Genomic DNA, 114,392 nt, shown 5'->3' on the forward strand with positions numbered 1-114,392 from the left:
ACGACGAAGGCCACTGCAGCGCGCAGCGCGGCTTGCACGCGCGGATCGAAAGCGGTGTCGTCATGCCAGTTGGCGGCGCTTTCGGCGACGGTATTGAGCAGCTGCCGCGCCGGATGATGCTGGCGGGTAAAGAACGAATGATCCTGCAGCGCTGCGCGCAGGACCGGAATCTGCAGTTCGCGGACCAGGGGCGCGGCAGGCGCCTCGCTGCGGATCTCCTCTTCGATGTGCCCGTAGAGCATGCCGAGCAGCTCGAAGGCGTCCTCGTCCTGCGGCGCCAGGCTCGCACCTTCGCCGCTGCGCTGACGTGCCTGCGCCAGCAACGAACGCCGGATGTCGACCAGGCTGCGTGCGCCGGCCTGGGTCGGCTGCAGCAGGCGCAGCGCATCGGAGACTTCGCTGGTCGCAAGCTGGCGCCGCGGCAGCGGTGCGTCCGCACGTGGCTGGAACTTGCGCAGCAATTCGCGACGTCCCGACATCAGCGCCTGCAGCCGTGCGTAGGCCGCTTCGTGCGACGCCGCATCGTCCTTGTCGTCGTCAGCCGTCTCGGCTTCGCCCCAGTCGGTGTAGGGGCGTTGCGCTTCGTCGATCTGCGGACGCCCGGTCGCGGCCGGGTCGGCACTGTGTGTCATGGGCGAGGCCTCCCGGGTGTCGACAGCCTCGGCACGTGCGCGCATCGGCACGAACGTCAGCGCAGGCAGAATCCCGTCCTCGGCGAGTCGGGCGTCCAGGCGTTCAAGGATGCGGGCGTAGCCGGGCATCACCACGCGGTCGAACATGCGGTACAGCAGCAGCCGCGCGTCGTGCTCGATCTCGAGCGCGCGCGCGGCCGACGCGATCGCCCGGCACAGGCATTGCGGCCCCAGCGGCAGTCGTTCGGCGTCGAATGCGGGCGCGGCGGCAAGCACGCCGAAGCGCTGGCCCAGCAGGTGCAGCGAGAGGTTCGCGCGCCCTTCCTGGCGACTCGCGATCTCGCGCAGCACCGTGCCCTCGTCCATCACCGTGTCCTCGACCAGGCTCAGCGGTCCGAACGATGTGGCCTCCGCCGCGGCGGGGGACGGCGCCGGCGCAGGCGCGCGCAACCCGGCGAGCGCGCCCTCGAGCGCAAGCAGGAAACGCGGTACGAGGTCGGCGCGGTTGGCGCGAAACGCGCGCAGGGTGGCCATGTACGCCGACTCCAGGCCCGGGTTGCGGGCATGGTCGGCGAGACGGAACAGCTCCTGCTCGAATTCCGAGACCAGGCTGGACAGGCCGACATCGAGCTCGGTGGAGACGAGGTTGAGGGCGCGTTCGAGCGTACGCCGCACGCGCGGCGGCAGGCCGGCCGCAGCGAGCGAGCGGGGCGGGAGGGAGGCAGGTGCGGTCGCGGGCATTCCGGTTGCCGAACTGGGCATTGGTCACATTCTTTAGCATGCGCGCGATGGCTTCACCACCGGATTCGACTGCGGCGATGCCGGCGGCGCGTGGATGAGGGATTCAGCCCGCAACAACGGCCGCATCGGCCAACACCGGCCATCCGCCTGCTGCGGCGCCGCAGGCAGCCGCGCGTTCGGCTCAGTCCTCGAGGAACAGGGCGACGACGTCGTTGGTGAAGCGCCGGCCGAGTTCGGTCGGCACGATCCGGTCGCCATCGCGTTGCAGCCAGCCTCGGTCGATCGCGACCGCGAGCGGCGCCTCAATGACCGTGGCCGTCAATCCGGTCGTGGCTTCAAAGCCGGACAGCGCGAATCCATCGACCAGACGCAGCGCGTTGAGCATGAACTCGAACGGACGACGCGCCGGCGTGATGCGCTCGTCGCCGCCGATGCCCGCCGGCGTGCCGGCGCCGGCCAGCCACGCCACGGGATGCTTGGACTTCCAGCGGCGCAGGATCGTCTGCTCGCTGCCCAGGGTGAGCTTGCCGTGCGCGCCGGCACCAATGCCGAGGTAGTCGCCGAAGCGCCAGTAGTTGAGGTTGTGCGCGCACTGCCGACCGGCGCGTGCATACGCGGAGACTTCGTATTGCGCATAGCCGGCATCTGCCAGCAGCGCCTGGCAGTGCTCCTGCATGTCCCAGGCAAGATCGTCGTCGGGGATGCCGGTCGGCGGGCGCGCGGCGAACACCGTGTTGGGTTCGAGCGTGAGCTGGTAATGCGAGATGTGCGTCGGCGCGAGATCGATCGCGCGCAGTACGTCGGCCTCGGCCATCGCCAGCGTCTGGTCGGGCAGGGCGTACATCAGGTCGAGATTGAAATTGTCGAAGCCGGCGTCACGGGCCAACTCGACGGCGGCAGCCGCCTGCGCGCTGTCGTGGATGCGGCCGAGTTTCTTGAGCGTGGCGTCGTCGAAGGTCTGGATGCCGAAGCTGATCCGGTTCACGCCGGCGCGCCGGTAATCCTCGAAACGGCCGTGCTCGGCGGTGCCGGGATTGGTTTCCAGCGTGATCTCGGCCTGGGGCGCGAAACGCAGCCGCGAGGACGCGCCCTGCAGCAGGCGTTCGATCGCATCGGCAGGAAACAGGCTCGGCGTGCCGCCGCCGAAGAACACGCTGTGCACCGTGCGGCCCCAGACCAGCGGCAGGTCCTGGTCGAGATCGGCCAGCAGTGCGTCGACATAGGCGTCGAACGGTGGCGTGCCGCCCTTGAATTCGTGCGAGTTGAAATCGCAGTACGGGCATTTGCGCACGCACCAGGGCAGGTGCACGTACAGCGAAAGCGGCGGCGGGATCAGCATCGACAGAAGGTCATGGCGGCGGGCGGCATGCGTAAGTGCGCGCGGCAATCGATCAGGCGAGCAGGCCGGACAGCGCCAGCCGGTCACGCAGCGTCTGCAGCGCCAGTGCGCGGTGGCTGATGCGGTTCTTCTGCTCCGATGGCATTTCCGCCGCGGTCAGACCGTGCGCGGGATCGAGGAACACCGGGTTGTAGCCGAAGCCGTTGTGACCGCGGGGTGCCTCGAGGATGCGACCTTCCCAGCTGCCTTCGGCGATCAGCGGCTGCGGATCGTCGGCGTGGCGCAGCAGCACGATCACCGCATAGAAGCGTGCGCCCCGCCGCGCTTCGGGCAGTCCGTCGAGTGCCTGCAGCAGCTTGACGTTGTTGGCGGCATCGTCGGTCGGGCTGCCGGCGTAGCGCGCGCTGTAGAGCCCGGGCGCGCCGCCGAGCGCATCCACGATCAGGCCCGAGTCGTCGGCCAGCGCCGGCAGGCCGGTGACCTTCGCTGCATGCCGCGCCTTAATCAACGCGTTTTCGACAAACGTGGTGCCGGTTTCGGGCACATCGTCCACGCTCAGTTCGCGCTGCGGCACGATCGTCAGTGGCAGATCCGCGAGCATCGCGCGCAGTTCAACGAGCTTGCCGGCATTGCCGCTGGCCAGGACGAGCGTCTTCATGCGGCCGGCTCCAGCAGGTCCCACTTGGTGCCGTAAAGATCGACAAAGACCGCGACGGTGCCGTAGGGCTCGACACGCGGCGTCTCAAGGAACGTCACGCCGGCGGCGGTCATCGCGGCGTGGTCGCGCCTGAAGTCGTCGGTGTAGAGAAAATGGTCGACGCGGCCGCCGGTCTGGTCGCCGATGCGCGCGCGCTGCGCCGCATTGGCGGGCTGCGCGAGCAGCAGCGACACGTCGTCCGCATCGCCGGGGCCAATCCGGACCCAGCGTTTGCCGCCGCCGAGCGGACGATCCTCGAACACCCGGAAGCGCAGCGCACGCGTGTACCAGTCGATTGCCGCGACGTAGTCGGCCACCAGCAGCGTGGTCAACGCGATGCGCCGCTTCGCGCGTCCGGATGTCATCCCGCGAGCGCTTCGCGCTGCAGGGCGACGAGCTGGGCGACGCCGGTTTCGGCCAGCTGCATCATCGCGTCCATCTCGGTGCGACGGAACGCGTGGCCTTCGGCTGTGCCCTGGACTTCGATGAAGCCACCGCCGTCGTTCATCACGACATTCATGTCGGTGTCGCAGTCGCTGTCTTCGGCGTAGTCAAGATCGAGCACCGGCACGCCGCGGTAGATGCCGACCGACACGGCCGCGATCGCGCCATGCACCGGGTCGCGGGTGATTTCGCGGCGCGCGCGCAACACGCCGATCGCATCCACCAGCGCGACGTAGGCGCCGGTGATCGCGGCGGTGCGGGTGCCGCCGTCGGCTTGCAGCACATCGCAGTCGAGCGTGATCGTGCGTTCGCCGAGCGCCTTGCGGTCCACGCAGGCGCGCAGGCTGCGGCCGATCAGACGCTGGATTTCCAGCGTGCGGCCGCCCTGCTTGCCGCGCGAGGCTTCACGGTCGTTGCGGGTGTTGGTGGCGCGCGGCAGCATGCCGTACTCGGCCGTCACCCAGCCCTCGCCCTTGCCGCGCAAAAAGCCCGGTACGCGGTTCTCCACGCTGGCCGTGCACAGCACGCGGGTGTCGCCGAAGCTCACCAGCACCGAACCCTCGGCATGGCGGGTGAAGCCGCGTTCGAAACGGACGGCGCGAAGATCGGCGGGCGCGCGACCGCTGGGACGGGAGAAATCGGACATGGGGGAGGGCCGGAAGACGGCTGCCGATTCTATCAGTGGCCTGCACGCGCCCATCCCGAACGTCCGACCACGCGCCGCGGCTGAGGCATACTCGTCCGCCGTTTTCCGCAGTGAACGTGCCGATGATCCGCAGCATGACCGCCTTCGCCGCCGGCGAGCGCAGCACCGAGTGGGGCACGCTGGCCTGCGAACTGCGCGCCGTGAACCACCGCTTCCTCGAACTCGGCACGAGGATGCCCGAGGAGATGCGTGCGGTCGAGCCGCTGCTACGCGAGCGCATCGCCACGAGAGTGTCCCGCGGCAAGGTCGATGTGGGCCTGCGCCTGCGCAGTGCCGAAGGCGGTGGCGAGCTGCAGCTCAACCAGGCGCTGCTGACCCAGCTGCAGCACCTGGCCCAGGACCTGCGCGGTGGATTCCCGGAACTGCGGGCCAGCCTGACCGATCTGCTGCAGTTCCCCGGCGTGCTGCAGTCGCGGGGCGTCGATCCGGCAGCGCTGCAGGTCGAAGTGCTGGCGCTGCTCGACAGCGTGCTCGAGGATTTCGTCGCCGCGCGCGAGCGCGAGGGCGGCAAGCTGGTCGCGGCGATTCTCGAGCGCGTCGACGGCATCGCCGCGATCGCCGCCGAGATCCGCCTGCTGATGCCGCAGATCGGTGAAGCCCAGCGCGCAAAGCTGCAGGCGCGGCTCGACGATCTGCCGCATCCGGTCGAGCCCGGTCGCATGGAGCAGGAACTGGTGCTGTGGCTGCAGAAGCTCGACGTGGACGAGGAGCTCGACCGCCTCGACAGCCACGTCGTGGAGATCCGCCGGGTGCTGACCCAGCGCGAGCCGCAGGGGCGTCGTCTCGATTTCCTGCTGCAGGAATTCAACCGCGAAGCCAACACCCTGGGCTCGAAGTCGGTCGACCGCCGCAGTTCGCAGGCGGCGATCGAGCTCAAGGTGTTGATCGACCAGATCCGCGAGCAGGTCCAGAACATTGAATAGTCGGGATTCGCGGGTCTTGGTGAGTGATTCGAAAGAGCAGGTACGATGACCGCCCTGTTGACCGACATACGGCCGTCCGTGTCGCCCACTTTCCAAGCCCCAATCGCGAATCCTGGCCCCATGCGCGGCACGCTGTTCATCGTGGCCGCGCCCTCGGGCGCCGGAAAATCCAGCATCGTCAACGCCTGTCTGGCGCGCGATCCGGACATCGCCCTGTCGATCTCGTTCACCTCGCGCCTCGCGCGCCCGGGCGAACGCCACGCCGAGCACTACCATTTCGTCGGCAAGGACGTGTTTCAGCAGATGATCGATGCCGGCGATTTCTTCGAGTACGCCCAGGTGCATGGCGACTGGAAGGGCACCGCGCGCCAGTCGGTGGAGCCGCAGCTCGCCGCCGGCAAGGACGTGCTGCTGGAAATCGACTGGCAGGGCGCGCGCCAGGTGCGCGAGAAGGTGCCCGAGGCCGTGAGCGTCTTCATCCTGCCGCCGTCGCGCGAAGCACTGGACCAGCGCATGCGCAAGCGCGGCCAGGACAGCGAAGCGGTGATGGCCCAGCGCCTCGCCGCCGCGCAGGAAGAGATGTCGCACTACGACGAGTTCGACTTCGTCGTGGTCAACGAGGATTTCGACACCGCCGTGGCCGAGATGTGCGCGATCTTCCGCGCCAGCCGCCTGCGCCGCGAACGGCAGGCCGAGCGCCACGCGGCGTTGATTGCGCGCCTGCTGCGCGAAGGCGCGCCTGCACCGGTCTCGGGCGCTCGCTAACTGATTGATTCACATAGCCGGCGCTTGCGCCGGGACCGGTCGGGCGCTACGATGCGCGACCCTTTTTCGTCAATTCGCGCGGCCGCTCCGGTCGCCGGGAGCCCGTATGGCCCGCATCACCGTAGAAGATTGCCTGGAAGTCGTCGACAACCGCTTCGAGCTGGTCATGTTGGCCGCGCGCCGCGCCCGCCAGCTCGCGAATGGCGTCGAGTCCCAGCTCGACAACAGCGAGCACGACGACAAGCCGACCGTGCTGGCACTGCGCGAGATCGCCGCGCGCCGCATCGATCAGCCCTTCATCGAGGCCGTCGACAAGTCCGAGCGCGAGCGCAAGGAACGCGAGGCGCTGGAATGGGCCGCAGCCGAAGTCGTGGCCGACGACGACATGGGCAAGGGCGACGACCTCTGACCTGCCTGCCGCGGCGCGCAGGCGCGCGGCTCGACAGATTCACCCACGACCCCGCTCCGGCGGGGTCGTTGCGTTTGCAGCGGTCGCCCGGCCGCCTGTCGCAATGGTTCCAAAACCCCGACCGTGCCCGTAGGCTTCGTGGATGACACCTGCCGTACCCGCCGCGATTGCGCCCGCACTGCCCGACGCCCCCGCTGACGGCGCGGTGCCCGAGTACATGCGTGTGCTCGAGCGGGCGGCGCAGTACCTGCCCGAGGAGCAGCGCATGCAGTTGCGCCGGGCCTGGTCGGTGGGCGATGCCGCGCACGCGGGGCAGATGCGCAAGTCGGGCGAGGCCTACATCACCCACCCGGTTGCGGTGGCGGTGGTGCTGGCCGAGCAGAAGGTCGACATCGAAACGCTGGTCGCGGCGATCCTGCACGACACGATCGAGGACACGCCGCTGACGCGGGAGGCCCTCGCCTCGGCGTTCGGCGAAACCGTCGCCGAGCTGGTGGAAGGTGTCACCAAGCTCGACAAGCTCAACTTCGGCAGCCGCCAGGAAGCGGACGCCGAGAGCTTCCGCAAGATGATGCTGGCGATGGCGCGCGACCTGCGCGTGATCCTGATCAAGCTGGCCGACCGCCTGCACAACATGCGCACCCTCGGCGCGCAGCCGGGTCCGTCGCGCGAACGCATCGCCCGCGAGACGCTCGACATCTACGCACCGATCGCCCAGCGCCTGGGCATGAACAAGATCAAGGCCGAGCTGCAGGATCTCGGCTTCCATGCGCTGTATCCGATCCGGCACACGGTGCTGGAGAAGCGCATCCGCAACCAGCCGCTGGTCAGGCGCGAGGCGCTGGCGAGTATCGAGGCGCAGCTCGCGCAGCGGCTTACCAGCGCAGGGCTGCAGTACCGGCTGGTGGGGCGGGTCAAGTCGCCGTGGAGCATCTACAACAAGATGCAGGGGGAGGGGAAAACCTTCACCCAGGTCATGGATGTGTTCGGCTACCGGATCATCGTGGGCAATGCGGCCGACTGTTACCACGCGCTGGGCATCGCGCACTCGGTGTTCAAGCCGCTGGACGGCCGCTTCCGCGATTTCATCGCCATTCCCAAGGCCAACGGCTACCAGTCGTTGCACACGGTGCTGTTCGGTCCCTACGGCGCGCCGATCGAGGTACAGATCCGCACCGAGGAGATGGACCTGATCGCCGAGCGCGGGATCGCCGCGCATTGGGCATACAAGCACGGCGGCGAAGGTCCGAACAGTGCGCAGTCGCGCGCGCACACCTGGATCGCCGGGCTGCTCGAGTCGCAGCGCGCAACGGGTTCGTCGCTGGAATTCCTCGAGAACGTCAAGGTCGACCTGTTCCCGGACGAGGTGTACCTGTTCACGCCCAAGGGCGACATCATGTCGCTGCCGCGCAATTCCACCGCGCTCGATTTCGCCTACGCCGTGCACACCGACGTCGGCAACCGGGCAGTGGCTGCGCGCGTCGACGGCAAGCTTGTGCCACTGCGCACGATGCTGGTCAGCGGCCAGCGCGTGGAGATCGTCACCGCGAGGTCGTCGATGCCACGTCCGCAGTGGCTCGAGTTCGTCGTCACCGGCAAGGCCCGCACCTCGATCCGTGCGCAGCTCAAGCATCTGCAGCACGAGGATGCGGTGCAGCTCGGCCACCGCATGCTCGACCGCGCCCTGGAGATGCTCGGCACCTCGCTCGACAGACTGCCGCAGGCGCACCTCGACGCGTACCTGGTGGATGCGAAGTATCCGCGGCTCGAAGAACTCATGGCCGACATCGCACTGGGCAACTGGATGCCAGCCCAGGTGGCCCTGGCGCTCGCGCAGCATGAAGGCGGCGTGCCGACCGAGCAGATGGCGCGCGCCGGCGAGACGATCCGCATCCGCGGCGACGAGCGCGGCGTGATCACCTTCGCCAATTGCTGCATGCCGATCCCCGGCGACGACATCATGGGTTACCACACCACCGGCCGCGGCATCGTCGTGCACCGGGTGGATTGCCCCAACGTCGCCGAGTTCCGCAAGTCGCCCGAGCGCTGGGTGGCGATCGACTGGGACCGCGAGGTCGTCGGCGACTACAACGTCGCCCTGCGCATCGAGGTGGAGAACCATCCGGGCGTACTGGCGCAGGTGGCGGCGGCCATCGCGCGCGTGCATTCGAATATCGATGGCGTGGATTACCTGGAACGCGACAGCACCATCGCGGCGATCCGTTTCTCGATCGAGGTCAAGGGCCGCAAGCACCTGGCTGATGTGATCCGCCGGATACGCCGTCTGCCGGTTGTGCACGGCGTCCAGCGGATGTAATCCGATCCGCGTCAGCGCGGACGCCCGCTAGAATGCGGGTTTTCCCGCTGCCGGAGTTCCGCCATGCCCCGCACGCCCGTTTCCACGCCCGACGCACCCGCCGCAATCGGCCCGTATTCGCAGGCCGTTCGTGCCGGCGACACCGTGTATTTTTCGGGGCAGATCCCGCTCGATCCCGCCACCGGCGAGATCGTCGCCGGTGACATCACCGCCCAGGCGCGGCGCGCGTTCGAGAACCTCAAGGCCGTCGCCGCTGCGGCGGGCGGCAGCCTCGACGACATCGTGCGCGTGGGACTGTACGTCACCGATCTGGGCGAGTTCGCCCAGGTCAATGCGGTGATGGCCGAATATTTCGCATCGCCGTATCCCGCACGCTCCACCATCGAAGTGCCAGCGCTGCCGAAGGGTGCGCGCTTCGAGGTCGACGCGGTGATGGTGCTCGGCTGAGTCACGCAGCGCCCGTATGAGCCGTTCCGGCATGTACGCGCCGACGCTCGCCGACGCAGGGCGCACGCCGGTGTCCGTCCTTTCGGGCGTGGGGCCGAAGGTGGCCGAGAAACTGGCCGCGCGCGGCCTGGCGACGATCGGCGACCTGTGGTTGCATCTGCCGCGCCAGTACGAGGACCGCACCCACATCACCCCGATCCGGCATCTGCGCGGCGGGGTGCCGGCGCAGATCGAAGGCGTGGTGGAGGCGGTCGAGAAGGGCTTCCGGCGCCGGCCGATGTTGCGTGTCGCGGTCGGCGATGGATCGGGAGGCACGCTGGTCCTGCGTTTCTTCCACTTCCGCGCAGCGCAGGTCGCGCAGCTCGCCGTGGGGACGCGTCTGTGCTGTTTCGGCACGCCGCGGCCGGGCCAGCAGGGTCTGGAAATCGTGCATCCGAGCTATCGCGTGCTCGGCGACGACGCGGCGACGGTGCTCGACGATCGTCTCGATCCGGTCTATCCCGCGATCGAGGGTGTCGGTCCCCAGGTGCTGCGCCGTCTGGTCGGCCAGGCGCTGGACCGGCTGCCCGGTGACGTCGCGCTGGAACTGCTGCCGGCGCATGCCCTTGCGCCGCTCGTGATGCCGACGCTGCGCGAAGCGCTGCTGTATGTGCACCGGCCACCGCACGATGCCGACCTCTCGATGCTGGTCAGCGGTCGGCATGCCGCGCAGCGGCGCCTGGTGCTGGAGGAAATGCTCGCCCATCACCTCAGCTTGCGCCGGCAGCGCATCGCGTTGCAGGCGCATCGCGCACCGGCGTTGCGGCCAGGCGCGCTCGCCGCGGCACTGCAGGCCGCGTTGCCGTTCGCGCTGACCGGTGCGCAGGCGCGGGTGCATCGCGAACTGCTCGTGGACCTCGCGCGACGCAAACCGATGTTGCGGCTGGTGCAGGGGGATGTCGGCAGCGGCAAGACCGTGGTCGCCGCGCTTGCCGCCGCGGCCGCGATCGACGGCGGTCGCCAGGCCGCGCTGATGGCGCCCACGGAACTGCTCGCCGAACAGCACGCCCAGAACCTGCGTGCGTGGTTCGAGCCGCTCGGGGTGCGGGTCGCCTGGCTCGCCGGCAAGGTCACCGGCCGCGCGCGCGCGGCGGTGCTGGCCGATATCGCGTCGGGTGCGGCGCCGCTCGTGGTCGGCACGCATGCACTGATGCAGGCGAGCGTCGCGTTCCACGACCTCGCCCTTGCGATCATCGACGAGCAACACCGCTTCGGCGTGCACCAGCGGCTGGCGCTGCGCGACAAAGGCGCAGGCGGCGACCGCGTGCCGCACCAGTTGGTGATGACGGCGACGCCGATTCCGCGCACGCTGGCGATGTCGGCCTATGCCGACCTCGACGTCTCGGCGATCGACGAACTGCCGCCCGGTCGAACGCCCGTGCAGACGGTTGTGCTCAGCAGCGAGCGGCGCCCTGCGCTGATCGAACGTATCCGTCATGCCTGCGCCGAGGGGCGCCAGGCGTACTGGGTCTGTACGCTGATCGACGATTCGGACGAAGTCGTGGCCCAGGCCGCGCAGACGACGTTCGAACTGTTGTCTGCCGCGCTGCCGGACGTCCGTGTCGCCCTCGTGCACGGGCGGATGAAGCCTGCCGCCAAGCAGGAAGCGATGCGCGCGTTCAAGCAGGGTGACGTCGACCTGCTGGTCGCGACGACCGTGATCGAGGTGGGCGTGGATGTGCCGAACGCCTCGCTGATGGTGATCGAGAATGCCGAACGTCTCGGCCTTGCGCAGTTGCACCAGTTGCGCGGCCGGGTCGGGCGGGGCAGCGCCGCATCGAGTTGTGTGCTGCTGTACCAGGCCCCGCTGTCGCGCATGGCGCGCGAGCGTCTGGAGACGATGCGCACGACCAGCGACGGCTTCGTGATCGCGGAGAAGGACCTTGCGCTGCGGGGCCCCGGCGAGTTGCTCGGTACGCGTCAGACCGGCCTCGCCGAGTTTCGGCTGGCCGACCTGGCGCGTGATGCGGACCTGCTGCCGGACGTACATCGCATCGGTGACGCGGTACTGGCGGATGCGCCCGACATCGCCGAGCGGGTGATTGCCCGGTGGATCGGCGGCGCGACGCGCTACGCCTCGGCCTGAGCGGTAGGCCGCCGCGGCCTGCCTGGCGCGCGGCCTCGGTTCGATATGCCCGGCGACGCCAGGGGCCACTTCCGCGTGCGCAATGATCCGTGGCACATTCGTTCATGGCTTCAGACAGCCGAAGAATCCGGTCAATCAGCCGGGTCGAACGCTGCGTCGGCTCGCATCGCGCACAGGGGGACTCATGGAAGATCGACGACGCGTCTTCATCGCGGACGACCATCCGTTCACGCTCGCGGGCGTGCGCGCCGAGATCGAGCGCGCGGGCGAGGCGCGGGTTGCGGGTGAAGCCTGCAATGGCGCCGCGTTGCTGCAGCTTCTCGAGGACGCGCGCCCCGGCGATCTGCTGGTCACCGATTTTTCGATGCGCGGCCCGCAATTTCGCGACTGTGACGGGCTGCCGTTGCTCTTGACCCTGCGGCGACAACTGCCGGCGCTGCCGATCATCGTGCTGACCGATCTCGACAATCCCGCGATGCTGCGGGCGATCGTGGACGCCGGTGTCCGTGGACTGGTGGACAAGGCCTCCGCCCCCGGAGAGCTGTTGACCGCGATCCGCAAGGTCGCAGCCGGCCGTATCCATTTCTGCCGCGCGATGCGCACGATGCTCGATCAGGCGGGTGGTCCCGACGGGCCGCGGCTGCGCATGTCCCCGCATGAAGCTGAAGTCGTGCGTCTGTTCGCCGGTGGACTGACCGTCAGCGAGATCGCCGCCCGTCTGTCGCGCAGCGTCAAGACCATCAGCCGCCAGAAGAACGACGCGATGCACAAGCTGGGTCTGGAGAACAACTGCCAGCTCTATGCATACGCACGTGATCATGGCCTGTCGCCCTGACGCGATGCGATACGCCTGCCTTGCGTCGCCTGTGCCGGTCCCCCCTCCTGCGGCGACACGCTAAGGAGGGTCTGAATAACTGCCGCGGGAATGACGGCCAAAAGCGGAATTGTTCAGACCTTCCCTAATGCGCCCGTGTGGGCTGGCGAGAGGCTCGGACTCCATGCGAGGCAAGCGGGTGAGCTTGATGTCGCAAGCGTCCCTGCTGCCGGGCGTCTGGTCGAATCGGTCACGGATTGACATGTAAGGGCAGTGGTCACTGCGGCGTCCACCCGCACAGTGTCTGGCCAGGATCGCGTGTTCGCGGCCGGGCGCAACCCGGGCGATAATGCGGCATGACCGACAAGATCCCGCTCCTGATCGATACCGACCCCGGCGTCGACGACGCGCTCGCTTTGCTGCTGGCCTTCGACGATGACGCCCACGATATCGTCGGGCTGACCATCGCCGCCGGAAACGTCGGCCTGCAGCACACCGTGGCCAATGCACTGAAGCTCTGTGAAGTGGCGGGCCGCACGGATGTGCCGGTGTTCCCGGGCAGCCCGTCGCCATTGCTTCGCGCCGCGCCCGATGCCGCCTATGTGCATGGCAACGACGGCTTCGGCGATATCGGCTATACGCCGGCGGCGCGTGGCGCGGAAACCGAACACGCGGCGCTCGCGATCCTGCGTCTGTCGCATCTCTACGCCGGGCGCCTGGTGCTGGCGGCCCTGGGGCCGCTGACCAATGTCGCGCTTGCCCTGAAGCTCGATCCGACACTCCCGGCACGCGTGTCCCGGTTCGTCGCGATGTCCGGGGCCGTCACCGGCCACGGCAACATCACGCCCAGCGCGGAGTTCAATGCGTATTTCGACCCGGAAGCCGCGAAGATCGTGTTCGACGCCTTCCCTGCGTTCGACCTGTCCGACTGGGAGGCCACGGTTGCCCATGGACTGCCGCACGACGCGGTGCTGGGGTGGATGCAGGCCGGGGGCGGGATCGGCCAGTTCTATGAGGCGATCTCGCGCAAAACCCGTGAATGGTCCGCCGATCGCCGCGGCGACGACTGGCATTCGGCGGATGCGCTGGCGATGGCCTGGGTGCTGGAACCCGATGCGGCGCTGGAGGTGGTCAGCCGACCGCTCGACGTCGTACTCGACCACGGTCCTGCCCGGGGCGCCACGATCGTCGACTGGCAGCGCCAGCTCGGCCGGCCCGACAATGCCCGCATCCTGATGCGTTATGACGCGGCGCGGTTCCATGCACGGATCCGTCGCGTGCTCTCCCGTTGAGCCCGGCCACTGCCGGCTTGCGCCGAGGTCGTGTCGATGGTTAAAATGCCGCTCTTCCCTTGCGCAACTCTGGTGCCGCCATGAAGGCCGACATCCATCCCGAATACCGCGAAGTCGTCTTCCAGGACGTCACGTCCGACGGTTTCAAGTTCCTGACCCGCTCGACCCTCGCCGCCACGGCGAAGGAAAAGATCCAGTGGGAGGACGGTAACGAATACCCGCTGATCAAGATCGAAGTCTCGTCGGCCACGCATCCGTTCTACACCGGCCAGAACAAGATCATCGACACCAGCGGTCGCGTCGACAAGTTCCGCAGGCGCTACGCCAAGTAAGCGTGTGCGGAATGCTGCGTGCCCTGTGCACGCATCATTCGACGACACCAGCGGCCGCCCCAGGGCGGCCGTCTGCATTCCAGTCGCCGGTTCACCACTGCAGCATCGATGTTGCGGTGGGCGTCGCCATGTTCGACGTTCGTGCAATGCCGCGTACGGGCGCGCATGGAATCGCTATGCGATAATTGACGCGTTGCGGCACGCGCCGCCCGCCATGCCGGATGGCGTCGCCGTCCGGAGAAATGAGGAGCCTCCAGAGTGTCTGAATCCAACGCCAAGCTCGACCAGGTCACGCTCGATGCCGCCGGCAAAACGGTGACGCTGCCCGTTCTGCACGGCACGCTCGGCAACCCCTGCATCGACATCTCGAAGCTGCCCAAGGAAACCGGCTGCTTCACCTACGACTCCGGCTTCACGGCCACCGCCAGCTGCAAGTCCGCGATCACCTACATCGACGGCGACGAAGGCGTGCTGTTGTACCGCGGCTACCCGATCGACCAGTTGGCCGAGAAGTCGAGCTTCCTCGAAGTCGCCTATCTGCTGCAGGCCGGCGAGCTGCCGACGGCCGACGAGTTCGCGAAGTTCGAGCACGAAGTCACGCATCACACGATGATGCACGAGTCGCTGAAGAGCTTTCTGCAGGGGTTCCGCCACGATGCGCATCCGATGGCGATGCTCGCCGCATCGGTCGCGTCGATGTCGGCGTTCTATCACGACACGCTGGACCTGCAGGATCCGGAGCAGCGTCGCCTCGCCGCGATCCGCCTGATCGCCAAGGTGCCGACGCTGGCTGCGGCCGCGTACCGCTACTCGATCGGCCAGCCGATCCGCTATCCGCGTAACAGCCTGAACTACGTCGACCGCTTCCTGCACATGATGTTCGAAGTGCCGAGCGAGCCGCTGGAACTCAACCCGGTCGTCGCCAAGGCGATGGACCTGCTCTTCATCCTGCACGCCGACCACGAGCAGAACGCGTCGACCTCGACGGTGCGTCTGGTCGGCTCGACCGGCGCGAACCCGTATGCGTCGGTCGCGGCCGGCATCACCGCGCTGTGGGGCCCCGCGCACGGCGGCGCCAACGAGGCGGTGCTCAAGCAACTGGCTGAAATCGGCACCGCCGACAACGTCGAGAAGGCGGTGCTGCGCGCCAAGGACAAGAACGACCCGTTCCGTCTGATGGGCTTCGGCCACCGCGTGTACAAGAACTTCGACCCGCGCGCGAAGATCATCCGTGAGATGACCCACAAGGTCCTCGGCGAGCTGGGCATCAACGATCCGTTGCTCGATGTCGCGATGAAGCTCGAAGAGGCGGCGCTGAAGGACGACTACTTCGTCGAGCGCAAGCTCTACCCGAACGTCGACTTCTACAGCGGCATCATCTACAAGGCGCTCAACATCCCGACCGAGATGTTCACCGTCATGTTCGCGATCGGCCGCACCGCCGGCTGGGTGGCGCACTGGCTCGAGCAACAGGTGGATCCGGAAGCCAAGATCGGCCGCCCGCGGCAGATCTACACCGGCTACGACGTGCGTGATTACACGGGCGCCGGCGATCGTTGAGCCATGCGGTCCGCCGGGCGTCAGCCCGGGTGTCATGACAGGGGCGGCCTTCGGGCCGCCCTTGTCGTTTCCGGAGCACTGTGTCCGGGAAATCCGACCTTCATGTCAGGCGCATCCCGGCTGTCGGCACCTCGGGCTTTGGTCAGACTGCCTTCGACACGCGCTGCTTCGCCTCATGTGTCTCATGGGCCGCCGCAGCGTTCGACTCACTCGAAGGGGACATTCTGATGAAGATGCGATGGATGTGGGCGGCGGCACTCGCTTTGGCGGCGGTACTGAGCGGATCGAACGTGGCGGCGCAGGAAATGTCGTTCCGCAGCGGTCTGATCACCGGCATCAGCCCGATGCAGGTGGCCGTGACCGCGCAGCAGCAGTCCAGGCCGTCGCAGACCACCGGGGCTTTCGGACGCGCGCTGGGGCGGGTGGCCGGACGCGCGGCGTCACGGGTCACCGGCGAGTACTCCTACGAAGCCTACGAGGTCGCCAGTGGCGCTGCGCGCGACGTCGTCGAAGGGGCCGCCGCAGCGCCGGCTGCAGGTGCTCAGACCGTGACCGCCTACATGGTGATGATGCGGTTCGATGACGGCAGCGAATCGGCCATCCGTGCCGCCACTGCGGACGGCCTGCGGGTCGGCGCACGGGCGCGGGTGTTCGGAAGCGGCCAGAGCGCGCAGATCGTCATGGAGTAAGGGCAGGCCTCCTTCCGGGGGCGCTCGTGTCAGCCGGCGCCGTGCTCCAGGGCGACAAGCTGTTCGAGCTGCGCCCTGGATGCGCGGCGCATCGGCTTGTCGTCCATCGCCGACAGCGGCGCCTGCCGCAGACTCGCTTCCGGCAGCACCGTCAGATCGAAGGTCAGATCTTCGGCGGCGAAGACCCACACATCGAAATCGCCTGTCCGCTGGCGGTCCAGGCGCAAGCGGCGCATCCGGCTTTCAGCTGGGATCCCGTGATCGTCCAGAAAGCGGGCGAGGCCGGCCGGGTCGTCGGTGTGAAGGTGCAGCATCACCGCGGAATGGGCGTCCGCTGTTCCGTCGAGCACCGGTCCGACAAGTCGCGGTGAGAACCGCTCGAAGAAACCCATCGCACGCACCGCCGCTTCGCGCCGCATGCGCAGCGCATCGGTCTGACGGGCACCGACGAACAGCCGCTGATACTCGCGCAGTGCGTCTTCGATTTCCCGATTGCGCGGCAACGAGGCATCGTCGTGGATGCCGAGCCGGCTTGCGGCCTTGAGCTTGGCCACATGGAAGTCGCGGATCCCGCCTTCTGCCATCAGCCGTGCGGCCTCATGCGCGAGACGATGGCGGCGTTCGCGGGTCTGAGTCTCCGCGTGTTGACGTGCGCGGTGCATGCCCGGCCCCTGTCGTCGATCATCTGCGATCGACTGTACGCCAGCATCGTGACCGGTCAAGACACGGCGCGATGCGCTTCAGCTTGCAGCCGCGCCCCAAACGGCATTTCCCACGCCGACGTGTGTCTTGATCAAAGCGATGGCGCGGGACCTGCCGCTAGGGCAGGTCCGGACAACTCCGCTCTTACTCCTCATTCCCGCTTTCGCAGGAATGACGGACTTGTTCAGAGGGTCCCTAGCAGTCAGAAGATGTCGAACGCTTCTTCCGTCGGGACATCGTCGATCTGCAGGTCGATCTCGGACTCCATGCGGTCCAGGTCTTCCGCCTTGACGTACTCGATGATGCCGCCGTCCGACGAGGTCGGCAGCAGGCGACCGCCGGCGGTGACCGCCACCCGGACCATGCCTTCCGGCGGTTCGTTCGTTGCTTCGGGCACGCCATCGAGCGCAACGCGCATGAAGTCGATCCAGATCGGCAGGGCCGAACGGCCGCCGTATTCGCGGAAACCGAGCGAGCGGTTGTCGTCGCGCCCCACCCACACCGACGTCACGAGGTTGCCGCCGAAGCCGGAGAACCAGGCATCGCGGTGGTCGTTGGTCGAGCCCGTCTTGCCGCCCACGTCCTCGCGTTCGAGCACGCGTGCCGCGGTCCCGGTGCCCCGGCGCACCACGTCACGCATCATCGAGATCATCTGGTACGCCACCCGCTCGTCGATGGCGCGCGGCGCCATCACCGGGGCGGCGCCATCGGCGCGCGGCTCCGGCGGTGCCTGGGCTTCGGCCGGCGCGGCGGTGACCTCACGCTTCTCCGCAGCAGGCCCCAGGTTGAAGCCGTCGACGACGTGGCCGGGCGTCGAGGACTGCCCGGGCGTGCCGCCGCTCCCGCAGCTGCGGCAGGCGCGTGCGGGATTTTCCTTGAACACCAACGTGCCCTCACGGTCACGGACCTCGTCGATGAACCACGGCGTCACCCGGAATCCGCCGTTGGAGAACACCGCGTAGCCGCGGGTCACGTCCAGCGGGGTCAGCGACGGCGTGCCCAGGGCGATGGACAGGTTCGGTGGCAGTTGCGATTCCTCGAAGCCGAAATGGCTGATGTAGCGACGTGCATAGTCCACGCCGATCGCGTCTAGCAGGCGCACGGCAACGAGGTTGCGAGACTGCACGAGGGCCTCGCGCAGGCGCATCGGGCCGACGAAGCGGCCATCGGAGTTCTGCGGGCGCCAGTCCTGTCCGCGGCGCATCCGGAACAGCACCGGCGCATCGAGCACGATCGACGCCGGATTGAAGCCTTTCTCGAATGAGGCCGCGAAGATGAAGGGCTTGAAGCTCGAGCCCGGCTGCCGCCGTGACTGCGTGGCGCGATTGAAATTGCTGCCGGCGAAGCTGAAACCGCCAATGAGTGCGCGCACCGCGCCGTCGTCGGGTTCCATCGATACGAGGGTGGCCTGCGCGCGCGGCAACTGCTCCAGCTGCCAGGTGACGACCGGCGGGGCAGGCGGCGCGTCGGGCGCGGCGTCTGCAGGAGCCTTGGGCGTGGTCTCCACACGACGCACGCGTGCCAGGTCGCCGCGCGTGAGCAGGGCGGCCGGGTTCTTGCCGGTCCAGCGGCTGGCCGCTGCATCAAGGGTTACCGTGGTGCCGTCGGCCAGTACGACGTCGGCCGTGCCCTCGCCGCTACGCATGACGATGGCGGGCAACATGCCGCCCTGCGGCGCGATGCCGCGCAGGCGGCGCGCAATGGCGCCGGCGTCCTCATCGGCCGCCAGCTCGAAGGTCTCGGTGGGCTTCACCCAGCCGTGGCGCCGGTCGTAGGTGGTCAGACCGTTGCGAACGGCCAGCTCGGCCCCGGCCTGCATCGTCGGATCGATCGTGGTCGTGACGTGGTAGCCGCGGGTCAATACGTCACCGCCGTAGCGGGCGACCATCTCCAGTCGCACCATTTCCGCCACATAGGGTGCGAAGACCTCGATCGGACGCTCGTGCGGGCTGGCGTGCATCTCGACCGCGCGCGCGGCGGCGGCGTCCTGTGCGCTGATGAAGCCCAGTTCCTGCATGCGCGCGAGCACATACACGTCCCGCCGCTCCTTCGCACGCTCCGGATTGCTCAGCGGATTGCCGCTGGACGGGAACTTCGGGATGGCTGCAAGCGACGCCATTTCGTCGAGGTCCAGCTCGGCCAGCGACTTGCCGTAGTAGAACTCGGCCGCCGCTGCCACGCCGTAGGCACGGTTGCCGAAGAAGCTCTTGTTGAGGTAGAGCTCGAAGATCTCGTCCTTCGACAGGTTCTGCTCCATCTTCCGTGCAAGCAGCATCTCGGCGAACTTGCGGGTGAAGCTGTATTCCGAGCTCAGGAAGAACTGGCGCGCGACCTGCTGGGTGATCGTCGAACCGCCAGGCACGCGGCGGTCGTTGGTCGTCGCCAGCAGCCACAGCGCGCGCGCAACACCGCGGTAATCGATGCCGCCATGCTCGTAGAAGCGTGCGTCCTCGGTCGCCAGGAAGGCCTGCTTCAGGCGCTCGGGCACCTCATCGATCTTGACCGGATAGCGGCGTGTCTCGCCGAACAGGGCGATCAGACGACCGTCCCGGGCATAGACATACATCGGCTCCTGCATCTCGATGTCGCGCAAGGACTCGACATCGGGCAGCTTCGACGCGACGGCTGCGTAGAGGATGCCGCCGGTCACCGCACCGAGGATACCGAGCACCAGCACCAGGACCAGGGTCCAGCGCAGCAGACGGCGGAAACGGGAGGGGCGGGGCTTGGACGTCGACGAAGGGGCTGGGCTCATGGCGGCGAAGTATAGGGGAGGCGCCCGCGCGCCGCCGCTGGGGCTCGGTGGAACAGGGCTTGCAAGCGGGGTCCTGAGGCAGCGGGCGCCGGGCGTTCAGATTCCCGGATTCGACCGTGCGTGTTGCCAATGTCAGGAAAGTCCGCTATTTAATGCGCCGGGACACGAGGCGTGGCTAAACGCCCGTGGCAAAGGGGATATACCGTGGGGCTCATCACAAAAAGCCAGATGCCGGTCATCGGCGTCGACATCAGCTCGACCGCGGTCAAGCTGTTGCAGCTGTCGCGCCAGGGCAACCGCTATCGGGTGGAGCACTACGCGGTCGAACCGCTGCCGCCCAATGCGGTGGTGGAAAAGAACATCGTCGAGGTCGAGGCGGTCGGCGAAGCGATCCGTCGCGCGGTGTCGCGCTCGGGCAGCAAGGCCAGGCACGCGGCGGCCGCGGTCGCAGGCTCGGCGGTCATCACCAAGACCATCCCGATGCCGGCTGATCTCGACGAGGACGATCTCGAATCGCAGGTCGAACTCGAGGCGGTGAACTACATCCCGTATCCGATCGAGGAAGTGAACCTCGATTTCGAGGTGCTTGGGCCGATGCCCGGCAACGTCGAGATGGTGCAGGTGCTGCTCGCGGCCTCGCGCTCGGAGAACGTCGAGCTGCGCGCCTCGGCGCTGGAGCTGGGCGGGCTGACCGCCAGGGTCATCGACGTCGAAGCCTTCGCGGTCGAGAACGCCTTCGCCATGATCGCCGGCACGCTGAGCATGCCGACCGACGGCGTGGTCGCACTGGTCGATGTCGGCGCGACGATGACCACGCTCAACGTGCTGCGCCACGGGCGCAGCCTGTACTCGCGCGAGCAGGTGTTCGGCGGCAAGCAGCTCACCGACGAGGTGATGCGACGCTACGGCCTCAGCTACGAGGAAGCCGGCTTGGCCAAGCGCCAGGGCGGCTTGCCGGAAAGTTACGAAGTCGAAGTGCTTGAGCCATTCAAGGAAGCGATGGTCCAGCAGGTCAGCCGTCTGCTGCAGTTCTTCTATGCAGGCAGCGACTTCAACCGGGTTGACCAGGTGGTGCTTGCCGGTGGATGCGCATCGATTCCGGGGGTCGCCGAAATGGTCGAGGAGCAGCTGGGCGTGCAGACCGTGCTCGCCAATCCGCTCGCCCAGATGACCCTCGGGCCCCGCGTGCAGGCGCATGCGCTGGCCCAGGACGCGCCCGCGCTCATGATCGCCTGCGGCCTCGCGCTGAGGAGCTTCGACTGATGTCCAGGATCAATCTCCTCCCGTGGCGCGCCGAACGGCGCAAGCAGCGGCAGAAGGAATTCGGCGTGATGGTGGGCATCGCGGCGGCAGCCGGCGTGGCGCTGTGGTTCCTCGTGAACATGTACTACAACGCGCAGATCGACGGTCAGAACGAGCGCAATGCGTTCCTGCAGCAGCAGATCGCCGCGGTCGACACGCAGATCACCGAGATCGATGCACTGGAGTCGCAGCGCGCACGCCTGCTCGCGCGCAAGGCGGTCATCGAGCAGTTGCAGGGCAACCGCTCGCAGATGGTCCACCTGTTCGACCAGTTGGTGCGGACGATTCCCGACGGCGTGCTGCTGACCTCCCTCAAGCAGGAAGGCCAGACCCTGACGCTGGAAGGTCGCTCGCAGTCGAACGCGCGGGTCAGCACCTATATGCGCTCGCTCGACGGCTCCGGCTGGATGACCAGTCCGCAGCTGTCGGTGATCGAGGCGCAGGACGGCGTGCCGGGCCTGCCCTATGCATTCACGCTGAGTGTGCAGCTCTCCACGCCGGCAGCGAAGGAAGCGGCAGCCGCGGAAGGCGCAGACCCCGCCATGCCGAACGACGAGATGCCCGGCGCTACGCCGGTGGCCGCACCCGTTGTCGAAGGAGCTGCCTCGTGAGCAAGAAGAAGATGTCGCTGCGCGAGCTCGACTTCAACAACACCGGCTCATGGCCGCGTGAGTACCGGATCGGTGCCTGCATTCTGGTGGGCCTGCTGATCTTCGTGCTGCTGTGGTACGTCGTCACGCGGGAGAAGGGCGCCGAACTGACCAGCCTGGAGTCGCAGGAAGCGGGTCTGCGCCTCGACTTCGAGACCAAGCAGGGCAAGGCCGCGAACCTCGAGCCGCTGAAGCAGCAGCTGGCGCAGATGGAACAACAGCTCCAGCAGATGCTGCGGCAGTTGCCGAGCAAGACCGAAATGCCGGACCTGATCGTCGATATCTCGCAGACCGCCATCGCCACCGGCATCCAGAACGACCTGTTCAAGCCGGGCGAGGAAACGCCGCGCGAGTTCTATGCCGAGCAACCGATCTCGCTGCGCATGGTGGGCACGTACCACCAGTTCGGCGCGTTCGTCAGCGGCGTTGCTTCCTTGCCCCGCGTGGTGATCATGACGATGCACGACATCTCGCTCAAACCCCGCGCCGCAGGCGCCGATGGTCTGGCGGCGATCGGTCCCAACTCCAGCCTCGAGCTTTCCGGCACGGTGAAGACCTACCGGTATCTGGACGAGGATGAGGCTGCTGCGCAGGCGCAGTCCGTGGAGGTGGCGCCGTGATGGCTGGACAGGCGAGCAGGACGATCCGGGGCTTCGCGCTGCTGGCCCTGGCGCTCGGCGTGGCCGGCTGCGGCCGCGGTGTCACCAGTGAGCCGGGCGATGCCCCCAACCTCGAAGTCTGGGCCGAAGAGGTCAAGCAACGGCCCGCGCCCGCGCTCGAGCCCCTGCCGGTGATGCAGCAGTTCGAGACCTTCGAGTACTCGGCGCAGGGCATTCGCGATCCCTTCAGCAATGCGTTCACGGACGACGGCGGCGGCAGTGGCCCGCGTCCCGACTCGAACCGGCGCAAGGAAATCACCGAGCAGTATCCGCTCGACAGCATGTCGATGGTGGGGACCATCGGTACCGGTGGCCGCATCGTCGGTCTGGTGCTTGCGCCGGACAAGGTGACCTACCGCATTACCCCGGGCAATTACCTGGGACAGAACGATGGCCGTGTCACCTCGGTCAACGAAAATCGCATCGAGCTCGTCGAGCTCGTGCCCGATGGCGCCGGCGGCTGGTTGGAACGTCCGGCTTCGCTCGCGCTGAACGAACAATGATGAGGGGAAGCAACATGACCGTGAGCAACGCGGGAAGCCTGCAGTCGGGCCGGATGACATCGGTGCGGGCCGGCGCGCTCGGTCTTGCCATCGGACTGGTGGCGACATTCAGCGGCGCACATGCAGCGCAGGCGCCCACGCCTGCATCGATGCTGCCGCTGCTGCAGGCCTCAACTGTCGCAGCCCAGCCGGCTGGCGCAGTCGCGGTGACGGATATCGATTTCCGTCGCGGCGATGGCGGCTCGGGCAAGCTGGTGCTCCGTTTTGACGGAGACGGTGCCGCGCCCGACCTGCGTACCCAGGGGGGCAATGTCGTCATCAACCTCGGCGGCGCGACTCTGCCGGCTGCGTTGCAGCGGCCGCTCAACGTGACCGATTTCGCGACGCCGGTGCAGCGCATCGACGCCCGCCAAGGCGCTGATGGCACGCAGGTTGTGCTCAGCGCCCGTGGCGAGTTCGAGCCGATGGCCTACCAGAGCGGGCGCGACTACATCGTCGAAATCATCCCGCGCACGAGCGCTGTTGCCAGCGACCGTGCGGTCGGCGCGGCCACAACCGCCGCGACGATGGGCCAGGCAGCCTCGGCAACGGTGTCGGAGGTCCGCGCCTATGGCGGCGCGCCCGTCACGTTCAACTTCCAGGACGTCCCGGTTCGTACGGTGCTGCAGCTGATCGCCGACGAGTCGGATCTCAACATCGTCGCCAGCGACAGCGTGACCGGCAACGTGACCCTGCGCCTGCAGAACGTGCCCTGGGACCAGGCCCTGGACATCGTCCTGCAGGCCAAGTCCCTCGACAAGCGTCGCAGTGGCAACGTGGTCTGGGTGGCACCGCAGAGCGAGATCGCCGCGTTCGAGCAGGCCAAGGAAGACGCGCGTCTGGCGATCGAAGAGCGTGCCGAAATGACCACGGAGTACATCCCGATCAGCTACGGCAATGCGGAAGACATCGCCAAGCTGCTGACGGATGAGAGCAAGACCTCGATGCGTGGTGGCGGCTCCGGCGGTGGCGGTGGCAGCGGGACCCAGAGTCGCGACGCGGGATTTCTTTCCTCGCGCGGCAGCCTGAGCTTCGATCGCCGAACGAATACCCTGCTGGTCATCGATATTCCACAGCGGGTCGGCGAAATCAGGCGCCTTGTCGAGATGCTCGACAAGCCCGTCGACCAGGTGGTGATCGAAGCCCGGATCGTGATCGCCAACGAGAATTTCGCGCGTGAGCTGGGCGCGCGCTTCGGTGTCAGTGCCACCAAGGAAAGTGTCACTGTCGGCGGCGGGCTGGGTGCGGACCTGACTCCCGGTGGGTTGAATGTGAACCTTCCTGTGGCGCTTGAGGGCGGTGCACCCACGCTCGGCTTTACGATTCTCGGACGCACCATCGACTGGGCCGTGGAGCTGCAGGCATTGCAGACCGAGGGGCGAGGCGAGGTGATCTCTAACCCGCGCATCGTCACCAGCAACCAGCGCGAGGCAATCATCAGCCAGGGTCAGGAGGTGGGTTATCTCACGGTGACCGGTGGTCAGAGCAACAGCGTCCCTACCGTCGAATTCAAGGATGTCCTGCTTGAACTCAAGGTCACGCCGACGATCACTAATGACGGTCGCGTGTTTCTGGCGATGGACATCAAGAAGGACGAGATCGTGCGGTTCGTCGAATACGGGAGCCTCGGCGAAGTGCCGCTGATCAGCAAGCGCAACGTGACTACCGCGGTGCTGATCGATGACGGTCAGACCGTCGCGATCGGTGGCGTCTACGAGTTCACCGACCGTGCTTCGCTTCGCAAGGTGCCGTTTCTCGGTGATATTCCGATCCTCGGCAACCTTTTCAAAAGTCGGGGCCGGACCAAGGAGAAGGCTGAGCTGCTGATCTTCGTCACCCCGAAGGTCATGCGCGTGGCGCAGCGTCCGATCAACTGATCGGCGCGAGCGACCGGTTTCAAGCGACGGGGCCTTTGGGCCCCGTTCGCGTTTGCGCGTCGCCGGTTGGGCTGGCGGTTTGAACCTCCGCCATCAGTTCCGGTCAAACTGGGCCTCTGCGCAATCTGCGCCGATGATCGAGGATGGCGATGAACGTGGTTGATGGCACTGCGGGCGACCTGCATTCGCGCTTTGTGGCGCTGCGTGATGCGCTGTCGGAAGAGATCATCGGGCAGGCGGCACTGGTGGAGCGGCTGCTGGTGGCGCTGCTCGCCGATGGGCATCTGCTGGTCGAAGGCGCGCCCGGGCTTGCGAAGACCATGGCGGTACGCGCATTGGCTGCGCGCCTGGATGCCGACTTCGCGCGCGTGCAGTTCACGCCGGATCTGCTGCCCGCCGATCTGACCGGCACCGAGATCTGGCGTCCGCAGGATGGGCGCTTCGAGTTTCAGCCCGGGCCGATCTTCCATCCGCTGCTGCTGGCCGACGAGATCAACCGCGCGCCGGCGAAGGTGCAGTCCGCATTGCTCGAGGCGATGGGCGAACGCCAGGTCACGGTGGGCCGGCAGACCTATCGACTGCCGGATCTGTTCCTGGTCATGGCCACCCAGAACCCGATCGAACAGGAGGGCACGTTCCCCCTGCCTGAAGCCCAGCTCGATCGCTTTCTGATGCACGTGCGCGTGGGCTACCCGGAAGCGGACGCCGAGGCGCGCATCCTGCAGCTCGCGCGTGATCGCGCGGTGGCCCAGCTCGATGACGTGCCCACGCCTGTCGAACGGATGCCGCTCGCGCAGTTGTTCGAGGCGCGGCGCGCCGTGCTGGCGATGCATATGGCGCCGGCCGTTGAACGCTATCTGGTCGAACTTGTGCTGGCGTCGCGCGACGCTGCCCGGTACGACGCCGCCCTTGCCGCGCGCATTGCCTGGGGCGCGAGCCCGCGTGGCTCGATCGCGCTGGAGCGTTGCGCGCGTGCGACGGCATGGCTGGCGGGGCGTGATTTCGTGACCCCCGACGACGTGCGCGCCGTCGCGCCCGACGTATTGCGCCACCGGGTACTGCCGAGCTACGAGGCCACGGCCGAAGGCTGGGATGGCGAACGTCTGGTGCAGGCGTTGATCGAGCGGGTGCCGCTGCCGTGAATCCCGCCGACGCGGATGTCGCGCCGGGCATCCGGCCGTCGCTGGCGGAACTGGTCGCACTGCGTCCACTCGCGCGGCAACGCGGCGCCGTGCGTCGTGCGCGCAGCGGCGCGCGCGCGCTGGCGCCGTCACCGCAGCGCGGTCAGGGCATGGAGTACGCGGAGTCGCGCGACTACGTCGCCGGAGATGATGCCCGCCACATCGACTGGCGCGTGACCGCGCGGACCGGGCGCCCGCACACCAAGACCTTCCAGCGCGAGCGCGAGCGTCTGACGTTGATCGTGGCCGACACCGCCGCCGCGCTCTACTTCGGTACGCGGGTGCGCTTCAAATCCACCCAGGCCGCACGCGCGGGTGCGATCGCGGCCTGGTCGGCGGCTGCGAACGGTGATCGCGTCGCAGCCCTGCGCGGCTCGGTCATCGAAGCGCCGGTGGCGCCTGCGGGTGGGACGCGCGGCGCCCTGCGGGTGCTGCACGCGCTGACGCGCTGGTATGCGCAGCCGCCCGAAGACGATGCAGGCCTGGGCGTAGCAATGGACCATGCGCGGCGCCTGCTCCGCCCGGGCTCGCGACTGCTGGTGCTGGCGGACGCGATCAGCGCCGCGGCGGTGCCGGCGCGCGACTGGGCGGCGGTCGGCGCGCATTGCGATGCGCTTGTCTTGCTGCTCGACGATCCCGTCGAACGCCAGCCGCCGCGCGCGCGACTCGGATTCGCCAGCGCCGAGGGCCGGGTCGATCTCGATCTGTCGGGCGCGTCGCAACGCGCGCGTTGGCGCGACGCATTCGACGTGCCGCGCGACGAGGCCATCGCGCATCTGCGGCGCGCGGGCATCGGCGTCGAGCCCCTGTCCAGCGACGCCGCGAGCGATGTCTGGTTGCCCGCCTTCGCGCGTGGTCGGGCAATGTGATGGCGACGATGCCCGATCTGGTGCTGCGCGATATCCACCAGTCCACCGCGCCGTCGTGGTGGCCGCCGGCCGTGGGCTGGTGGTGGGTGGGCGCTGCGCTGCTGGCGATCGTCTGTGGCCTCGCCGCTTGGCGCATGTTCCGCGCCTGGCAGCGGCGACGCTGGCAACGGCTGTTCGATCGCGAAGTCGCGGTCGCCGGCGACGCGGCCGGGCGGATCGCCGCGATGTCGTCGTTGCTGCGGCGTGCGGCGCGACGGCATCGCTCCGACGCCGATCGTCTGCAGGGCGATGACTGGCTGTCGTTCCTCGACGCCGGCGCAGCGGGCGCGCCGTTCTCGACCGGCGCCGGCGCCGTGCTGCGGGACGGCGCATTCCGTCGTGATGCGCACGCACTGGAGACCACCACCTTGCACGCCCTGGCGCGCAGGCGCTTCGTCGGATTGATGATGGGCCGCGGTCAATGAGTGCTGATGTGCCCGTCTGGCTGCAGACATTGCGCGAGACCTTCGCCTGGCCCTGGTGGCTGCTCGCGATTCCGTTGCCATGGCTGGTGCGGCGCTACATGCCGCCCCTGCAATCCCATGGTGGCGCGCTGCGCGTGCCCTACCGCGGGCTGGGCGCGCTGTCGAGCCCCGGCAAGGCGTCAGGCCCGTCCGCCACACCCTGGTTGCTGTGGATCGCCTGGTCTCTGCTGTGCATCGCTGCCGCGCGTCCCCTGCAGTGGGGCGAAGCCGAACAACCACCGCGCAATGCCCGCGATCTGATGCTCGCCGTGGACCTGTCGGGCAGCATGAGCGAGGAGGACATGTTCGTCGGCCGGCGCCCCGTGGATCGGCTGACCGCGGCGAAGGCGGTGATCGCGGATTTTCTCGAGCGCCGCGCCGGCGACCGCATCGGTCTGATCGTGTTCGGCCAGCGCGCGTATGCGATGACGCCGATGACGCTGGACCGCGAGAGTGTGCGCCAGCAGCTCGACGCGACCGTCGTCGGCCTCGTCGGGCGCGAAACCGCGATCGGCGATGCGATCGGACTTGCCGTCAAGCGTCTGCAGGATGCGCCACGTGGCCAGCGCCTGCTGATCCTGCTGACCGACGGCGTCAGCAATGCCGGCGCGTTGACCCCGGAGAAGGCTGCCGAGCTGGCCCGCGATGCCGGCGTGCGCGTACACACGATCGCATTCGGCAGCGATGCGGGTGCGGGCGGCCTGTTCGGATTCCAGATGCCCGGTAGCGAGCCCGCGATCGATGAGGCGGCGCTGCAACGGATCGCCGAAACCACCGGCGGTCGCGCATTCCGCGCGCGCGATATCGACGAGCTTGCCGGCATCTACGGCGAGATCGACCGTCTCGAACCTGTCGCGCAACCCGGCCCCGCGTTGCGCCCGCGCATCGAGCGTTATCCGTTGCCGCTCGGGGCGGCATGCGGGGTTCTGCTGCTCGCGCTGTTGCCGCCGTGGCGCCCACGTCGTGAGGCTGCCGCGTGAGTCTGTCCCTGGATGCACTGCAGTTCGCGCGTCCCGGCTGGTTGTGGGCGCTTCTGCTGCTGCCGGCGCTGGGCTGGATCTGGTGGCGCCGTCGGCGCAGTGTCGACGCCTGGCGCGAGGCAGTGGATCCCCACCTGCTCGCGCACCTGCTCGAGGCGCGCCCTGACCGTCGCGGTCTGCTGGGACTTGCCGCGTGGCTGCTCGCCGGTCTGTTGGCAGTGCTGGCGCTGGCCGGGCCGGGTTGGCGCGAGGTCGCAGTGCCGCTCGACACGCAGGGCATGGCGCCGCTGGTCGTCGCGATCGATCTCTCGTCAGCGAGCACCGCCAGTGATCTGCCGCCGTCGCGGTTGCTGCAGGCGCGGGCGAAGCTGTCGCAGCTGCTGGCCGAGCGCGGCGCCGGCCAGATCGCCCTGGTGGCGTATGCCGACGATGCATTTACCGTGGCACCGCTGACCGACGATGCGCGCAACGTGGCGCTGTATCTCGATGCGCTGTCGCCGGAAATCATGCCGGTCGATGGCCATCGCGCCGACCGCGCGATCACGCAGGCGACGCGTCTGTTGCGACAGGGGCAGGCCTTGCGTGGCGACATCCTCCTGGTGACCGGCGACGCGGATACGGCAGCGGTGGCGGAAGCGGGCATTGCCGCGCGCATGGGGTATCGCGTGTCCGTCCTCGGGCTCGGGACCACGGCCGGCGCCGCGTACCGCAATGCCGATGGCGGGCTTGCGCACGCGCGTCTGGACCCGGTCTCCCTGCGTGCACTCGCGGTCGCAGGCGAGGGGCGGTATCACGCGCTGTCGATCGACGATGACGACTTGCGCGCGCTGGGCGTGCTGACGCCGGACGCGATATCGGCGGCAGGCGCCGCACCTGCAGACGCCAGTGTGCGTCGCGTCCTCGACCAGGGCTACTGGCTGGTGCTGCCACTGCTCGCCCTGGTGCTCCTGGCGTTCCGGCGCGGGTCGGGCCTGGCCTGCGTGGCGATGGTCGCCGTGTTCCCACTGCTGTCGCCGCTGTCCGCACAGGCCCAGGCGCCGGCCGCCACTCCCTGGCAGCGCGCCGACCAGGTCGCCCATGCGCAGATGCGCGATGGCGCGGCCGCCTATCGCGACGAGCGCTACGAAGAAGCCCTGCAGGCCTGGGCCGGCTTGCCGGGCATCGATGCAGCCTACAACCGCGGCAATGCGCTGGCGCGGCTCGGCCGCTTCGACGAGGCAATTGCCGCCTATGACGAGGCGCTCTCGCAGCAGCCGGGCATGGCCGATGCGCTGGCCAACCGTGCAGCCGTCGAGGCCGCGCGCAAGCGCAAGCCGCCACCGGGTCCAGGGGAGGATCCCCGCGCGCCGCAGAAGCCACGCGATGGCGACAGCCAGCCGAAACCGGGCGATGCAGGGGATTCCTCGGACAGTCAGGCCGGTGACGCGCAGGGGCAGGGCGATACACGTCCGTCGCCCGAGGATGCGCAGCCACAGGAATCGGTGGCGCCGCCTCCGGCCGACGCGCAGGCGCAGCGCGATGCGGATGCCCAGCAGCGCGAACGCATGCAGCGCGCGCTTGAAGGGCAACCGGAGGCAGGTGATCAAGCGCCTGCGAGCGGCGCGCCGTATGGCGATGCCGGCGACGAACGCGAACAGGCGAATGCGGCCTGGTTGCGCCGCGTCCCCGACGATCCGGGTGGCTTGTTGCGGGCGAAATTCCGGCTCGAACACGAGCGTCGCGCGACGGGAGGCGACCGATGAAGACTGTGCGTTCGACAGGCGCGCGATCCGCGGCATGGATCGTCGCGGTACTGGTGCTGTCATGTGTCATCGGCGCCGCGCACGCGCAGACCCGCGCCTGGCTTGATCGCGACCGCATCGCCTTCGGCGAAACCACCACGCTCAATGTTGAAACGGAGGGCGCTGGAGAGACACCGGACTGGGCGCCGCTTGCGCGCGATTTCGAGGTCAGTGGTCATACCAGCCGGCGCGAAGTGGCGCTCAGCGGCGGCCGGCGCGTCTCGCGTTCGTTGTTCGGCGTCGCGCTGCGCCCACGTCGCGAAGGCGTGCTGACGGTGCCGGCCCTGCAGGTCGGCGGTGCACGCACCGCACCGCTGTCGCTCAGCGTGGCACCCGCCGCGGTCACCGCAGCGCGTGATGGCGCGCCGGCGTTCATCGAGGCCGATATCGACGTGCAGTCGCCTTACGTGCAGCAGTCGGTGGGCTACGTGCTGAGGCTCTACTACGCGACGCCGCTGGTTTCGGGCAGTCTCGACCAGCCGTCGCCCGAGGGCGCGTCGATGCAACGCATCGGCAGCGATGTGCAGTACAGCCGCGATATCGATGGACGCCGCTACACCGTGGTCGAGCGTCGTTTCCAGATCGTGCCCGAGCGCAGCGGCACACTGTCGATTCCGGGCGCACGCTTCGAGGGGCGTGGCGCCGGCGGCGGCATGTTCGACGACGTCTTCAATCGCGGGCCGCGGGAACTGTCGGCGAACGGCCCCCCCAGCGTCCTCGATGTACGCGCGATGCCGGCGAATGCGCCGCAGCCGTGGCTGCCGCTGTACGGCGTGCAGGCGCGCTGGCTGGAAGCGCCGGCCGAAGGCCGTACCGGCGAGGCGAGCACGTTCGTGCTGGAGGCGGTATTCGACGGCGCGGTCGGCACCCAGTTGCCGGAGATCGCCCTGCCGCCTTTGCAGGGCGCCCAGGTCTTTGCCGAGCCGCCGCAGTACGACGAGAGTTTCGAAGACGGACGGCCGCGGGTGCGGCTGACGCGACGCTACTCGGTGGTGCCACGTGCCGAAGGCACGTTGCAGGTGCCGGGGCCGCGCATCGCGTGGTGGGACGTGCGCGCGGGCGCGGCGCGCGAGGTCGGTCCGCCTGCCGTCCGGCTGGCGGTTGCGGCCGGTGACGTGCAGGCCGGGACGATCGGAGTGGACACAGCGCCCGCGCCCGGTCCACGCGAGACGCCGTCCAGTTCCGGAGGCTCACCGCTATGGCCTGCGCTGGCTGCGCTGCTGGCCGCACTGTGGCTGGCGACCGCATGGCTGGCGTGGCGGTTGTATCGCCAGCAAGCGTTCGCCCCGCCGGTGCATGCACGCGGGCTGTCGCCACTGCCGCGTGATGCAGCTGCGGGACCGCAGCACACGTATACCGAGGCGCAGGCGCAACGTCGGCTGATGCATGTCCTGCAGACGGGTGAACCCGCCGAGGTCGAAGCCGCGCTGCGCGCGTTGAAAGATCCGCCTGCCGCGGATCTGGATGCAGTGGTCGCCCTACTCGACGCAGCGCCGCAACGCGAGGCCGTCAGTTTGTGGCAGCGCGCGCGCTGGACCGACGGCGACCTGCCGGGCGCCCGTCAGGCGCTGCGTGCGGCATTCCGAGGCGGCGCGGCCTGGCGCCCCGACCCGGCGCAAGCGACGCGAGGCCCGACGCTGCCGCCGCTCTACCCGCGCCGCTAGGTCGGGCCCCGCACGCTGTCATCGGTCAATCCGACATTGCCCCCGGGGTTTTCCGCACGCAACCCGTGTCGAGCCGCTGGAAACGATTTGAAGCGATTCGGACATGCAGATACGAGAACGCCCGGCAATGCCGGGCGTTCTCCAAAACCGGAGCGCGGCGTTTACTGCAGCAGCGAGCGCAGCATCCAGGCGTTCTTCTCGTGGGTCTGCAGACGCTGGATCAGCATGTCCTCGGTCGGATCGTCGTCGGCGTCATCGGCCACATCCAGCGCCTTGCGCGCGCTGCGGCAGACGGCCTCGTTGCCGACGACGAGCTGGCGCACCATCTCGCGCCAGTCCGGCGCCTTCTCCAGGCCCGGCTCTTCCTTGATCGACGACAGCTGGATGAACTCACCGTACGAGCCCGGCGCGTTGTATCCCAGCGCGCGGATGCGCTCGGCGATCTCGTCCAGCGCATTCCACTGTTCGGTGTACTGGCCTTCGAACATCACGTGCAGGGCGTTGAACATCGGCCCGGTGACGTTCCAGTGGAAGTTGTGGGTCTTGAGATACAGCGTGTAGGCATCGGCCAGAAACACCGACAGATGCTGGGCGACCGCCTTGCGATCGGCGTCGCTGATCCCGATATCGATGGCCGGCGCCTTCGACTGTGCGTCGGGCGACGCGACTGCCGGGGCAACCGGTGCCGCAGAAGACTTCTTGGATTTGCTCGGCTTGGCCTTGGCCATGGCAGGACTCCGGTGAGTGGTGAGGGGATTGCGCTCACAATAGAGGCGCATCCGTTGTGGATATGTGACTTGAGGGCGGGTTCCGGGCGTGACGCAGCATTCCAGCGACAAGGCGGTGAACGGTGCGTTGAAACACGCGCAGGCCGCGATCGAAGCGGCGACGACGCGCGACCGCGGCCGGCTGCTCGCGCTGCTGGGCCGGTGGCGCCGCGCGCCCGGCGACCCCGCCGTGCGCGAGGCGTTCGAGACGCGATTGCAGGCCTCGATCCGGCAGCGCGAGACGCGCGCCGCGCAGTTGCCGCGCGCCGAGGTCGATCCTGTGTTGCCTATCGCGGGCAAGGCCGAGGAGATCGCTCGGCTGATCCGTGAGCATCAGGTCGTGGTGGTGGCCGGTGAGACCGGTTCTGGCAAGACCACGCAGTTGCCGAAACTGTGTCTGGCCGCCGGTCGTGGCGCCGCCGGCTTGATCGGCTGCACCCAGCCACGGCGCATCGCGGCGCGCACGGTCGCAAAGCGCGTGGCCGATGAACTGCAGGTGCCGATCGGCGGCGCAGTCGGCTATCAGGTCCGCTTCAACGACAACGTCAGCGACGCGACCGCGATCAAGTTCATGACCGACGGCATCCTGCTGGCGGAGATCGGCTCCGATCGCTGGCTGTCGGCCTACGACACGATCATCATCGACGAGGCGCACGAGCGCAGCCTCAACATCGATTTTCTGCTGGGCTATCTGAAACAGTTGTTGGGGCGACGCCCGGATCTCAAACTGATCGTCACTTCGGCGACGATCGACACCGCGCGCTTTTCCGAACATTTCGACGGCGCACCGGTGGTCGATGTCGAAGGCCGCGGTTTTCCGGTCGAGGTGCGCTACCGGCCGCTGGAAGGCGAAGGCGACGACGCGGGCGAGCGCAGCGTGCTCGACGGCATCGTGTCGGTCTGCGACGAGATCATGCAGATCCGCGGTACCGGCGACACGTTGATCTTCCTGCCCGGCGAGCGCGAGATCCGCGATGCGCACCAGGCGCTGGAGCGCCGCAAATACCGCCACACAGAGGTGCTGCCGTTGTATGCGCGGCTGTCGGCCAAGGACCAGGATCGGGTGTTCAATCCGGGGCCGCAGCGACGCATCGTGCTGGCGACGAACGTCGCCGAAACCTCGCTCACCGTGCCGCGCATCCATTACGTGGTCGATCCCGGACTCGCGCGCGTCAAGCGCTACAGCCCGCGACAGAAACTCGACCGCCTGCACATCGAGCCCGTCAGTCAGGCCAGCGCAGACCAGCGCAAGGGCCGCTGCGGCCGGATTGCGCCGGGGACATGCTTCCGGGTGTTTTCCGAAGCCGATTTCGCATCGCGCGCGCAGTTCACCGATCCCGAGATCCGGCGCGCGTCGCTGTCAGGCGTGATCCTGCGGATGCTGTCGCTCGGCTTGGGTGACATTGAATCGTTTCCGTTTGTCGAGCCGCCGGATCCGCGCGCGGTTGCCGATGGTTGGCAGCAGCTGGCCGAGCTCGGCGCGATCGACGGCGCGCGCACGCTCACCGCGACCGGCCGCACGATGGCGAAGCTGCCGGTCGACGCCAAGCTCGCGCGCATGCTCGTCGCCGCGCGCGCGCATGGCTGCCTCGACGAGATGCTCGCGATCACCTCGTTCCTCGGCATCCAGGATCCGCGCGAGCGGCCGTCCGATCAGCGCGGCGCAGCCGACGCCGCGCATGCGCAGTTCGCCGATGCGAAATCCGAGTTCGTCGGCATCGTAAAACTGTGGGACGGCTACCGGCAGGCGCATGCCGATCTCACCCAATCGCAGCTACGCAAGTGGTGCGATCGCAACTTCCTCGGGTTCCTGCGCATGCGCGAGTGGCGCGAACTGCATCGCCAGCTGCGCTTGCAGTGCGAAGAACTCGGGTGGTCGATCGACGCGCGCGTCAGCGCAGTCGCGGACGCGGACCCGCGCGTCGCTGCGAAGGCGGAGGCGGCTGCATACATCGCGCTGCATCGTGCGCTGATCGCCGGTCTGCCGACCCAGGTCGGCCATCGCGCCGATCCCGGTGGTGGTGGCCGTGTGTCCGGCCAGTACGAAGGGCCACGCGGACGGCGCTTCCAGCTGTTTCCCGGTTCGCCGCTGTCGAAGAAGCCGCCACCGTGGGTGCTGTCGGCGACGTTACTGGATACCGAGAAGGTCTGGTCGCTGACCAATGCGGCGATCGAGCCGGACTGGGTGATCGGCGAGCTGGATCACCTGCTGGCGCGGCGCCATCACGATCCACGCTGGTCGCGTTCGCAGGGGCGGGTGGTCGGCAGCGAGCAGATCAGCCTGTTCGGCCTGGTGCTGGCACCGAAGAAGCCCGTCGACTATGGGCGGCTGTATCCGGACGAGGCGCGTGCGCTGTTCCTGCGCGATGGTCTGGTGACCGGCGAGATCAATACGCGCGCCAGCTTCGTCGAGCGCAACCTGCGCACGCTCGAATACGCACGCGAGGAAGAAGCCAAGCAGCGCCGCGTGGGCATCGTCGTCGACGAAGACTGGATGACGCAGTGGTATGCGCAGCGGCTGCCCGCCGATGTGCTGTCGGCGCAGGCGCTGGACGCGTGGTGGCGAAAGGCGCCCGAGGCCGCGAAGCAGGCGCTGACGTGGGGCCACGACGACCTGCTGGTCGCCGACGGGGTGGACGCCAATCTGTTTCCGGCGTTCATCGCGCTCGGCGAGGCGCGACTCGCCGTGTCGTACCGGTTCGAACCGGGCGCGGTCGACGACGGCATGACGGTGTCGGTGCCGCTGCATCTGCTCAACGCCATCGATCCGGTGCGGCTGTCTTGGCTGGCGCCGGGTTTCGTCGAGGACAAGGCGGCCGCGATGATCCGCAGCCTGCCGAAGGCGTTGCGCCGCAATTTCGTCCCGGCGCCGGATTTCGCGCGTGCATTCGCGCAGGCCTGGCGCGACGGCGATGCCGATGCGTTCGCCGGCACGCTGGCACGGTTCCTGAAGAAGCTCGCCGGCGTGGACATTTCGGCATCGGATTTCGACGAGGCGGCGTTGGAGCCGCATCTGCGCGCGAACCTGCGTCTGGTCGATACCGGGCGGGATCGCAAGACCAGCACTGTGCTCGCGGAATCGCGCGACCTCGACGACCTGCGCCGCCGCTTCGGCGAACGCGCGGCGCGTGCGTTCGCCTCGCATGCCGCAGATGGCCTGCAGCAGGGCGGGCTGACCGCGTTTCCGGACACGCCGGTACCGATGTCGATCCCGGGCGCCGGCGGCCTGCCCGCTTATCCCGCGCTTCAGGACGACGGCGACAGCGCGTCGCTGGCGGTTCACGCAGATGCCGCGCACGCGCGTCGCCTGCACCCGCAGGGGGTGCGGCGTCTGCTGACGCTCGCGCTGGCGGACCGCGTGCGCCACGCGCGCAAACAGTTGCCGGTCGCACCGAAGACCGCGCTGCTCTATGCCGCGATCGAATCCGCCGCGCCGCGTGGCGGCAAGCCCGGCGATCGCCTGCGCGAGGATCTCGTCGACGGCGCGCTCGCCGCGCTGCTCGTCGATGGGCTCGAGACGATCCGCGATGCCGATGCGTTCGCCGCCCATCGCGACGCGGTCGGCAAAGCCTTGTTCGGCGAAGCGATGGCGCGCCTGCAGCAGGCCGAGGCGATCCTCGATCGCGTCGCCGAGGTGCGCGCCAGGCTTGAATCGAAACTGATGGGCTGGGCGCGCGCGAACCTCGACGATATGCAGGCCCAGTTGCACGCCCTGGTGCCTCCCGGGTTCCTGCGTACGGTGCCGGCGACGGCACTGTCGGAATACCCGCGCTGGCTGCACGCGTTGTCGCTGCGCGCCGAACGCGCGCAGCGCGATCCGCAGCGCGACCAGCAGCGCATGCTCGACGTCAAACCCTTCGTCGATGCCCTTGCCGAAGCGGCCGCGCGCGGCCGCAGCGACGCGCCCGACTGGCAGGCACTGCGCTGGGATATCGAAGAACTCCGCGTCTCGCTATTCGCCCAGGAACTGGGCGCGAAAGGCGGCGTGTCGCCGAAGAAGCTGGCGACGCGGGTGGCGGCGCTTACCTGATGCGTTCCACGCGGACGCGCAGGTTGTAGCCGGCGACGCGCATCCACCAGCCGCCAAGCCGGGCAGGCTGGATCTCGACCGCCAGCGCATCGCTCCGCGCGCCCTTGAGTGCCGTTCGCTGACCTGCTTCCAGACCTGACCGTTGGCGAGGGTGTATTCGCGACCACGGCGGAAGCCCTCGAATCGTCCGACGAGTGTGCTGCTCACCGGTTCGGGCGCCGCGTCCGGCGCGGCGCGGAGTCCCGCCGCTTCCCGGCGCCCCGCTGCGCGCGCCTCGGCGAGCTGTGCCTCGGCAGGTGCCTGCGCACTCGCAGTCTGCGCGGCGATCCACTGATCGAGTGCGCGCAGCTCGAGCGGATCAAGCTTGTGCAGGCCGGATGTTCGGAACTGCGCACTTCCCTGCGCGTTTCCAGCGGGGATGTCTGCGCCAAGGCGGCCGTCCCCGCGCCTGCAAGCGAGAAAGCGAGAATCAAAACGGAGAATGCGCGCGTCGGATCATTTCCCCTGGAGACATGGGCGGATTTCTCAGCGAACGCGTTCGACCTTGGCCTGGGTGTTGTAGCCATCGATCTGCAGCCACCAGACACCCATGAAGCCGGGGCGAATCCGTACGCCGATGTCCTGACCGCGCGCGCCGGCGATCGAAGCGCCGTCGGTCTGCCGCCAGACCTGGCCGTTCGCCAGCGTGTATTCGCGGCCGCGGGCGAATCCGGCAAACGTACCGGGAAGCGTACTGACGATCGGCTCGCGGGAGTCCACAGGCCGCAAGCCGGCACGGGGCTCGCCTTGCGCTTCGAGACGGCCTTCTTCTCGCGCCTGCGCGATGCGCGTCTCGACGTCGGGCGCAGCCGCTGCGGCACCTGGCGATGCGCCGCGGGCCAGCAGCGCGTTGAGGCGTGCAAGTTCGGCCTCGCTGAGTTTGCCGAGCCCTGCTTCGCGGAATTCGGAGGCCGTCAGGCGATCTTCGATGCGCGTCTGCTGCGCGTATGCGGGAATGGACGCGGCAAGCGCCGCTGCGATCAAGACACTGTGGACTGCACGCATGCTCTGTTCCTGTGGCCGGGGCGCCGCTAGTGTAGACCGTCCTGCCCGCGCGACGAGCGGCCCGTGACCGTGCCTCCGGACAACCTGCGCGACCGCCTGCTGGCGCTGCCGACCCTGGCTGCGTCGGGTCTGCCCGTGCGTGCGTTGCTGGCATCGCTGCCCGAGGATGCCGAGATCGCATCGGACTATGCGGCGGTACTGCTCGACACGATCGGCGCGCTGGCCCTGCTCGGCGCAGATCCCGAAGTCGTCGCGAGCGCGCTTGCCGATGCGGTGCCGGCATGGCGTCCGCTGCTGACGGGGCGACTTCCTTCGATCGTGCCCCTGATCGAAGGCCTGGCGGCCGCGCACCAGGTGTGGTCGCTGCATGCGGAGCACGCGAGCGAAGGCAATCCGGAAGGCCTGCGCCGATTGCTGCTGGCCCTGATCCGAGATTTGCGTCTGGTGCTGGTGCTGTTGGCGCGACAGCTGGCGCTGATGCGCGTGGCGGCGCGCAGCGACGACGATGCCGCGCGTCGCGCGCTGGCATCGCTGACCCGGGATATCCACGCCCCGCTGGCGAACCGGCTCGGCATCTGGCAGCTGAAATGGGAACTGGAGGATCTCGCGTTCCGCTGCCTGGAACCGGACACCTATCGCCGCATCGCCGGTCTGCTCGACGACAAGCGCGCCGGACGCGAGCGCCACATCGAGGCGGTGCGCGTGCAACTCGGCGAGGCATTGGCCGCGCAGGGCGTGCGCGGCGAGGTCGCGGGACGGCCCAAGCACATCTACAGCATCTGGAAGAAGATGCAGCGCAAGCAGGTGCCGATCGGCGAGCTCTACGACCTGCGCGCGGTGCGCGTGCTGGTCGAGGACATTCCGGCCTGCTACGCAGCCCTCGGTGTGGTGCATGCGCTGTGGACGCCGATCCCCAGCGAATTCGACGACTACATCGCCCGGCCCAAACACAACGATTACCGCTCGCTGCATACCGCGGTCGTCGGTCCCGAAGGCAAGACGCTGGAAGTGCAGATCCGCACCCGCGAGATGCACGAGGCCTCCGAACTCGGTGTCGCCGCGCATTGGCGCTACAAAGAAAGCGGTGGTTCGCAGCGCTCGTCCTCGGCCGGCGATGCCGCGCTCGAGCGGCGGATCGAATGGATGCGCCGTCTGCTCGATGCGCATACCGAACCGGCGGGCGAGGGGGATCCTTCACTGGCCGGTGCGCTCGGCACCGAACTGGTCGAGGACCGCGTCTTCGTGCTGACGCCCAAGGGCGAGATCGTCGACCTCCCGAGGGGCGCGACGCCGCTCGATTTCGCCTATCAAGTGCATACGATGGTCGGGCATCGTTGCCGGGGCGCCAAGGTCGACGGGCGCATCGTGCCGCTGGACTACGTCCTGCACAGCGGCGAGCGCGTCGAGATCATGACCGCGAAGACGCCGTCGCCGCGGCGCGACTGGCTGGTCGCATCGAACGGGTTCCTGGCCAGTTCGCGTTCGCGCGAGAAGGTGCGTAACTGGTTCCACAAGCTCGATCGTGCGCGCAATCTGCAGGCCGGTCGCGAACTGCTGGACAAGGATCTGCGCCGGCTCGGTCTGCTGCACGCCGATCTTGCGCCGGTCTTGCCGCGCTTCAATGTCTCGACTGTCGATGATCTGCTGGTGCTGGTCGCGCTCGGCGATGTGGGGCCCAACCAGATCGGGCGCGCGCTGCTGGAGCTGGAGCGCGAACGCGAATCGCCGGCCGAGCCTGCTGCGCCGACATTGCCGCTCCGGCAGCCACGGCGAATACCCAAGACTGCCGACTCCGAATTCCACGTGGTCGGTGTCGACAACCTGCTGGTGCAGGTCGCGCGCTGCTGCCGGCCGGTGCCCGGTGAGCCAATCGCCGGGTATCTCACGCGGGCGCGCGGCGTGACCGTGCACCGTCGCGACTGCCCGTCATTTCTGCGTCTGTCGGCGAACGAACCACAGCGGGTGCTGCCGGTGGAGTGGGGGCGTGCGAGTGGTGGCCATGCATCGGACATCGTCGTCGAAGCGGTCGATCGCCGGCATCTGCTCAAGGATCTCAGCAACGCGATCGCCCAGGAGGACGTGCACGTGCTGTCGATCCAGAGCGAGTCGCTGGGCCTGTCGCGCGTGCGTCTGCAGTTGCGCGTGCGGGTGGCGGATTACGGTCAGCTGGCGCGTCTGCTCGGCAAACTCGACGGGATGCCGGGCGTGGAGGCTGCGCGCCGGTGACGCGTACGTTCATGGGCGGCTCGCATACTGCGCCGCGTGCAACGCGAATCCGACATGCCTGATCCCGCGACGCCGCGCGAACCGCTGGCGCGCGCGGCATCACGTCCGCGGTCTGCACACGCCCCTGCGGCGTGGCGGCACCGAGGCTGGTGGATCGCGATCGGCGCGCTCGTGGTCGCAGTGGCGCTGGTGGTGAGCGCGCGCCTGTTCCTGGTCGACCGTTTGTGGCCCGAAACCCGCGCGCAGGCCCTGCTCGACGATGCGGCCGCGGCCACCGCCGCCGGACGCCTGAGCACACCCGATGGCGACGGCGCGCGCCAGCTGTACGAGGCCGCGCTGGCGCTCGATCCCGACGACGTCCGTCCGCGCGCGGGCCTGGCCGATGTAGCGCGTGCTGCGGTCGTGCAGGCGGCCTCCGCGGTCGAGGCTGGTCGCCTCGACGATGCCCATGCCGCGTTGCGGCTGGCGCATGACCTCTCCGCGCCACGCGAGCAGGTCGATGCGGTCGCGACTGCACTGCGGCAGCGGGAAGCCGCAGGGGCCGGACTGGACCGGTTGCTCGCGCAAGCGCAGGCCGCGCAGGAGGCCGGCAATCTCGACGCCGATGATCACAGCGCGCTGCCGCTCTATCGTCGCGTGCTGGCGCTGCAGCCGGACAACGCTGACGCCCTGCGCGGGCGCGAGGATGCGTTGGCGTCGTTGCTGGACGACGCGCGGCGTCGCCTGCGCGAGGGCGGACTGCGCGAGGCGGCCGACCTGATCGCCCGCGCCCGCGAATACGACGCCGGTCACGTCGACCTGCCCGATACCGAGGCCCGACTGACCGAAGAACTCGACGCGCTTCGCAGCCGTGCTGCACGCAGTCTGGACGCAGGCCGGGTGGAGCGGGCGGTTGCCGAGTGGCGCATCCTGCTCGCATTCGATCCGCACGATGCACGCGCGCAGCGCGGCCTGCTCGACGCGGCCGCCGCCTACGCGGGTCGCGCGGAACGCTTCGCACGCGACTTCAATTTCGCCGATGCCGACGCGCAATTGCGCGAAGCGCGTGCGCTGGCGGCCGACAGCGAAGCGGTGCGTCTGGCCGGCGAACATGTCGAACGCTCGCGTGCGCGGCATGCCCGTCTGGGCCCGCAATTGCCGCCGGCCGAACGCCGCCGGCGCGTGGATGCCCTGCTGCAACAGGCTGCTGTGGCCGAAGCACGCGGCGACTTGCTGACGCCACCCGGCGACAGCGCCTACGACAAGATCCGCGCTGCGCGCCTGATCGCGCCCGACGATGCTGCGGTGGCGCGCGCGTCCTCGCGCCTGTTGCCCTCGGCCCGCCAGTGTTTCGACGCGGGGCTGCGTGCGAACAATCTGGCCCGCGCGCGTGCCTGCCTCGATGCGCGTGAAGTGCTCGGCGACGCAGGCAGCGCGGTGCGCGACGCGCGCCGGCGACTGGCCCAGCGCTGGCTGGCGATCGGCGACGAGCGTCTGGGTGCGGGCAACCTCGCCGGGGCGGAAGCCGCGCTGGCATCGGCGCGCGATGTCGATTCAGGCGTGCCGGGCCACACAGAATTCGGGCGCCGGCTGCGCGCGGCCTCCATCAACCGTTGATAGCGGATCGTGCGCCATCGAAGAACACGCGACGCACCGTGTCACGCGCCGCGTCCAGCGAGAAATGTGCCTGCACGTTCGCCAGCCCGTTGCCGGAGAGGCGCGACCAAAGCGCCTCGTCGCGATAGAGCGCGATGACCGCCTCCGCGAATGCGTCGGCATCTTCCGCCAGCAACACGTCCTCGCCATCGCGCAGATACATGCCTTCAGCCGCACAAGGCGTCGCGACGACCGGCTGCCCGTGGGCCATGCTCAGATTCACCTTGCCTTTGACGCCTGCGCCGAAGCGCAGCGGTGCGACTGCAATGCGGCAGCCGTCCATGTAGGGTCCGATGTCCGGCACATGGCCGTGGACGTGTACGCCGGGCGCGGTCGAGAACGCAGCGATTGCGTCCGGCACGTACCCGCCGATGCAATGGAAGCGCACGTCCGGTAACGCGGCACGGATCCGAGGAAACACGTCGCCGAGGAACCAGCGCATTCCATCGACGTTCGGCGGATGGCGGAAGCCGCCGACGAAGACGAGATCGCGCCGTTGCGCAAACGCGGTTCCGGCGCCAGCGACCTCGTGCAGGTTCGACAACACGGTGACGCGCGCCTCGGGCGCGTCGCGGCTCAACATTTCGGCCTCGGCCGCACTGACCACGAGGGTTTCGTCAGCGCGAGCGACGACATCGAGCTCCAGTGAACGCGTACGCGCCGCAGCGCGGAGCAGTGAAGCGTCGTTGGCGATTTCGGCCCCGCGTTGCTCACGGACGTAATGCAGATCGATGCTGTCGAATACCACCCGTGCCTGCGGCGCATGCGCGCGCACCAAGGGCAGGAACTCGCGCGCGATGTAATGGCGGCACAGCAGTACGCGCTGGAAGCGGCCACCATGCGTGCGCATCCAGCGCGCGACGCCGCCCACGTGCGGGTCGTACCAGGCCTCGACACCGAGCGCCTGCAGCGCACGTGTCGCATCGCCGCCGTGCCGGCGGTCGGCGGGCAGGAACACAACATGCGCACCGGCGTCGCGCAGCATCCGCATCAGATTGACCAGCCGCAGCGAGGCCGAATCCCTATCGGGGCTGGGGGTGAGGTTGTCGACGATCAGCACCTGCGGCGTACCGGGGCGCGGTAGCTGTCCGGCGGCGACCGGATCGATCGGCCTCGATGCGAGTGCATCGCGCCAGCGCGCTTCGAACACTGGCAGGTTGCGCGCCTGCGCGGCCTTCATGCCTTGCGCCGGGTCGGTACCCGCGCTGACACCTTCAAGATGCACGACGCGCGCGGCTGGCTGCACCAGTACGCGCAGGCCAGCCTCACGCACGCGGAACGCTAGATCGGTGTCCTCGTAGTAAGCCGGCGCGTAACGCGTGTCGAATCCGCCGAGGTGTTCGAACAGGCCCCGCTCGAGCATCAATGCAGCGCCGGACACGTAGTCCACGTCCGCGCACCAGGCGAATGCGGGTTGCGTGGGGTCGGCGAAGCGGCCCCGGCTTTCGCCGCGTCCATCGCGCGCCAGCATTGCGCCGGCTTCCTGCAGGCGGCCGTCGGGGTACACCAGCTGCGCGCCGACGATGCCGACGTCGGCCTGGGCGTCGAACGTCGCGCGCAGTGCATCCAGCCAGCCGGGCTGCGGCACGGTGTCGTTGTTGAGAAACAGCAGGAAACGGCCGTGGGCCAGGGCAGCGCCGGCATTGCACGCACCGATGAAGCCCTGGTTCGCGGAAAGCGCATGCAGCTGCACGCCGTCGACCTGCGACAGCAGGGCCAGCGTGTCGTCCGGACTCGCGTCGTCGACGACGATCACCTCGAACGATGCGCGCGGTGGATGCGTGGCGATCGCACGCAGGCAGGCGATCGTCTCGTCGGCATGGCCATGCACCGGAATGACGATGCTCACTTCGGGCGCCTCGGAGGCGGGCAGGGCGAACGGTGCGAACGGCGATGTGTCGGCGATGCGCAAGGTCTCCGCGGATGCGGGGGCGAACAGGCCGAGCTGTGCGCTGACGCGCTGCCAGGTCGCCGCGGCCCCGCGGGTACGCAGACTGGCGAAACCTCGGCGGCACAGGCCGAGCGCGCGCTCCAGCTGGAACCGCGCGCCCGCCAGGAAAAACGACATGCGTTCGTAACTCCAGCTGACTGTTCGGGAGGCGGTCGAGATGCGCGCCGGAGCGCTGGGATAGACTGCCCGGCGCTATTGTGGCATCCACATCGTCCCGCCGCCGCGGGTGCAGGAAATCCATGGCCCGGATCGATTACGAAGACGACGACACCGACGATCTGAACGACGACGAGGCGCCGCCCCCATGGCGTCGGCGCGCGGTGACGGCGGTGCTGGCGCTGGTCGCCCTGGGCCTCGGTTTCCTGATTCCCTATACGCTGTACTTGAACCATCAGGTCGGCGAGAAGTTCGATGCCTTGACTTGGCAGGTGCCCACGCGCGTCTATGCGCGTCCGCTGCAGGTGGCGCCCGGCATGGCGATGAACGCTGCGACGCTCAAGACCGAGCTCGACGCCGCGGGCTATCGCGAAGGGGATGGCGTCAAGCCGGGCACCTACGCGAGCGAAGGTGCGCGCTGGACGATCGCCAGCCGCGGCTATCGCGATGTCGACGGCGCGGTTGCGCCCGGCCGGGTGCAACTCACGCTGTCGGGTGGCCGTGTGTCGCGGTTGCGCGACGGCGATGGCGAACGCGCGCTCAAGGTCGCGCGCATGGATCCGGCGCGTATCGCCACGCTCTACGGCCAGCGCCAGGAAGAACGCCGGCTGGTCCGCATCGACGAAGTGCCGCAGTTGCTGACCGACGCGTTGCAGGCGGTCGAGGACAAGGATTTCGCCCACCACCACGGTATCGACCTGAGCGGCATGCTGCGCGCGGCACTGGTCAACCTGCGCGCCGGCGAGGCCCGGCAAGGCGCGAGCACGCTCACGCAGCAGCTCGCACGCAGCGGCCTGCTCGGCATCGGACGCGAGCAGACCTATACGCGCAAGTTCAACGAAATCCTCTACGCGATGCTGATCGAGGCGCGCTACGGCAAGGGCCCGATTCTGGAGGCCTATCTCAACCAGGTGTATCTGGGTCAGCGTGGCGCGCAGGCGATCCATGGCGTTGCCGCCGGCGCGGAGTTCTGGTTCGGGCGACGCCTTGACGATCTGGAAACCGAGCAGGTGGCGCTGCTGGTCGGCATCATCCGCGGGCCTTCCTATTACGACCCGCGCCGTCATCCCGAGCGGGCACGAACGCGTCGTGATTTCGTGCTCGGCAAGATGCTCGAGTCGGGCCTGATCGACCAGGCTGCGCACGACCGCGCGGCCGAGCGTCCGCTCGGCGTCACCGAAACGCCGGGCAGCATTGCCGCAAACCGGTTTCCCGCCTACGTCGATCTTGTGCGCCGGCAGCTGGCGCGCGACTATCCGACCGGCGAACTCCAGGGCGCCGGCCTGTCGGTGATGACCGCGATGGCGCCGTCGGCGCAGGCCTATGCCGAAGGCGCGACGGTCCGCACGCTCAAGGACCTGAGCACCGGCAAGCGGCCGCCACTGCAGGCCGGACTTGTGGTCACCGATGTGCATTCGGGTGAAGTCGTGGCGGCGGTCGGCAGCCGCGATCCGGTCGAGCATGGCTTCAACCGTGCGATCGAGGCGCAGCGACCGGTCGGCTCGCTGCTCAAGCCCTTCGTCTATCTGCTCGCGTTCGGCAACCCGTCGCAGTATTCGCTGGCGAGCTGGGTCGACGATTCGCCGGTGACGATCACGCTGGAGAACGGGCAACGCTGGTCACCGGGCAATTCCGACGGTCGCAGCCACGGCACGGTGCGGATGATCGATGCGTTGGCGCGCTCCTACAACCAGGCCACAGTGCGCATCGGCGAAGCCGTCGGCGCGCGTGCGCTTGCCGATTTGGTGCACGTGCTCGCCGGCGTGCGCGCGACGCCCAATCCGTCGCTGACGCTCGGTTCGACGGACCAGAGTCCGTATGCGATGACGCAGCTCTACCAGTTTCTTGCCTCCGGTGGCGAGATCCAGCCGCTGCGCGCCGTGCGGGGCGTCCTCGACGAGCAGGGCCGCGTCGTCAACCGCTACGACAATGCGCCGCGGCCGGCGCAGGACGGCGACGCGATCGCCGCGCGCCTGGTGACGCTGGCGCTGCAGCACGCGGTAACCTCGGGCACGGGGCGTCAACTGGTCAGTGACGGCCTGGGCCGGCTCAACGCCGCGGGCAAGACCGGCACCAGCAATGACGGCCGCGACAGCTGGTTCGCCGGCTGGACCGGCGATCACCTGGCCGTCGTCTGGGTCGGTAACGACCAGAACGAGCAGACCGGCCTGTACGGCGCCACCGGCGCGATGCGCGTGTGGTCGGGCATCTTCTCGCGTCTGCCGAGCGCGCCGCTCGAAGTCGGCGACGCAGGCCTGGAATGGCAGTGGGTCGCGCAGTCCAACAGCACCGACGCCAACTGTCCCGATGCACGCCGTTTCGCTTTCGTGACCGGCTACGCGCCGCCCTACCAGTCGTGCCCGACCTACGATCCCAATCAGACCTTCGTCGACGAGAGCGGCAACCTTGTCGATGCCACCGGCGCGCCGGTGCAACAGGAGCGCCGCGGCTGGCGCGAGTTCTTCGGCTTCGGCCGTGATGAGGAGGCCGCGCCGCCGGCCCCAGCGCCCGCGCCGCCCACCCAGGAGTCGCCCTGATGTCCCAGTTCCGTCTCGCCTTCCGTCTATCTGCACTGTCCGCCGCGCTCGTGCTGGGCGCCTGCGCCAGCCCGTCGCCGACCACGCCCGAAACCGCGCCGGTCTCGACCATTCCGCCTGCGACCATGGTCCAGGCGATCCGCGCATCGGCCGGCGATGGCGACGGTGAACTCGCCGTGCAGCCGCTGCGCGATCCGATGATCGAGGACCTGCGCGTACGCGCGGTCGCGCTGGAGGCGCAGGGCGATCTCGTCGGCGCAGTCGCCGCGCTCGACGAAGCGATGACGATCGTCGACAGCGATCCCGCACTGCTGCAGGAGCGCGCGGAACTGGCGATCCTGCAGAGCGACCTGCCCATGGCCACGCAGCTGGCCGAACGCGCCTATGCGATCGGCGCGCAGGTCGGTCCGCTCTGCCGCCGCCACTGGATCACCCTGGAGCAGGTGCGCCTGTCGACCGGCGATGCCGACGGCGCGACCCAGGCCCGCAGTCAAGCTGACGGGTGCCGTGTCGCCGGGCCCAATCGCTACTGATCGCGCGACCGGCCGGGCCCGTGCTCGCGGCACCTGACGCCCGCCTCGCGCATCGCAGCCGCGACGCGCTTGTCGACGGTGGCCTGCTGGCGGAACGGATTCCCGCGTTCCGGCCGCGTGCCGCCCAGCAGTCGCTGGCGGCGGCGGTGGCCGATGCGATCGACCAGCGCGCCACGCTGCTGGCCGAAGCAGGCACCGGCACCGGCAAGACCTTCGCCTACCTGGTCCCGGCGCTGCTGTCGGGCCTGAAGACGATCGTCTCGACCGGCACGCGCGCACTGCAGGACCAGCTGTTCCACCGCGACCTGCCGCGCGTGCGCGATGCGCTGGGCAGTGGTCTGCGCAGCGCGCTGCTCAAGGGGCGCGCGAACTATCTGTGTCTGTACCGCCTCGAGCAGGCGCGCGGCGAACCGCGGCTGACATCGCGCGAACAGATCCACCAGTTCCAACGCATCGTCACCTGGGCCGGGCGCACGCGCATGGGCGACATGGCCGAACTCGACGGTCTGCCCGAGGATACGCCGCTGCTGCCGCTGGTCACCTCGACCGTCGACAACTGCCTCGGCAATGACTGTCCGTTCTGGAGCGAGTGCTTTCTCGTGCAGGCGCGCCAGCGTGCGCAGGCGGCCGACGTCGTCGTGGTCAACCACCATCTGCTGCTGGCGGATCTGGCGCTGAAGCAGGAAGGCTTCGGCGAGATCCTGCCGGGCGCGCAGGTGTTCATCGTCGACGAAGCGCACCAGCTGCCGGAACTCGCTGCGCAGTTTTTCGGTGAGGGCATGAGTGCGCGACCGCTGGTCGAACTCGCGCGTGATGCGATTGCCGAATGCAAGGAAGTGCCCGGTGCGCTGCCGGTCCTGCAGTTGCCTGCGCATGTGCTGGAAGAAGCCACGCGCGCGCTGCGTGCGGCGATGGACGGACTGCCGCCGCGTGGCACCCGCTACCGCGCGCTGTACGAGCCGGCGGTCGAAGACGCGTTGCATGCGCTCGACGATGCATTGCTGCACTTACGCGATGCGCTCGGCCCGCTGCGCGAAGCGTCGCCCGGCTTCGACAGTTGCCATGCCCGCGCGCAGGCCTTCATCACCCGGTTGCGGCGCTGGAATGACGGCAGCGCAGCAGCGGAATCGATGTTCGACGACGAAGAGATGCCCGCCGAGGTGGCCGACGCGCCGCTGGCCGACGAAGGCGTGCTGTGGTACGAACTCACCCCGCGTGGCTTCCGCCTGCAACGCACGCCGCTCGACGTCTCGGCGCCCTTGCGCGCGCATCGCGAAGCTTCGCGCGCGGCGTGGATCTTCACCTCCGCAACGCTGGCAGTGGATGACTGCTTCGATCACATCGCCGAGCGCCTCGGCATCGAGGCGCCGCAGACGCTGCTGACGCCCAGCCCGTTCGATTGGCCCCACCAGGCGCTGTGCTACCTGCCGCCGAAACTGCCGCAGCCCTCGGCGCCTGCCTACACGCGGGCCGTGATCGATGCCGTGATGCCGGTGCTCGAAGCCTCCGGTGGCCGCGCGTTCCTGCTGTTCGCCTCGCATCGCGCACTGCGCGAAACCGCGGCGCTGCTGCGCGACGGCAGCCGCGATTGTCCATGGCCGCTGTTCGTACAGGGCGAGGCGCCGCGCCACGTGCTGCTGCAGCGCTTCCGCGAATCAGGCAACGGCGTGCTGCTGGGCGCGGCGAGTTTTCGCGAGGGCGTCGACGTCGTCGGCGGCGCGCTGAGCGTCGTGGTCATCGACAAGCTGCCCTTCGCCGCGCCGGATGATCCGGTGTTCGAGGCGCGGCTGGATGCGATCCGCCGCGCCGGCGGCAATCCGTTCCGCGACGAGCAGTTGCCGCAGGCGGTGATCGCGCTCAAGCAGGGCGTGGGCCGGCTGATCCGGACCGAGCACGATCGCGGTGTGCTGGTGCTGTGCGATCCGCGCCTGCTCGGCCGCAGCTACGGCAGCCTGTTTCTCGATTCGCTGCCACCAATGCCGCGGACGCGAGAGATTTCGACCGTGGCTGCGTTCTTCGCGAGCAGCCCGGACGCGCCGCCTGCGACAATGCCAGCGGATCCGCAGCCCGGATCCCAATTCCCGAATCCCGACGCCCTGCCGCCATGAAACTGCTCGCCTTCGAAACCGCCACAGAAGCCTGCTCCGTCGCCATCTGGGACGACGGCCGCGTGCTGGAGCGCTTCGAGATCGCGCCGCGCCGGCATGCCGAACTCGCGCTGCCATGGGCCGAGGCGCTGTTGCAAGAGGCCGGCATCGCGCGCAGCCAGCTCGACGCAGTGGCAGTGGGTCGCGGTCCCGGCGCGTTCACCGGCGTGCGCCTGGCGATCGCGCTGGTGCAGGGCATCGCGTTGGCGCTCGATCGACCGGTCGTGGCCCGTTCCACACTCGAAGTCCTGGCGATGCGCGCGCAGTCCGTGCCGGGCACGCAGGTGTTGGCCGCGATTGACGCGCGCATGGGCGAGGTCTACAGCCACGCGTTCGTCCACGAAGCCGATGGCCTGCGCGCGCTCGGCCCCGCGCGCGTGTCCGCGCCCGACGCGGTGGAACTGCCGAACGATGCGACGGCGTGGCTGGGCGTCGGCACCGGGTTTTCCGCGGTCGATGGCGGATTGCAGGCGCGACTCGGCGCGCGCTTCGCGCAGATCGACGCGAGCGCGTTGCCAAGTGCCGCCGATCTGGCGCGGATCGCGGCTGCGGCGTTCGCGCGTGGTGAGGCGATCGGGCCCGAGCGTGTCGAACCCGCCTACCTGCGCGACAACGTCGCGCTGACCCTCGTCGAACAGACCGCGCTGCGCGCGTCCCGTCGCGCCGCGCAACCCGGCACGCCGGGCGCGGCCTGATACCGGCCCTTCAAGGAGAAAGCGACATGACCGCTGCCACCCCGCCTCCATCGCCCTGGCGCGCCGGGCAGCGCGGCGCGCGCCTGCGTGGCTGGCTGCGTCGCGAAGGCCTGCCTCTGGTCTGCCTGCTCGGCCTGCTGCTCGTCGCGCGTTCGTCGCTGGCCAACCACTACCACGTGCCCAGCGGTTCGATGGAACCGACCTTGCTGCCGGGCGATCGCGTCGTCGTCGACATGCGCGCCTACGGCCTGCGCGTGCCGTTTACGCAGTGGGCGGTGTGGGATGGCGATGCCCCGGCGCGCGGTGATGTGGTGGTGTTCCGCTCGCCCGCGGACGGCATCCGCCTGATCAAGCGCGTGGTCGCCGTCGGCGGCGACCGCGTCGATCTCGTCGACGGTCGCCTCACGATCAATGGCACGCCGCTTGCCGATCGGCCCGATGCGCCCGAAGACTTCGGCGATGTGCGGGCCACACTGAATCTCGATGCCGGCGGTGGCCCCGACCTGACCGGCCTGCATGTGCCTGACGGGCAGGTGCTGGTGCTCGGCGATCACCGCGGTGCCAGCATCGACGGCCGGTATTTCGGCTTCGTACCGGCGGCCGCGATCTACGGCCAGGCGCGCGGGGTGTTCTGGCGCACGGGCGACGGCTTCGGCTGGCGGAAGCTCTAGGGTCTGTAGAGCGCGCTTGCGCGCACTGGGGCCGATCGGGCATGCCCCGTCGCGCGCAAGCGCGCTCCTACACGACGCGCGACACCGCGGGAATCGACGGCTCCTCACCGGTCGTCAATCAACTCCCCACCCGGCAGGAAATTCCAGGTCCGGGTGACATGCAGCACGTCGATCTCGTCGCCCGTCGCCGGCAGCGGCGGGTAGGGCTCGGCGAGCCGCGCGATGCGCAGCGCGGCATCGTCGAGCAGCGGCGTGCCACTGCTGCGCACGATGTCGGCACGCTCGACCGAGCCGTCGCGGCGGATCGCCACACTGATCACCAGTTCACCGGCCAACTGTCGGCGCCGCGCCTCGTCGGGATAGTTGAGGTTGCCGACGCGCTCCACGCGGTCCACCCATTGCCGCAGATAGGCGGCGTAGGCGTATTCCTGCGTGCTGGCCGACACGAACTTGCGCTTGGGCCGGCGCGCGTAACGCTCCGAGCGCATGTGGATCTCGGCCGCGAGCCGCGCCATTTCCAGATCGCGTTCGATCTTCTCCGGCCCGCGCGGCAGCGTCGAAGGCTCGGTCTGCGTGGTCGGGTCTTCGACCGGCAGCGTCGTTTCGCCGCGCGTGCTCGCGACCACGCGATCGATCGGCGGCGGCTGCGCATCGGGCGATTGCGCGCGCAGTTCCATCGGCGCGACGCCGGTGGTGTCCTGCGGCACCTGGCCGAGCTGCGCCTCGCGCGGCCGATGCGTACGTTCGTGCTCGCCGCCGCCCTGGTTGCTGGCCTGGGCGAGAAAGTCGGCCTGCGCCTGGGTCAGCGGACTCGTGGTCTCGGTCAGGATCACATCCAGCGTCGGCATCAGCGGCGCGGCGTCTTCGGTCGCGAAGCCGATCCCCAGCACCAGCAAGCCGTGGACCAGCAGCGACAGCACCAGCGTCGCGCCCAGGCGTGCGCCGTCGTCGATCTGCGGAGGCGGCGGGGCGGCCTGCATCGTCGGGCGCGCGGCGCGGGTCAGGGGGTGTGCGTTGCGACCGGGCCGCGCTCGATCGCGTCGAACAGCAGGCCGGCGATGTTGATGCCGTAGGCCGCATCGATCTCGCGGATGCAGGTCGGACTGGTGACATTGACCTCGGTCAGCCAGTCGCCGATGACGTCCAGACCGACGAACCGCATGCCGCGCGCAGCCAGCGTCGGGCCGACCTGCGCGGCGATCCAGCGGTCGCGCTCGCTCAATGGACGCGCCTCGCCGCGGCCGCCGGCGGCGAGGTTGCCGCGGAACTCGTCGCCCTGCGGAATCCGCGCCAGGCAGTAGTCGACCGGCACGCCGTCGATCAACAGGATGCGCTTGTCGCCATCAACGATCTCGCGCAGATAACGCTGCGCCATCGCGAGGCGGCGGCCCCCGTCGGTGAGTGTCTCGAGGATCACGTTGAGATTCGCGTCGCCGGCGACGGCGCGGAAGATCGAACGTCCGCCCATACCGTCGAGCGGCTTGAGCACGGCATCGCGGTGTTCGGCGACGAAGGCCTTCAGCGACGCCGCGTCGCGGCTGACCAGCGTCGGCGGACAGCACTGCGGAAATGCCAGCGCGCCCAGCTTCTCGTTCATGTCGCGCAGCCCCTGCGGATCGTTGACGATCATTGCGCCCTGCCGCTGCGCCACGCCGAGGATCTGCGTATCGCCGATGAACTCCGGGTCCACCGGCGGATCCTTGCGCATCAGCACCACGTCGCCAGCGCCGAAGCGCCGCAGCGCGGGTGTGCCGAGGGTGTACCAGTCGCCGGCGTCCTCGCGCACGGTCAGCGGCGCGGTCCGCGCGACCGCGTCGCCGCCGGTCATCGCCAGGCCGCCCGGGATCACATAATGCAGGCGATGGCCGCGGCGCTGCGCTTCGAGCAGCATCGCGAACGTCGAGTCCTTGGCGATCCTGATCGACCCGATCGGATCCATCACCACGACGACATCCAGGGACATGCGTACGACCTGCGGGCTAAGGACGGACGATCTTATCAGGGGCGGTTCCCGCCGCCGCGCCGCCACATTTCGAGGCACTGCGCACAAAGCGCGTGAAAATCTTGACAGGCCGGCGCTGCGCCGAGGTATAACTCCGTCCTGCACCGGCGCGCGAACTCCCGCGCCGCGCACCAGGGGAGATTGCATGACCAGTGACGACAAGCCGTCCGCCGGCAGCCTTGACGGGCTGCGGGTGATGGTGATCGACGACTCGAAGACCATCCGCCGTACCGCCGAGACGCTGCTGCGTCGCGAAGGGGCCGAGGTCGTCACTGCCGTCGATGGATTCGAGGCGCTCGCCAAGATCGCCGACCAGAAACCGCAGATCATCTTCGTCGACATCATGATGCCGCGGCTCGACGGCTATCAGACCTGCGCGCTGATCAAGAACAACCAGGTGTTCCGCAATACGCCGGTGATCATGTTGTCGTCCAAGGACGGCCTGTTCGACAAGGCGCGTGGCCGCATCGTCGGCTCGGAGCGCTACGTCACCAAACCATTCACGCGCGAGGAACTCCTCGACGCGATCCGTACGCACGTCAACGCCTGATCAGGGGAGAGCAGGGCATGGCACATATCCTGTTGATCGAGGATTCGCCGACCGATACCGCGGTGCTGACCCAGTGGCTGGAACGCCATGGGCATCAGGTGACCGCATCGGGCAATGCAGAGGACGGCATCGTCACGTGCAAGCGTGAGCGGCCCGACCTCGTGCTGATGGATGTGGTGTTGCCGGGCATGAGTGGCTTCCACGCCACGCGTGCGCTGGCCAAGGACGCCGACACTGCCGGCATCCCCGTCATCATCATCAGCACCAAGGGCATGGAGACGGACAAGATGTGGGGCCTGCGCCAGGGGGCGAAGGGCTATATCGTCAAGCCGCCGACCGAGGACGCGCTGATCAGTCAGGTCAACGCGGTTCTGGCGGGCTGATGTCCTCCCCGCAATCTCCCGACGCGCCCGTGGCGGGCGCGTTCGCCATCCTGGCCGAGTATGAGCGTCGCAGTCTGGCGCACAGCGTCGGCCTGCCCGACGAGCTCGATGCGCCCGGCCTGTGGCGCGGAGTCGGCTATCGGATCGGTCGGCGCATGCTCGCGTCCTCGTTCGACGAGGTCGTCGAGATCCTGCCGATGCCGCCGGTGACCGCGGTGCCCGGCGCGCAGCCCTGGGTGCTCGGGGTCGCCAACATCCGCGGCAGCCTGCTGCCGATCGTCGATCTCAAGCAGTTCCTCGAAGGCGAGCGCACCGTGCTGCAGGAGAGCCAGCGCGTGCTGATCGTGCGCCAGACCGGCGGCGACGTCGCACTGACGATCGACGAACTGTTCGGCCAGCGCAGCTTCCTCGAGGAAGACGAGGTGTCGGCCGAACGTATCGCAGAAGGCCGCTACGGCCATTTCGTCGACCGCGCGTACGCGCATGCCAATGCGACCTGGGGCGTCTTCAGTTTCGAACGTCTCGGTCGCACCCCGGAATTCAGACACGCCGCGGCCTGATGGCCGCCGTCGCACACCGCATCAGAAACGGACAGCCCGCATGAGCACAGCCGCCGACACCCTCACCGTCAAACGTCGCACCTTCGGCACCAACTTCTGGGTCGTGATGCTGATCGTCGCCGGCACCATCCTGGTGCTCAATACCGGCTACGGCACGTGGAAGGCCTCGCGCCTGGGCGGCGCCAGTACCGCGGCCTCGAACCTGCGTGTGGACAGCCAGCGTCTGGCCAACCAGGGCAGCGATGCGGTACGCGGCAACGCAGCGGCGTTCGCGACCTTCAATGCCACGCGCGCGCAGATCGACGGGGACATCCAGCAGCTCAATGCGGGCTTCGGCGACACGACCGGCGTGGCCGGGCCGGTGGCCAAGGTCACCGAGACCTGGACGCCGCTCGCCGCGAGCGCGCAGCGACTGGCCGACAGCGAGGCCGCGGTGACCGCGTTCGCCGGTCAGGCCCAGCGCTTCAGCCAGGGCGTGCCGCAGCTGCAGGCCCTGCTCGACGAACTGGTGCGTGCGATGTCGAGCAGCGGCTCGCCGTCCTCGCAGGTCTACATGGCGCTGCGCCAGGTGGTGATCGCTGGCGACATGGCGCGCCGCGTGACCGAGGTGCAGGCCGGCGGCGCCGGCGCGGCGATCGCGGGCCAGGGCCTGCGTCGCAATGCGGAAGACTTCCAGCAGGTCATGACCGGCCTGCGTGAGGGTGATCCCTCGCGTGAACTGCAGGCATTGACCAACGGCAACGCGCTGGCCGCGCTGACCCGCGCCGACGAAACCTGGACGCAGATGCGTGCCGAACTCGAAGCCATCCTCGGCAGCAGCGAACAGCTGTTCCAGGCCCAGGCGGCCGCCGGTGCGCTGGTGTCGGGGTCCGACCAGCTGCTGACCGACAGCGAGGCGTTGTTCAATGCCTTCACCGCATTCGGCTCGCTGACCGACCGCAGCATCCTGGGCAACATCTGGATCAGCATTGTGTCCGGCCTGGTCGCACTGATCGCCATCGCCGGTCTGCTCGTGTCGCTCAACCGCGCGCAGCGCGAGCGCTACGAGACCACGATGGAGCTCAACAACCGCAACCAGGAGGCGATCATGCGCCTGCTGGATGAAATGGGTTCGCTCGCCGAAGGCGATCTGACGGTCAAGGCAACCGTCACCGAGGACATGACCGGCGCGATCGCCGACTCGATCAACTTCGCGATCGAGCAGCTGCGCAGCCTCGTGCAGACGATCAACGACACCTCGGTGCAGGTCGCCTCCAGCGCGCAGGAAACCCAAGCCACCGCGATGCATCTGGCCGAGGCGGCCGAGCATCAGGAACAGGAAATCAATTCCGCATCGGACCGGATCAGCGAGATCGCGGTCAGCATCGATCAGGTCTCGAAGAACTCGGCCGAATCGGCCGACGTGGCGCAGCGCTCGGTGCAGATCGCGACCAAGGGCGCGGGCGTGGTGCGCGAGACGATCGCCGGCATGGACTCGATCCGCGACCAGATCCAGGAAACTTCCAAGCGCATCAAGCGCCTGGGCGAAAGCTCGCAGGAGATCGGCTCGATCGTCGAGCTGATCAACGACATCTCCGAGCAGACCAACATCCTCGCGCTCAACGCCGCGATCCAGGCGGCGTCCGCGGGTGAAGCCGGTCGCGGCTTCGCGGTCGTGGCCGACGAAGTGCAGCGCCTCGCGGAACGCGCCACCAATGCCACGCGCCGTATCGAAACGCTGGTGCAGACGATCCAGTCCGACACCAACGAGGCGGTGACCTCGATGGAGCAGACGACATCCGAGGTGGTCGCCGGTGCGCGCCTGGCCGAGGACGCCGGCACGGCGCTTGGCGAGATCGAAAGCGTCTCGACCAATCTCGCCGACCTCATCCAGGGCATCTCCTCGGCGGCGCATCAGCAGTCGTCGGCCGCGACCAACATCACCACGGCGATGCTCACCATCCAGTCGATCACCAAGCAGACCTCGCAGGGCGCGAACCAGACCGCGGCGTCGATCGGCAATCTCGCGCAGCTGGCCTCGGACCTGCGTCGTTCGGTCGCCGACTTCAAGCTGCCGGCCTGAGCCACGGAACGGATTTCATGACCGTCTGCTTCATTCGCGCGTACGCGTGCGGCGTCCTGCGCGGAGTGGCCGCATGAGCGGGCTGCGCGATGCCATCGACCACACCATGCTCGGCTGGATCAAGCCCGAGCTGGACGAAGTGCTGCGCCAGGCACGCATCGAACTGGAGAGCTTCGTCGAAGCGCCTGACGATCCGGGCCGGATGCGGCTGTGCGCCGGCTATCTGCACCAGGCGCAGGGCACGCTGCGGATGGTCGAGCTCTACGCACCCGCGATGGTCGTCGAGGAAATGGAGCGGCTGACCGATGCGCTGCGCGATGATGCGACCGCCGACCGTGACATCGCCTCGGCTGCATTGCTGCGCGGCATGCTGTTGCTGCCCGACTACCTCGAGCGCCTGCAAGGCGGGCATCGCGACATCCCGATCGTCCTGTTGCCGCTGCTCAACGAACTGCGCGCGGCGCGTGGCGAGACCGGGCTGAGCGAGAGCATCCTGTTCGCCCCCGATCTGGCGCGCGCATTGCCCGAGACCGCGCCGGTCGAGGATGCCGGCATTGCGCCGGACGCCGCCTTGCGACAGCTTCGCGTCGCCCTGCAGGCCTGGCCTGCGACCGGCAGCCCCGACGATACCGGCGCCCTGGTCGCCGGACTCTCGGCACTGTCCGCCCAGGCCGGCTCGGACACCCAGCGGCGCATGCTGTGGGTGGCCGTGCGCGTTGCCGAAGCGCTGGCCGATGGCGCGTTCGCGCCGGCCACCCATTCCGCGCTGCGCCAGGTGTTTGCCGGCGTTGAACGTGAAGTGCGCCAGTACGCACAGGCGCCGCGGCTCGATGCCACCCTGGCCGACGGCGCGCAGGAGCCCACGCGTCAGCTGCTCTATCACGTCGCCCACAACGACGCCGCGCATCCCGCGCTCGACGCGCTGCGCGAGGCTTTCGACCTGCAGGCACATCTGCCGAGCGAGGCCGAACTCGAACACGCACGCGGCAGTCTCGGTGGTCGCAACCGCGCGCTCCTCGACACGGTGGCAGCCGCGGTCAAGGAAGACCTGCTGCGGGTCAAGGATGCGCTCGACCTGCACCTGCGCACCGGCTCCAACGACATCGCCGGCCTGCAACCGCAGGTCGAGGTGCTGGCCGGCGTTGCCGACACGCTCGGCATGCTGGGGCTGGGCGCGGCGCGTACCGTCGTGCAGCAGCAGCGCGACACGATGCGCAGCATCGTCGGCGGCACCACGCCGGCCAGCGAAGACACCTTGCTCGACGTGGCCGGTGCGCTGCTCTATGTCGATGCGACACTCGACGACCAGGTCTCGCGCCTCGGCTCGGAGGTGACTGACGGCAGCGACGACACGCTCGCCGTCGAGGCGCAACAGTCGATGACGGTGCTGATGCGCGAGGCCATCGCCAATTTCTCCGATGCGCGTCAGGCGCTGGTCGCGTTCGTCGAGACCAGTTGGGATCACGCCGAGCTGCAGGAAGTGCCGCGCCTACTGGCCGAAGTGGGCGGTGCGCTGTCGATACTGGAGCTCCCGCAGGCCGCCAGCTATCTGGCCGGCGTACGTCTGTATGTGGAGCGCGAGTTGCTCGCGCGCCAACGCGTCCCCAATGGGCGCCAGCTCGACACCTTCGCCGATGCACTGGCGAGCCTGGAGTATTACCTCGAGGCGTTGCGCGAGCAGCGTCCCAATCGCGCCGACATCCTGGACATCGCGCGCAGCGCGCTGGAGGCGTTGGGCTACTGGCCGCTGCCTGCCGCGAGCGCGGTGGTCGACACCGCGAAACCGAATCCGTTCGATAGCGATGCCAGCGGGGCGGCAGGATTCGATCTCGCCCAGCTCGCGCGCGGCATCGATGTCTGGCAGCCGCCAGCCCCCGTGGCCGACCGTGCGTCCGCGGCGCCCGCAGCTGTCGCGGATGCAGCGCCCACGCCGCACACGCCACCAGTACGCGATGCCGTCGGCGGATTCGAGGACGTCGGCGACGAGATCGACGACGAGATCCGGGAAGTGTTCCTGGAGGAATTCGCCGGCGAGATCGAGAACCTCGACGCCCTGTTGCCGTCGTGGCGCGCGCAGCCGGACAACATCGAACTGGTGCGCCCGATCCGCCGCGTGTTCCATACGCTCAAGGGCAGCGGCCGCCTGGTGGGTGCCAAGGCGCTCGGTGAGTTCAGCTGGTCCATCGAGACGCTGCTCAACCGGGTGATCGATGGCCGCTCCGCGACGCCCGCGGTGGTCGAGATGGTCGACCAGGCGTTCTATGCGCTCCCCGGACTGCAGGCGGTGCTGCGCGGCGAAGCCACGCTGCGCACCGACCTGGAAGCGATGCAGGCCGACGCGGCGCGCATCGCGGCCGGCGACGATGCGATGCCGGCGCGTCGGCCGGCGCCGGCATCCGACCCGGTTGCGCCCGAGGGGAGTGGCATCGCGACGGCAGCGTCCATCGTGGAAGACCCGCGTGCCGTGGCCGCATCGGGTGAGGACGCGCTCGAGCCTGCCACCGAGGCGGCGCTTGCGACCGCGTCCGACGAACTTGAAACCGTGCCGGCGTCCGTGGATGCGCTGCTGCTGGAAATCCTCGACAACGAGGTCCAGGGGCATCTGCAGGCCGTGGGCGACTGGCTCGGTGCGATCGACGCGGGCGTACCCGCCGATGGCGAGCGGCTGGTGCGTGCGCTGCATACCATGCACGGCGCATTCGCCATGGCCGAGGTGCCGGCGATCGGCCTGCTGCTCGGACCCGCGGAAGAATATGCCCGCCGGCTCGTGGCGGCCGGCACGGTGCCCGAGCCCGACGTCGCGCCAGTGCTCGACGCGGTCTGCGTTGCCGCGCGCGAAGCGCTGCGACAGCTGCACGAACCCGAACCGCGCATCGCGGTGCTGACCGGACTTGCCGCCGAGGTGGGCGCCTTGCGCGACCGGCTGCCCGAAGCGCCGATCGAGCGGTTCGAGTTCGATTTGCCCGACGACATCGACGCGCTTGACGATCTGTCCGATTCGACCTCGATCGCACTCGGCGACGATGCGCAGGCGGACCGGGCGCAGCTGCACGACGATGATGGCGACGCGGCCGGGCTGGCTGCGCACGCGGATGACGGGCTCGCGGAACACGAAGATTTCGATGCCGATCGTCTCGACGCCGGACATCCCGAGACTGCAGGTCTTGAGCAGGCACGGCTGGAGGCCGAACAGCAGGCTGAAGTCGAACGCCTCGAGGCCGAGCGTGTCGAGAACGCCCGGCTCGAGCAGGCGCGCCTCGAGGCAGAACGTATCGAGAACGCCCGACTGGAGCAGGAACGTCTCGAGGCCGAGCGCCTGGTGCAGATGGAGGCCGAACACCAGGCCGAACGCGCCCGGCTCGAAGCGGAGCGGCTCGAGAACGTGCGTCTGGAGCAGGCGCGTGTCGACGCCGAGCGCCTAGCGCAGGCGCAGGCGCAGGCCGAACAGGCTGAAGCCGCCCGGATCGAAGACGCGCGTCTGGAAACCGCGCGCCTCGAGCAGGTGCGCCTGGACGCCGAACGTCGCGCGCTGGAAGACGCCGAACTCGCGGAACGCGCGCGTCAGGAAGCCGAGCGTCTCGAAGCCGAACGGCTGGAAGAGGAGCGGCTCGCCGCTGAGTTGGCTGCGCAGGATGGTGCCGAGCAGGCGGCCCGCGCGCGACTGGCGTTTGAAAGTGCGGAAGCCGAACGCCTGGCCGCAGAGCAGCTGGTCCACGATCTTCCGGCGAGCGGACATGCCGCCGTGTCGGATGCCTCGTCGGCAGAGCCGGAGCCGCCCACCCCCGCACTCGGGGACGCGGCGCGTCAGGCCGAGGCCGCACGCGTCGCGACCGAAGCGTTCGAGATCTTGCGGGGTCAGGCCCATATCGACGCCAGCGTGCTGGCCGCCGAACGCAACCGCTTCGAGCAGGATGAAGCGGCGCGTCGTCATCGGGATGCCGCAGCCGCGATCGGCGCGGACGATGTGGGTACACACGGGAGCGATGCGCCGACAATCGATTCCGGTCACGCTCCCGATGTCGATGTCGATGTCGAATCGAGCCAAGACATCGCCGCAGCGGATGCGATCGAGCCGATCGACGTGGCCGCAGACGCACCGGTTTCAACCGAGGCGACCGACTCGGTCGATGTGGAACCGCCCGTGGACGCGGCTGGCGCGCCAGCCGACGCCGGCGATGCAGCACTGCAACCAGACGCCGACGCTATCGACGACACGTTGACGCTGCCGGAACACGGCGAGGACGTCGCGGCGCACGATGCCGAGCGCGAGAGCCTCGACGCAACCGCTGCCTCGGCGGAACGGTTCGACACTGAAGTGGAGCCCGCGGACGGTACCGGCATCTCCGCCGAAGCACAGGCCGAGGCTGAAATCGAAGCTGAAGCTTTCGAGGATCCGTCCGGTTCCGGGCAGGCGCACGACCTGCCTGCCAGCGAGGATGATCCGGATGCGCCGCTGTCGCTTGAAGGTCTCGATCCTGAACTGATCGACATCTTCGTCGAGGAAGGTATCGACCTGCTCGACCACGCCGACGGTCTGCTGGCGCAGCTGCGGGATGCACCGGACAACCGCGACGCGGTCGCCGGTCTGCAGCGTGACCTGCATACGCTCAAGGGCGGCGCGCGCATGGCGGGCCTGATGGAAATTGGTGAGCTGGGCCATGCCATGGAGACGCTGCTCGAAGCGGTGGCCGAGCGCCAGCGCACGCTGCGCCGTGGCGATGTGGTGCTGCTCGAACGCGGCTTCGACCGTCTGCACACGATGGTGACCCGCGCCGGCGACCGGCGCGCGATCGGCCCGTCGCAGGCGCTGGTCGATGCGTTCAGTGGCAAGCGCACGGGCGACACACCTGCCGAATCGCCAGTGGCCGGACGTGACGGGCCTAAACTCGAACTGGCACCGCTGTCGGCGCCGCTCCCGCTCGACAGCGATGCGGCGGACGATGAGGACACCGCGCTGCGTGGTTCCCAGGAGCAGGTGCGCATCCGCGCCGACCTGCTCGACAAGCTGGTCACCTACGCGGGCGAGGTGGCGATCTACCGTGCGCGCCTGGAGCAGCAGCTCGGCGCGTTCCGCGGCGCGATGAACGAGCTCGCGCAGACCAATACACGTCTGCGCGACCAGCTGCGTCGTCTCGACATCGAGACCGAGGCGCAGATCGTCGCGCGCTACCAGCGCGAGGGTGAGGTCTCCGACACCACGTTCGATCCGCTGGAGCTCGACCGGTTCTCGACGCTGCAGCAGCTGTCGCGTGCGCTCAGCGAGACCGCGTCGGACTTCGGCAGCCTGCAGCAGATGCTCGACGACCAGACCCGTCAGTACGAGACCTTGCTGACCCAGCAGTCGCGGGTGAGCTCGGACTTGCAGGAAGGCCTGATGCGCACGCGCATGGTGCCGTTCGACGGTCTGGTGCCACGCCTGCGCCGCGTGGTCCGCCAGGCCGCCCAGGACACCGGCAAGCAGGTGCAGCTGCGTCTCGAAGGCACGCAGGGCGAGCTGGACCGCAACGTGCTTGAACGCATGGTCTCGCCGCTGGAGCACATGCTGCGCAATGCAGTCGCGCACGGTCTGGAGGCGCCCGAGGCGCGTCGCAGCGCCGGCAAGGCCGTCGAGGGCAGCATCCGCATCGCAGTCCGCCGCGAAGGCTCGGAAGTGGTGCTGGAAGTGAGCGACGACGGCGCCGGTCTCGACCGCGCCGCGATCCGCCGCCGTGCCGAGGAACGCGGCCTGCTGCAGCCGAACGCCGACATCGCAGACATCGATCTGGATGCGCTGATCCTGCAACCGGGCTTCTCGACCGCCACCGAAGTCAGCCGGCTTGCCGGCCGCGGCGTCGGCATGGACATCGTCGCCGGTGAAGTGCGCCAGCTCGGCGGCACGTTCGACATCCACTCGCGCCAGGGGGCCGGCACCACCTTCACCCTGCGCCTGCCGCAGACCCTGGCCGTCACCCAGGCTGCGTTCGTGCGGATCGGCGAGACCAGCTTCGCGGTGCCGATCGCTTCGGTGCGCGGTGTCGGACGCGTCGCACGCAATGAAGCCACGCCCGGTGCCATCTACCGTTACGGTGGCGAGGACTACGCGCTGCACGACCTGGGCCGGCTGGTGGGGCAACCGCCCGCACGCGCCGAGGGCCAGCTGCAGATGCCCTTGCTGCTGATCCGCGCCGGCGACCTGCGCGCGGCAGTGGCGGTCGATGAGATCGTCGGCAACAAGGAAATCGTGGTGAAGCCGGTCGGTCCGCAGATCACCTCGATCCCGGGCATCTTCGGCGCGACCATCATGGGCGATGGCCGCGTGGTCGTGATCCTCGACATCGCACCGCTGGTGCGCCGCTACCTCACGCAGCCCGCGCAGCCAGACGCGCCGGTGCAGGCGGCGGAACCGGCGATCGAGCGTCGCGCGGTACCGCTGGTGATGGTGGTCGACGATTCGGTGACGATGCGCAAGGTCACCGGACGGGTGCTGGAGCGTCACAACTTCGAGGTCGTGACCGCGAAGGACGGCCTCGATGCACTCGAGCGCATGGATGAGCGCGTGCCCGATCTGATGCTGCTCGACATCGAAATGCCACGCATGGACGGCTACGAACTGGCGACGCACATGAAGGCCGATCCGCGCCTGCGCGATGTGCACATCATGATGATCACCTCGCGTACCGGCGAGAAGCATCGCCAGCGCGCGTTCGAGATCGGCGTCGACCGCTATCTCGGCAAGCCCTATCAGGAACCCGAGTTGCTGCGCCACGTCTACGAGCTGCTGAAGCTGGAGCGCGACGATGACTGATGCGATCCGGACCGTCGTGCTGGCGCGTGCGGGCACAGCCTGCGACCGCGTCGTCGAAGCGCTGACCGAAGCGGGCGCGGAGCTGGTCGCGACCCTCGATCCGTCGCAGCACACGCCCGACGCGCTCGAGACACTGGCGCCCGCGGTGTTGCTGGTGGTGCTCGATCCTGCCGACGAGGACGCGCTCGAGCCCTTCGAGCCTGCCTTCGCTGCGCCCGGCCGCACCGTGATTTTCGAGGAAGCCGCGCTGGTGCTGCAACGCACCGGCTGGGACGCCGCCCGTTGGGTCCGACATCTGGCGGCCAAGCTGCGCGGCGTCGGCGACGTGCTGCCGCCTTCGACGGCCAGCGATGCGCCGGTGGATGACGCGCCGCTGACATTGGAGTTCGATGCGCACACCGACGCGGCTTTGTTTGTATCTTCGGATGCATCGGGAACGCTGGATATCGAGGCGCCCCCCGTCACTGAATCGACATCCGACGACGTGACGCATCTAGCGTTCGATCCGGTCGCGGCCGAATTCGATGCGCCGCCGAGCGTGCAGCAGCCTGACGTGGAATTCAGTTTCGATTTCGAGCTGGCCGATTACGACGAAACCAGCTACACCCCGCCAGCCGCGCCGCCGGGCGAGGTGCGTGATCTCAGCGAGAATCTGGCGGCGTGGTCGGATGCGCCTGCACAAGCGCCGACGACAGCGTCAGAAAGTGCTGCTGCGAGCGTTGTCGAAGCAGAGGCGGGTGTCGAGACGCGCGTCGATCAGACGCCCGAAGCGTCCCTGGAACCAACGCCCGAACCCCTGACATTGCTCGATGGCGACGCGTTGCCCTCGTTCCGTTCCGCGGCGCCTGTCGACGATGACGCGCGCCCAGCCGCCACGCCGGCCAAGACGCTGGCGCGCGATCTGTCCGAGCTCGAGTCGCGCATCTCCGGCTTGAGCCTCACCGATACCGACAGCTATGGCCACGGTCCGATCAAGGGCGTGGTGCTGATCGCCGGCGGTCTCGGCGGACCCGACGCGGTGCGACAGTTGCTTGGCGCCTTGCCGGAAGGTTTTCCGCGCCCGGTGCTGGTGCGCTTGCAGCTCGACGGTGGGCGTTACGACCGGCTCGTGCGGCAGATGGAACGCGCGGCCGCGATGCCGGTGCAGCTCGCCGAGGCGGGCATGACGATCTCGCCCGGTGAGATCTATTTCTTGCCGCCGGATCTGTTGCCGGTCGCAGTCAAGGGTGCACTGCACTTCGCAGAGACCGCCGACATCGCCGCGCTGGCCGATGCCGTGCCGGCCGATGACAGCGCGTTGCTGTTTCTCAGCGGCGCCGATCCTGCGCTGGTCGACGTGGCGATGGGGCCCGCATGGCAGGGCGCGCTGGTCGGCGGCCAGAGCGAGGAAGGCTGCTACGACTCGGCCGCGGCGCGTGCAGTGGCGCAGCGCGGCGGTCCCTCGGGGAGCCCGACCGACATCGCCGACTGGTTGATCACGCGCTGGATGCCCAGCGCGCGACGTTTCGATTCCGGAGAGTTGTCGCTGTGAGCGCACATCAAGAAATCCGCGGCGTGCTGATCCGCGCCGGTACCACGCAGCTGCTGCTGCCCAATGCGACGATTTCCGAAGTGCTTTCGTATTCGCCGCCCGAAGCGATGGCCAACGCGCCCGACTGGCTGCTGGGCCGCCTGCGCTGGCGTGGCTGGCGTCTGCCGCTGGTCGCGTTTCCGATGCTGTCGAAGCAGGGCGACGAACGCGCCGAGCTGGCCAGCAAGGTGGTCGTGCTCAAGACGCTCGGCGGTGATGCGCGTCTGCCGTTCTTCGCGCTGCTGGCCGAGGGATTCCCGCGACTGGTGACGATTTCCGAAGCACACCTGCTCGACGAGTCCGACGGCGAAGGCGATGCGCTGCCGTTCGCAGTGCGCGCCCGCGTACGCCTCAACGACGACATTGCGCTGATCCCCGACATCGACCTGATCGAACAGTCGGTGCGCGAGGCGCTGGCCGCCTGAACTGCCGCCGGCGCTCAGCCGGCGAGATCGCCGAACCGCGCCTGCAACGCTGCGATCGCCGCCATGCCTGCGGTCTCGGTGCGCAGAATCCGCGGGCCCAGCCGCAAGCCAGAGAAACCTGCCGCAATCAGGGCCGCGCGGTCGTTCGCCGACCAGCCACCTTCCGGACCGATCGCGAGCACGATGCCGGCTGACGGCGACGGCATCGTTGCGATGCCGGCGTCCGCATCGGGATCGAGCAGCCAGCGCGAGGCACCGGTGGGCAGGTCCGCGAGTGCCGCAGCGAGCGAACGCGGCGGTGTGACGCGCGGAATCGTCGAGCGCCAGCTCTGTTCGCAGGCCGACACCACGACGCTACGCCAGTGCGCAAGCCGCTTGGCCGCGCGCTCGGCATCGAGCTTCACTTCGCTGCGGTCGCTGGAGACCGGTACGAAGGCGGCGACGCCGAGTTCGGACGCTTTCTGCAGGATCCAGTCCATCTTCTCGCCGCGCGCGATGCCCTGCACCAGGGTGATCGACAGCGGCGATTCCAGATGGATCGCGCGACTGCCGGTGATCTCGGCAACCGCGCTGCGCTTGTCGACGCGCACCAGACGCGCGTCGTGATCGACGCCGTCGCCGTTGAACAGCACGCAGGCATCGCCTTCGCGCAGGCGCAGCACGCGCACCAGGTGCGCAACGGCGTCGTCCGGCAGTTCGACCGGCTGGCCGGTGACGAGCGGGCGATCGACGAAGGCGCGGATCACGCGCATGCGGTGCCTGCCTCGATGGCTTCGGCGGTGACCTCGGCCAGCAACTGCAGCTGGGCATCGTCGATGCAGTAGGGCGGCATCCAGTACAGGATGTCGCCGAGCGGACGCAGCAATACGCCGCGCTCGACCGCGTGGCGATACGCGTGCAGGCCGACGCGCAGCGCGGAGTCGAAGGGTGTGGCCTTGTCGCCATCGCGGGTGAGTTCGAACGCGACGATCATGCCGGTCTGGCGGGTGTCGGCGACGTGGCGATGCGCGCCGATCTGCGCCGCGAGTGTCGCCATCTTCGCGGCCGTGTTGCGGTTGCGGGCGAGCACGTCGTCTTCGCCGAAGATGTCGAGCGAGGCCAGCGCCGCAGCGCAGGCCAGCGGATTGCCGGTGTAGCTGTGCGAATGCAGGAAGGCGCGTTCGCGCGAGGCATCGAGGAAGCCGTCGTACAGCGCCTGCGTCGCCAGTACCGTCGACAGCGGCAGGAAGCCGCCGGTCAGGCCCTTCGACAGACACAGCAGATCCGGCTGCACGCCCGCCTGTTCGAACGCGAACAACGTCCCGGTGCGTCCGAAGCCGACCGCGATCTCGTCGGCGATCAGGAACACGCCGTGGACATCGCAGAGCTCGCGCACGCGCTTGAGATACACCGGGTCGTGCATGCGCATGCCGCCGGCGCACTGCACCAGCGGTTCGAGGATCAGTGCGCAGATTTCGCCGGCATGTGCGTCGAGCAGGTGCGCCAGCGCATCCGCCGCATCCTCGGCATGGCCGGCGGCGCTTTGACCCGGACGCGCGGTGTAGGCGTCAGGCGAGGGCGCGAACACCGCCTCGCACAGCAGCGGCGCATAGACGCGGCGATACAGCGGAATGTCGCCGACCGCGAGCGCACCGAGCGTCTCGCCGTGATAGCCGTTCTGCAGCGCGACGAACTTGGTCCGGCGCGGTTCGTCGCCGCGGTTCTGGAACCACTGGAACGCCATCTTCAGCGCGACCTCGACGCCGGCCGAGCCGTTGTCGGCGAAGAACACCTTGCTCAGCGGCGGGCGGGCCGGCTCGCGCGGGGCAACGGCGAGCAGCCGCTCGGCGAGTTCGACCGCCGCCGGATGCGTGCAGCCGGCCAGGATCACCTGTTCCAGCGTGCGCGCCTGCGTCGCGATGGCCTCGGCGATGCGCGGCTCGGCGTGGCCGTGCAGGTTGGTCCACCAGCTGCTGCCCGAATCGAGGATCTTCCGGCCGCCGGCCTCGATCAGCCACGCGCCCTCGCCGCGCACGATCGGCAGCATCGGCTGGATGTCGGGGTGCTCGCGCATCTGGGTGCAGGGGTGCCAGACCGCGGCAAGGTCGCGGGTCCGCCAGTCGTTGCCGTCGGCTAGAATGGCCGCATCGTGAATCTGTCCAGTCATCCCCGCATTATCGCTCCGCAGCGCAGCCACCGTGCAGACGGGAAGACATCCGCATGAGCAAGACGCTGCCGATCATCCACGACGTGACCGAACACGACGCGGCGCTGTACCGCATGGAACGGCTGGATCTGGAGTTCTCCAACGGCGAGCGGCGCCTGTACGAACGCCTGCACGGCCGCGGCCATGGCGCGGTGATCGTGGTGCCGATGCTAGACGCCGACACCGTGCTGCTGGTGCGCGAGTACGCCGCCGGCTTCCATCGCTACGAGCTGGGCTTGGTCAAGGGGCGCATCGATGCGGGCGAGTCCGCGCTTGAGGCCGCCAACCGCGAACTCAAGGAAGAGATCGGCTACGGCGCGCGACGTGTCGAAGCGCTGCGCTCGATCTCGCTGGCGCCGCAGTACATGAGCCACCAGGCGACGCTCGTCGTGGCGCGCGATTTGTACCCCGAACGCCTGGCCGGCGACGAGCCCGAAGAACTCGACGTGGTGCCGTGGAAGCTCGATGCGCTGCACGAACTGATCCTGCTCGACGAGTTCTCCGAAGGCCGCTCGATCGCTGCACTGTTCATCGTCCGCGACTGGCTGCGTCACCACGGTGGTTGACGCCGCCGGGCCCGTCACCGCGACGGTCCGCGATGGCGTCATCGCGATCGCGCGCGCCGCGGCCGATGCGATCCTCGCCGTCTACGCGCAAGACTTCGATGTCGTCCGCAAGGCCGACGCCAGCCCGGTCACTGCCGCGGATCTGGCCGCGCACCGCGTCATCGTCGACGGCCTGCGCGCGCTGACGCCCGACATCCCGATCGTCTCCGAAGAATCCGCGGTCGTCGTGCCCGCTGCGCAGCGCCGCGCATGGTCGCGCATGTGGCTCGTCGATCCGCTCGACGGCACCCGCGAGTTCGTCAAGCGCAACGGCGAGTTCACGGTCAACATCGCGCTGATCGACAACGGCGTCGCGGTGTTCGGCGTGATCCAGGCACCCGTGACCGGCGTGCTGTGGCATGGCGGTCCCGGTCGCGGCGCCTTCGTGCGCGATGGTGATCGCGACACCGCGCTACATGCGCCGCGCCGCGATCCCGTGGCGCCCGTGGCGCTGCGTGTGGCTGCAAGCCGCTCGCATCGTGACCCGCGCACGACGGCGCTGCTCGAACGGATTGGTGATGTCACGCCGGTGCCGCTGGGGTCATCGCTGAAATTCTGCCGCCTCGCCGAAGGTGGCATGGACCTCTATCCGCGCTTCGGCCCGACCAGCGAGTGGGACACCGCGGCCGGCCAGGCGATTCTCGAAGGCGCCGGGGGCGCGGTGCTCGACCCGCAGGGCCGGCCGTTCCGCTACAACCAGCGCGACACGATTCTCAATGGGGATTTCATCGCGCTGGGCGATCCCTCATTGCCATGGCGGGACTGGCTCGCCGCCTGATTGCATGCGGTCGCGTGTCGCGCACGCGGTGAGGTCCAGTAGGAGCGCGCTTGCGCGCGATGTCAGTCTCGTCAGCGCTGTCAGGGTCGCATTCGCGCACAAGCGCGCTCCTACAGTGGCTGGCCTCGATCGATGTGATACACGAGCGTTTTCCAGGAGTCCGACGTGACTGATACCCCCGGCGATATCCATCGCATCCTCGACATCATGGCGCGCCTGCGTGATCCGCAAGCCGGCTGTCCCTGGGACGTCAATCAGGATTTCGCGTCCATCGCCGCCTACACGATCGAAGAGGCATATGAAGTCGCCGATGCGATCGACCGCGGCGATCTGCCCGGTCTGTGCGACGAGCTCGGCGATCTGCTGCTGCAGGTCGTGTTCCATGCGCAGATGGCGCAGGAGCAGGGCGCGTTCGCGTTCGGCGATGTCGTCGACGCGATCAGCGACAAGATGATCCGCCGGCACCCGCACATCTTCGGCGACGGTTCTGCCGACGATGCCGAGACGGTGCTGCGCAACTGGGACGCGATCAAGCGCGAGGAGCGCGCTGCGGCGGGGAACACCGACACCTCGGCGCTGGCCGGCATCGCGCGCGGACTGCCCGAGTGGCAGCGCGCGGTGAAACTGCAGTCGCGCGCCGCGCGAGTGGGGTTCGACTGGCCGGCTCCAGAGCCGGTGATCGCCAAGCTGCACGAGGAGATCGACGAGGTCCGTGCGGAATTCGACGCGGTCGCCGCCGATCCCGATGACGCCGCGGCGCAGGACCGGCTGGAGGAAGAACTCGGCGATCTGCTGTTCGTCGCGGCGAATCTCGCGCGGCACGCGAAGGTCGATGTCGGCGCGGCACTGCGGCGCGCAAACCACAAGTTCGAGCGTCGCTTCCGCGCAATGGAATCGATGGCCGAGGCCGAGGGAAGTGCGCTCGCCGGCCAGTCGCTGGACGCGCAGGATGTCTACTGGAACCGCGCCAAGCAGGCCGAGCGCGAGACATGAAAACGCTGCTGCTGTTCGTGGCCACCGCGTTCTTCGAAATCCTCGGCTGTTATCTGCCGTGGCTGTGGTTGCGCAAGGACGGCAGCGCCTGGCTGCTGCTCCCCGCCGCCGCCGCGCTGGCCGTGTTCGTATGGTTGCTGACCCTGCATCCCACCGCGTCTGGCCGCGTGTACGCGGCCTACGGCGGTGTCTATGTCGCGGTGGCGCTGCTGTGGTTGTGGCGGGTCGACGGCATTGCGCCGAGCCGCTGGGATTTGCTGGGCGCCGCGCTGTGCCTGGGCGGCATGGCGGTGATCATGTTCGCGCCGCGCACGAACTGAGGCGGTTGACGCAGGCAGGCGCCGGTGCGATCAATGAGGCGAACGATGCCTGCTCTGGGAGGACGCATGCGCCGCTTCGCGAGTTTCCGCGAGTTCTATCCGTTCTATCTTGGCGAGCACGCGCACCCGGTGTCGCGGCGCCTGCATTTCATCGGCAGCTGCGGAGTGCTCGCGCTGGTCGGCGTGTCGGTGTGGCAGCGCAATGCGATGTGGCTGTGGGCCGCGCTGGTCTGCGGCTACGCCTTCGCATGGGTGGGGCACTTCTTCTTCGAGAAGAATCGCCCGGCCACGTTTAAGCACCCGATCTATTCCTTCATCGGCGACTGGGTGATGTTCAAGGACATCCTGATCGGCCGCATCCCGCTTTGAAGAATCGCTATCGCCGAAGGCGGAGCGCGCCAATGCCCCTCCCCCTCCGGGAGAGGGGAGGACCACCCGCAGAGCGGGTGGTGGGGTGAGGGTGCTCTCGGCCGCGCGGGACTACTCCAGAAAAATCAGCCAGGCCGCAACCACGATCAGTGCGAACCCCGCCCAGTGGTTCCACTTCAGCGGCTGACCCAGATACCAGGTCGAGAACCCCGCGAACACCAGCAGGGTGATGACCTCCTGCATGCCCTTGAGCTGCGGCGCCGAGTACACCGCCGCGCCGATCCGGTTCGCCGGCACCATCAGCATGTACTCGAAGAATGCGATGCCCCAGCTGACGATGATGACCGTCAGGATCGGCACGCTGCGGTACTTCAGATGGCCGTACCAGGCGAAGGTCATGAAGATGTTCGAGCCCAGCAGCAGCAGGATGGGCAGGTAACGCTCGTAGCCGGGCATGACGGCATTCCAAGAGGTGGGAGAGAAGGTGCAGAGCGTAACGCCGGCATGTTCGAGCCGGGTCTTCGCACGAAATCTTCACAACTCCTGCACCGCGGAAATGGGAAATTCACAAAGCTTAATTCCCACCGCATCCCAGCTACGGAGTCGTTTCATGCGCGCAGGTCAGGAACCCGGAGGCCTCGTCCTCATCGTCGAGGACAACCGCAATATTTCCGAGATGGTTGGCGAATATCTGGAAGGCCGCGGATTCGAAGTGGACTACGCCGCCGATGGGCTCGACGGCTATCGGCTGGCCACCGAAAACAACTACGACGTGATCGTGCTCGACCTGATGCTGCCGCGACTCGATGGCATCGAGGTCTGCAAGCGCCTGCGTGAGGATGCGCGCAAGTCGACCCCCGTGCTGATGCTCACCGCGCGCGACACACTGGACGAAAAGCTGACCGGCCTGAGTTCGGGCGCCGACGACTATCTGACCAAGCCCTTCGCGATCCAGGAACTCGAAGCGCGTCTGCGCGCACTGATCCGCCGCGAGCGTCGCCAGGTCGGCTCGGAAGTGCTCAAGGTCGCCGACCTCGTGCTCGATCCGGCCAGCATGCGTGCCACCCGCGGGGGCACCGAACTGCAGCTTTCGCCGATCGGCATGAAGCTGCTGACGATCCTGATGCGCGAGTCGCCCCGCGTGGTGAACCGCCAGGAGATCGAGCGCGAGATCTGGGGCAACAGCCTGCCGGATTCGGACACCCTGCGCAGCCACCTCTACAACCTGCGCAAGATCATCGACAAGCCCTACGACAAGCAGTTGCTGCATACGGTGCAGAGCGCCGGGTATCGCATCGCCGACATCGAGCAGTCGCCGGCCTGAGCCGACGACGCGACGCTCGACCATGCCCCAGGGACTGCCCAACCGCATCCGTGACGCGTTCACGTTCCAGGCGGTGATCGCCGGAATGACGCTGATCGTCTGTGTGATGACCGCGGCCTTCATCGGCCGCGAAGTCGTCGCGCGGCAGTGGCTGCAGGCCGAGGCCGATGCCTGGTGGCAGGCCAAGGCCACCGACGCGTCGTATCCGCCGCCGTTCGGCGTGAACCTGCAGGGCTATTTCATGCCCGCTGATGGTGGCGAACTGCAGGCGATCATCAGCGGCAATCGCGCGGTCGCCAATCTGGTGTGGTTCAAGGGCGCGCCCGAAGGATTTTCGCCGCGGCGCGATACCGAGGGCGTGTTGCTGGTGGACCGGCGCGAGGCCGGCACCCTGTATCTCGCCGCGTCGCTTTCGTTGTTCGACCGCATCCTCGCGCTGGCGGCCGGCGCGCTGGCTCTGCTGATGATGGCGACGATGTTCGTGGTGTCGTGGATGACCTATCGCACGTCCAAGCGCATGGTGCTGCCCATCCATCGGCTGGCGGACGAGGTGGGCCGCTGGAACCCGTCCGATGACGACGACGGCGTGCCGGCCGCGCTCTCCACGCAGGACGATGCCGGTCGCGAAGCGCAGGCGCTGACCAGCGCCCTGCACGGTCTCGGTGACCGCATCGGCGCGTTCGTCCGCCGCGAACGCGAGTTCACCCGTGACGCCAGCCACGAGTTGCGCACGCCGTTGACGGTGATCCGGGTGGCCAGCGACATGATCGCCGCCGATCCCGCGACGCCGCCGCACCAGCAGCGCCCGCTGCTGCGGATCCGCCGCGCCACCCAGGACATGGAGGCGGTGATCGACGCGCTGCTTGTGCTGGCCCGCGAGCGCGGCGTCATGCCGCAGAGCGAAGTATTCGACGTGGTCGAGGTGGTCGAGGAAGAGATCGACAAGGTGCGGCCGCTGTTCGAGGGCAAGCAGCTGAGCCTGACGCTCGACGTCCAGGGCCGCCCGCGCCTGGATGCGCCACCGCGCGTGCTCGGGGTGATGCTCGGGCATCTGCTGCGCAACGGCTGGGCGTTCACCGAGACCGGCGGCGTCGACGTGATCATCGCGCCCGACCGCATCATCGTTCGTGATACCGGCATCGGCATGACCGCGGATGTGCTCAAGCGGGTCTATGACCCGTTCTATCGCGCCGACCCGTTCTCCCAGTCCGGCAAGGGCATCGGGCTGTCGATCGTGCGCCGCCTGGGCACGCGTTTCGGTTGGCCGGTCGCGCTCGACAGTGCGCCCGACGAGGGCACCACGGTCACCATCGTGCTCGGCGACCGCCTGGTCTGAACCGACGCCGACGCCATGTCGGCGGTAGGCGCATCCGAAGCAAAAAAGTCCGCGTCGCGGTCAACTCTAGGCCACGCGGTGCGTTAGCGTCTCCAGTTGCCCACCAAGACCGCATCCATGTCGACCCGTCCCAAGCCCCGTCGCCGCGCCGTGTCCCGGCTCGTGCCCGTCATCGTGATCGTGGTCGTCGTGGCTGCCGGCCTGTGGTTCTGGTCCCAGCGCACTGCCGCCGGTGCGGCGGACGCCTGGCGCACAACCCCGATCGAGCGCGGTGATATCCGTGTGGTGATCTCGGCCACCGGCACGCTGAGCGCGACCTCCACGGTCGTCGTCGGCAGCCAGGTCTCGGGCCAGATCACCGACGTGCTGGTCGACTTCAACGATCCGGTCGAGCAGGGGCAGGTGCTGGCGCGCATCGACCCTGCGACCTACCAGGCGCAGATCGAGCAGGGCTCGGCGCAGATCAACAGCGCGCGGGCCTCATTGGCGCAGGCGCAGGCGGCATTGCGCAACGCGCAGCTCGACTACGACCGCAAGGCGTCGCTCGCCGGCGAACAACTGGTCGCGCGCAGCGATGTCGATCTGGCGCGCGCCGCGCTCGACCAGGCCAGGGCGCAGGCGACGTCGGCGCAGGCGCAGATCGTGCAGCAGACCGCATCCACGCAGACCTCGCGCATCAACATGGAGCGCACGGTGATCCGCTCGCCGGTTGACGGCACGATCCTCACGCGTTCGATCGAGCCCGGCCAGACAGTCGCTGCGAGCCTGCAGGCGCCGGAGTTGTTCACCATCGCCGAGGACCTGCGCAAGATGCGCATTGAACTCGCGGTCGACGAGGCCGACATCGGTCAGGTGCAGGTCGGCCAGACGGTCACGTTCACCGCTGATGCATTCAACGACCGCCGCTTCAACGGTACCGTTGAACAGGTGCGGCTTGCGGCGACGACGACCAATAACGTCGTCACCTATCCGGTAGTCGTTGCGGTCGACAACGCCGACGGCACCCTGCTGCCGGGCCTGACCGTCAACGCGGAAATCGAGGTCAGCAACCGTGAGAACGTGTTGAAGATCGCCAATGCGGCGCTGCGCTACCGACCCGCGGATGCCGCTGAGATCGCCGCCGCCACGCGCCCCGAAGACGGCAGCGCGTCGCGCGGTGGTGGACTGGCCGACGACCTGGCCGTGGTCGCCGCTGCGATGCAGCTCACGCCGCCGCAGCAGGCCGCGTTCGACAGCGCGCTCGCCGCGATGCGTGAGCGCCAGCAGGCCCCGCGGCCCGGTGGGGCCTCGGGTGGACAGCGCGGCAATGCCGCCGGCGGCCCACCCCCCGGCATGACAATGGGCGGGGGTGGCAGCGACCCGCGCGTGCAGGCGCAGATCCGCCAGCGGATGCTGGACCGCTTCCAGCAGACGTTTGCCGGTTTCACCGCGACACTCGACGCCGGCCAGCGCGTGCAGTGGAGCCGCGCGCTCGCCTCCACCGTCGGCGCCACCCGTCTCACCGTCTACCGCCTGGTCGACGGTCGCCGGGAAGCGGTACCGGTACGCCTGGGCGTCAGCGACGGCAGCATGACCGAGGTCTCGGGTGGCGTGTCGGAAGGCGATCTGATCGTCACCGGCGAGCGTGCGGCGGCTCGATGAGCGCGACCGCCGTTCCGCCGCAGGCCGGCGCCCGGCCGCCGGTCATCGAGACCCGCGGACTGGAGAAGATCTATTCGGCCGGCACCGAGGCTGAAGTCGTCGCGCTCAAGGGTGTGGACATGTCGATCGCGCACGGCGAGTTCGTCGCGATCATGGGCCCGTCGGGCTCGGGCAAGTCGACGTTGATGAACCTCGTCGGCTGCCTCGACACGCCGACCGGCGGGCAGTACCTGTGCGACGGCATCGACGTCGCCACGCTGGACCGCGAGGCACTGGCCGAGCTGCGCCGCGACAAGATCGGCTTCGTGTTCCAGGGGTTCAATCTGCTGCCACGCATGACCGCGCTCGAGAACGTCGCGATGCCGCTCGGCTATGCACGCGTGCCGAACGAGGAACGCGCCGAGCGCGCGCGCGAAGCATTGGCTTCGGTCGGCCTGGAGAATCGCGGTACGCATCGCCCGAGCGAGCTGTCCGGTGGCCAGCAGCAACGCGTGGCGATTGCGCGCGCGCTGATCAACCGGCCGCCGGTGCTGCTCGCCGACGAGCCCACGGGCGCGCTCGATACCAAGACCGGTGAGGAGATCCTCAGCCTGTTCAAGCGTCTGCGCGACGACGGCCATACGGTGGTGCTGATCACCCACGATCCGGAAGTCGCTGCGCATGCCGACCGCACCTTTGTCATGCGCGACGGCGAGCTGCATGAGGAAGGCCCCTACGACACCCGCGCCACGCATGCGCCCACCGGAACCGCGTCATGACCTATCTCGACGTCTTGCGCACCGCGATCTTCGCGCTGCGCGGTAACTGGATGCGCAGCGCGCTGACCTCGCTTGGCGTGATCATCGGCATTGCCGCGGTCATCGTCATGGTGTCGGTCGGGCAGGGCACGCAGGCCGAGATCGACCGCATGGTGTCGGGCCTCGGTTCGCAGCGGCTCGACATCTCACCCGGTTCGCGCCGCACGACCGGCGGCGCCCGTCAGGCCGGTAGCAGTTTCTTCACTCTCAGCGAGGGCGACGCCGAGGCGATCCGCGGTGAGATTCCCGAAGTGCAGCTGGTCTCAGGCTCACTGCGCGGCAACAGCCAGATCGTCTTCGCGGAGAAGAACTGGGCCAGCAGCTGGCAGGGCGTGCAACCGGATTTCTTCGAGATCAACGGCTGGACGATCGTCGACGGTTCGGGCTTCGAACCACAGGATTACAGCGGCGCCGGCAAGAACGTGATCATCGGCGAGACCGTGCGGCGCGAACTGTTCGGCGACGACAGCGGCGTCGGCCAGACGGTGCGCATCGGGCGCACGCCGTTCGTCGTGGTCGGCGTGCTGAATTCGAAGGGCCAGGGCGGCTTCGGACAGGATCAGGACGACGTGATGATGGTGCCGCTCGAAACCGGGCGCCGGCGCCTGCTCGGCGCGATGGGCATGCCGGCCGGGGCGGTGATGCAGATCGCGCTGACCGTCGGCAACGCCGACGATCTGCCCTATGTGCAGGGCGAGGTGGAAGCGCTGCTTCGGCAGCGCCATCGCATCGCCCCTGGCGCGGACGATGATTTCAGTGTGCGCAACATTTCCGAGATCGTCGCCACACGCACCGCGACGACGCGTTTGATGTCCCTGCTGCTCGGCGCGGTCGCGACGATTTCGCTGATCGTTGGCGGCATCGGCATCATGAACATCATGCTGGTGTCGGTGACCGAGCGGATCCGCGAAATCGGCCTGCGCATGGCGGTCGGGGCTGGGCCCACGGACATCCGCCGCCAGTTTCTCGCCGAGGCGATGCTGCTCTCGCTCGGTGGCGGCGTGCTTGGCATCGCGATCGGGGTTGGCGGCGCGTTGCTGGTCGGCCGCTTCAGCGATCTGCCGACGGCGCTCAACAGCCAGATCGTGTTGCTGGCGGCGGGCTTCTCGGTCGCGACCGGTTTGTTCTTCGGTTATTACCCGGCGCGCAAGGCGTCGCAGCTCGACCCGATTGATGCATTGCGGCAGCAGTAGAGTCCGCAAGAAAAAGGGCGCCCGAGGGCGCCCTTTTCCATCGTGCATCCGCGCGATCAGCGCGTGTAGAGCAGACGATTGGGCGAGCCGGTTCCCGGATTGCTGATCCGGTTCGTCGTCGCGTTGGTATAGAGCCAGTTGCGCACGGTCGCTGGCGAGGCCGAGGGATTATTGGTCAGATACAGCGCTGCGGCGCCGGCCACGTGGGGTGACGCCATCGAGGTGCCGCTGATCGTGTTCGATGCGGAGGTGCCGGTGGACCAGGCGGACGTGATCGAACTCCCTGGCGCGAAGATGTTCACGCAACTGCCGATGTTGGAGAACGAGGAGCGTGCATCGGTCGATGTGGTCGAGCCGACCGTCACTGCATTGGCCACACGCGCAGGTGAGTAGTTGCAGGCATTGGCGCCGTTGTTGTTGCCCGCCGCGACCACGACCGTGACGCCGCTGTTGATCAGGTTGTTGGTGGCGTTGTCGGTGGCGGTGGACGCCGGGCCGCCGAGGCTCATGTTGGCCACGGCCGGCAGCACACGGTTGGCGCGCACCCAGTCGATGCCCGCGATGATCGTCGAGTTGGCGCTGCCACCGGAGCAGCCGAACACACGCACCGGGACCAGCCGAACCTGCTTGGCCACGCCCCAGGTCGTGCCGCCGACGGTGCCGGCGACATGCGTGCCGTGGCCGTTGCAGTCGCTGGTGCCGCGGCCGTCGTTGATCGCCGAATAGCCCGACAGCAGGCGTGTGCCGAACTGCGTGTGCCCGGCGAGGATGCCGCTGTCGATGATGTAGGCGCGTACGTTGGCGGCCAGCGGATCGTAGACGTAGGTGCCGTTCAATGGGCGATCGCGCTGGTCGACGCGATCAAGACCCCAGGTCGCACCGGTCTGGGTGGCCGACAGTTCGATGTAACCATCCTCTTCTACAAAGTCGACCCGCGGATCGTTGAGCAGGGCGGCCAGCTTGCGCTCGTCTGCCTTGACGACCATGCCGTGCAGCGCATGCGTATAGAGCTGGCTGACCTTGAGATCGTGCCGCGCGGCGATGTCGACCACACGTTTTTCGACTTCCGCGGCGACGGCTGCATCACGCGAGGCCACCAGGGCCTTGTCGAGTCGACCGGCGAGGCGGTCGGCATCGACGCGTTCGCGGATCTCGTCGCTGTTGAACACGACGATGTACTGGCCGGGGATCGCGTTGTCGACCTTGCGCAGTTCCGCAGCGAAGGCGGGCGAGGCGAGGACGGTGGCGACGGCGAGAACGAGCATGCGCTTCTGGATCATCTTCGATTCCTTGATGAAGGGTGGCTACCGCGGTCTTTCCCCTGTTCCTGTCCGCGCGACGCGCGTACGCGCCGCACCGGTCGGCAGACGCTGGCGGCGGCAGTAGCATGTGTCAATGAACGGGACGGCCTGCACACCCCACGCCCGGTTGCGCCGTGCGCTGCGGCACGCAAAAGAGGCTGTAATCGTTTCAACCAGCAGCAGGAATCATTCCCATCGCGCAGATTCGGCACGCTTGCCTTGCAGAGGATCGGGTTCGACCGGCGATCGACCACGATGTCTGGCGCGCCATCACGCCCGGTCGAGCGCTGGTGGCGCCAGTGCCGTTGAGACTGGGGCACGCCTGGGCGCAGACGCGCCCAGAGATTCGTCAACGCACCAGATACGGCCCGATGATCTTCCGCCACATCGCGTAGCCTGCTGCATTCATATGCAGGCGGTCGGCAATGAACAGGTCTTCGCGCGGCACGCCTTCGGCATCGAGCATCGGCGTGAACACGTCGATATAGGCGATGTTGCGCTGGGTCGCGGCCCAGTCGCGCAGCGCGTTGTTGGCGTCGCGCTGTACGTCCAGCAGATTCGCCCGCGACGGGCTGGGCTTGATGCCCAGCAGGGCGATGGGCGTGCCCGGCTGGGCTGCCCGGATACGCGTGACAAAGGCCTGGGTGTCGGCGAGCACCTGCGCTGCCGAGCGTCCCTCGGCGATGTCGTTGTCGCCGGCATAGAGCACGATCTGCCGCGGCCGATAGCGCAGGGCCACTTCGTCGGCGTACCAGATCGCGTCACGCACCTGGGAGCCGCCGAACCCGCGATTGAGCACCGGCACATCCGGGAAGTCGGCGGCCAGGCGCTCCCACATACGCACCGACGAGCTACCGGTGAACACGATGGGGCGCTCGGGCGGCGGTGTCTCGGCATCCTCGGCTGCGAAACGCGCCATGTCGGTGGCCCATTCCGGCGAGGACACCGGGTCCAGGTCAGCCGGCACGCCGCCGCTGGCGCAGCCCGTGAGCAGGCCTGTCGCGAGCAGCGCGGTGGCGCTCAGCGCACGCCAGGTGCGGAGAAGACGGGACATGCGCATGGTGTTGCTCCTGGAAAATCCGCTGGCCAGTCAAGCAGCCGTTGCCCGGCAATGCAAACCCCTGCCGAAGTCGCACTCCGGGCGATGTGTCAGAATTGCCGGAACGCGACTGCCCCCACGGCCCCGGCCCACCATGTCATCGACTGTTTCGCCCCCCGCGCCTGGCCGCAGGGTGGCGCGCGCCGCGCGTCGCGCCGTTCGACGGGTGCCGTGACGATGGCGGACGGGATCGGTCATCGCCCCCGTGGTTTCGGCCGCATGCTCCAGGCGACCGTCTGGTCGTGCCAGGGCCTGCGTGCGGCCTGGCTGCACGAGTCCTCGTTCCGCCTCGAGGTCTACCTGCTGGCGCTGCTAGCGCCGCTGGCGCTGTGGCTGGGCGACGACGGTGTGGAACGCGCGCTGTTGCTGGGCAGCTGCCTGCTGGTGCTGGCGGTGGAACTGCTTAACTCGGCGATCGAGGCGGTGATCGAACGTTACGGTGCTGAATTCCACGAACTCGCGGGTCGGGCCAAGGACATGGGCTCGGCCGCGGTGTTCGTCACGATGGTCAATGTACTGCTGGTGTGGGGCCTGATCCTGCTGCCGCGCTGGTTGTAGCGTGGTGGCGACCGGGCGCCGAACCGATCGAATCTCAATGAGGATGTGTCACCCATGATGGAACTGCTTACCGACCCGCAGGTCTGGATCCTGCTGATCACGCTCAGTGCGATCGAGATCGTGCTCGGCATCGACAACCTGGTCTTCATCTCGATTGCGGTCGCCAAGCTGCCGGTCGAGAAGCGCGAGTTCGCGCGCAAGTTCGGTATCGCCGTGGCCTGCATCACGCGCATCGGCCTGTTGCTGACGCTGGCCTGGCTGGCGCGCTTGACCGATCCGCTGTTCGAGCTGTTCGGCCGCGCGATCTCCGTGCGAGACCTGATCCTGATCCTCGGCGGCCTGTTCCTGGTCGTGAAGGGTGCGATGGAGATCCGCGAGCAGGTCAAGGGCGAAGACCCGGAAGCGCATGGCGCGACCGGAAAAGCGGTGGCCTCGTTCGGTACCGTGATCGCGCAGATCGCGGTCATCGACATCGTGTTCTCGCTCGACTCGGTGATTGCGGCGGTCGGCATGGCCGGCGACTACATCCCGGTGATGGTCGCCGCGATCCTGATCGCGGTGACGGTGATGCTGCTGGCGGCCCAGCCGCTGGGCCGGTTCATCGACGCCAATCCGACGGTCAAGATGCTCGCGCTGGCCTTCATCGTGCTGATCGGCGTGTACCTGATGCTCGACGGCTTCGGCATCCACATCCCGCGCGGCTACATCTACGGGTCAATGGGCTTCTCGGCCGCGGTCGAGCTGTTGAACCTGTGGGCCAAGCGCAACGCCATGCGTGTGCGCGGCGAGCCCACGCCGCCGGTCGACGCACCAACCCGCCCGCTGCCGCGCTGATCCGATGACGATCCTCCACCAGATCGATCCGATCGCGCTGCAGCTCCCGCAGGTCGGTGCCTTCCATCCGTCAGTCCACTGGTACGGCGTGATGTATCTGCTGGCCTTCGGCGTCGCCTGGCTGCTGGGACGCAGCCGCATCCGCGCCGGGCGCCTGCCGGGCGTGGATGTCGAACAGTTCGGCGACCTGCTGTTCTACGGCATCCTCGGCGTGATCCTCGGCGGCCGCATCGGCTACGTGCTGTTCTATGCCTTCGGCGATCTGCTGCAGAACCCACTGATGCTGTTCAAGGTCTGGGACGGCGGCATGAGTTTCCACGGCGGGCTGCTCGGCGTTCTGGTCGCGGCCTGGTGGTGGACGCGCCGGCAGGGGCTGCACTTCTTCGACGTCATGGATTTCGTCGCGCCGTGGGTGCCGCCGGGGCTGGGCTTCGGCCGCCTCGGCAACTACATCGGCGCGGAACTGTGGGGCAAGTACACGCAAGCCGGCTGGGGCGTGGTCTTCCCGACCGATCCCGCGTTCCGCGGCTGGTCTGCGGAACGTTTGCAGAGCGAGTTCGCGACCGGCGCGCTGGACCAGTTCGCGCGGCATCCCTCGCAGCTCTACCAGGCATTTCTCGAAGGCTTGGTGATGTTCACGGTGCTGTGGTGGTACTCGCGCAAACCGCGGCCGCGCTATGCGGTGTCGGGCCTGTTCGCGCTGCTCTATGGCGTGTTCCGCTTCATCGTCGAGTTCGTGCGCGTGCCGGATGCCGAGCTCGGCTATCTGGCGTTCGGCTGGCTGACCATGGGCCAGGTGCTGTCGCTGCCGCTGATCGCGCTGGGGCTATTCCTGCTGTGGAAGTCGCGCAGCGCGCCGACCCTGCAGCCGGTGCCGCGCGCGGCGACCGTCGACCCGAAGTAAGCGACGTGAGTCGCTTCGCATGATCCGGAGATCGCGATGAAGCAGTACCTCGATCTGCTGCAGCACGTGCTCGAGCACGGCGCGGACAAGTCCGACCGCACCGGTACCGGCACGCGTAGCGTGTTCGGCTGGCAGATGCGTTACGACCTCAACGCCGGCTTCCCGCTGGTGACGACCAAGAAGCTGCACCTGCGCTCGATCATCCATGAGCTGCTGTGGTTCCTGCAGGGCGACACCAACATCGCCTACCTGCGCGAGCACAAGGTCAGCATCTGGGACGAATGGGCCGACGCCGATGGCGAGCTTGGCCCGGTCTACGGGAAGCAGTGGCGGCGCTGGACGACGGCCGACGGCCGCACGATCGACCAGATGCAGTGGCTGGTCGACGAGATCCGTCGCAATCCCGATTCGCGTCGTCTGGTGATCAGTGCCTGGAACGTCGCCGAGCTGTCGGAGATGGCACTGATGCCCTGCCATGCGCTGTTCCAGTTCTACGTCGTCGACGGCAAGCTCAGCTGCCAGCTCTACCAACGCAGCGGCGACATCTTCCTCGGCGTGCCGTTCAACATCGCCAGCTACGCGCTGCTGACCCACATGGTGGCGCAGGTGTGCGGGCTCGGCGTCGGCGATTTCGTGCACACACTGGGCGATGCCCATCTGTACTCGAACCACTTCGATCAGGCCCGCGAGCAGCTGACGCGCGCGCCGCGCGCGCTGCCGACGTTGCGGCTCAATCCCGACGTCACCGACCTGTTCGGCTTCCGCTTCGACGACATCGCGATCGAGGGCTACGATCCCGCGCCGGCGATCAAGGCGCCGATCGCGGTATGAACCGGCCTGCGCTGGTGCTCGTCGCCGCACTGGATCGCGCGCGTGCGATCGGCCGCGGCAACGCAATGCCCTGGCATCTGCCTGACGACTTCCGACACTTCAAGGCGCTGACGCTGGGCAAGCCGGTGCTGATGGGTCGCAGGACCGCCGAATCGCTGGGACGTGCCCTGCCGGGGCGGACCAACTTGGTAATGACCCGGAGCGGCCGCGTGCCGTTCGCGGGCATGCAGGCCGTGGCTACGCTCGATGAAGCGATTGCCGGCGCACAGGATGCCGGCGAGCTGTGCATCATCGGTGGCGGGGAGATCTACGCGCTGACGCTGCCGCAGGCGGACGTCCTGCAGCTGACCCACGTCGACACGGTGGTCGACGGCGCGGATGCGTTCTTTCCGGCATGGGACGTCGCGGCGTGGCGCGAAGTCTCGCGGGTATCGCATGCGACCGACGCGCGCCATGCGCACGCCTTCGATTTCGTGGAATACCGTCGGGCCTGATCAGCGCGCCGCGTCAGGGGCCAGCAGCACCGGCCGATAGTGGCCGATGATGGTGTGCTGGAAGAGCAGATCTTCTTCGCGTGTGCCCCGGGCGATGTTGTGCAGGATCAGCGGCGTGCTGTCCGCGCTGCGCTGGTCCGACACGATGCCGATGTGCAGCGGTCCGTTGCGCAGTCGCCACGCGACGATGTCACCGGCGGCGAAGTCCGTCGCGCGGGTGCCGATGGGTCGCTGCCAGCCCTGGTGCTCGAACCAGCGCATCTGGTTGGGCACGCGCCGATGGTCGATGTTGCGATCGGGCTGGCGGGCGCCCCAGTCGCGCGGATAGGCCGCGAAGCGCACGCGCATGTCCTCGTGAATCGCGCGCTGCAGATCCAGGCCCTGCGTGCGCAGGGCGCGGACAATGACATCGGTGCAGACGCCGCGGTCATCGGGCATGTCGCCGCCGGGATAGGACAGGCGCACATAGGCGGGGTCGTAACGGACGGTCACGCCGACCTGTGCACGCGCGGCATCCACCAGCGTCGGCATCGCGGCCGCCTGCACGGCAAGGCACCACAACAAAACAAGCAGTGCGAGTCGCGCTACCGCCTGCATGCGGGTCAGACAGGGAGCTTTCGGGGCGGCAGACCCGATACATCGCGGCCGGGCACCTGCACCAGATGCAGGGTGTCGGCATCGAGCTGCAGCGCGGTGAGCTTGCCGCCCCAGACCGCACCGGTGTCGAGCGCATGCACGCCCATGCCGAGGAACAGGCCCAAGGTCGACCAGTGGCCGCAGACGATCTTCAGGTCGCGCTCGGCGCGTCCGGGCACTTCGTACCAGGGATAGATGCCGGGCTGCTGGGTGCCGGGCATGCCCTTTTCTTCGAACGCGATGCGGCCACGCGGCGAGCAGTAGCGCATGCGCGTGAACACATTGATGATCGCACGGTCGCGGTCGTAGCCGGTCAGGTTAGGCGACCACGCGGGACGATCGCCGTACATGTTGCGCAGCAGCTTCTTGTAGCCCGGGCCGCGCAGCTTGTTCTCGATCTCGCGGGCATGGCGCTGCGCGAGCTCGACGTCCCACCGCGGCGCCAGACCCGCGTGCAGCATCATCCAGCCGAGTTCGCGGTCGACGTGCAGCAGCGGGCATGTGCGCAGCCATTCGAGCAGCACGTCGCGATCGTGCGCGAACAGCACGCCCTGCAGATCGGCGTTGACCTTGCGCTGGTCTTCCTCGCGTCGCTCGGCGATCGCCAGCAGCGACAGGTCGTGATTGCCGAGCACGCTGACCACGTTGTCGCGCAGCGAATGCACCAGCCGCAGCGTCTCGATTGATTCGCCGCCGCGGTTGACCAGGTCACCGCAGAACCACAGGCGATCGACCGCCGGATCGAAGCGGATCGCCTCCAGCAGTCGTTGCGTTGGTCCGTAGCAGCCTTGCAGGTCGCCGATTGCCCAGACGGCCATCAGTGCAGGGTTCGCGGAATGGACAGCGTGAACGGCGGAATCGGCGCATCAAACTGCGCGCCGTCGTCGCCGACCATGTCGTAGGAGCCTTCCATCGTGCCCACCGCGGTCGACAGCACTGCACCCGAGGTGTAGGTGAAGGCTTCGCCCGGCTCCAGGCGCGGCTGCTCGCCGACCACGCCATCGCCGTGCACTTCCTCGATGCGTCCATTGGCGTCGGTGATGACCCAGTGGCGCGCCATCAGCTGCGCCGGCAGGCGGCCGATATTGCGGATGCGGATGGTGTAGGCGAACACGTAGCGATCGTCATCGGGCGTCGATTCCTCGTCGAGGAAGCGCGTCGCGATCTGGATCTCGAGTGTGTAGTCGGCGGTCTCGTCCATGCTGGAGACAGTGTATCCGCAGGCCATGAATGCATCGACTACGCAGTCACCGGATGATTCGCCAGACGCACGAAATCCGCGACCGCGAGCTGCTCGGCGCGCAGTTGCGGATCGATGCCGGCGGCCGTGATCGCCTCACCGTCCATGACGTTCGACAGCGCATTGCGCAGCGTCTTGCGGCGCTGGCCGAACGCGGCGCGCACGATGTCGGCGAAGCGTCGCGGGTCGTCGATGCCGACGGTGTCGGGCGCGCGCGGCGTCAGGCGCACCACGGCCGAATCCACCTTCGGCGGTGGGCGGAACGCGCCGGGGCCGACGACGAACAGCATCGTGACTTCGCAGTAGGCCTGCAGCATCACGCTCAAGCGGCCATAGACCTTGTTGCCCGGGCCCGACGCCATCCGCTCGACGACTTCCTTCTGCAGCATGAAGTGCATGTCGATGACCACGGCGGCGTGTTCGAGCGCATGGAACAGGATCGGCGACGACAGGTTGTAGGGCAGGTTGCCCACGAGCCGGATCGGCGCGTCGCCCGCGAGCGCGGTGAAGTCGACGTCGAGCACGTTCGCGTGGATGAGCTCAAGTGCGCCATGTGTCGCAGCCTGCAGCGTCAGCGGTTCGAGCAGATCGCGGTCGAATTCGATCGCGGTCAGGGCGCCGTGGCGCTCGAGCAGCGGAAACGTCATCGCGCCCTGGCCGGGGCCGATCTCCACCAGCCGCTCGCCAGGTTGCGGATTCACCGCGTGCACGATGCGATCCACGACGCCGCGCTCGTGCAGGAAGTTCTGGCCGAGGGATTTTTTCGGCGGCTCGGAGAACGCGCCGGGTGCGGCAGGGGAACGCATCATCGTGTGGTCAAACCAAAGCAGGTGAAAAGAGGGCTCACAGCAGGCGGGCGCCGGGCGCGACGTCGCCATCTGGCATGCACAGACGTACATGGCCGTCGGCATCGTGGAAGCCCGTGATCAAACATTCGGACATCAGTGGCCCGATCTGCTTGGGCGGAAAATTGACCACGCCGACCACAAGCCGGCCGACCAACACCTCGGGCGTGTAGTGCGAGGTGATCTGTGCGCTGGACTTGCGCATGCCGACCTCGGGGCCGAAATCGACGTGGAGAATGTAGGCGGGGCGTCGCGCTTCGGGGAACGGCTCGGCAGACACCACGCGGCCGACGCGCAGATCGACGCGCATGAAATCGTCCCAGCCGATCGTGTCGCCACTCATACCGCACGCCTGCGGTTGCGGCCAAGCGCAGTGCACTGCGCGATCGCCGCAAACAGACTCGACGGGTCGGCGCGGCCGCTGCCGGCGAGTTCCAGTGCGGTGCCGTGGTCGACGGCGACGCGCGGATAGGGCAGGCCGAGGGTGAGATTCACCGCCGATTCGAAGCCGCTGTACTTGAGTACCGGCAGGCCCTGGTCGTGATACATCGCGAGCACCGCGTCGACGTTCGCCAGGCGCGCGGGCAGGAATGCGGTGTCGGCCGGCAGCGGGCCTTCGAGGTGCAGCCCGCGCGCCCGCAGACGTTCGAGCAACGGGGTGATCGTCTCGATCTCTTCATGGCCGAGATGCCCGGCCTCGCCCGCGTGCGGATTGAGACCGAGCACGGCAATGCGCGGCGCAGCGATGCCGAAGTCCGTACGCAGTGCAGCGTCGAGAATGTCGATCACGCGCTCCAGCAACGGTCCGGTGATCGCGTCGGGAACTTCGCGCAGCGGCAGATGGGTGGTGGCCAATGCAACCCGCAGCGTCGGATTGGCCAGCATCATCACGACATCGCAGCCGGCATCGTGGGCCAGCAGCTCGGTGGTACCGGTATAGGGCACGCCGCCGGCATTGATCGCCGCCTTGTGCACCGGACCGGTGACCATGCCATCGAAGCGGCCATCCCGACAGCCGGCGGCGGCGTGCAGCAGGCCGTCGAGCACGCTGCGTGCATTCCGCGGATCAGGCGTTCCGAATGGGGTGGCCGCAGCGTGCGGCAGTTCGATCAGGCGCAGCGTGCCGGGTGGTACGTCAACGGCTTCCGCATCGGTGAAGCCGATCGACAAGCCGATCGCATCGGCCGCGCGCTGCAGGGTGGGGCGGTCGCCGATGACAACCAGATCGCAGTCCCAGGCGTGCCAGGCGGCACGCACGCACAGCTCCGGTCCGACGCCGGCCGGTTCGCCCGGGACCAGCGCCAGCCGGACAGGTCGCATATCAGCCGCCGCTGCCGATCTCGGGATCGCGGTTCGCACCGATGCGGACGCTCACATAGGCTTCGCCGCGCAGTTCGCGCACGTAGCGATCCCACTCGTCCTCGAGCTTGCGCTGGCCGATGGCCTCGCGTGCCTGGGCGCGGCGGTTGTTGTCGTTGCCGGCCGTCTGGCGCGTGGCCTGGCGCTGGACGATGTGCCAGCCGGCCTGGGTGCGGAACGGCTCGGACACGTCGCCATCGCCGATCGCGGCAACCTGGCCGCCGAAGTCCGGGCCGAATTCGTCCTGGGTGAACCAGCCGAGATCGCCGCCATTGTCCTTGGTTGCGTTGTCTTCCGAACTCTCGCGCGCCACTTCGGCGAAGTCGGCGCCACCGACGAGGCGGGCACGCAGGCTGTCTGCACGGCCCTTGGCGGCGGCATCGTCACCGGGAGCGCTGCGGATCAGGATATGGCGCGCCTGGTATTCGGTCACCGAGCCGGCATCGGCCGACTGGGAGGCTTCGCGGCGGTCGACCAACTGCAGGATCTGGAAGCCGCTCGGACCGCGGATCGGGCCGATCGTCTGGCCCGGCTGCAGGCCGGTCACCGCGTTCGCGAAGGCGGCCGGGATCTCGTCGGCGCGACGCCAGCCCAGATCACCGCCTTCCAGTGCGTTCGGGCTGTCGGAATAGCGCACGGCTGCAGCCGAGAATTCCATTTCGTTGCGGTCGAGCAGCGACTTGATGCCGTCGATCTTCTGCTGGCCGGTCTGGATCTGCTCCGGCGTCGCGCCTTCAGGCAGCGCCACCAGAATGTGGGCCAGACGGTATTGCGCACCGGTGGCTTCGGCCGACAGCGCGGCATCGACTTCGGCATCGCTGACCGAAATGCGGGTCTGCGCGAAGCGCTGGCGCATGCGCTGGATCATCAACTCGTCGCGCAGCGAGGCGCGGAAGTCGTCGAACGACATGCCGTCGCCCGCCAACTGCTGACGCAGCTGATCCATCGAGAAGTTGTTCTGCTGCGCGATTGCGGCGATGGCCTGGTCGACTTCCTGGTCGCTGATCCGCACGCCGGTGCGCTGCGCGTTGGCGGTCTGCAGGCGCATGGTGATCAAACGCTCCAGCACCTGGCGCTCGAGAATCTCCTGCGGCGGCAGCTGGTCCTGGCGGGTGGCGTACTGACCACGGATGTTGGCGACCGCGCGCTGGAGCTCGCTGGCGAGGATCACGTCCTCGTCGACAACGGCCGCGATGCGGTCCAGCGGCTGCAGGTCCTGCGCATGCGCAGGCGACGCGAACAGCGCGGCAGCGGCCGCGAGGGAATAGATCAGTGTCTTCATTGGCTCAGGCCGGGGGGCAGGGTCTCATCGTCGTCGCTGTTGCGCAGCTCCGACGGCGGCACGAGATAGAGGTCGTCGCGGTAATAACCGAGAATAGCACGGCGCAAACGGTCCTCCGTGTTGGGGCCGGCCGAGCCCAGACCCTTCAGTTCAAGTTCGAACATGATCGCGTTGTTCAGCTCGCCCTGGCGGTTTCGCAGGTATCGGCGACCGACGACACGGGCGGCGAGGCAGCAGCTGTCCCACTGCACGCCGGCCACCGCTTCGAGCAGACGGTTGTCGGTGAACGAGTAGTAGTAGCGGCCGACGACGCTCCAGGCGGGGCTGATCGGATACAGGAACGACAGGTCGGCCTGCTCGATCAGGTCCGCGCGACGGCGGTAAGCGAAGTTGACGATGCCCTCGTCGCCGATCAGGTAACGCGTGCGCAGCGACATCAGGTCTTCGCGGCGGAACTTCGGGTCCCACTGGTAGCCGGCGCTGACCGTCCAGCGATCATTGATGGCGTAGGTCGCATCGGTGACCCATGCCGAGCGCCCCTGTTCCACCTGCGCCTCGCCGGGGATGGCGACGCGGGAATCGGAGAGATAGACGATCTGTCCCAGGCTGGCGGACAGTTTCTCGAGCCCATCCGATTCGCGGATCAGGCGGGTGCTGACCGCCATCGTGACCTGGTTGGCGTCGGCCTGGCGATCCGCGCCGGAGTAGCGGTTGTCGCGGAAGAGCTGCCCCCAGCCGAACGTCAGCGGCGTGGTGTCGAACAGCGGCAGCGCGGACTGGTCGCGATAAGGCGAATTCAGATAGAACAGCCGCGGTTCCAGCGTGTGCAGGTAATCCTCACCGCGCCAGCTGGTATTGCGATCAAAGAACAGACCTGCATCGATCGAGCCGATCGGCTGGCTGCGGCTGGGGGAGTTGTTGCTGTAGAGCGCCAGGGTGTCGGCGGACACCGGCTGGTCGGCGGGAATTCCGAGTTCGGCGCGCGCGCGCTGTTCGGCGATCTGATCAGTGAGCGTGCGATCGAGCGCGTAGCTGGTATGACGCCAGGCCAGGGTCGGCCGCACGAACCACGCCGCGCCTTCGAACGGCAACGAGACGTAGGGCTTGAGGTCGAGGCGGCTGCCGCCCGGACGCGCGGCATCGTCGAGATGCGCGAAGCGGGTTGCGGTGGTATCGACGCCGGCATTGATCCAGCGGCCGTAGGGGCGCTGCCAGGTGAATGAAGCGTGCGGCAAGCGGTTGTAGGGCAGGACCGATTCGGGAAGCGTGTAATCGGTCAGCAGCTGGTAGTCGCCCAGCACGCTCGCGTTCCAGTAGCCGCGGTCGCCCGACGAGCCCTGGCCGAACACACCGACCTGGCTCAGCGCGCTGACCGAGGAGATGCCGTCGACGTTGTTGCTGGAATCCTCGAGATACCGCGGATCACTCATCCAGGTCAGATTGGCGCGGCCCTGCCAGGTCGGGCTGATGTCCAGCGAGCCGCCGAAACCGAGAAATGCACGGTCGGCCTTGCGGCGATTCTCGACGATCGGCACCTGCTCCTCTTCCAGCTCGCGCTCGCGGCTGGCCAGCTTGTCTGACGGGAGGTAGGCCAGATCGAGCTCGCCCCGTGCGATGTCGGTCGCAAACCGGAACTCCGTGCCCAACTGCACGCCGCGCCGGCTCATGAAGCGCGGCTCGAGCGTCATGTCGTAGTTGGGCGCGAGGTTCAGGTAGATCGGCTGGGTGTAGTCGAAGCCGTTGCGGCCGGACTGCGAGATGCGCGGGAACAGCAGACCCGACAGGCGCCGTTCGTCGATCGGGAAGCGGAACCACGGCACGTACAGCACCGGCACATTGCCGACGCGCAAGGTCGCGTTGCGCGCGGTGCCCATGCCCATGTCGGTATCGATGTCGATCTGCCCGGCCTTCAGTTCCCACCAGCGATCGCTGGGCGTGCAGGTCGAATAGGTGGAGCCGAGCAGGGCGCCGACCGTGCCGTCCATGCGGATGTGATCGGCGCCGCCGTTGCCGCGGCGGTCGGTCAGCTGGTAGCGGACGCTGTCCATCCGGTAGGACTCGGCGATCGTGTCGCCCTCTACCCGGTCGGCCACGATGCGCATGCCGCGGTCCTGGTAGCGGACGTTGCCGTCGGCGACGAAGGTGCCGTCGTCCTGCGAGAACTGGAGATCGTCGGTGCCGAGGAACTGGTCGCCGCGGCGCAAGGTCACGTTGCCGCTGACGTTGCCGGTGAAGTCGCTGTCGATGCCTGACAGGCCGTCGAAGGCATCACCGTCAATGTCGGTGGGCTGCCGCTCGCGGTCTTCGACCGTGCCGACCGGCGCCTGGGCGTCGGTGAATGCGGGTACCGCATCCTCGATCGGACACAGCGCCCAGTAGTTGGGACGGAGCTGATCGTCGGCCTGGGCGGACAGCGAAACCGCGATGCAGAACGGCAGGGGAAGCAAGCGGAGGGCTGTGCGCACGGTGGATCCGTTCGGCGGGAAAAACGGGCGCCAGCATGACCGATCCACCGGGCAGCAGCAATGCGGCGTCCATCCCTCCTGTTCACCTGCGGTATCGACGCTTTCCTGCAGGCCATCGGGCCCTCAACGGGCGTCTCAGCCGGTCAGCGCGCGCAGATGGGCGACGCTGCTTTCGCGCAGCGCCTGCAGGTCGTATCCACCTTCCAGCATCGAGATGACTCGGCCCTCGCAGCGCCGTTCAGCGATGGCGACGAGTTCGCCGGTCAACCACCCGAAATCCTCGGCATCGAGCTGCAACTGGGCCAGCGGGTCGCGCCAATGCGCATCGAAGCCTGCCGAGATCATCAGCAGTTGCGGGGCGAACGCGTCGATCTCGGGCAGCAGGCGTTCGCGCCAGGCCTCGCAGAAGCGACGGCTGCCGGTGCCGGCGGTGAGCGGCAGGTTGACGATGTTGCCCACGCCGCGCTCGTCGCGTCGGCCGGTGTCTGGGAACAGCGACATCTGGTGTGAGCTGACGTACTGCACGCGCGGCTCTGCCTCGAAGATCGCCTGGGTGCCGTTGCCGTGGTGCACGTCGAAGTCGACGATCGAAATCCGGGTCAGGCCGTAGCGGTCGAGCGCATGCGCAGCGGCCACGGCGATGTTGTTGAATAGGCAGAAACCCATCGCGATGTCGGCGGTGGCGTGGTGACCGGGCGGGCGCACGGCGCAGAACACCCGGCGCTCGTTGCCGCCCAGCACCGCATCGACCGCGGCCACGCCGGCGCCGGCGGCATGCAGCGCGGCCTGCGCCGAGCCCGGCGACAGCACGGTATCGCTGTCGAGCGGAATGCGGCCGGTGGGACGGGCGTCGAGGATGTTGGCGAGCAGCGAGGCGTCATGGACGCGCAGCAGTTGGCCGCGGGTGGCGGGCGGGGCCTGGCGCAGATCGAGATCCGGGAAGGCGGCACGCAGCGCTTCGATGACGGCGGCCAGCCGCTCCGGGCGCTCGGCATGGCCTGGGCCGGTGTCGTGGTCCAGCAGGCTCGGGTGCGAGAACACCGGCACCCGCCGTTGGTCACCGCCGCCGAAGCCGACCGGATGATGCATCGCTCAGCGCCGCCGCGTGTGGTGCCACAGCACTTCGCCATGCCCGCTGGCGCGCGCCAGCACCCGGGCGAGCACGAACAGCAGGTCCGAGAGCCGGTTGAGATAGCGCACCGCCTGCGGCCGGACGTCTTCGACACGCGAGAGCGCCACCGACTCGCGCTCGGCGCGGCGGACCACGGTGCGGGCGATATGGCAGCGCGCTGCCGCCTCGCCGCCGCCCGGCAGGATGAAATCCTTGAGCGGCGGCAGATCGTCGTTGTAATGGTCGAGCTGCTGTTCGAGGCGGTCGATGTCGGCGTCCTCGATCGCGGCATGGCCGGGAATGCACAGCTCGCCGCCGAGATCGAACAGCTGGTGCTGCACGGTCGTCAGCAGGCTGCGGATGTCGTCCGGTACGTCGGCGGCCAGCAGCAGGCCGATCGTCGAATTGGCCTCATCGACCGTACCGTAGGCAGCGACGCGCAACGAATCCTTGCCTACACGGGCGCCGTCGCCGAGGCCGGTCGAACCGTCGTCGCCGGTGCGGGTGTAGATCTTCGAGAGACGGTTACCCATCGGCGCGGCGCGTCAGTCGGCGTGCAGCGGACGGACGGCGGTCGCAGGCTTCGGCAGCACGCGCGTCAGCAGCACGTGTGCCATCGCAGCAACGCCGACGTACAGCGCGGCGGTGCGCATGTAGGGCAGCAGCCAGTCGCTGTAGTTCTTCCACCAGCCGGCGAGCGTGGGATCGGCGACCGAGGCGCTGATCCAGTAGAAGCTGCCCTGCGCCAGCAGATGGCAGATCGTGACCGAGGCCACCAGGGCGACGACCAGCTGGCCGATCGCGATCGGGGCCGATGTCGACAGGTGGCGACGCAACAGGCTGCCGCCAGCCCAAAGCGCGAAATACGCCGGCACTAGGCACCAGTAGGCCGGCGACACGCAGTAGTGCTGCCAGAACGACAGGCCCTGGCTGCTGATGACGAACCAGTCCACCGCGACTGCCAGCACCATCAGCGCCGGAAACGCCCAGCGCTGCCAGCTGGCGAGATAGAAGCCGCCAATGAAGAACACTGCCCACGAGGCATCGGGAATCGCGGCGAAATGATGCAGCCGGGTCGCAGCCATCAACGCGGCCAGCAGGGCGAAAATCGTGGCGCGGCGGGCGGTGACGGTCATCGCGGGGCTCCGGTGCAGCAACAGGTCGAGGGCGCATTCTAGCGGAGCCGCGACCCGGGGCGCAGGCGCCGGCGCGTATCATCGCGGGCATGGTCGAACCACACCCAGCACCGGTGCATCCGGTCCTCATTGTCGGCGGCGGTCTGGTCGGCGCCAGTCTTGCGATCGCGCTGGACCGCGCCGGCGTCGATGCCGCGCTGGTCGAAGCCACGCCGCCGGGGTCGATGCCGGCGGTCTTCGATGAGCGCAACCTGAGTTTTGCCGAGGCAACCGTCAATGCCTTGACCGTGCTCGGCGTGCTGCAGAAGCTGCGCGCGCCAGGCGGGCCGATCCGCGAGATCCACGTCAGCCGCGCCGGCGACTTCGGCCGGGCGAAGCTGGCCGCGGCCGACTATGCCCGCGAAGCGTTCGGGCAGGTCGTGGTCGCGCGTGATTTTGGAGAGGCGCTGGAAGTGCGGCTGGCTGAACTGCCGCGACTGGTGCGCTACCGGCCGATGCGCTTTGCCGGTTTCGACGGGATCGAGGACGGCTGTCGCGTGGTCCGTCTCGACGGGCCGGACGGCGAAACCCGCGTGCGGGCGCGTCTCGTGGTCGGCGCCGACGGGGCCGACAGCGCGGTACGGCAGGCGCTGGGCATCGGCGCCGACGTCCACGACTACGCGCAGATCTTGTTCATCGCCCGCCTGCGCGCGGCACGCGCGCCGGATGGCCGCGCGTTCGAGCGCCTGACCGATGCCGGCCCGACCGCGTTGCTGCCACGTGGCGACCGGCATTACGGGCTGGTCCACGGCGTCGCCAGCGACGAAGCCGAGATGGTCGCCGCGCTCGACGACGCGGCGTTCCTCGCCCGCGTGCAGCAGACATTCGGCTGGCGCGCCGGTCGCTTCCTCGCGGTCGGCCCGCGCAGTCGTCATGCGGCGCGGCGTGTTGTAGCCGAGCGCGTTGTCGATACACGTGCGGTGCTGGTGGGCAATGCGGCGCAGAGCCTGCATCCGATCGGCGCCCAGGGTTTCAACCTCGGCCTGCGCGATGCGCTGACCCTGGCCGAGTGCATCGCGGGCGCCGCCGATCCCGGCGCGCCCGAACTGCTCGAACGCCACGCCGCACGCCGCCTGGACGATCGCACCCGCACGCTCGCGTTCTCCGACGGCCTCGCGCGCGTCACCTCCAATTCGGCGCGCCTGCTGCGGCCACTGCGCAGTCTCGGGCTTCTGGCGATCGATCGCGATTCCGCGCTGCAGGCGATGCTCGCCGGTGGGGCGATGGGCTATCGGGGCGACGTGCCGGCGCTGTGCCGCGGAGCCGCCGCATGAGCCGCCGCGATCGACGCGATGTCGTGATCGTCGGCGGCGGCGTGGTCGGCGCCGCGTGCGCGCTGGCGCTGGCCGCGCAGGATCTCGACGTGGTGCTGGTCGAAGCGCGTGCGCCTGCCGCTTGGTCGGCGGCGCATCCCGATCTGCGCGTGTACGCATTTGCCCACGACAGCGCCAGTCTGCTGCGCTCGGTCGGCGCCTGGGAAGAGGTCCGCGCTGCGCGCGCGCGTCCTTACCTGCGTATGCAGGTCTGGGACGCCGGCGGCGGCAGTGAACTGGTCTTCGACGCCGACCAACTGGGTATGCGCGAACTCGGCTGGATCGTCGAGCACGGTCTGCTGGTCGACCGGCTGTGGGCGCGGTTGTCCGTGGCCGGTGTCGACGTGCGTGCGCCGGCGCAGGTGGAGGCCTTGGAGCAGGACACCGACGGCGTGACTCTGCGGCTCGATGCGGGCAGTCGGGTCGAAGCGCGCCTGGCGATCGCTGCCGACGGCGCCGCATCGACGCTGCGCACGCTCGCCGGCATCGGCACCCGCGCGCACGACTACGCGCAGGCCGGCGTGGTCGGGTATGTCGAAAGCGCAGAGCCGCATCGAGATACCGCGTGGCAGCGCTTCCTGCCAACCGGTCCGTTGGCGCTGTTGCCGGTCGACCAGGGTCGCAGTTCCATCGTCTGGACGCTGCCCGCCGATGAAGCGACGCGCATGCGCGAACTCGACGATGTTGCATTCGCGGATGCAGTGACGCGCGCGTCCGGTGGCCGGCTCGGCATGCTGACGCCGGTCTCGCCGCGCGCCGCGTTTCCGCTGCGGCGCCAGCTGGCCGATGCGCAGCTGCAGGGCCGCGTGCTGGTGATCGGCGATGCGGCGCACGTCGTGCATCCGCTGGCCGGGCAGGGCGTGAACCTCGGCCTGCGCGATGTCATCGGCCTGGCCGACAGCGTCGCCGATGCACGGCGTCGCGGCGCGCGCTGGGATGCGCCGCAACGGCTCGCGCGCTGGGCGCGCACGCGGCGCAGCGAGAGTGCCGTGGCCGCGCACGCATTTGAAGCGATCAACCGCGCCTACTCGAACGACGCCCTGCTGCCGGTGCTGCTGCGCAGCCATGCACTCGGCATCGCACACGCGTTGCCACCGCTGCGCAATCTGTTTTGGAAGCGGGCCGCCGGGCTTTGAGGTCGCTGCCCGCTTTCGTGCAGGCCGCCGCCGTTGCACTGTGGGCCTGCGCCGCGTTACCCGCGTTCGCAATGACCCAGTGCCCGGTCGAATCGGTCAAGTCGGGCGGGTTCGTCGCGCTCGGTTACGGCGTGCTCGCACTCGCGCTTTGCGTCGGGCTCGCCGCGCCTCTGCTCACCTGGCGGCGCACCCGCGCACTGCGACCGGGCATGCGCGCACTGTGGCTGCTCGGCGCGTGCGTGGTGATGCTGGGCATGTGTCTCGCCGGTCTGATGGTCTGGCTCGGCGCCTTCGTCCTGCCCTGCTGATCACGCGCCTTCAGTGGGCGAGCGCGGGCTTGCCGCGCATGCGTCGGATGAGCGTGATGATGCCCACCACGATGCCGCCGGCAACGATGCCGACGACCGCGTTGATGACCGTCGGCAGCACCGCGCCGAGCACCACGCCCACTTCGGGCAGCGCACCCAGCCCGCTTGCCGCGTCGTTGATCCAGGTCTGCACGTCGTGCACGCCGTGGGTCAGGATGCCGCCGCCGACGAGGAACATCGCGGCGGTGCCGACGATCGCCAGCGTCTTCATCAGCCAGGGTGCGACGCGCAGGATGCCGCGACCGATCGCCTGCGCCGCACCGGATGCACCCTTGCTCAAGTACAGGCCGGCGTCGTCGAGTTTAACGATGCCCGCGACGAGGCCGTAGACGCCGATAGTCATCAGCGCGGAGATCGCCGCCAGCGCGCCGAGCTGGGTGAGGAACGCCGCGCCGGCGACGGTGCCCAGCGTGATCGCGATGATCTCGGCCGACAGGATCATGTCGGTCCGCACGGCGCCGCGGATCTTGTCGCGTTCGAACGCCACCGGGTCGACATCGGCGCCGGCGAGCGCGGCGGTGCGGCCGGGCTTGGCGGCGTCGTCCTCGGCCTTGTGCAGCAGCTTGTGCAGCACTTTCTCGAAACCTTCGTAGCAGAGGAACAGACCGCCGGCCATCAGCAGCGGCGTGACCAGCCACGGCAGCCATGCGCTGATCGCGAGCGCGGCGGGCACGAGGATCAGTTTGTTGCGCGCCGAGCCCTTGGCGACCGCCCAGACCACCGGCAATTCGCGGTCGGCCGTGACGCCGGTGACCTGCTGCGCGTTGAGGGCGAGATCGTCGCCGAGCACGCCGGCCGACTTGCGCGCAGCGACCTTGGTCATCAGCGCCACGTCGTCGAGCACGGTGGCGATATCGTCGAGCAGGGTCAGCAGGCTGGACGCCATGCGGGGAGATCCGGAGTTGAGGGCGCGCGCAGTATGCAGCGCCGATGTGGCGGCTGCGTCAGCGCCGATGCGAGGCCATGCAGGGCTCGCCCGCCGGCGCGCGCGACGGACCTCGAACCGGTTCTAGCGCGCGAGCGCCCAGGCGGCGAGGGCGAAGGCCAGCGCCGCGACGGTGCCGGCGACCACCGCGAGCACCTGCGCGCGCAGCAGACGTTGCTCGACGCGCGCCGCGCCCAGCTGCAGTACCTCGATGGTCTTCTGCATGTCGGCGGCCAGCTTGCCGATCGAGTCGGCGTTCTGGCTCGCCGCGTCCTGCAGCTCGGTGATCTGCGCGTCGATCACGTCGTTGCGGCGCTGCTGCCCCAGATCGACGAGCGGCGGCGTCCGGGTGAAGATCGGCCGGGCCAGCCGGACAATCTCCGGCAGATACGGGGCGACAACGGTGATCCAGCCTGCAGCCATAACGCGCTCTCCGGTTCCGGGTTACTCGACGCTGGCGTAGACCGTGATCTCTTCGCGGTCGTGGTAGAGCTGCCGCGCGCGGATCACCAGGTTTTCGTGCTCGCCGGCATTGTTGGCGAACAGGTCCAGCGCCAGCAGCGTTTCCTGCCAACGCTTCTTCATCGGCAGCTTGAGGTTGAAGACCGCGTTGCGGCACCAGCCTTCGCGGAACCAGGTCGCCATGCGCTCGGCGACCTTGCGGGGCTGCTCGACCATGTCGCAGACCATCCAGTCGACCGCGCCGACGGGCTGGTAGCGGAAGCCGTCGACGCGGTGGTGGTCGACCAGACCGGTTTCGAGCAGTTCGGCCTGCATCGGGCCGTTGTCGACCGCGACCACGCGCATGTGTTCGCGCGTCAGCACCCAGGTCCAGCCACCGGGCGCCGCGCCTAGATCCACCGCACGCATGCCGGGCTTGATGCGCGCATTGCGCTCGCGTTCGGTGAGCAGCGCCATGAAGGCCTCTTCGAGCTTCAGTGCCGAGCGCGACGGCGCATCGGCATGCGTGCGCAAACGCGGAATGCCCATCGCCCACGGGGCGCTGTCGCCGACGATCGACTGGGCGATGTAGGCGTGCGTGCCCGACACGAAGAACACATGCAGGCGCGGGAAGCGCGTCTCGTCCTTCTGGCTCAGGAAGCCGCGCTTGCGCAAAGCTGGGCGCAGCGCATTGGCGAAGCTGCGTGCGAGGCCGGCGAGCTGCTTGCCTTCATCGGATTCGGGATGCTCGACCATCAGTTCGCCATGGCGGCCGCGGCCGGCCAGCACTTCGAAGATCGGCGTGATGCGGTCGGTCGGGTCGAGGTCGCGCAGTTCGGCCAGCAGCATCATCTTCTGGCGCGCGAAGATCAGTTCGCGGAACGGCAGTTCGCTGGTCAGCGACGGGCCGTTGTCGGAATGGAACAGCACGTAGCCGTCGCCGCGCTTGGTCTGCGCGTAGCCGGCGACATGCACGCCGGCGGCGCGCTCGGTCAGTTCGGCGGCGAGGTCGGGCTCGAAGCCGGGGCGGCAGTAGCAGAGCAGGCCGCTGATCGCATGCAGTGGCGACGTGGGCGCGTCTGCCGGCTCGGCGGCTGCATCGGCGTGATCTGTGTCGATATCGGTCATGTCAGTACTTCGCCCCGTCGGTTTCGCCATAGGTGCGCAGCACCGCGCGCGCGTCGTCGCGCAGCAGGTCGCGCACGACCTCGATGCCACGCTGGTTCAGGGCGCCGACCCAGTCCTCGGGCAAGGGGCCTTCGTCGAACGGTGTCAGCGCTTCCACGTCCTGCGAACGTGCGCCGATCAGCAGGCGGTCGATGCCGGCCCAGACAGTCGCGCCGTAGCACATGCAGCAGGGCTGCGACGAGGTCGCGAGCGTCATCGGTCCGCGCTCGTTGAGCCGCGGTGTCTGCAGGCGCTGCTGCGCGAGCATGTAGGCCATGGTCTCGGCGTGCGCCACCGAGCAGCTGTGCGGCATCACCCGGTTCACGCCGACGGCGATGATGCGGTCGTCGCTGCCGAACACGGCCGCGCCAAACGGCCCGCCGCTCTGCGCTTCGATGTTCAGGCGCGAGAGCTCGATCGCGAGCGCGACCTTGGTCTCATCGCCAATGTAGTCGCGCGACACGTCGACGTGCTCGTGCACCCACGCGGGCAGGGTCAGGTGGACCTGGGCATACAGCATTGGAAATTCCGGAAATGAAGCGGGGGATCAGCGCAGTAGGCTGCCCGGTGCGGGCGCCTCGCAGCGCGAGTTGACGCAGGCGCAGGACTGGATCTCGACGAAGCCGCAAACCCCGGCGATGCCGCGGCGCGCGCAATCGGCCTGCACCGCCTGCGGATCGACCTGCGCGTTCGCATTGACGCAGGCCGGCTGGTAGCCGCAACAGCTGCCGACGTTCTTGACCGCGCAGTCGCTGTCGACGCGGCAGCTGGTGTCCAGATTCGGCACGCCAGCGGGTGCGGACGGTGTTTCGATGACCGGCGCGCCCGCGGGAGGCGCGGCCTCGGCGACCGGCGCCGCAGGCGCTGCGCACGCCGCCAGCGCTAGCAACAGCAGGGCAGGCAACAGGCGGAGCGACAGGGTGCGCAGACGGATCATGCCGGGGATGTTAACCGCTCCAGCGCGTCCCGCGGCCGCCGGGACGGGCCAGATGCCGGGACGCGGCGGGCGGGCGGCATCCCGTGCTGCGCGACCGATGGCGGGTTTCAGGCGCCGGCCTTGTCCGCCGTCCAGGTATCACGCAGTGTCACGCTGCGGTTGAACACCGGCTTCGCGGCCGCGTGGTCGACGCGGTCAGCGACGAAGTAACCCAGGCGCTCGAACTGGAACGACTGCTCGGGCGCGGCGGTCGCGGCAGCCGGTTCCACGTAGCCCGTGACGCTGCGCTTGGACTCGGGATTCAGATGGTCGCGATAGGTCTTGCCGGTCGACTCGTCGTCGGGCTTTTCGACCACGAACAGGCGATCGTAGAGGCGGACCTCGGTCTCGACCGCATGCGCGGCGCTGACCCAGTGGATGGTGCCCTTGATCTTGCGGTTGGCGCCTTCCATGCCGGGACGCGACTCGGGATCCAGTGTGCCGCGCAGCTCGACGATCGCGCCGCTGTCGTCCTTGATCACCTCGTCGCAGCGCACGATGCCGGCGCCGCGCAGGCGCACTTCGCCGCCCGGGATCAACCGCTTCCAGCCCTTGGGCGGCACTTCGGCGAAGTCGTCGTGCTCGATCCACAGCTGGCGCGAGAACGGCACATCGCGCATGCCTTGCGCTTCGTCCTTCGGATGGTTCGGGAAACTCAGGGTTTCAGCGTGGCCGTCGGGCAGGTTGGTCAGCACCAGCTTCAGCGGGTTCACCACCGCCATGCGGCGCGGCGCGCGGGCGTCGAGATCGTCGCGCAGCGCGCCTTCGAGCACCGAGAAATCGATGACCGAGTTCTGCTTGCTGATGCCCACGCGCTCGACCAGCAGGCGCAGGCTGGCCGGCGTATAGCCGCGGCGGCGCAGGCCCTGCAGCGTGTACATGCGCGGGTCGTCCCAGCCGTCGACCAGGCCTTCGCCGACCAGCTGGGTCAGCTTGCGCTTGCTCATCACCGTGTAATTGATGTTGAGGCGCGAGAACTCGATCTGGCGCGGCTTGGCGGCCACGTTCGGCAGGCCCCGCGCACTCAGCGAGGCCAGCAGGTCCGGGTTGCCGGCGAGATCGACCCGGTCCACCACCCAGTCGTACAGCGGGCGATGATCTTCGAACTCCAGCGTGCACAGCGAATGGGTGATGCCCTCGATCGAATCGCCCAGCGCATGGGCGAAGTCGTACATCGGATAGATCGGCCAGGCGTCGCCGGTGTTCTGGTGGGCGACCTGCTTGATCCGGTACAGCGCCGGGTCGCGCAGGTTCATGTTGCCGCTGGTCATGTCGATCTTCGCGCGCAGCGTGCGCGTGCCGTCGGCGAACTCGCCCGCGCGCATGCGCCGGAACAGGTCGAGGTTCTCGTCGACGCCGCGGTCACGGAACGGCGAATTGCGGCCCGGTTCGACCAGCGTGCCGCGGTACTCGCGCACCTGCTCGGCAGTGAGATCGCAGACGAAGGCGTCGCCCTGTTCGATCAGCTTCTCGGCGGCGCGGTAGTAGACGTCGAAATAGTCCGAGGCGTGGCGCAGCTCGGCCCACTCGAAGCCCAGCCAGCGCACGTCGTCCTCGATCGCGCGGACGAATTCGAGGTCTTCCTTCTCGGGGTTGGTGTCGTCGAACCGCAGGTTGCAGCGGCCGTCGAATTCGGCCGCGATGCCGAAATCCAGACAGATTGCCTTCGCGTGGCCGATATGGAGGTAACCGTTGGGCTCGGGCGGGAAACGCGTGCGGATTGCGGCATGTTTCCCGCTGGCCAGATCCTCGCGGACGATCTGCCGGATGAAGTCCTGGCGTGCCGGGGTGGCGGGATCGGTCGGCGGCGCAGCGGATTCGGCGGATGACATGGGAGCTCAGACGGCGGAAGCGGAAAGCCGTGCAGTGTAGCGGACGGTCCACAAGCGACGCGCGGGGGCGGGTGTGACGGCGTCGTGGCGATTTCCGTGACGCAGTCCTGACATAATTTCGTGACGGCGGTAAGGAAACCGTGGCATGCGAGTTGCGATGGAGCAGGGGACATCAAGGGGGCGGTGCATGCGCGATCCAGCGCAGCGAGGCATTGGACAGCGCGCAGAAAGGTCCCACGCGGCCGACGGGCAGGCATGCAGATGGAGCTGACCGCCTCGCGCGCGATGCCCGGCCACGCCTGGGTCCTCGCCGCCTGTCTGGTGCTGCTGATGGGGCTGTTTGCGGCGCTGGTATCCGCGACCCAGCTGCGCCCCGGTGAAAGCCTGCCGGTGGTGGTCCATCCGCAGTCTGACGGCGTGGTCCAGCTGCGTTTTGAGCTGCCGGCCACAGTGACCGCCCGGTGGGCGCTGTGGTTTCCGCGCGAGCCGGTCAGCCGGCTGCAGCTGGTGGGTGCAGACGGGTGGCGCAGCGAGGCGGCGGATTTCTTCAGCGTCGGCGTCGATGATGGCGTCCTGCCGGCCGGTTATGCCTTTCTGCTGCCGCGCGATGCGCACGGGCCGATGACGATCGAAGCCGAGGTGGAGGGCGGGCTGCAAGACAGCCTGCACCCGGTGCTGGCCCAGGCGGTCGACGTACGCCGGGTTGAGCGGTCCGGCGTTGCCCTGGCCGCTGGGGTCTACGGCTGCCTGCTGGCGCTCGCAGCACTGGCGCTGGCCTTGGCCCACGCCTCCCGCGACCGGCTGTTCATCGGCTTCTTCGGCTTCACCGTCGCCCTCGTCCTGTTGCTGCAGGCAATGAACGGCCATCTCTACGGCCTGCCGGGCGTGCGTCTGTTCGGCCAATGGGGGTTACAGGGCGTGTCGGCGCTGACCCTGGTGCACGCCGCAGCCGCGCTGTGGCTGATCGAGGCCTATGCGATGCGCGACCGTGCCTATCGGCATGCGCGGCTGGTCCGCGGCCTCGGGATCGGGTTGATCGCACTGGCCTCGGTGTGCCTCCTCAATCTGCCGGGCCTGGCACAGGTGTCGCAGGCGGTGAGCGCCTCGGCGTGGACGGTCGCCGGCGTTGCGGTGCTCTGCATGCTGGTGGATGCCGGGCGGCGCGGCGTGCCCATGGCATGGACGCTGACGGTCGCCACCGCCGTGTCGGTTTCGGCCGGCGTGTGGGTGTCGCTGGCCCGGCATGGGCTGGCGCCGAGCGGCCCGCTGCTGCATTTCGGCTACCAGGGCGCGGCGGTGGCATTCGCATTGCTGCTCGCGCTGTCGCTGACCCATCGCATTGGTGACTACCGCGATCAGCGCGACCGTGACCGTCTCGCGCGTCAGGACACTGAGCGCAGGATGCGGCGCGAAGCCGCGCGTGCCGACCTGTCGGCGGCGCTGCAGACCCAGCTCAACGGCCTCGATCCCGGCGAGATTCCGTGGCAGGGCTTCCGCCTGCTGATGGATCACCTGCTGCCCCTGGTGCCGACCGAATCCTGCATCGCGGTGCTGCGCGGCTACCAGGGCCGCGACCATCTGCTGGTCGAGCCATCCGATGCGCTGGCATCGATCGAGCACGAGATCGACCGTCGCGGCCTGCTCCTGCGTCGCCAGGCGAACGCGGGTCTGGCCCTGCAGCAGCCGGTGCGTCCGACGGTGGGCGGGCCGGTGGTGGCGATGGAAGCGCTGGTGCCGTTCCAGGTGCGTGCGCCGGGCTGGGGCGTGCTGTTGCTGCGCCGTGCCGGCGACGCGGGGTTCACGACCGAGGAGATGTCGGTGATCGGCGAACTCGCGCGCGTGGTGCAGTTGCATGTCGACCAAGCCGCCGCCGCCGTGAAGCTGCGGCGCTCGGCGGAAATCGATGCCCTCACCGGGACGATGAACCGTCGCACGATCGATCTCTGGATCGGACGCACTTTCACCGATGCCGAGCGCACGGGGCGCCCGGTCTCGGTGTTGTTCATCGATCTCGACCACTTCAAGTCGGTCAACGACCGCTACGGTCACGGCTGCGGCGACGACTGCCTGCGCGCGGTGTCGACCGCGCTGCGCAGCGTACTGTCGGAGGCCGACATGTTCGGGCGCTACGGCGGCGAGGAGTTCATCGCGGTGCTGCCGGGTCGCGATGGCGCCGAGGCGCGGGCGGTCGGGGAGCGGATGCGCACCGCGGTCGAGAACTGCGAGATGCGCCACGAGGGCCAGCGCGTGCGGCTCACGGTGAGCATCGGCATCGCCACCCGCCACCGCGGCGAAGACACGCCGGCGTCCGCGATTGCGCGCGCCGACAAGGCGCTCTATGCCGCCAAACGTCAGGGCCGCAACTGCGTGCAAGTGGCGCCCGCGGTCTTCAGCTGAGGACGGCCGCGCGGCGCTGCTACGCTGCGCGTCCCCCACGCGAGGCCATTCCATGCACGACACCCCGGGCACTCGCGTTGCCATCGCGTGGATGCTGGCCGGCGCCGCGCTGATCGGCACCAACGGCCTGATGGTGCGCCTGGCTGGCACGGCGCCGACGGTGTCGGCCTTCTACCGGATGCTGTTCGCCGGCGTGCTGTTGACGCTGTTCGTCCATCTGCGCCGCGACTGGCGACCAATGCCACGGCGCATGTGGTGGCTGGCGCTGCTGCCGGCCACCGCGTTCGCTGCCGACCTGTGGCTGTGGCACCGGAGCATCCTGCTGATCGGCCCGGGACTGGCGACGCTGCTGGCCAATGCGCAGGTGTTCTTCATGGCGTTGGCCGGGGTCGTGCTGTTCGGCGAACGTGTGAGCCTGCGGTTCGTCGCCGGCATCGCGCTGGCGTTCTTCGGCCTGTGGCTGATGCTCGGCGCGGACTGGGCGACGCTGCCGGCCGATTATCGCTGGGGCGTGTGGCTGGGGCTGGCGACCGGCCTGTGTTACGCGGTCTACAACATCGGCCTGCGCCACGTGCAGCGCGCCGGCAACGTGGGCACGACGAATGCGGCGGCGTCCGCGCCGGTAGCGCAGGTGCTGGCGATGGTGTCGCTGCTCTGCGCCGCGCTGCTCGGCCTGGCCGGTGTCGCCGAAGGCGTGTCGTTCGCGATTCCGAGCTGGCAGGCGCTGGGCTGGCTGCTGCTGCTCGCATCGCTGGGCCACTGCCTGAGCTGGATTCTGATCTCGCGCGCGATGCAGTACCTGTCTGTCGCGCTGGTCGGTCTGCTGCTCCTGGTGCAGCCGGTCTGCGCGTTCCTGCTCGATATCCTCGTGTTGCAGCGCGAGACCCTGCCGCGCGAGTGGCTCGGACTCGCCTTCACCCTGGCCGGCATCTTCCTCGCGAGCCTGAAGGGCCGCGCGCGGACGCCGGCGGAGCCGGCCTGAGTCCCTTGGAAGAAGGCCCGCGCGCCCGCATGCAGAGCGCACGGCACTGTGCCGCGACCCGGAGAGATCGAGATGCTCGGAATCGGAGCCTGGAAACAGCGTCTGCCACGGCCCCAGGATGCGCTGCCGGGTCGAGATACGCCCGTGTCGCTGCACAACGCACATGCGGTGCATGGCCGCCCGCTGCAGGACGCGTTCGACGGTCTGGAACAGGTGCAGTTCGGCATGGGCTGCTTCTGGGGCGCGGAACGCATGTTCTGGTCGCTGCCGGGCGTGGTCACGACCGCGGTCGGCTATGCCGGCGGGGTGACGCCGAACGCGTCGTATCGCGAGGTGTGTTCCGGACAGACCGGTCATGCCGAGGTCGTCCTGGTGGTCTACGACCCCGCGCAGATCGCGTTCGAGACTTTGCTGCAGACGTTCTGGGAGCGCCATGACCCGACCCAGGGCATGCGCCAGGGCAACGACACAGGTACTCAGTACCGTTCGGCGATCTACTGCACGACGCCGGCGCAGGCCGCGCTCGCCCATCGCAGCCGCGACGCGTATGCGGCGAAGCTGCAGGCGGCGGGGTATCCGGACATCACCACCGAAATCCTCGACGAGGCGCCGCCGTTTTATTACGCCGAGAACGAGCATCAGCAATACCTGCACAAGAATCCCGGCGGGTATTGCGGCATCGGCGGCACGGGCGTGGCGTGCCAGGTCGGCGTGCCGCTCTGAATCGATGCGGTGAACCGTGCGGCGCCCGGGGGCGGCGCCGCACGCACTGCGATCAGTGATCGGCGGGCGCGACTTCCAGCACGCGCAGGCGCAGGGTGCGACCGCCGCTGACCGGCCAGTCGATGCGCTGGTCGATCGTTAATCCCAGCAGGGCCGTGCCGACAGGCGCCAGGACTGACACGCGACCGGCGTCCACGTCCGCTTCGTGCGGATAGACGAGTGTGAGTGTGTGCCGGGCGCCGGTTTCGTCGTCGATGCACGTGACACGTGCATGCATGCCGACGATCGCGTCGGCGGGGGCATCGTCTGGCAGCAGATCGGCGCGATCGAGTTCGCGCTGCAGCGCAGACGCGCCGGGGTGTTGCCGGTAAGTCGGTGAATCGAGCAAAGCGTCGAGGCGCGCCAAGTCATGGCGGGTGATGCGGATCGGCGGTGCGTCGGATGGGGGCAGGCCACTCTTGGATTGCGATGACATCAGGATCTCCTGGGATTGGGAGGCGCTGGACCAGCGCCCATGAGAAAGGCGACGCAATGCGCCGCCCGGGGTCTATTGTGCCGCGTCCAAGGCCGGGCGCGGAGAGGCGACTCAGGTCGCGGCAGGCTCGAACAGCGCAGGCGGCAGATCGCGCAGCACGCCCGCCACTTCCAGCAGGAACGCGTGCATGGCCGAACTGCGGCGCCAGACCAGGGCGACGCGCCGGGTGGGGCGGGTGTCGCTGAAATCGAGCAGGCGCAGATGCGGCGACGGGGCGACCGGCGGTTTGGTCGCGAGCATCGGCAGCAGCGTGACGCCGACGTTCGCGGCCACCATCTGTCGCAGCGTCTCCAGACTGGTGGCGCGGAACTCGGCGTGTTCGCCGGCGCCCGACAGGCGACACACATCCAGCGCCTGTTCGCGCATGCAGTGGCCGTCCTCGAGCAGCAACAGCTTCTGCGACGACAGCTCCTGCAGGCTCAGGCGTTCGCGCGCGGCCAGCGGATGCTGATCTGAAACCGCGAGCAGGAACGGTTCCTCGAACAGGAACTCGGCGTGCAGCGCGTCCTCGTCGACCGGCAACGCGAGAATCGCCGCATCGAGACGACCGTCGCGCAGCCGCGTCAGCAGCACGTCGCTCTTCTCTTCCACCAGCAGCAGTTCCAGCTGCGGAAACCGCGCGCGCAACGGCGGCACCGCATGCGGCAACAGGTACGGGCCCAGCGTCGGGAACAGCCCGAGCCGGATCGAGCCGGCTTCGGGGTCCATGCTGCGCCGGGCCAGTGCCTTCATCTGTTCGACATCGCCGACGATGCGGCGCGCGCGGTCGGCGACCTGCACGCCGATCGGCGTCAGCATGACCTTGCGCGGCGCGCGTTCGACCAGGGCGACGCCGAGCTCTTCCTCGAGCTTGCGGATCTGCGTCGACAGCGTCGGCTGGCTGACGAAACAGGCGGCCGCGGCGCGGCCGAAATGCCGCTCGTCGGCGAGCGCGACCAGATAGCGCAGGTCGCGGAGGTTCACGGCGCGCACTCCGCGCACGTCCCGGGTCGCACAGGCGACGCCGGGATGTGCAGGACGCGGGCCGCGCGCGGGATCACGCCGCTTCGGCCTCGGCCGTCTCGACGACCGGTACGCGGATCAGATGGTCGAACGCGCTGAGCGCAGCCGTCGCGCCCTGGCCCATCGCGATGACGATCTGCTTGTACGGCACCGTCGTCGCGTCACCGGCGGCGAACACGCCGGGCACCGAAGTCTGGCCGCGGTCGTCGACGATGATCTCGCCACGCGGCGACAGCGCGACCACGCCCTTGAGCCACTCGGTATTGGGCAGCAGGCCGATCTGCACGAACACGCCCTCCAGTTCGACACGGTGGCTGTCGCCGCCGACCCGGTCGCGGTAGACCAGCGCGTTGACCTTCGCGCCGTCGCCGAGCACTTCGGTCGTCTGCGCGCTGGTCACGATGCGCACGTTCGGCAGGCTGCGCAGCTTGCGCTGCAGCACTTCGTCGGCGCGCAGCTGGGCGTCGAACTCGATCAGGGTGACGTGGGCGACGATGCCGGCCAGATCGATCGCGGCTTCCACACCGGAATTGCCGCCGCCGATCACCGCCACGCGCTTGCCCTTGAACAGCGGGCCGTCGCAGTGCGGGCAATAGGCCACGCCCTTGTTGCGGTACTGGTCCTCGCCGGGCACACCCATCTGCCGCCAGCGCGCGCCGGTCGACAGCACCACGGTCTTGGACTTCAGCGACGCGCCGTTCTCGAGCTGGATTTCGATCAGCCCCTCATCACCCGACGGCACCAGCTGCGTCGCGCGCTGCAGGTCCATGATGTCGACGTCGTACTCGCGCACGTGCTGCTCGAGCGCCGCGGCCATTTTCGGGCCTTCGGTTTCCTTGACCGAGATGAAGTTCTCGATCGCCATGGTGTCCAGCACCTGGCCGCCGAAGCGCTCGGATGCCACGCCGGTGCGGATGCCCTTGCGCGCGGCGTAGATCGCCGCGGCCGCGCCGGCCGGGCCACCACCGATGACGAGTACGTCGAAGGGCTTCTTCGCGGCGATCTTTGCGGCCTCGCGCTTGGCCGCGCCGGTGTCGAGCTTGGCGACGATCTGCTCCAGCGTCATCCGGCCCTGGTCGAACTTCTGGCCGTTGAGAAACACCGTCGGCACCGACATGATCTCGCGTGCCTCGACCTCGGCCTGGAACAGCGCACCGTCGATCGCGGTGTGGCGGATGCGCGGGTTCAGCACCGCAGCAAGGTTTAGCGCCTGCACCACGTCGGGACAGTTCTGGCACGACAGCGAGTAATACGTCTCGAAGCTGTAGTCGCCATCGAGCGCGACGACCTGCTCGATCGTGTCCTTGGCCGCCTTCGACGGGTGGCCACCGACCTGCAGCAGCGCCAGCACCAGCGACGTGAACTCGTGGCCCATCGGCAGGCCCGCGAAGCGCACATCGAAGTCGTGGCCGGGCGAGGTCAGCGCGAACGAGGGCTTGCGCGCATCGGTGCCGGCGGTGTCGATCGTGATGCGGTCGCTGGCCTCGCCGATGTCGGCCAGCAGCGCCAGCAGCTCGCGCGACTTCTCGCCGTCGTCGACCGACGCGACGATATGGATCGGACGCACGGCGCGTTCGAGGTAGCCCTTGAGCTGGGTTTTGAGAGCGTCTTCCAACATGGCGAACTCCGGACGGCAGGGTTGAGTCGCCCGTGACGCATCGTGGCACGACGCATCCGGACAGAGGGGGAGAGGGGTGAACCGCAGACGGCGGCGGGGCCGCCGGCTCCGGTTCACCCCCAAGCCGCTTGCACGGCGTGGGGGCGAGGGTGGTCACGTGCGACACACGCGACCACCGGTGGCGCAGATCAGATCTTGCCGACGAGATCCAGCGACGGGGCAAGGGTCTTCTCGCCTTCCTTCCACTTGGCCGGGCAGACCTCGTTCGGGTTGGCGGCGACGTACTGCGCAGCCTTGAGCTTGCGCAGGGTCTCGGTGACGTCACGGGCGATCGCGTTGTCATGGATCTCGACAGTCTTGATCACGCCCTCGGGGTTGATGACGAAGGTGCCGCGCAGCGCCAGGCCTTCCTCGGCGATATGCACGCCGAACGCGTTGGTCAGCTGGTGGGTCGGGTCGCCGACCAGCGGGAACTGCGCCTTGCCGACAGCCGGCGAAGTCTCGTGCCACACCTTGTGCGAGAAGTGCGTGTCGGTGGTGACGATGTAGACCTCGGCGCCGATCTTCTGGAACTCGGCGTAGTTGTCGGCCGCGTCCTCGACTTCGGTCGGGCAGTTGAAGGTGAAGGCGGCGGGCATGAAGATCAGGACCGACCACTTGCCCTTGAGGCTCTCGTTGCTGACTTCGATGAACTCGCCGTTCTGGAATGCGGTGGTCTTGAACGGCTGGACTTCGGTGTTGATGAGGGACATGAAAGCTCCTGGACGGGGGGAAGGCGTGCGACTTGGCATCGCGGCCGGTGACTCCGGCTGCGCATAGATTAGGCGCCGTCTATCGATATGGGAAATCGATTATAGAAATTCAATCGATAGATCTAGGCTATCGATATCCTCGCGTCAGTCGACCGTGAATAGTGTCACCGGAAACGATTACATGGACGCTTGCAATCGCTGTTGCGCTGCAGCAATATCGGGTCAACAGGCGTCGCGCAGCGGTTTCAGGCGGCGCCCGCGGCCTTGAAGCCGCGTACCGGGTTCCGTGTTCGTACTTCCCTCCCACACGTCCACGGAATTTTTGAAGGCGGCTTCGGCCGCCTTCATTTTGTCTCGGATTCGGCATCCGCCTGAACCAGGCCGATGAACTCGCGCACCGCCGGCAACACCTCGGGGGCGCGCTCCGGCTCGTAAAACGCGGCGGCGGTCACGAAGTGGTTGCCGCCGGAGATGATCTCCAGCGTCGAGTCGACGCCCTTGCGACGCAGCGCGAAGTCCAGCTTGCGGCTGTTGCCGACATCGACCGTGCGGTCGCCGTCGCCATGGATCAGCAGGAACGGCGGCTCGTCGCCATCGACGAACTTCACCGCCATCGCCTCGGGCCACTGGCTGCGCGGGCCGAAGATCTCCTCGAGCTTGCCGCTGATGACGAAGTCGTACGGGCCCGACAGGCCGATCACGCCGGCCAGATCCTTCGGCTTCAGGTCGACCGCGGCGAGATGTTGCGCGTCCGTGCCCAGCAGCGCGGCGATCTGCGCGCCCGCCGAATGGCCTGCGATGAATACACGCTTCGGGTCTCCGCCGTACTCGGCCGCGTGGTCGACGGTCCAGCGCACCGCGTGCGCGGCATCGCCCATGAAGGCCGGGAAGCCGGCGGCCGGCCAGGTGCGGTAATCCGCAACGATGGCAACGACACCGTTCTGCGCCAGCCGGCTGCCGACGAAGCGGTACTGCGCGCGCGTGCCGTACTGCCAGGAGCCGCCGTAGAAGAACAGCACCACTGGGGTATCGGGCGCCGCGTTCTGCGGGCGGTAGATGTCGAGCGCCAGCCCGCGCGTGGCGTCGTAGACCGCCGTCGCATCCGGCTGTGTGCTATCGCGATTGACGAAGCCGAAGAACGCGCTCTGGCAGCCCGAGACGAGCAGGGCGAGGGTGGCGGCGACACAGGCGTGGATCGAACGGCGCATCGGTGATCTCCTCGAGGTGCGACACCATGCCCGGCCGGGGCCCGGCTACGATGTGAAGTCATGATTACGAATCCGAGTCCCGCTCTGGATGCACTGCTGCGCGACGCCGCCGGCCGTATCGACGCGATCGATGCGCGCTGGCTGCTCGCACATGCCGCGGGTCGTTCGCAAAGCTGGCTCTACGCGCATGCACGCGATCCCGCGCCCGGTGGCGTGCCCGAGCGTTTCGAAGCGCTGGTCGCGCGCCGCGCCGCCGGTGAACCGGTCGCCTATCTCACCGGCGTGCGTGGCTTCTGGGGATTCGATCTGGCGGTGACGCCGGCAACCCTGATCCCGCGGCCGGAAACCGAATTGCTGGTCGAACTGGCGCTGGCACGGTTGCCTGCCGCGGACGCGCGCGTCGTGGATCTCGGCACCGGCAGCGGGGCAATCGCGCTGGCGATCGCACGCGAACGCCCCGACGCCGCGGTGCTGGCGACGGATGCCAGCGTCGACGCGCTCGCGGTCGCACGCGCCAACGCGCAAGCGCTGGAACTGACGCAGGTGCGCTTCGCTCACGGCGACTGGTACGCGCCGCTGGCCGGCGCGCGTTTCGACGTGATCGCCAGCAATCCGCCCTATATCGAAGACGCGGACCCGCATCTGGCGCAAGGCGATCTGCGCTTCGAACCCGCATCGGCGCTGTCGTCCGGTGCCGATGGTCTGGACGCGATCCGCGGCATCGCCGCGGGCGCGCTCGCGCATCTTGCGCCCCGCGGCTGGCTGCTGGTCGAGCACGGTCTCGCGCAGGGGGCGGCGGTGCGCGCGCTGTTCGAACGAGCGGGTCTCGTCGAGGTGGCGACCGAGCGCGATCTCGAAGCCCGCGACCGCGTGACGCTGGGCCGCGCACCCGAGGCACGAAAGGCCGACTGATAGACTGGACGCCTGTTTTCCCCGGATCCACGCGCATGCGCCAGCTCTATCCCGCCATCGAGCCCTTCGACACCGGCATGCTCGCCGTCGACGACCGCCACACGCTCTATTACGAGCAGTGCGGCAATCCGAAGGGCAAGCCGGTGGTGCTGCTGCACGGCGGTCCGGGTGGCGGCTGCAGTCCGAAGATGCGCAGTTTCCACGATCCCGCCAAATACCGGATCGTGCTGTTCGACCAGCGCGGCGCCGGCCGCTCCACCCCTCACGCCGACCTGGTCGCCAACACCACCTGGGATCTCGTCGCCGACATCGAGCGGTTGCGCGTCCATCTGGGCATCGAGCGCTGGCAGGTGTTCGGCGGCTCCTGGGGATCGACGCTGGCCCTGGCTTATGCGCAGATGCATCCGCGCCAGGTCACCGAACTGATCCTGCGCGGCATCTTCATGCTGCGCCGCTGGGAACTGGAATGGTTCTACCAGGAAGGCGCGTCGCGTCTGTTTCCGGAGGCCTGGCAGCAGTACATCGCCGCCATTCCGGAATCGGAGCGCGGCGATCTGATCGCGGCGTTCCACACCCGCCTGACCAGCAACGATGAAACCACGCGCCTGTCTGCCGCGCGCGCGTGGAGCGTGTGGGAAGGCGCGACGAGCTTCCTGCACGTCGATGCCGATTTCGCCGATAGCCACGCCGACGCGCAGTTCGCGCTGGCCTTCGCGCGCATCGAAAACCACTACTTCACCAACGCGGGTTTCTTCGAGGTCGACGACCAGTTGTTGCGCGACGCCTACCGCATGGTCGACATCCCCGGCGTCATCGTCCACGGCCGCTACGACGTGGTTTGCCCGGTGCAGAACGCGTTCGATCTGCACCAGGTCTGGCCCAAGGCCGAGCTGGTCGTGACGCCGGCCTCGGGCCATTCCGCGTTCGAGGCCGAAAACATCGACGCGCTGGTGCGTGCGACCGATCGCTTCGCCTGAGGCACCCGCCGTAGTCGATCTGCGGCGCCGCCAGTCCACCCATCAATGCGCGACGGCAGGCCCGTTGCGCGCAGGAAACTCCGATGTCTGAAGAAGAAATCATCGTCAAGGACAGCAACGGCGCCCGCCTCGCCGACGGTGACGCGGTCACCGTGGTCAAGGACCTCAAGGTCAAGGGCACCAGCGTCACGCTCAAGCGCGGCACGCTGGCCAAGAACATCCGTTTGACCGACGACCCCGACCTGATCGAATGCAACGTCGAGAAGGTCAAGGGCCTGGTGCTGCGGACGGAGTTCGTCAAGAAGGCCTGAGGTCCATCTGATGGATGTGCTCGAACACAACCGTGCGGCGTGGAATCGCGAATCCACATCCGGCAGCGCGTGGACGACGCCTGTGGACGCCGGGGTGATCGCGGCGGCGCGTCGTGGCGACTGGTCCGTCATCCTGACGCCGAACCGTGCGGTGCCGCGCGACTGGCTCGGTACGCTGGACGCATGCGATCTGCTGTGTCTGGCGTCGGGCGGCGGACAGCAGGCGCCGGTCCTGGCTGCGGCCGGGTCGCGGGTCACGAGTTTCGATCTGTCGGACGTGCAACTCGAAAAGGACCGTGCCGTCGCCGAACGCGACGGGCTGGCGCTGCATTGCGTACGCGGCGACATGGCCGACCTGTCTGCGTTCGCTGATGCGAGTTTCGACATCGTGTTCCATCCGGTATCGAACGTCTTCGTGCCGGACGTGGAAGCGGTGTGGCGCGAGTGCGCCCGCGTACTGCGCCCGGGCGGACGCCTGCTGGCCGGCTTCATGAATCCTGCGTTTTTTCTGTTCGATCATGACGAGGCAACGGACACCGGTGTCTGCGTCGCGCGTCACCGCCTGCCGTATGCGGAGCCGGACAGTCTGAGGCCGGCCGCGCGTGCCGCCTGGGACGCAAGCGGACGCGCCGCCGAGTTCGGGCATTCGCTGCAGACCCAGATCGGCGGACAACTGGCAGCCGGGTTCCGTCTTGCCGGCCTGTACGAGGACGACTGGGATGATACGGTCACTCCGCTCAATCGCCTGATGCCGGTCGCCCTCGCAACGCTGGCGCTCCGCGCGCCATAGGGCTGTCCGTCGCTCAATCCGCGGGTGAGCCGTCCGGGTTGAAGTCCACCATCCACAGGCCGGCCCAGAGCTTAAGATCGAGCTCGAAGCCTTCCGCGTGTTTGCGCATCAGCCAGGCCGGTGCGGTCGCGCGCGGGACGGTGTGGACGATGATCGCCTCGTCATCGACGCCGCCGCCGTCGCCGACACGCGTCAGCTCACGCGCACGCACGAAGGCGACGCGTTCGTTGCTCATGCCGGCAGTGGTCGGGCCGGTCAACAACACGTCGACGCGGCCGGCCGACCAGCCGGTTTCCTCGATCAGCTCACGTCGCGCCGCATCTTCGAGCGAATCGGTGGATCCGCCGTCGCCGACCAGCCCCGCCGGCATCTCGATCGTCCGGGCGCCCAGCGGGACCCGGTACTGCTCGACAAAGAGCACTTCGTCGTCAGGTGTCACCGCGATCACCAGCACCGCCATGCCGTCGCCGCCGTGCGTGCGTTCGCAGGCTTCCCATGTGCCGTGGCGGACCAGCCGCAGCCAGTCGCCCTGGTAGAGCACTTCGGTATGTTCGCGCATCGATGGATTGGTCATGCGCGGATGCTAACGCGCGGCCGTGACGACCGACAGCGCGCTCAGGCCATCGCGGGCGGCGCGTAGTCCAGGCCGGCGACGCTGTGCAGGCGACGACGGGTCAGCGGCCCGAAACGCAGGGTTTCGCACAGCGCCTGCAGCGCTGCGGCATCGCCGGTGCGGCGCGCGAAACCGCCTGTGCCTTCGCCCAGCGGCGCGTCGCAGGCAATCGTCGTCAGCTGCCGGTACAGGCGCGCGGCCTCGGCGTGCTGACGCAGTTTCGGCCCCACCTGGCCGGCGCCGCGGAAGCGCAGGAACTGGATTTCGTCGCTGCGTTCCAGCAACGCATCGAGCGTGCGGAAGTGATGCAGCAGACTCGCCGCGGTCTTGCAGCCGATGCCGGGCACGCCGGGGATGTTGTCGACCGCGTCGCCGCACAGCGCGAGGTAGTCGGCGATCTGGTGCGCCTCGACGCCGTGACGATCGCGTACGCCGGCCGCGCTCCAGCGCACGCCACGCGCGTAGTCCCACTGTTCGTCCGCGCCCTCGAGCAGTTGCGACAGGTCCTTGTCGGCCGACACGACGACCCCGTGATGCGCCCGCGTACGGCCGGCCACCAGCGCGCTGCCGATCAGATCGTCGGCTTCGTACTCGGTATCGGCCAGCACCACGAAGCCGAGTGCGCGGCACAGCGCCTTGCAGTGCGCGAACTGGCGACGCAGTTCATCGGGCGCGGGCGGGCGGTTGGCCTTGTAGGCGGGATAGATGCGGTTGCGGAAGCAGCTGTCGAGCGCTTCGTCGAATGCGATGGCGATGTACTGCGGATTCACCCGCTCGACCAGTTCAGCGAGAAAGCGTGCGAAGCCGTGCACCGCATTGGTCGGCCAGCCCTCGGCATCGCGGAACTCGTCAGGCATCGAATGCCAGGCGCGGAACACGTAGAGGCTGGCGTCGATCAGGTACAGCGGCGCAGTGGGCGGTGGTGGCGATGCCTGCAGCGTCTGCGGCGGCAACGTCATGGCGCGTGCCAGTCGGTCAGCAGTGCGGCAGGATCCGGCCGCTCGCGTTCCGGCGCCTCGATGCGTGGCGTGCCGATATGGATGAAACCCGCCACGCGCTCGTTCCCACCCAGGCCGAGCAGGGCGAGGATCTCGGCATCGTAGGCCGGCCAGCCCGACAGCCACGAAGCGCCGAAGCCCAGCGCCTGCGCGGCCTGGAGCAGGGCGAAACAGACGCTGCCGGCGGTCAGCAGACGCTCGACCTCGGGAATCTTGGTGTCGTCGGGATCGAGCACCGCCACCACGACGATGACCATCGGTGCATGCGAGAAGCGCCGGCGGTCCTTGTCGAGAGCGCCTTCGCCGATATCCGGAT

The 114,392-nt window shown here is 68.5% G+C and carries 103 protein-coding genes and 1 pseudogene (2 of these 104 only partly in view); 62 read left to right on the top strand and 42 right to left on the bottom strand.

What is annotated here, in order from left to right:
- From J2X52_RS06445 to rph, 5 genes are all read right to left on the bottom strand, one after another.
- A protein-coding gene (locus tag J2X52_RS06445) for a DUF1631 family protein (protein WP_310150442.1) crosses the window boundary here: on the bottom strand, positions 1-1,373 show its 5' portion. Its footprint begins 892 nt before the window's first position; 1,373 of the gene's 2,265 nt are visible here — the first part of the coding sequence; the start codon lies at positions 1,371-1,373; its stop codon lies beyond the left edge, outside the window.
- Positions 1,374-1,554: 181 nt separating this feature from the next.
- A complete protein-coding gene (hemW, locus tag J2X52_RS06450) occupies positions 1,555-2,718 on the bottom strand; it encodes a radical SAM family heme chaperone HemW (protein ID WP_310151180.1) in 1,164 nt (387 codons plus the stop codon).
- 46 nt (positions 2,719-2,764) lie between these two features.
- Entirely contained in the window at positions 2,765-3,370 is a 606-nt protein-coding gene (gene rdgB, locus J2X52_RS06455) for an RdgB/HAM1 family non-canonical purine NTP pyrophosphatase (protein ID WP_310150444.1), read from the bottom strand.
- Positions 3,367-3,774, bottom strand: a complete 408-nt coding sequence (locus tag J2X52_RS06460; RefSeq protein WP_310150447.1) for a VOC family protein — start codon at positions 3,772-3,774, stop codon at positions 3,367-3,369. The genes rdgB and J2X52_RS06460 overlap by 4 nt, the downstream gene beginning before the upstream one ends.
- Positions 3,771-4,499 carry a ribonuclease PH gene (rph, locus tag J2X52_RS06465; RefSeq protein WP_310150449.1) on the bottom strand — a complete coding sequence of 243 codons (729 nt, stop codon included), beginning with the start codon at positions 4,497-4,499 and terminating at the stop codon, positions 3,771-3,773. The genes J2X52_RS06460 and rph overlap by 4 nt, the downstream gene beginning before the upstream one ends.
- A gap of 122 nt (positions 4,500-4,621) precedes the next feature.
- On the opposite strand from rph, the gene J2X52_RS06470 reads away from it, so the two are divergent.
- The 11 genes from J2X52_RS06470 (at position 4,622) to J2X52_RS06520 (ending at position 16,232) form a co-directional block, all read left to right on the top strand.
- Positions 4,622-5,482 carry a YicC/YloC family endoribonuclease gene (locus J2X52_RS06470; protein WP_310150452.1) on the top strand — a complete coding sequence of 287 codons (861 nt, stop codon included), beginning with the start codon at positions 4,622-4,624 and terminating at the stop codon, positions 5,480-5,482.
- 120 nt (positions 5,483-5,602) lie between these two features.
- Positions 5,603-6,247 carry a guanylate kinase gene (gene gmk / locus J2X52_RS06475; RefSeq protein ID WP_310150455.1) on the top strand — a complete coding sequence of 215 codons (645 nt, stop codon included), beginning with the start codon at positions 5,603-5,605 and terminating at the stop codon, positions 6,245-6,247.
- 106 nt (positions 6,248-6,353) lie between these two features.
- On the top strand, positions 6,354-6,656 hold the full coding sequence (gene rpoZ, locus J2X52_RS06480) for a DNA-directed RNA polymerase subunit omega (protein ID WP_310150458.1): 303 nt from the start codon (positions 6,354-6,356) through the stop codon (positions 6,654-6,656).
- Between the two features lie 142 nt (positions 6,657-6,798).
- Positions 6,799-8,973 carry a bifunctional (p)ppGpp synthetase/guanosine-3',5'-bis(diphosphate) 3'-pyrophosphohydrolase gene (locus tag J2X52_RS06485; protein WP_310150460.1) on the top strand — a complete coding sequence of 725 codons (2,175 nt, stop codon included), beginning with the start codon at positions 6,799-6,801 and terminating at the stop codon, positions 8,971-8,973.
- Between the two features lie 63 nt (positions 8,974-9,036).
- A complete protein-coding gene (locus J2X52_RS06490) occupies positions 9,037-9,420 on the top strand; it encodes a RidA family protein (RefSeq protein ID WP_310150462.1) in 384 nt (127 codons plus the stop codon).
- Between the two features lie 16 nt (positions 9,421-9,436).
- Positions 9,437-11,545 carry an ATP-dependent DNA helicase RecG gene (gene recG / locus J2X52_RS06495; protein WP_310150465.1) on the top strand — a complete coding sequence of 703 codons (2,109 nt, stop codon included), beginning with the start codon at positions 9,437-9,439 and terminating at the stop codon, positions 11,543-11,545.
- Positions 11,546-11,729: 184 nt separating this feature from the next.
- Positions 11,730-12,380, top strand: coding sequence for a response regulator transcription factor (locus tag J2X52_RS06500; RefSeq protein ID WP_310150468.1), 651 nt, complete (start codon positions 11,730-11,732; stop codon positions 12,378-12,380).
- Positions 12,381-12,715: 335 nt separating this feature from the next.
- Positions 12,716-13,651 (top strand): nucleoside hydrolase, encoded by a 936-nt coding sequence (locus J2X52_RS06505; RefSeq protein WP_310150471.1) that lies wholly within the window; start codon positions 12,716-12,718, stop codon positions 13,649-13,651.
- An 80-nt stretch (positions 13,652-13,731) separates the two neighbouring features.
- A complete protein-coding gene (locus J2X52_RS06510; RefSeq protein WP_232134337.1) occupies positions 13,732-13,983 on the top strand; it encodes a type B 50S ribosomal protein L31 in 252 nt (83 codons plus the stop codon).
- Positions 13,984-14,241: 258 nt separating this feature from the next.
- The gene (locus J2X52_RS06515) at positions 14,242-15,543 is read left to right on the top strand and encodes a citrate synthase (protein ID WP_310150477.1); all 1,302 of its coding nucleotides are present in this window, start codon (positions 14,242-14,244) and stop codon (positions 15,541-15,543) included.
- A gap of 227 nt (positions 15,544-15,770) precedes the next feature.
- Positions 15,771-16,232 (top strand): hypothetical protein, encoded by a 462-nt coding sequence (locus J2X52_RS06520; protein ID WP_310150479.1) that lies wholly within the window; start codon positions 15,771-15,773, stop codon positions 16,230-16,232.
- Positions 16,233-16,261: 29 nt separating this feature from the next.
- On the opposite strand, the gene J2X52_RS06525 is transcribed toward J2X52_RS06520, so the two are convergent.
- Complete coding sequence (locus J2X52_RS06525; protein ID WP_310150484.1) at positions 16,262-16,894, bottom strand: hypothetical protein; 633 nt, start codon at positions 16,892-16,894, stop codon at positions 16,262-16,264.
- 242 nt (positions 16,895-17,136) lie between these two features.
- Positions 17,137-19,689, bottom strand: coding sequence for a penicillin-binding protein 1A (locus tag J2X52_RS06530; RefSeq protein ID WP_310150487.1), 2,553 nt, complete (start codon positions 19,687-19,689; stop codon positions 17,137-17,139).
- Positions 19,690-19,893: 204 nt separating this feature from the next.
- On the opposite strand from J2X52_RS06530, the gene J2X52_RS06535 reads away from it, so the two are divergent.
- From J2X52_RS06535 to J2X52_RS06585, 11 genes are all read left to right on the top strand, one after another.
- A complete protein-coding gene (locus J2X52_RS06535) occupies positions 19,894-20,952 on the top strand; it encodes a pilus assembly protein PilM (RefSeq protein WP_310150490.1) in 1,059 nt (352 codons plus the stop codon).
- A complete protein-coding gene (locus J2X52_RS06540; protein WP_310150493.1) occupies positions 20,952-21,602 on the top strand; it encodes a PilN domain-containing protein in 651 nt (216 codons plus the stop codon). Before J2X52_RS06535 ends, J2X52_RS06540 begins: the two co-directional genes overlap by 1 nt.
- Positions 21,599-22,261 (top strand): type 4a pilus biogenesis protein PilO, encoded by a 663-nt coding sequence (gene pilO / locus J2X52_RS06545; protein ID WP_310150496.1) that lies wholly within the window; start codon positions 21,599-21,601, stop codon positions 22,259-22,261. Before J2X52_RS06540 ends, pilO begins: the two co-directional genes overlap by 4 nt.
- Entirely contained in the window at positions 22,261-22,803 is a 543-nt protein-coding gene (locus tag J2X52_RS06550; RefSeq protein WP_310150499.1) for a pilus assembly protein PilP, read from the top strand. Before pilO ends, J2X52_RS06550 begins: the two co-directional genes overlap by 1 nt.
- Positions 22,804-22,817: 14 nt before the next feature.
- Positions 22,818-24,719: a type IV pilus secretin PilQ gene (gene pilQ / locus J2X52_RS06555; protein ID WP_310150502.1), complete on the top strand. Its 1,902-nt coding sequence runs from the start codon at positions 22,818-22,820 to the stop codon at positions 24,717-24,719.
- Positions 24,720-24,862: 143 nt separating this feature from the next.
- Entirely contained in the window at positions 24,863-25,861 is a 999-nt protein-coding gene (locus tag J2X52_RS06560) for a MoxR family ATPase (RefSeq protein WP_310150504.1), read from the top strand.
- Complete coding sequence (locus tag J2X52_RS06565; RefSeq protein WP_310150509.1) at positions 25,858-26,769, top strand: DUF58 domain-containing protein; 912 nt, start codon at positions 25,858-25,860, stop codon at positions 26,767-26,769. The genes J2X52_RS06560 and J2X52_RS06565 overlap by 4 nt, the downstream gene beginning before the upstream one ends.
- Entirely contained in the window at positions 26,769-27,233 is a 465-nt protein-coding gene (locus J2X52_RS06570) for a DUF4381 domain-containing protein (protein ID WP_310150511.1), read from the top strand. The genes J2X52_RS06565 and J2X52_RS06570 overlap by 1 nt, the downstream gene beginning before the upstream one ends.
- Positions 27,230-28,252, top strand: coding sequence for a VWA domain-containing protein (locus J2X52_RS06575; RefSeq protein ID WP_310150514.1), 1,023 nt, complete (start codon positions 27,230-27,232; stop codon positions 28,250-28,252). Before J2X52_RS06570 ends, J2X52_RS06575 begins: the two co-directional genes overlap by 4 nt.
- Positions 28,249-29,994: a VWA domain-containing protein gene (locus J2X52_RS06580; protein WP_310150516.1), complete on the top strand. Its 1,746-nt coding sequence runs from the start codon at positions 28,249-28,251 to the stop codon at positions 29,992-29,994. The genes J2X52_RS06575 and J2X52_RS06580 overlap by 4 nt, the downstream gene beginning before the upstream one ends.
- Complete coding sequence (locus J2X52_RS06585) at positions 29,991-31,697, top strand: BatD family protein (protein ID WP_310150519.1); 1,707 nt, start codon at positions 29,991-29,993, stop codon at positions 31,695-31,697. The genes J2X52_RS06580 and J2X52_RS06585 overlap by 4 nt, the downstream gene beginning before the upstream one ends.
- A gap of 161 nt (positions 31,698-31,858) precedes the next feature.
- On the opposite strand, the gene J2X52_RS06590 is transcribed toward J2X52_RS06585, so the two are convergent.
- Positions 31,859-32,425 (bottom strand): Dps family protein, encoded by a 567-nt coding sequence (locus J2X52_RS06590; protein WP_310150522.1) that lies wholly within the window; start codon positions 32,423-32,425, stop codon positions 31,859-31,861.
- A 115-nt stretch (positions 32,426-32,540) separates the two neighbouring features.
- Here J2X52_RS06590 and hrpA point away from each other — a divergent pair, with 115 nt between their 5' ends.
- The gene (gene hrpA / locus J2X52_RS06595; RefSeq protein ID WP_310151183.1) at positions 32,541-36,494 is read left to right on the top strand and encodes an ATP-dependent RNA helicase HrpA; all 3,954 of its coding nucleotides are present in this window, start codon (positions 32,541-32,543) and stop codon (positions 36,492-36,494) included.
- A 525-nt stretch (positions 36,495-37,019) separates the two neighbouring features.
- Here the strand turns inward: hrpA and J2X52_RS06600 are convergent.
- The gene (locus tag J2X52_RS06600) at positions 37,020-37,538 is read right to left on the bottom strand and encodes a hypothetical protein (RefSeq protein ID WP_310150524.1); all 519 of its coding nucleotides are present in this window, start codon (positions 37,536-37,538) and stop codon (positions 37,020-37,022) included.
- A gap of 135 nt (positions 37,539-37,673) precedes the next feature.
- Between J2X52_RS06600 and J2X52_RS06605 the strand changes: the two genes are divergently transcribed.
- Both J2X52_RS06605 and J2X52_RS06610 read left to right on the top strand, forming a co-directional pair.
- On the top strand, positions 37,674-39,764 hold the full coding sequence (locus J2X52_RS06605; protein WP_310151195.1) for a bifunctional (p)ppGpp synthetase/guanosine-3',5'-bis(diphosphate) 3'-pyrophosphohydrolase: 2,091 nt from the start codon (positions 37,674-37,676) through the stop codon (positions 39,762-39,764).
- Positions 39,765-39,818: 54 nt separating this feature from the next.
- Positions 39,819-41,360 (top strand): hypothetical protein, encoded by a 1,542-nt coding sequence (locus tag J2X52_RS06610; protein WP_310150527.1) that lies wholly within the window; start codon positions 39,819-39,821, stop codon positions 41,358-41,360.
- Here J2X52_RS06610 and J2X52_RS06615 read toward each other — a convergent pair.
- Positions 41,350-43,467, bottom strand: a complete 2,118-nt coding sequence (locus J2X52_RS06615; RefSeq protein ID WP_310150530.1) for a glycosyltransferase — start codon at positions 43,465-43,467, stop codon at positions 41,350-41,352. The genes J2X52_RS06610 and J2X52_RS06615 overlap by 11 nt on opposite strands.
- A 122-nt stretch (positions 43,468-43,589) precedes the next feature.
- Here J2X52_RS06615 and mrcB point away from each other — a divergent pair, with 122 nt between their 5' ends.
- Genes mrcB through lepB form a run of 5 tightly spaced genes read left to right on the top strand, consistent with a single transcriptional unit; the run spans position 43,590 to position 50,089 of the window.
- Positions 43,590-46,043: a penicillin-binding protein 1B gene (gene mrcB / locus J2X52_RS06620; protein ID WP_310150533.1), complete on the top strand. Its 2,454-nt coding sequence runs from the start codon at positions 43,590-43,592 to the stop codon at positions 46,041-46,043.
- The gene (locus J2X52_RS06625; RefSeq protein ID WP_310150535.1) at positions 46,043-46,576 is read left to right on the top strand and encodes a hypothetical protein; all 534 of its coding nucleotides are present in this window, start codon (positions 46,043-46,045) and stop codon (positions 46,574-46,576) included. Before mrcB ends, J2X52_RS06625 begins: the two co-directional genes overlap by 1 nt.
- A gap of 20 nt (positions 46,577-46,596) precedes the next feature.
- Positions 46,597-48,684: an ATP-dependent DNA helicase gene (locus tag J2X52_RS06630; protein WP_310150538.1), complete on the top strand. Its 2,088-nt coding sequence runs from the start codon at positions 46,597-46,599 to the stop codon at positions 48,682-48,684.
- Entirely contained in the window at positions 48,681-49,418 is a 738-nt protein-coding gene (gene tsaB, locus J2X52_RS06635) for a tRNA (adenosine(37)-N6)-threonylcarbamoyltransferase complex dimerization subunit type 1 TsaB (RefSeq protein ID WP_310150541.1), read from the top strand. Before J2X52_RS06630 ends, tsaB begins: the two co-directional genes overlap by 4 nt.
- Positions 49,419-49,444: 26 nt before the next feature.
- Positions 49,445-50,089 carry a signal peptidase I gene (gene lepB, locus J2X52_RS06640; RefSeq protein ID WP_310150543.1) on the top strand — a complete coding sequence of 215 codons (645 nt, stop codon included), beginning with the start codon at positions 49,445-49,447 and terminating at the stop codon, positions 50,087-50,089.
- A gap of 104 nt (positions 50,090-50,193) precedes the next feature.
- Here the strand turns inward: lepB and J2X52_RS06645 are convergent, their stop codons facing one another.
- Entirely contained in the window at positions 50,194-51,069 is an 876-nt protein-coding gene (locus J2X52_RS06645) for an energy transducer TonB (RefSeq protein ID WP_310150546.1), read from the bottom strand.
- A 20-nt stretch (positions 51,070-51,089) separates the two neighbouring features.
- On the bottom strand, positions 51,090-52,052 hold the full coding sequence (gene gshB, locus J2X52_RS06650; protein WP_310150549.1) for a glutathione synthase: 963 nt from the start codon (positions 52,050-52,052) through the stop codon (positions 51,090-51,092).
- Positions 52,053-52,236: 184 nt separating this feature from the next.
- Between gshB and pilG the strand changes: the two genes are divergently transcribed.
- The 7 genes from pilG (at position 52,237) to J2X52_RS06685 (ending at position 64,425) form a co-directional block, all read left to right on the top strand.
- Complete coding sequence (gene pilG, locus J2X52_RS06655; protein WP_310150553.1) at positions 52,237-52,641, top strand: twitching motility response regulator PilG; 405 nt, start codon at positions 52,237-52,239, stop codon at positions 52,639-52,641.
- Positions 52,642-52,658: 17 nt separating this feature from the next.
- A complete protein-coding gene (locus tag J2X52_RS06660) occupies positions 52,659-53,024 on the top strand; it encodes a response regulator (RefSeq protein ID WP_310150556.1) in 366 nt (121 codons plus the stop codon).
- Positions 53,025-53,053: 29 nt separating this feature from the next.
- Positions 53,054-53,584: a chemotaxis protein CheW gene (locus J2X52_RS06665; RefSeq protein WP_310151198.1), complete on the top strand. Its 531-nt coding sequence runs from the start codon at positions 53,054-53,056 to the stop codon at positions 53,582-53,584.
- 40 nt (positions 53,585-53,624) lie between these two features.
- Positions 53,625-55,646, top strand: a complete 2,022-nt coding sequence (locus J2X52_RS06670) for a methyl-accepting chemotaxis protein (RefSeq protein ID WP_310150559.1) — start codon at positions 53,625-53,627, stop codon at positions 55,644-55,646.
- 73 nt (positions 55,647-55,719) lie between these two features.
- A complete protein-coding gene (locus tag J2X52_RS06675; protein ID WP_310150563.1) occupies positions 55,720-62,430 on the top strand; it encodes an Hpt domain-containing protein in 6,711 nt (2,236 codons plus the stop codon).
- On the top strand, positions 62,423-63,961 hold the full coding sequence (locus J2X52_RS06680) for a chemotaxis protein CheB (protein WP_310150565.1): 1,539 nt from the start codon (positions 62,423-62,425) through the stop codon (positions 63,959-63,961). The genes J2X52_RS06675 and J2X52_RS06680 overlap by 8 nt, the downstream gene beginning before the upstream one ends.
- Positions 63,958-64,425 (top strand): chemotaxis protein CheW, encoded by a 468-nt coding sequence (locus J2X52_RS06685; RefSeq protein ID WP_310150568.1) that lies wholly within the window; start codon positions 63,958-63,960, stop codon positions 64,423-64,425. Before J2X52_RS06680 ends, J2X52_RS06685 begins: the two co-directional genes overlap by 4 nt.
- A gap of 14 nt (positions 64,426-64,439) precedes the next feature.
- Here the strand turns inward: J2X52_RS06685 and J2X52_RS06690 are convergent, their stop codons facing one another.
- On the bottom strand, positions 64,440-65,177 hold the full coding sequence (locus tag J2X52_RS06690; protein WP_310150570.1) for a 16S rRNA (uracil(1498)-N(3))-methyltransferase: 738 nt from the start codon (positions 65,175-65,177) through the stop codon (positions 64,440-64,442).
- Positions 65,168-66,571: an adenosylmethionine--8-amino-7-oxononanoate transaminase gene (gene bioA, locus J2X52_RS06695; RefSeq protein WP_310150573.1), complete on the bottom strand. Its 1,404-nt coding sequence runs from the start codon at positions 66,569-66,571 to the stop codon at positions 65,168-65,170. Before bioA ends, J2X52_RS06690 begins: the two co-directional genes overlap by 10 nt.
- Positions 66,572-66,624: 53 nt before the next feature.
- Between bioA and nudE the strand changes: the two genes are divergently transcribed.
- From nudE to J2X52_RS06720, 5 genes are all read left to right on the top strand, one after another.
- Positions 66,625-67,176 (top strand): ADP compounds hydrolase NudE, encoded by a 552-nt coding sequence (gene nudE, locus J2X52_RS06700; RefSeq protein ID WP_310150575.1) that lies wholly within the window; start codon positions 66,625-66,627, stop codon positions 67,174-67,176.
- Positions 67,169-67,993 carry a 3'(2'),5'-bisphosphate nucleotidase CysQ gene (cysQ, locus tag J2X52_RS06705; RefSeq protein ID WP_310150577.1) on the top strand — a complete coding sequence of 275 codons (825 nt, stop codon included), beginning with the start codon at positions 67,169-67,171 and terminating at the stop codon, positions 67,991-67,993. The genes nudE and cysQ overlap by 8 nt, the downstream gene beginning before the upstream one ends.
- 207 nt (positions 67,994-68,200) lie before the next feature.
- The gene (mazG, locus tag J2X52_RS06710) at positions 68,201-68,986 is read left to right on the top strand and encodes a nucleoside triphosphate pyrophosphohydrolase (RefSeq protein WP_310151201.1); all 786 of its coding nucleotides are present in this window, start codon (positions 68,201-68,203) and stop codon (positions 68,984-68,986) included.
- Positions 68,983-69,306, top strand: coding sequence for a YnfA family protein (locus J2X52_RS06715; RefSeq protein ID WP_310150579.1), 324 nt, complete (start codon positions 68,983-68,985; stop codon positions 69,304-69,306). The genes mazG and J2X52_RS06715 overlap by 4 nt, the downstream gene beginning before the upstream one ends.
- 66 nt (positions 69,307-69,372) lie before the next feature.
- A complete protein-coding gene (locus J2X52_RS06720) occupies positions 69,373-69,675 on the top strand; it encodes a DUF962 domain-containing protein (protein WP_310150581.1) in 303 nt (100 codons plus the stop codon).
- 111 nt (positions 69,676-69,786) lie between these two features.
- Here J2X52_RS06720 and J2X52_RS06725 read toward each other — a convergent pair whose 3' ends face one another.
- Entirely contained in the window at positions 69,787-70,131 is a 345-nt protein-coding gene (locus tag J2X52_RS06725; RefSeq protein ID WP_310150583.1) for a DMT family protein, read from the bottom strand.
- Between the two features lie 154 nt (positions 70,132-70,285).
- Between J2X52_RS06725 and J2X52_RS06730 the strand changes: the two genes are divergently transcribed.
- From J2X52_RS06730 to J2X52_RS06750, 5 genes are all read left to right on the top strand, one after another.
- Positions 70,286-70,999: a response regulator transcription factor gene (locus J2X52_RS06730; RefSeq protein WP_159680050.1), complete on the top strand. Its 714-nt coding sequence runs from the start codon at positions 70,286-70,288 to the stop codon at positions 70,997-70,999.
- A gap of 22 nt (positions 71,000-71,021) precedes the next feature.
- The gene (locus tag J2X52_RS06735; protein WP_310150587.1) at positions 71,022-72,335 is read left to right on the top strand and encodes a HAMP domain-containing sensor histidine kinase; all 1,314 of its coding nucleotides are present in this window, start codon (positions 71,022-71,024) and stop codon (positions 72,333-72,335) included.
- A 117-nt stretch (positions 72,336-72,452) separates the two neighbouring features.
- Positions 72,453-73,976, top strand: a complete 1,524-nt coding sequence (locus tag J2X52_RS06740) for an efflux RND transporter periplasmic adaptor subunit (RefSeq protein WP_310150590.1) — start codon at positions 72,453-72,455, stop codon at positions 73,974-73,976.
- On the top strand, positions 73,973-74,734 hold the full coding sequence (locus J2X52_RS06745; RefSeq protein ID WP_310150591.1) for an ABC transporter ATP-binding protein: 762 nt from the start codon (positions 73,973-73,975) through the stop codon (positions 74,732-74,734). Before J2X52_RS06740 ends, J2X52_RS06745 begins: the two co-directional genes overlap by 4 nt.
- A complete protein-coding gene (locus tag J2X52_RS06750; protein ID WP_310150593.1) occupies positions 74,731-75,966 on the top strand; it encodes an ABC transporter permease in 1,236 nt (411 codons plus the stop codon). Before J2X52_RS06745 ends, J2X52_RS06750 begins: the two co-directional genes overlap by 4 nt.
- A gap of 56 nt (positions 75,967-76,022) precedes the next feature.
- On the opposite strand, the gene J2X52_RS06755 is transcribed toward J2X52_RS06750, so the two are convergent.
- A complete protein-coding gene (locus tag J2X52_RS06755) occupies positions 76,023-77,246 on the bottom strand; it encodes a S8 family peptidase (RefSeq protein WP_310150596.1) in 1,224 nt (407 codons plus the stop codon).
- Positions 77,247-77,616: 370 nt separating this feature from the next.
- A complete protein-coding gene (locus J2X52_RS06760) occupies positions 77,617-78,321 on the bottom strand; it encodes an SGNH/GDSL hydrolase family protein (RefSeq protein WP_310150598.1) in 705 nt (234 codons plus the stop codon).
- A gap of 222 nt (positions 78,322-78,543) precedes the next feature.
- Here J2X52_RS06760 and J2X52_RS06765 point away from each other — a divergent pair, with 222 nt between their 5' ends.
- From J2X52_RS06765 to J2X52_RS06785, 5 genes are read left to right on the top strand one after another with little or no spacing between them, the layout of a single operon-like run.
- Positions 78,544-78,924, top strand: coding sequence for a diacylglycerol kinase (locus J2X52_RS06765; RefSeq protein WP_310150600.1), 381 nt, complete (start codon positions 78,544-78,546; stop codon positions 78,922-78,924).
- 54 nt (positions 78,925-78,978) lie between these two features.
- A complete protein-coding gene (locus J2X52_RS06770) occupies positions 78,979-79,758 on the top strand; it encodes a TerC family protein (RefSeq protein WP_310150603.1) in 780 nt (259 codons plus the stop codon).
- 4 nt (positions 79,759-79,762) lie between these two features.
- Complete coding sequence (gene lgt / locus J2X52_RS06775; protein WP_310150604.1) at positions 79,763-80,662, top strand: prolipoprotein diacylglyceryl transferase; 900 nt, start codon at positions 79,763-79,765, stop codon at positions 80,660-80,662.
- A 36-nt stretch (positions 80,663-80,698) separates the two neighbouring features.
- Positions 80,699-81,493 (top strand): thymidylate synthase, encoded by a 795-nt coding sequence (locus J2X52_RS06780; protein ID WP_310150606.1) that lies wholly within the window; start codon positions 80,699-80,701, stop codon positions 81,491-81,493.
- A complete protein-coding gene (locus J2X52_RS06785) occupies positions 81,490-81,987 on the top strand; it encodes a dihydrofolate reductase (protein ID WP_310150608.1) in 498 nt (165 codons plus the stop codon). The genes J2X52_RS06780 and J2X52_RS06785 overlap by 4 nt, the downstream gene beginning before the upstream one ends.
- Here J2X52_RS06785 and J2X52_RS06790 read toward each other — a convergent pair whose 3' ends face one another.
- The 11 genes from J2X52_RS06790 to J2X52_RS06840 form a co-directional block, all read right to left on the bottom strand.
- The gene (locus J2X52_RS06790; protein WP_310150610.1) at positions 81,988-82,584 is read right to left on the bottom strand and encodes a DUF1287 domain-containing protein; all 597 of its coding nucleotides are present in this window, start codon (positions 82,582-82,584) and stop codon (positions 81,988-81,990) included.
- Between the two features lie 5 nt (positions 82,585-82,589).
- Positions 82,590-83,441: a symmetrical bis(5'-nucleosyl)-tetraphosphatase gene (locus tag J2X52_RS06795; protein WP_310150613.1), complete on the bottom strand. Its 852-nt coding sequence runs from the start codon at positions 83,439-83,441 to the stop codon at positions 82,590-82,592.
- Positions 83,441-83,824: a Co2+/Mg2+ efflux protein ApaG gene (apaG, locus tag J2X52_RS06800; protein WP_310150616.1), complete on the bottom strand. Its 384-nt coding sequence runs from the start codon at positions 83,822-83,824 to the stop codon at positions 83,441-83,443. The genes J2X52_RS06795 and apaG overlap by 1 nt, the downstream gene beginning before the upstream one ends.
- A gap of 38 nt (positions 83,825-83,862) precedes the next feature.
- Positions 83,863-84,669, bottom strand: coding sequence for a 16S rRNA (adenine(1518)-N(6)/adenine(1519)-N(6))-dimethyltransferase RsmA (gene rsmA, locus J2X52_RS06805; protein ID WP_310151203.1), 807 nt, complete (start codon positions 84,667-84,669; stop codon positions 83,863-83,865).
- Positions 84,670-84,706: 37 nt separating this feature from the next.
- Positions 84,707-85,051 carry a tRNA-binding protein gene (locus J2X52_RS06810; RefSeq protein ID WP_310150618.1) on the bottom strand — a complete coding sequence of 115 codons (345 nt, stop codon included), beginning with the start codon at positions 85,049-85,051 and terminating at the stop codon, positions 84,707-84,709.
- Positions 85,048-86,028 (bottom strand): 4-hydroxythreonine-4-phosphate dehydrogenase PdxA, encoded by a 981-nt coding sequence (gene pdxA, locus J2X52_RS06815; RefSeq protein ID WP_310150620.1) that lies wholly within the window; start codon positions 86,026-86,028, stop codon positions 85,048-85,050. The genes J2X52_RS06810 and pdxA overlap by 4 nt, the downstream gene beginning before the upstream one ends.
- Before the next feature lies 1 nt (position 86,029).
- Positions 86,030-87,349, bottom strand: a complete 1,320-nt coding sequence (locus J2X52_RS06820) for a peptidylprolyl isomerase (protein ID WP_310150623.1) — start codon at positions 87,347-87,349, stop codon at positions 86,030-86,032.
- Positions 87,346-89,814 carry an LPS assembly protein LptD gene (lptD, locus tag J2X52_RS06825; protein ID WP_310150625.1) on the bottom strand — a complete coding sequence of 823 codons (2,469 nt, stop codon included), beginning with the start codon at positions 89,812-89,814 and terminating at the stop codon, positions 87,346-87,348. The genes J2X52_RS06820 and lptD overlap by 4 nt, the downstream gene beginning before the upstream one ends.
- 135 nt (positions 89,815-89,949) lie before the next feature.
- Complete coding sequence (locus J2X52_RS06830; RefSeq protein WP_310151207.1) at positions 89,950-90,861, bottom strand: histone deacetylase family protein; 912 nt, start codon at positions 90,859-90,861, stop codon at positions 89,950-89,952.
- A 45-nt stretch (positions 90,862-90,906) separates the two neighbouring features.
- The gene (locus tag J2X52_RS06835) at positions 90,907-91,458 is read right to left on the bottom strand and encodes a cob(I)yrinic acid a,c-diamide adenosyltransferase (RefSeq protein ID WP_310150628.1); all 552 of its coding nucleotides are present in this window, start codon (positions 91,456-91,458) and stop codon (positions 90,907-90,909) included.
- A gap of 12 nt (positions 91,459-91,470) precedes the next feature.
- Positions 91,471-92,061 (bottom strand): hypothetical protein, encoded by a 591-nt coding sequence (locus tag J2X52_RS06840; protein WP_310150631.1) that lies wholly within the window; start codon positions 92,059-92,061, stop codon positions 91,471-91,473.
- Between the two features lie 113 nt (positions 92,062-92,174).
- Between J2X52_RS06840 and ubiH the strand changes: the two genes are divergently transcribed.
- From ubiH to J2X52_RS06855, 3 genes are all read left to right on the top strand, one after another.
- Positions 92,175-93,374, top strand: coding sequence for a 2-octaprenyl-6-methoxyphenyl hydroxylase (gene ubiH / locus J2X52_RS06845; RefSeq protein WP_310150634.1), 1,200 nt, complete (start codon positions 92,175-92,177; stop codon positions 93,372-93,374).
- Positions 93,371-94,549, top strand: a complete 1,179-nt coding sequence (locus J2X52_RS06850; RefSeq protein WP_310150636.1) for an FAD-dependent oxidoreductase — start codon at positions 93,371-93,373, stop codon at positions 94,547-94,549. The genes ubiH and J2X52_RS06850 overlap by 4 nt, the downstream gene beginning before the upstream one ends.
- A gap of 71 nt (positions 94,550-94,620) precedes the next feature.
- Positions 94,621-94,857 (top strand): hypothetical protein, encoded by a 237-nt coding sequence (locus J2X52_RS06855; RefSeq protein WP_310150638.1) that lies wholly within the window; start codon positions 94,621-94,623, stop codon positions 94,855-94,857.
- A 10-nt stretch (positions 94,858-94,867) separates the two neighbouring features.
- Here J2X52_RS06855 and J2X52_RS06860 read toward each other — a convergent pair whose 3' ends face one another.
- From J2X52_RS06860 to J2X52_RS06885, 6 genes are all read right to left on the bottom strand, one after another.
- Entirely contained in the window at positions 94,868-95,803 is a 936-nt protein-coding gene (locus J2X52_RS06860) for a DUF808 domain-containing protein (RefSeq protein ID WP_310150639.1), read from the bottom strand.
- Between the two features lie 123 nt (positions 95,804-95,926).
- A complete protein-coding gene (locus tag J2X52_RS06865) occupies positions 95,927-96,265 on the bottom strand; it encodes a hypothetical protein (protein WP_310150641.1) in 339 nt (112 codons plus the stop codon).
- Between the two features lie 21 nt (positions 96,266-96,286).
- Positions 96,287-97,336, bottom strand: a complete 1,050-nt coding sequence (gene rlmM / locus J2X52_RS06870) for a 23S rRNA (cytidine(2498)-2'-O)-methyltransferase RlmM (RefSeq protein WP_310151209.1) — start codon at positions 97,334-97,336, stop codon at positions 96,287-96,289.
- Positions 97,337-97,412: 76 nt separating this feature from the next.
- On the bottom strand, positions 97,413-97,970 hold the full coding sequence (locus J2X52_RS06875; protein WP_310150644.1) for a nucleoside deaminase: 558 nt from the start codon (positions 97,968-97,970) through the stop codon (positions 97,413-97,415).
- A 27-nt stretch (positions 97,971-97,997) separates the two neighbouring features.
- Positions 97,998-98,387: a hypothetical protein gene (locus J2X52_RS06880; protein ID WP_310150647.1), complete on the bottom strand. Its 390-nt coding sequence runs from the start codon at positions 98,385-98,387 to the stop codon at positions 97,998-98,000.
- A gap of 107 nt (positions 98,388-98,494) precedes the next feature.
- Positions 98,495-100,258 (bottom strand): glutamine--tRNA ligase/YqeY domain fusion protein, encoded by a 1,764-nt coding sequence (locus J2X52_RS06885; protein WP_310150649.1) that lies wholly within the window; start codon positions 100,256-100,258, stop codon positions 98,495-98,497.
- A gap of 255 nt (positions 100,259-100,513) precedes the next feature.
- On the opposite strand from J2X52_RS06885, the gene J2X52_RS06890 reads away from it, so the two are divergent.
- The 3 genes from J2X52_RS06890 (at position 100,514) to msrA (ending at position 104,360) form a co-directional block, all read left to right on the top strand.
- On the top strand, positions 100,514-102,655 hold the full coding sequence (locus tag J2X52_RS06890; RefSeq protein WP_310150652.1) for a GGDEF domain-containing protein: 2,142 nt from the start codon (positions 100,514-100,516) through the stop codon (positions 102,653-102,655).
- Positions 102,656-102,707: 52 nt separating this feature from the next.
- A complete protein-coding gene (locus tag J2X52_RS06895) occupies positions 102,708-103,637 on the top strand; it encodes a DMT family transporter (protein WP_310150656.1) in 930 nt (309 codons plus the stop codon).
- 72 nt (positions 103,638-103,709) lie between these two features.
- Positions 103,710-104,360, top strand: coding sequence for a peptide-methionine (S)-S-oxide reductase MsrA (msrA, locus tag J2X52_RS06900; protein WP_310150658.1), 651 nt, complete (start codon positions 103,710-103,712; stop codon positions 104,358-104,360).
- 52 nt (positions 104,361-104,412) lie between these two features.
- On the opposite strand, the gene rnk is transcribed toward msrA, so the two are convergent.
- From rnk to J2X52_RS06925, 5 genes are all read right to left on the bottom strand, one after another.
- Positions 104,413-104,835, bottom strand: a complete 423-nt coding sequence (rnk, locus tag J2X52_RS06905) for a nucleoside diphosphate kinase regulator (protein WP_310150660.1) — start codon at positions 104,833-104,835, stop codon at positions 104,413-104,415.
- 111 nt (positions 104,836-104,946) lie between these two features.
- Complete coding sequence (locus tag J2X52_RS06910) at positions 104,947-105,858, bottom strand: LysR substrate-binding domain-containing protein (protein WP_310150665.1); 912 nt, start codon at positions 105,856-105,858, stop codon at positions 104,947-104,949.
- A 73-nt stretch (positions 105,859-105,931) separates the two neighbouring features.
- Positions 105,932-107,515, bottom strand: coding sequence for an alkyl hydroperoxide reductase subunit F (gene ahpF / locus J2X52_RS06915; protein WP_310150667.1), 1,584 nt, complete (start codon positions 107,513-107,515; stop codon positions 105,932-105,934).
- 188 nt (positions 107,516-107,703) lie between these two features.
- On the bottom strand, positions 107,704-108,267 hold the full coding sequence (gene ahpC, locus J2X52_RS06920; protein WP_101925207.1) for an alkyl hydroperoxide reductase subunit C: 564 nt from the start codon (positions 108,265-108,267) through the stop codon (positions 107,704-107,706).
- Between the two features lie 344 nt (positions 108,268-108,611).
- Positions 108,612-109,475, bottom strand: coding sequence for an alpha/beta hydrolase (locus J2X52_RS06925; protein ID WP_310150670.1), 864 nt, complete (start codon positions 109,473-109,475; stop codon positions 108,612-108,614).
- Positions 109,476-109,535: 60 nt separating this feature from the next.
- Here J2X52_RS06925 and prmC point away from each other — a divergent pair, with 60 nt between their 5' ends.
- From prmC to J2X52_RS06945, 4 genes and pseudogenes are all read left to right on the top strand, one after another.
- A complete protein-coding gene (gene prmC, locus J2X52_RS06930; RefSeq protein WP_310150673.1) occupies positions 109,536-110,387 on the top strand; it encodes a peptide chain release factor N(5)-glutamine methyltransferase in 852 nt (283 codons plus the stop codon).
- Positions 110,388-110,422: 35 nt separating this feature from the next.
- Entirely contained in the window at positions 110,423-111,364 is a 942-nt protein-coding gene (gene pip, locus J2X52_RS06935) for a prolyl aminopeptidase (protein WP_310150675.1), read from the top strand.
- A 101-nt stretch (positions 111,365-111,465) separates the two neighbouring features.
- A pseudogene (locus J2X52_RS06940) lies at positions 111,466-111,675 on the top strand (alkylphosphonate utilization protein); the annotation flags it as partial.
- 10 nt (positions 111,676-111,685) lie between these two features.
- Positions 111,686-112,465: a class I SAM-dependent methyltransferase gene (locus J2X52_RS06945; RefSeq protein WP_310150677.1), complete on the top strand. Its 780-nt coding sequence runs from the start codon at positions 111,686-111,688 to the stop codon at positions 112,463-112,465.
- Between the two features lie 13 nt (positions 112,466-112,478).
- Here the strand turns inward: J2X52_RS06945 and J2X52_RS06950 are convergent, their stop codons facing one another.
- The 3 genes in view from J2X52_RS06950 to J2X52_RS06960 are tightly spaced (at most 56 nt apart) and all read right to left on the bottom strand, a layout consistent with a single transcriptional unit that may run on beyond the window.
- Positions 112,479-113,024: an NUDIX hydrolase gene (locus J2X52_RS06950; protein ID WP_310151210.1), complete on the bottom strand. Its 546-nt coding sequence runs from the start codon at positions 113,022-113,024 to the stop codon at positions 112,479-112,481.
- A gap of 56 nt (positions 113,025-113,080) precedes the next feature.
- On the bottom strand, positions 113,081-114,037 hold the full coding sequence (locus tag J2X52_RS06955) for a 5'-3' exonuclease H3TH domain-containing protein (RefSeq protein WP_310150680.1): 957 nt from the start codon (positions 114,035-114,037) through the stop codon (positions 113,081-113,083).
- Positions 114,034-114,392 carry the 3' portion of a nitroreductase gene (locus J2X52_RS06960; protein ID WP_310150683.1) on the bottom strand. The gene runs 235 nt beyond the window's last position, so the window shows 359 of its 594 coding nt (coding positions 236-594); its start codon lies beyond the right edge, outside the window — the gene reads right to left on this strand; the stop codon is at positions 114,034-114,036. The genes J2X52_RS06955 and J2X52_RS06960 overlap by 4 nt, the downstream gene beginning before the upstream one ends.

It is taken from the genome of Luteimonas sp. 3794 (assembly GCF_031456825.1).
Lineage (GTDB): Bacteria > Pseudomonadota > Gammaproteobacteria > Xanthomonadales > Xanthomonadaceae > Luteimonas.

Excerpts from the sequence above, each read along its gene's own strand:
- rdgB (WP_310150444.1), bottom strand. The coding sequence starts at position 3,370 with ATGAAGACGCTCGTCCTGGCCAGCGGCAATGCCGGCAAGCTCGTTGAA.
- J2X52_RS06460 (WP_310150447.1), bottom strand. The coding sequence starts at position 3,774 with ATGACATCCGGACGCGCGAAGCGGCGCATCGCGTTGACCACGCTGCTG.
- rph (WP_310150449.1), bottom strand. The coding sequence starts at position 4,499 with ATGTCCGATTTCTCCCGTCCCAGCGGTCGCGCGCCCGCCGATCTTCGC.
- J2X52_RS06470 (WP_310150452.1), top strand. The coding sequence starts at position 4,622 with ATGATCCGCAGCATGACCGCCTTCGCCGCCGGCGAGCGCAGCACCGAG.
- gmk (WP_310150455.1), top strand. The coding sequence starts at position 5,603 with ATGCGCGGCACGCTGTTCATCGTGGCCGCGCCCTCGGGCGCCGGAAAA.
- rpoZ (WP_310150458.1), top strand. The coding sequence starts at position 6,354 with ATGGCCCGCATCACCGTAGAAGATTGCCTGGAAGTCGTCGACAACCGC.
- J2X52_RS06485 (WP_310150460.1), top strand. The coding sequence starts at position 6,799 with ATGACACCTGCCGTACCCGCCGCGATTGCGCCCGCACTGCCCGACGCC.
- J2X52_RS06490 (WP_310150462.1), top strand. The coding sequence starts at position 9,037 with ATGCCCCGCACGCCCGTTTCCACGCCCGACGCACCCGCCGCAATCGGC.
- recG (WP_310150465.1), top strand. The coding sequence starts at position 9,437 with ATGAGCCGTTCCGGCATGTACGCGCCGACGCTCGCCGACGCAGGGCGC.
- J2X52_RS06500 (WP_310150468.1), top strand. The coding sequence starts at position 11,730 with ATGGAAGATCGACGACGCGTCTTCATCGCGGACGACCATCCGTTCACG.
- J2X52_RS06505 (WP_310150471.1), top strand. The coding sequence starts at position 12,716 with ATGACCGACAAGATCCCGCTCCTGATCGATACCGACCCCGGCGTCGAC.
- J2X52_RS06510 (WP_232134337.1), top strand. The coding sequence starts at position 13,732 with ATGAAGGCCGACATCCATCCCGAATACCGCGAAGTCGTCTTCCAGGAC.
- J2X52_RS06520 (WP_310150479.1), top strand. The coding sequence starts at position 15,771 with ATGAAGATGCGATGGATGTGGGCGGCGGCACTCGCTTTGGCGGCGGTA.
- J2X52_RS06525 (WP_310150484.1), bottom strand. The coding sequence starts at position 16,894 with ATGCACCGCGCACGTCAACACGCGGAGACTCAGACCCGCGAACGCCGC.
- J2X52_RS06530 (WP_310150487.1), bottom strand. The coding sequence starts at position 19,689 with ATGAGCCCAGCCCCTTCGTCGACGTCCAAGCCCCGCCCCTCCCGTTTC.
- J2X52_RS06540 (WP_310150493.1), top strand. The coding sequence starts at position 20,952 with ATGTCCAGGATCAATCTCCTCCCGTGGCGCGCCGAACGGCGCAAGCAG.
- J2X52_RS06550 (WP_310150499.1), top strand. The coding sequence starts at position 22,261 with ATGGCTGGACAGGCGAGCAGGACGATCCGGGGCTTCGCGCTGCTGGCC.
- pilQ (WP_310150502.1), top strand. The coding sequence starts at position 22,818 with ATGACCGTGAGCAACGCGGGAAGCCTGCAGTCGGGCCGGATGACATCG.
- J2X52_RS06560 (WP_310150504.1), top strand. The coding sequence starts at position 24,863 with ATGGCGATGAACGTGGTTGATGGCACTGCGGGCGACCTGCATTCGCGC.
- J2X52_RS06570 (WP_310150511.1), top strand. The coding sequence starts at position 26,769 with ATGGCGACGATGCCCGATCTGGTGCTGCGCGATATCCACCAGTCCACC.
- J2X52_RS06575 (WP_310150514.1), top strand. The coding sequence starts at position 27,230 with ATGAGTGCTGATGTGCCCGTCTGGCTGCAGACATTGCGCGAGACCTTC.
- J2X52_RS06585 (WP_310150519.1), top strand. The coding sequence starts at position 29,991 with ATGAAGACTGTGCGTTCGACAGGCGCGCGATCCGCGGCATGGATCGTC.
- J2X52_RS06590 (WP_310150522.1), bottom strand. The coding sequence starts at position 32,425 with ATGGCCAAGGCCAAGCCGAGCAAATCCAAGAAGTCTTCTGCGGCACCG.
- J2X52_RS06600 (WP_310150524.1), bottom strand. The coding sequence starts at position 37,538 with ATGCGTGCAGTCCACAGTGTCTTGATCGCAGCGGCGCTTGCCGCGTCC.
- J2X52_RS06610 (WP_310150527.1), top strand. The coding sequence starts at position 39,819 with ATGCCTGATCCCGCGACGCCGCGCGAACCGCTGGCGCGCGCGGCATCA.
- J2X52_RS06615 (WP_310150530.1), bottom strand. The coding sequence starts at position 43,467 with ATGTCGTTTTTCCTGGCGGGCGCGCGGTTCCAGCTGGAGCGCGCGCTC.
- mrcB (WP_310150533.1), top strand. The coding sequence starts at position 43,590 with ATGGCCCGGATCGATTACGAAGACGACGACACCGACGATCTGAACGAC.
- J2X52_RS06625 (WP_310150535.1), top strand. The coding sequence starts at position 46,043 with ATGTCCCAGTTCCGTCTCGCCTTCCGTCTATCTGCACTGTCCGCCGCG.
- tsaB (WP_310150541.1), top strand. The coding sequence starts at position 48,681 with ATGAAACTGCTCGCCTTCGAAACCGCCACAGAAGCCTGCTCCGTCGCC.
- lepB (WP_310150543.1), top strand. The coding sequence starts at position 49,445 with ATGACCGCTGCCACCCCGCCTCCATCGCCCTGGCGCGCCGGGCAGCGC.
- J2X52_RS06645 (WP_310150546.1), bottom strand. The coding sequence starts at position 51,069 with ATGCAGGCCGCCCCGCCGCCTCCGCAGATCGACGACGGCGCACGCCTG.
- gshB (WP_310150549.1), bottom strand. The coding sequence starts at position 52,052 with ATGTCCCTGGATGTCGTCGTGGTGATGGATCCGATCGGGTCGATCAGG.
- pilG (WP_310150553.1), top strand. The coding sequence starts at position 52,237 with ATGACCAGTGACGACAAGCCGTCCGCCGGCAGCCTTGACGGGCTGCGG.
- J2X52_RS06660 (WP_310150556.1), top strand. The coding sequence starts at position 52,659 with ATGGCACATATCCTGTTGATCGAGGATTCGCCGACCGATACCGCGGTG.
- J2X52_RS06670 (WP_310150559.1), top strand. The coding sequence starts at position 53,625 with ATGAGCACAGCCGCCGACACCCTCACCGTCAAACGTCGCACCTTCGGC.
- J2X52_RS06675 (WP_310150563.1), top strand. The coding sequence starts at position 55,720 with ATGAGCGGGCTGCGCGATGCCATCGACCACACCATGCTCGGCTGGATC.
- J2X52_RS06680 (WP_310150565.1), top strand. The coding sequence starts at position 62,423 with ATGACTGATGCGATCCGGACCGTCGTGCTGGCGCGTGCGGGCACAGCC.
- J2X52_RS06690 (WP_310150570.1), bottom strand. The coding sequence starts at position 65,177 with ATGCGCGTGATCCGCGCCTTCGTCGATCGCCCGCTCGTCACCGGCCAG.
- bioA (WP_310150573.1), bottom strand. The coding sequence starts at position 66,571 with ATGACTGGACAGATTCACGATGCGGCCATTCTAGCCGACGGCAACGAC.
- nudE (WP_310150575.1), top strand. The coding sequence starts at position 66,625 with ATGAGCAAGACGCTGCCGATCATCCACGACGTGACCGAACACGACGCG.
- mazG (WP_310151201.1), top strand. The coding sequence starts at position 68,201 with ATGGCGCGCCTGCGTGATCCGCAAGCCGGCTGTCCCTGGGACGTCAAT.
- J2X52_RS06715 (WP_310150579.1), top strand. The coding sequence starts at position 68,983 with ATGAAAACGCTGCTGCTGTTCGTGGCCACCGCGTTCTTCGAAATCCTC.
- J2X52_RS06720 (WP_310150581.1), top strand. The coding sequence starts at position 69,373 with ATGCGCCGCTTCGCGAGTTTCCGCGAGTTCTATCCGTTCTATCTTGGC.
- J2X52_RS06725 (WP_310150583.1), bottom strand. The coding sequence starts at position 70,131 with ATGCCCGGCTACGAGCGTTACCTGCCCATCCTGCTGCTGCTGGGCTCG.
- J2X52_RS06730 (WP_159680050.1), top strand. The coding sequence starts at position 70,286 with ATGCGCGCAGGTCAGGAACCCGGAGGCCTCGTCCTCATCGTCGAGGAC.
- J2X52_RS06735 (WP_310150587.1), top strand. The coding sequence starts at position 71,022 with ATGCCCCAGGGACTGCCCAACCGCATCCGTGACGCGTTCACGTTCCAG.
- J2X52_RS06740 (WP_310150590.1), top strand. The coding sequence starts at position 72,453 with ATGTCGACCCGTCCCAAGCCCCGTCGCCGCGCCGTGTCCCGGCTCGTG.
- J2X52_RS06745 (WP_310150591.1), top strand. The coding sequence starts at position 73,973 with ATGAGCGCGACCGCCGTTCCGCCGCAGGCCGGCGCCCGGCCGCCGGTC.
- J2X52_RS06750 (WP_310150593.1), top strand. The coding sequence starts at position 74,731 with ATGACCTATCTCGACGTCTTGCGCACCGCGATCTTCGCGCTGCGCGGT.
- J2X52_RS06755 (WP_310150596.1), bottom strand. The coding sequence starts at position 77,246 with ATGATCCAGAAGCGCATGCTCGTTCTCGCCGTCGCCACCGTCCTCGCC.
- J2X52_RS06760 (WP_310150598.1), bottom strand. The coding sequence starts at position 78,321 with ATGTCCCGTCTTCTCCGCACCTGGCGTGCGCTGAGCGCCACCGCGCTG.
- J2X52_RS06765 (WP_310150600.1), top strand. The coding sequence starts at position 78,544 with ATGGCGGACGGGATCGGTCATCGCCCCCGTGGTTTCGGCCGCATGCTC.
- J2X52_RS06770 (WP_310150603.1), top strand. The coding sequence starts at position 78,979 with ATGATGGAACTGCTTACCGACCCGCAGGTCTGGATCCTGCTGATCACG.
- lgt (WP_310150604.1), top strand. The coding sequence starts at position 79,763 with ATGACGATCCTCCACCAGATCGATCCGATCGCGCTGCAGCTCCCGCAG.
- J2X52_RS06780 (WP_310150606.1), top strand. The coding sequence starts at position 80,699 with ATGAAGCAGTACCTCGATCTGCTGCAGCACGTGCTCGAGCACGGCGCG.
- J2X52_RS06785 (WP_310150608.1), top strand. The coding sequence starts at position 81,490 with ATGAACCGGCCTGCGCTGGTGCTCGTCGCCGCACTGGATCGCGCGCGT.
- J2X52_RS06790 (WP_310150610.1), bottom strand. The coding sequence starts at position 82,584 with ATGCAGGCGGTAGCGCGACTCGCACTGCTTGTTTTGTTGTGGTGCCTT.
- J2X52_RS06795 (WP_310150613.1), bottom strand. The coding sequence starts at position 83,441 with ATGGCCGTCTGGGCAATCGGCGACCTGCAAGGCTGCTACGGACCAACG.
- apaG (WP_310150616.1), bottom strand. The coding sequence starts at position 83,824 with ATGGACGAGACCGCCGACTACACACTCGAGATCCAGATCGCGACGCGC.
- rsmA (WP_310151203.1), bottom strand. The coding sequence starts at position 84,669 with ATGCGTTCCCCTGCCGCACCCGGCGCGTTCTCCGAGCCGCCGAAAAAA.
- J2X52_RS06810 (WP_310150618.1), bottom strand. The coding sequence starts at position 85,051 with ATGAGTGGCGACACGATCGGCTGGGACGATTTCATGCGCGTCGATCTG.
- pdxA (WP_310150620.1), bottom strand. The coding sequence starts at position 86,028 with ATGCGACCTGTCCGGCTGGCGCTGGTCCCGGGCGAACCGGCCGGCGTC.
- J2X52_RS06820 (WP_310150623.1), bottom strand. The coding sequence starts at position 87,349 with ATGAAGACACTGATCTATTCCCTCGCGGCCGCTGCCGCGCTGTTCGCG.
- J2X52_RS06835 (WP_310150628.1), bottom strand. The coding sequence starts at position 91,458 with ATGGGTAACCGTCTCTCGAAGATCTACACCCGCACCGGCGACGACGGT.
- J2X52_RS06840 (WP_310150631.1), bottom strand. The coding sequence starts at position 92,061 with ATGACCGTCACCGCCCGCCGCGCCACGATTTTCGCCCTGCTGGCCGCG.
- J2X52_RS06850 (WP_310150636.1), top strand. The coding sequence starts at position 93,371 with ATGAGCCGCCGCGATCGACGCGATGTCGTGATCGTCGGCGGCGGCGTG.
- J2X52_RS06855 (WP_310150638.1), top strand. The coding sequence starts at position 94,621 with ATGACCCAGTGCCCGGTCGAATCGGTCAAGTCGGGCGGGTTCGTCGCG.
- J2X52_RS06860 (WP_310150639.1), bottom strand. The coding sequence starts at position 95,803 with ATGGCGTCCAGCCTGCTGACCCTGCTCGACGATATCGCCACCGTGCTC.
- J2X52_RS06865 (WP_310150641.1), bottom strand. The coding sequence starts at position 96,265 with ATGGCTGCAGGCTGGATCACCGTTGTCGCCCCGTATCTGCCGGAGATT.
- J2X52_RS06875 (WP_310150644.1), bottom strand. The coding sequence starts at position 97,970 with ATGCTGTATGCCCAGGTCCACCTGACCCTGCCCGCGTGGGTGCACGAG.
- J2X52_RS06880 (WP_310150647.1), bottom strand. The coding sequence starts at position 98,387 with ATGATCCGTCTGCGCACCCTGTCGCTCCGCCTGTTGCCTGCCCTGCTG.
- J2X52_RS06885 (WP_310150649.1), bottom strand. The coding sequence starts at position 100,258 with ATGTCATCCGCCGAATCCGCTGCGCCGCCGACCGATCCCGCCACCCCG.
- J2X52_RS06890 (WP_310150652.1), top strand. The coding sequence starts at position 100,514 with ATGCAGATGGAGCTGACCGCCTCGCGCGCGATGCCCGGCCACGCCTGG.
- J2X52_RS06895 (WP_310150656.1), top strand. The coding sequence starts at position 102,708 with ATGCACGACACCCCGGGCACTCGCGTTGCCATCGCGTGGATGCTGGCC.
- msrA (WP_310150658.1), top strand. The coding sequence starts at position 103,710 with ATGCTCGGAATCGGAGCCTGGAAACAGCGTCTGCCACGGCCCCAGGAT.
- rnk (WP_310150660.1), bottom strand. The coding sequence starts at position 104,835 with ATGTCATCGCAATCCAAGAGTGGCCTGCCCCCATCCGACGCACCGCCG.
- ahpF (WP_310150667.1), bottom strand. The coding sequence starts at position 107,515 with ATGTTGGAAGACGCTCTCAAAACCCAGCTCAAGGGCTACCTCGAACGC.
- ahpC (WP_101925207.1), bottom strand. The coding sequence starts at position 108,267 with ATGTCCCTCATCAACACCGAAGTCCAGCCGTTCAAGACCACCGCATTC.
- J2X52_RS06925 (WP_310150670.1), bottom strand. The coding sequence starts at position 109,475 with ATGCGCCGTTCGATCCACGCCTGTGTCGCCGCCACCCTCGCCCTGCTC.
- prmC (WP_310150673.1), top strand. The coding sequence starts at position 109,536 with ATGATTACGAATCCGAGTCCCGCTCTGGATGCACTGCTGCGCGACGCC.
- pip (WP_310150675.1), top strand. The coding sequence starts at position 110,423 with ATGCGCCAGCTCTATCCCGCCATCGAGCCCTTCGACACCGGCATGCTC.
- J2X52_RS06945 (WP_310150677.1), top strand. The coding sequence starts at position 111,686 with ATGGATGTGCTCGAACACAACCGTGCGGCGTGGAATCGCGAATCCACA.
- J2X52_RS06950 (WP_310151210.1), bottom strand. The coding sequence starts at position 113,024 with ATGCGCGAACATACCGAAGTGCTCTACCAGGGCGACTGGCTGCGGCTG.
- J2X52_RS06955 (WP_310150680.1), bottom strand. The coding sequence starts at position 114,037 with ATGACGTTGCCGCCGCAGACGCTGCAGGCATCGCCACCACCGCCCACT.